This window comes from Fulvivirga sp. M361 (assembly GCF_007097395.1).
GTDB lineage: Bacteria > Bacteroidota > Bacteroidia > Cytophagales > Cyclobacteriaceae > Fulvivirga.
The window spans coordinates 171,576-286,918 of the sequence record NZ_VKDC01000009.1; the positions used below are offsets into that span (position 1 = coordinate 171,576).

The 115,343-nt window shown below is 41.8% G+C and carries 105 protein-coding genes, 1 tRNA gene and 1 pseudogene (2 of these 107 cut by a window edge); 54 read left to right on the forward strand and 53 right to left on the reverse strand.

Going from position 1 to position 115,343, the window contains the following annotated elements:
* The 3 genes from FNH22_RS12760 to FNH22_RS12770 all read left to right on the forward strand — a co-directional run.
* Positions 1 to 270 carry the 3' portion of a hypothetical protein gene (locus FNH22_RS12760; RefSeq protein ID WP_143398772.1) on the forward strand. 171 nt of this gene lie to the left of the window's left edge, so 270 of the gene's 441 nt are visible here — the last part of the coding sequence; the start codon falls outside the window, past its left edge; the stop codon is at positions 268 to 270.
* Positions 271 to 981: 711 nt separating this feature from the next.
* A complete protein-coding gene (locus FNH22_RS12765; protein ID WP_143398773.1) occupies positions 982 to 2,535 on the forward strand; it encodes a hypothetical protein in 1,554 nt (517 codons plus the stop codon).
* A 215-nt stretch (positions 2,536 to 2,750) separates the two neighbouring features.
* Positions 2,751 to 3,986 (forward strand): DEAD/DEAH box helicase, encoded by a 1,236-nt coding sequence (locus FNH22_RS12770; protein ID WP_143398774.1) that lies wholly within the window; start codon positions 2,751 to 2,753, stop codon positions 3,984 to 3,986.
* Positions 3,987 to 4,070: 84 nt separating this feature from the next.
* On the opposite strand, the gene FNH22_RS12775 is transcribed toward FNH22_RS12770, so the two are convergent.
* Positions 4,071 to 5,915, reverse strand: a complete 1,845-nt coding sequence (locus tag FNH22_RS12775; RefSeq protein ID WP_143398775.1) for a tetratricopeptide repeat protein — start codon at positions 5,913 to 5,915, stop codon at positions 4,071 to 4,073.
* Positions 5,916 to 6,529: 614 nt separating this feature from the next.
* On the opposite strand from FNH22_RS12775, the gene FNH22_RS12780 reads away from it, so the two are divergent.
* Positions 6,530 to 6,895, forward strand: coding sequence for a hypothetical protein (locus FNH22_RS12780; protein WP_143398776.1), 366 nt, complete (start codon positions 6,530 to 6,532; stop codon positions 6,893 to 6,895).
* A 163-nt stretch (positions 6,896 to 7,058) separates the two neighbouring features.
* Here the strand turns inward: FNH22_RS12780 and FNH22_RS12785 are convergent, their stop codons facing one another.
* Together FNH22_RS12785 and FNH22_RS12790 are read right to left on the reverse strand one after the other, a co-directional pair.
* Positions 7,059 to 7,730, reverse strand: coding sequence for an OmpA family protein (locus tag FNH22_RS12785; RefSeq protein WP_143398777.1), 672 nt, complete (start codon positions 7,728 to 7,730; stop codon positions 7,059 to 7,061).
* 60 nt (positions 7,731 to 7,790) lie between these two features.
* Positions 7,791 to 8,312, reverse strand: coding sequence for a RidA family protein (locus FNH22_RS12790; RefSeq protein ID WP_143398778.1), 522 nt, complete (start codon positions 8,310 to 8,312; stop codon positions 7,791 to 7,793).
* A 59-nt stretch (positions 8,313 to 8,371) separates the two neighbouring features.
* On the opposite strand from FNH22_RS12790, the gene FNH22_RS12795 reads away from it, so the two are divergent.
* Both FNH22_RS12795 and FNH22_RS12800 read left to right on the forward strand, forming a co-directional pair.
* A complete protein-coding gene (locus tag FNH22_RS12795; RefSeq protein ID WP_143398779.1) occupies positions 8,372 to 8,935 on the forward strand; it encodes a DNA-3-methyladenine glycosylase I in 564 nt (187 codons plus the stop codon).
* A 27-nt stretch (positions 8,936 to 8,962) separates the two neighbouring features.
* Entirely contained in the window at positions 8,963 to 9,658 is a 696-nt protein-coding gene (locus FNH22_RS12800; protein WP_143398780.1) for a phospholipase D-like domain-containing protein, read from the forward strand.
* Between the two features lie 197 nt (positions 9,659 to 9,855).
* Here the strand turns inward: FNH22_RS12800 and FNH22_RS12805 are convergent, their stop codons facing one another.
* From FNH22_RS12805 to FNH22_RS12835, 7 genes are all read right to left on the reverse strand, one after another.
* Positions 9,856 to 10,632 carry a hypothetical protein gene (locus FNH22_RS12805; protein WP_143398781.1) on the reverse strand — a complete coding sequence of 259 codons (777 nt, stop codon included), beginning with the start codon at positions 10,630 to 10,632 and terminating at the stop codon, positions 9,856 to 9,858.
* 27 nt (positions 10,633 to 10,659) lie between these two features.
* Positions 10,660 to 11,454 (reverse strand): caspase family protein, encoded by a 795-nt coding sequence (locus FNH22_RS12810; protein ID WP_143398782.1) that lies wholly within the window; start codon positions 11,452 to 11,454, stop codon positions 10,660 to 10,662.
* 2 nt (positions 11,455 to 11,456) lie between these two features.
* Positions 11,457 to 11,795, reverse strand: coding sequence for a hypothetical protein (locus FNH22_RS12815; protein WP_143398783.1), 339 nt, complete (start codon positions 11,793 to 11,795; stop codon positions 11,457 to 11,459).
* Between the two features lie 230 nt (positions 11,796 to 12,025).
* Entirely contained in the window at positions 12,026 to 12,646 is a 621-nt protein-coding gene (locus FNH22_RS12820) for a response regulator transcription factor (RefSeq protein ID WP_143398785.1), read from the reverse strand.
* Positions 12,643 to 14,541: a sensor histidine kinase gene (locus FNH22_RS12825; RefSeq protein WP_143398786.1), complete on the reverse strand. Its 1,899-nt coding sequence runs from the start codon at positions 14,539 to 14,541 to the stop codon at positions 12,643 to 12,645. Before FNH22_RS12825 ends, FNH22_RS12820 begins: the two co-directional genes overlap by 4 nt.
* A 6-nt stretch (positions 14,542 to 14,547) precedes the next feature.
* Positions 14,548 to 15,033 carry a hypothetical protein gene (locus FNH22_RS12830; RefSeq protein WP_143398787.1) on the reverse strand — a complete coding sequence of 162 codons (486 nt, stop codon included), beginning with the start codon at positions 15,031 to 15,033 and terminating at the stop codon, positions 14,548 to 14,550.
* A gap of 13 nt (positions 15,034 to 15,046) precedes the next feature.
* A complete protein-coding gene (locus FNH22_RS12835; protein ID WP_143398788.1) occupies positions 15,047 to 16,063 on the reverse strand; it encodes a serine protease in 1,017 nt (338 codons plus the stop codon).
* 658 nt (positions 16,064 to 16,721) lie between these two features.
* Between FNH22_RS12835 and FNH22_RS12840 the strand changes: the two genes are divergently transcribed.
* Genes FNH22_RS12840 through FNH22_RS12850 form a run of 3 tightly spaced genes read left to right on the forward strand, consistent with a single transcriptional unit; the run spans position 16,722 to position 18,314 of the window.
* Entirely contained in the window at positions 16,722 to 17,132 is a 411-nt protein-coding gene (locus tag FNH22_RS12840) for a lipocalin family protein (RefSeq protein ID WP_143398789.1), read from the forward strand.
* A complete protein-coding gene (locus FNH22_RS12845; RefSeq protein ID WP_143398790.1) occupies positions 17,133 to 17,609 on the forward strand; it encodes a hypothetical protein in 477 nt (158 codons plus the stop codon).
* Positions 17,610 to 17,666: 57 nt separating this feature from the next.
* Positions 17,667 to 18,314, forward strand: a complete 648-nt coding sequence (locus FNH22_RS12850) for a hypothetical protein (RefSeq protein WP_143398791.1) — start codon at positions 17,667 to 17,669, stop codon at positions 18,312 to 18,314.
* 33 nt (positions 18,315 to 18,347) lie between these two features.
* Here FNH22_RS12850 and FNH22_RS12855 read toward each other — a convergent pair whose 3' ends face one another.
* The gene (locus tag FNH22_RS12855) at positions 18,348 to 19,406 is read right to left on the reverse strand and encodes an AI-2E family transporter (RefSeq protein ID WP_143398792.1); all 1,059 of its coding nucleotides are present in this window, start codon (positions 19,404 to 19,406) and stop codon (positions 18,348 to 18,350) included.
* 400 nt (positions 19,407 to 19,806) lie between these two features.
* Between FNH22_RS12855 and FNH22_RS12860 the strand changes: the two are divergent.
* Positions 19,807 to 20,292, forward strand: a pseudogene (locus FNH22_RS12860) (DUF4374 domain-containing protein); the annotation flags it as partial.
* A gap of 258 nt (positions 20,293 to 20,550) precedes the next feature.
* On the opposite strand, the gene mgtE reads toward FNH22_RS12860, so the two are convergent.
* The 5 genes from mgtE to FNH22_RS12885 all read right to left on the reverse strand — a co-directional run bounded on the left by mgtE (position 20,551) and on the right by FNH22_RS12885 (position 24,769).
* On the reverse strand, positions 20,551 to 21,903 hold the full coding sequence (gene mgtE / locus FNH22_RS12865; RefSeq protein WP_143398795.1) for a magnesium transporter: 1,353 nt from the start codon (positions 21,901 to 21,903) through the stop codon (positions 20,551 to 20,553).
* A 526-nt stretch (positions 21,904 to 22,429) separates the two neighbouring features.
* Positions 22,430 to 22,936 carry a sigma-70 family RNA polymerase sigma factor gene (locus tag FNH22_RS12870; RefSeq protein WP_143398796.1) on the reverse strand — a complete coding sequence of 169 codons (507 nt, stop codon included), beginning with the start codon at positions 22,934 to 22,936 and terminating at the stop codon, positions 22,430 to 22,432.
* 432 nt (positions 22,937 to 23,368) lie between these two features.
* Positions 23,369 to 23,704, reverse strand: a complete 336-nt coding sequence (locus tag FNH22_RS12875; RefSeq protein WP_143398798.1) for a T9SS type A sorting domain-containing protein — start codon at positions 23,702 to 23,704, stop codon at positions 23,369 to 23,371.
* Between the two features lie 261 nt (positions 23,705 to 23,965).
* Entirely contained in the window at positions 23,966 to 24,235 is a 270-nt protein-coding gene (locus FNH22_RS12880; RefSeq protein WP_143398799.1) for a hypothetical protein, read from the reverse strand.
* Positions 24,236 to 24,343: 108 nt separating this feature from the next.
* On the reverse strand, positions 24,344 to 24,769 hold the full coding sequence (locus FNH22_RS12885) for a helix-turn-helix domain-containing protein (RefSeq protein ID WP_143398801.1): 426 nt from the start codon (positions 24,767 to 24,769) through the stop codon (positions 24,344 to 24,346).
* A gap of 67 nt (positions 24,770 to 24,836) precedes the next feature.
* On the opposite strand from FNH22_RS12885, the gene FNH22_RS12890 reads away from it, so the two are divergent.
* Positions 24,837 to 25,193, forward strand: coding sequence for a hypothetical protein (locus FNH22_RS12890; protein ID WP_143398803.1), 357 nt, complete (start codon positions 24,837 to 24,839; stop codon positions 25,191 to 25,193).
* A gap of 534 nt (positions 25,194 to 25,727) precedes the next feature.
* On the opposite strand, the gene FNH22_RS12895 is transcribed toward FNH22_RS12890, so the two are convergent.
* Positions 25,728 to 26,597, reverse strand: a complete 870-nt coding sequence (locus FNH22_RS12895) for a HEPN domain-containing protein (RefSeq protein ID WP_143398805.1) — start codon at positions 26,595 to 26,597, stop codon at positions 25,728 to 25,730.
* A gap of 495 nt (positions 26,598 to 27,092) precedes the next feature.
* On the opposite strand from FNH22_RS12895, the gene FNH22_RS32025 reads away from it, so the two are divergent.
* Positions 27,093 to 27,239 carry a hypothetical protein gene (locus tag FNH22_RS32025; RefSeq protein WP_185154209.1) on the forward strand — a complete coding sequence of 49 codons (147 nt, stop codon included), beginning with the start codon at positions 27,093 to 27,095 and terminating at the stop codon, positions 27,237 to 27,239.
* Between the two features lie 69 nt (positions 27,240 to 27,308).
* Positions 27,309 to 27,491, forward strand: a complete 183-nt coding sequence (locus FNH22_RS12900) for a hypothetical protein (RefSeq protein ID WP_143398806.1) — start codon at positions 27,309 to 27,311, stop codon at positions 27,489 to 27,491.
* Between the two features lie 870 nt (positions 27,492 to 28,361).
* Here the strand turns inward: FNH22_RS12900 and FNH22_RS12905 are convergent.
* From FNH22_RS12905 to FNH22_RS12915, 3 genes are all read right to left on the reverse strand, one after another.
* Positions 28,362 to 28,733: a cupredoxin domain-containing protein gene (locus tag FNH22_RS12905; protein WP_143398807.1), complete on the reverse strand. Its 372-nt coding sequence runs from the start codon at positions 28,731 to 28,733 to the stop codon at positions 28,362 to 28,364.
* Between the two features lie 86 nt (positions 28,734 to 28,819).
* Positions 28,820 to 29,368 carry a carboxymuconolactone decarboxylase family protein gene (locus FNH22_RS12910; protein ID WP_143398808.1) on the reverse strand — a complete coding sequence of 183 codons (549 nt, stop codon included), beginning with the start codon at positions 29,366 to 29,368 and terminating at the stop codon, positions 28,820 to 28,822.
* Positions 29,369 to 29,478: 110 nt separating this feature from the next.
* A complete protein-coding gene (locus FNH22_RS12915; RefSeq protein WP_143398809.1) occupies positions 29,479 to 30,321 on the reverse strand; it encodes a helix-turn-helix domain-containing protein in 843 nt (280 codons plus the stop codon).
* 266 nt (positions 30,322 to 30,587) lie between these two features.
* Here FNH22_RS12915 and FNH22_RS12920 point away from each other — a divergent pair, with 266 nt between their 5' ends.
* The 4 genes from FNH22_RS12920 to FNH22_RS12935 are packed head-to-tail and all read left to right on the forward strand — an operon-like array spanning position 30,588 to position 35,662.
* Positions 30,588 to 32,978, forward strand: a complete 2,391-nt coding sequence (locus FNH22_RS12920; protein WP_143398810.1) for a TonB-dependent receptor — start codon at positions 30,588 to 30,590, stop codon at positions 32,976 to 32,978.
* Between the two features lie 10 nt (positions 32,979 to 32,988).
* A complete protein-coding gene (locus FNH22_RS12925) occupies positions 32,989 to 33,855 on the forward strand; it encodes a DUF4249 domain-containing protein (RefSeq protein WP_185154210.1) in 867 nt (288 codons plus the stop codon).
* Positions 33,855 to 34,919, forward strand: coding sequence for a sensor histidine kinase (locus FNH22_RS12930; RefSeq protein WP_185154211.1), 1,065 nt, complete (start codon positions 33,855 to 33,857; stop codon positions 34,917 to 34,919). Before FNH22_RS12925 ends, FNH22_RS12930 begins: the two co-directional genes overlap by 1 nt.
* Entirely contained in the window at positions 34,904 to 35,662 is a 759-nt protein-coding gene (locus FNH22_RS12935; RefSeq protein WP_143398813.1) for a LytTR family DNA-binding domain-containing protein, read from the forward strand. Before FNH22_RS12930 ends, FNH22_RS12935 begins: the two co-directional genes overlap by 16 nt.
* Before the next feature lie 188 nt (positions 35,663 to 35,850).
* Here the strand turns inward: FNH22_RS12935 and FNH22_RS12940 are convergent, their stop codons facing one another.
* The gene (locus FNH22_RS12940) at positions 35,851 to 37,185 is read right to left on the reverse strand and encodes an aminotransferase class I/II-fold pyridoxal phosphate-dependent enzyme (RefSeq protein ID WP_143398814.1); all 1,335 of its coding nucleotides are present in this window, start codon (positions 37,183 to 37,185) and stop codon (positions 35,851 to 35,853) included.
* Positions 37,186 to 37,277: 92 nt separating this feature from the next.
* Between FNH22_RS12940 and FNH22_RS12945 the strand changes: the two genes are divergently transcribed.
* Together FNH22_RS12945 and FNH22_RS12950 are read left to right on the forward strand one after the other, a co-directional pair.
* Complete coding sequence (locus FNH22_RS12945; RefSeq protein WP_143398815.1) at positions 37,278 to 37,805, forward strand: hypothetical protein; 528 nt, start codon at positions 37,278 to 37,280, stop codon at positions 37,803 to 37,805.
* Between the two features lie 400 nt (positions 37,806 to 38,205).
* Entirely contained in the window at positions 38,206 to 39,555 is a 1,350-nt protein-coding gene (locus FNH22_RS12950; RefSeq protein ID WP_143398816.1) for a hypothetical protein, read from the forward strand.
* A gap of 100 nt (positions 39,556 to 39,655) precedes the next feature.
* Here FNH22_RS12950 and FNH22_RS12955 read toward each other — a convergent pair whose 3' ends face one another.
* Positions 39,656 to 40,117: an Lrp/AsnC family transcriptional regulator gene (locus tag FNH22_RS12955; protein WP_143398817.1), complete on the reverse strand. Its 462-nt coding sequence runs from the start codon at positions 40,115 to 40,117 to the stop codon at positions 39,656 to 39,658.
* Between the two features lie 511 nt (positions 40,118 to 40,628).
* On the opposite strand from FNH22_RS12955, the gene FNH22_RS12960 reads away from it, so the two are divergent.
* The 4 genes from FNH22_RS12960 to FNH22_RS12975 all read left to right on the forward strand — a co-directional run bounded on the left by FNH22_RS12960 (position 40,629) and on the right by FNH22_RS12975 (position 46,617).
* Entirely contained in the window at positions 40,629 to 43,574 is a 2,946-nt protein-coding gene (locus FNH22_RS12960; protein ID WP_143398818.1) for a TonB-dependent receptor, read from the forward strand.
* A gap of 17 nt (positions 43,575 to 43,591) precedes the next feature.
* Positions 43,592 to 44,092 (forward strand): hypothetical protein, encoded by a 501-nt coding sequence (locus tag FNH22_RS12965; RefSeq protein WP_143398819.1) that lies wholly within the window; start codon positions 43,592 to 43,594, stop codon positions 44,090 to 44,092.
* Positions 44,093 to 44,111: 19 nt separating this feature from the next.
* Complete coding sequence (locus FNH22_RS12970; protein ID WP_370513182.1) at positions 44,112 to 45,305, forward strand: histidinol-phosphate transaminase; 1,194 nt, start codon at positions 44,112 to 44,114, stop codon at positions 45,303 to 45,305.
* 154 nt (positions 45,306 to 45,459) lie between these two features.
* Positions 45,460 to 46,617: a permease gene (locus tag FNH22_RS12975; protein ID WP_185154212.1), complete on the forward strand. Its 1,158-nt coding sequence runs from the start codon at positions 45,460 to 45,462 to the stop codon at positions 46,615 to 46,617.
* A 10-nt stretch (positions 46,618 to 46,627) separates the two neighbouring features.
* Here the strand turns inward: FNH22_RS12975 and FNH22_RS12980 are convergent, their stop codons facing one another.
* Positions 46,628 to 48,436, reverse strand: a complete 1,809-nt coding sequence (locus tag FNH22_RS12980; RefSeq protein ID WP_143398820.1) for a DNA mismatch repair protein MutS — start codon at positions 48,434 to 48,436, stop codon at positions 46,628 to 46,630.
* A gap of 43 nt (positions 48,437 to 48,479) precedes the next feature.
* Between FNH22_RS12980 and FNH22_RS12985 the strand changes: the two genes are divergently transcribed.
* The 5 genes from FNH22_RS12985 to nudC all read left to right on the forward strand — a co-directional run bounded on the left by FNH22_RS12985 (position 48,480) and on the right by nudC (position 52,378).
* Positions 48,480 to 49,988 carry a M20/M25/M40 family metallo-hydrolase gene (locus FNH22_RS12985; protein ID WP_143398821.1) on the forward strand — a complete coding sequence of 503 codons (1,509 nt, stop codon included), beginning with the start codon at positions 48,480 to 48,482 and terminating at the stop codon, positions 49,986 to 49,988.
* A 75-nt stretch (positions 49,989 to 50,063) separates the two neighbouring features.
* On the forward strand, positions 50,064 to 50,531 hold the full coding sequence (locus tag FNH22_RS12990; RefSeq protein WP_143398822.1) for an antitoxin Xre/MbcA/ParS toxin-binding domain-containing protein: 468 nt from the start codon (positions 50,064 to 50,066) through the stop codon (positions 50,529 to 50,531).
* On the forward strand, positions 50,528 to 50,965 hold the full coding sequence (locus tag FNH22_RS12995) for an RES family NAD+ phosphorylase (protein WP_143398823.1): 438 nt from the start codon (positions 50,528 to 50,530) through the stop codon (positions 50,963 to 50,965). Before FNH22_RS12990 ends, FNH22_RS12995 begins: the two co-directional genes overlap by 4 nt.
* A 149-nt stretch (positions 50,966 to 51,114) precedes the next feature.
* Entirely contained in the window at positions 51,115 to 51,453 is a 339-nt protein-coding gene (locus FNH22_RS13000; protein WP_143398824.1) for a helix-turn-helix domain-containing protein, read from the forward strand.
* The gene (nudC, locus tag FNH22_RS13005; RefSeq protein WP_185154213.1) at positions 51,446 to 52,378 is read left to right on the forward strand and encodes an NAD(+) diphosphatase; all 933 of its coding nucleotides are present in this window, start codon (positions 51,446 to 51,448) and stop codon (positions 52,376 to 52,378) included. The genes FNH22_RS13000 and nudC overlap by 8 nt, the downstream gene beginning before the upstream one ends.
* Before the next feature lie 31 nt (positions 52,379 to 52,409).
* On the opposite strand, the gene FNH22_RS13010 is transcribed toward nudC, so the two are convergent.
* The 3 genes from FNH22_RS13010 to FNH22_RS13020 all read right to left on the reverse strand — a co-directional run bounded on the left by FNH22_RS13010 (position 52,410) and on the right by FNH22_RS13020 (position 55,440).
* Positions 52,410 to 52,697: a hypothetical protein gene (locus FNH22_RS13010; RefSeq protein WP_143398826.1), complete on the reverse strand. Its 288-nt coding sequence runs from the start codon at positions 52,695 to 52,697 to the stop codon at positions 52,410 to 52,412.
* Positions 52,698 to 52,715: 18 nt separating this feature from the next.
* The gene (locus FNH22_RS13015) at positions 52,716 to 54,146 is read right to left on the reverse strand and encodes an N-acetylmuramoyl-L-alanine amidase (protein WP_143398827.1); all 1,431 of its coding nucleotides are present in this window, start codon (positions 54,144 to 54,146) and stop codon (positions 52,716 to 52,718) included.
* Positions 54,147 to 54,312: 166 nt separating this feature from the next.
* Complete coding sequence (locus FNH22_RS13020) at positions 54,313 to 55,440, reverse strand: vancomycin high temperature exclusion protein (RefSeq protein ID WP_143398828.1); 1,128 nt, start codon at positions 55,438 to 55,440, stop codon at positions 54,313 to 54,315.
* 257 nt (positions 55,441 to 55,697) lie between these two features.
* Between FNH22_RS13020 and glgP the strand changes: the two genes are divergently transcribed.
* The 5 genes from glgP (at position 55,698) to FNH22_RS13045 (ending at position 63,018) form a co-directional block, all read left to right on the forward strand.
* Complete coding sequence (glgP, locus tag FNH22_RS13025; RefSeq protein ID WP_143398829.1) at positions 55,698 to 57,341, forward strand: alpha-glucan family phosphorylase; 1,644 nt, start codon at positions 55,698 to 55,700, stop codon at positions 57,339 to 57,341.
* A gap of 85 nt (positions 57,342 to 57,426) precedes the next feature.
* Positions 57,427 to 59,370, forward strand: coding sequence for a peptidylprolyl isomerase (locus tag FNH22_RS13030; RefSeq protein ID WP_185154214.1), 1,944 nt, complete (start codon positions 57,427 to 57,429; stop codon positions 59,368 to 59,370).
* An 83-nt stretch (positions 59,371 to 59,453) separates the two neighbouring features.
* Complete coding sequence (locus FNH22_RS13035) at positions 59,454 to 60,596, forward strand: 5-(carboxyamino)imidazole ribonucleotide synthase (RefSeq protein ID WP_143398831.1); 1,143 nt, start codon at positions 59,454 to 59,456, stop codon at positions 60,594 to 60,596.
* Positions 60,593 to 61,096 (forward strand): 5-(carboxyamino)imidazole ribonucleotide mutase, encoded by a 504-nt coding sequence (purE, locus tag FNH22_RS13040; RefSeq protein WP_143398832.1) that lies wholly within the window; start codon positions 60,593 to 60,595, stop codon positions 61,094 to 61,096. Before FNH22_RS13035 ends, purE begins: the two co-directional genes overlap by 4 nt.
* 59 nt (positions 61,097 to 61,155) lie before the next feature.
* A complete protein-coding gene (locus FNH22_RS13045) occupies positions 61,156 to 63,018 on the forward strand; it encodes a hypothetical protein (protein ID WP_143398833.1) in 1,863 nt (620 codons plus the stop codon).
* 2 nt (positions 63,019 to 63,020) lie between these two features.
* Here the strand turns inward: FNH22_RS13045 and FNH22_RS13050 are convergent, their stop codons facing one another.
* Entirely contained in the window at positions 63,021 to 64,040 is a 1,020-nt protein-coding gene (locus tag FNH22_RS13050; RefSeq protein ID WP_255518045.1) for a TrkA family potassium uptake protein, read from the reverse strand.
* A 113-nt stretch (positions 64,041 to 64,153) separates the two neighbouring features.
* Here FNH22_RS13050 and FNH22_RS13055 point away from each other — a divergent pair, with 113 nt between their 5' ends.
* Entirely contained in the window at positions 64,154 to 65,389 is a 1,236-nt protein-coding gene (locus tag FNH22_RS13055) for a TerB family tellurite resistance protein (RefSeq protein ID WP_143398834.1), read from the forward strand.
* Positions 65,390 to 65,394: 5 nt separating this feature from the next.
* On the opposite strand, the gene FNH22_RS13060 is transcribed toward FNH22_RS13055, so the two are convergent.
* The 3 genes from FNH22_RS13060 to FNH22_RS13070 form a co-directional block, all read right to left on the reverse strand.
* Positions 65,395 to 66,366: a TerC family protein gene (locus FNH22_RS13060; RefSeq protein WP_143398835.1), complete on the reverse strand. Its 972-nt coding sequence runs from the start codon at positions 66,364 to 66,366 to the stop codon at positions 65,395 to 65,397.
* A 153-nt stretch (positions 66,367 to 66,519) separates the two neighbouring features.
* Complete coding sequence (locus FNH22_RS13065) at positions 66,520 to 66,933, reverse strand: Fur family transcriptional regulator (protein ID WP_143398836.1); 414 nt, start codon at positions 66,931 to 66,933, stop codon at positions 66,520 to 66,522.
* A gap of 19 nt (positions 66,934 to 66,952) precedes the next feature.
* Complete coding sequence (locus FNH22_RS13070) at positions 66,953 to 68,752, reverse strand: ABC transporter ATP-binding protein (protein WP_143398837.1); 1,800 nt, start codon at positions 68,750 to 68,752, stop codon at positions 66,953 to 66,955.
* Positions 68,753 to 68,960: 208 nt separating this feature from the next.
* Between FNH22_RS13070 and FNH22_RS13075 the strand changes: the two genes are divergently transcribed.
* Positions 68,961 to 69,878: a universal stress protein gene (locus FNH22_RS13075; protein ID WP_143398838.1), complete on the forward strand. Its 918-nt coding sequence runs from the start codon at positions 68,961 to 68,963 to the stop codon at positions 69,876 to 69,878.
* A gap of 41 nt (positions 69,879 to 69,919) precedes the next feature.
* On the opposite strand, the gene FNH22_RS13080 is transcribed toward FNH22_RS13075, so the two are convergent.
* A complete protein-coding gene (locus FNH22_RS13080; RefSeq protein ID WP_143398839.1) occupies positions 69,920 to 72,412 on the reverse strand; it encodes a DUF3971 domain-containing protein in 2,493 nt (830 codons plus the stop codon).
* Positions 72,413 to 72,590: 178 nt separating this feature from the next.
* On the opposite strand from FNH22_RS13080, the gene FNH22_RS13085 reads away from it, so the two are divergent.
* Positions 72,591 to 72,665, forward strand: a tRNA-Val gene (locus FNH22_RS13085).
* 858 nt (positions 72,666 to 73,523) lie between these two features.
* On the opposite strand, the gene FNH22_RS13090 is transcribed toward FNH22_RS13085, so the two are convergent.
* From FNH22_RS13090 to FNH22_RS13110, 5 genes are all read right to left on the reverse strand, one after another.
* The gene (locus FNH22_RS13090; RefSeq protein WP_143398840.1) at positions 73,524 to 74,333 is read right to left on the reverse strand and encodes a DUF4846 domain-containing protein; all 810 of its coding nucleotides are present in this window, start codon (positions 74,331 to 74,333) and stop codon (positions 73,524 to 73,526) included.
* Positions 74,334 to 74,365: 32 nt separating this feature from the next.
* Positions 74,366 to 74,866: a nuclear transport factor 2 family protein gene (locus FNH22_RS13095; RefSeq protein WP_143398841.1), complete on the reverse strand. Its 501-nt coding sequence runs from the start codon at positions 74,864 to 74,866 to the stop codon at positions 74,366 to 74,368.
* Between the two features lie 36 nt (positions 74,867 to 74,902).
* Positions 74,903 to 77,716, reverse strand: a complete 2,814-nt coding sequence (locus FNH22_RS13100) for a S9 family peptidase (protein ID WP_143398842.1) — start codon at positions 77,714 to 77,716, stop codon at positions 74,903 to 74,905.
* Between the two features lie 125 nt (positions 77,717 to 77,841).
* Positions 77,842 to 78,102, reverse strand: a complete 261-nt coding sequence (locus FNH22_RS13105) for a DUF3820 family protein (RefSeq protein WP_143398843.1) — start codon at positions 78,100 to 78,102, stop codon at positions 77,842 to 77,844.
* A gap of 16 nt (positions 78,103 to 78,118) precedes the next feature.
* Positions 78,119 to 79,102 carry a radical SAM protein gene (locus FNH22_RS13110; protein ID WP_143398844.1) on the reverse strand — a complete coding sequence of 328 codons (984 nt, stop codon included), beginning with the start codon at positions 79,100 to 79,102 and terminating at the stop codon, positions 78,119 to 78,121.
* A gap of 205 nt (positions 79,103 to 79,307) precedes the next feature.
* Between FNH22_RS13110 and FNH22_RS13115 the strand changes: the two genes are divergently transcribed.
* The 10 genes from FNH22_RS13115 to FNH22_RS13160 all read left to right on the forward strand — a co-directional run bounded on the left by FNH22_RS13115 (position 79,308) and on the right by FNH22_RS13160 (position 89,839).
* A complete protein-coding gene (locus FNH22_RS13115) occupies positions 79,308 to 80,942 on the forward strand; it encodes a serine hydrolase (RefSeq protein ID WP_185154215.1) in 1,635 nt (544 codons plus the stop codon).
* Position 80,943: 1 nt separating this feature from the next.
* Positions 80,944 to 81,264 carry a cupin domain-containing protein gene (locus FNH22_RS13120; RefSeq protein ID WP_143398846.1) on the forward strand — a complete coding sequence of 107 codons (321 nt, stop codon included), beginning with the start codon at positions 80,944 to 80,946 and terminating at the stop codon, positions 81,262 to 81,264.
* A gap of 185 nt (positions 81,265 to 81,449) precedes the next feature.
* Positions 81,450 to 82,349, forward strand: a complete 900-nt coding sequence (locus FNH22_RS13125; RefSeq protein WP_143398847.1) for a Bro-N domain-containing protein — start codon at positions 81,450 to 81,452, stop codon at positions 82,347 to 82,349.
* Positions 82,350 to 82,598: 249 nt separating this feature from the next.
* Positions 82,599 to 82,982 carry a hypothetical protein gene (locus tag FNH22_RS13130; protein WP_143398848.1) on the forward strand — a complete coding sequence of 128 codons (384 nt, stop codon included), beginning with the start codon at positions 82,599 to 82,601 and terminating at the stop codon, positions 82,980 to 82,982.
* A 101-nt stretch (positions 82,983 to 83,083) separates the two neighbouring features.
* Positions 83,084 to 83,956 carry an MbnP family protein gene (locus FNH22_RS13135; RefSeq protein WP_143398849.1) on the forward strand — a complete coding sequence of 291 codons (873 nt, stop codon included), beginning with the start codon at positions 83,084 to 83,086 and terminating at the stop codon, positions 83,954 to 83,956.
* Between the two features lie 35 nt (positions 83,957 to 83,991).
* Complete coding sequence (locus FNH22_RS13140) at positions 83,992 to 85,035, forward strand: cytochrome-c peroxidase (RefSeq protein ID WP_143398850.1); 1,044 nt, start codon at positions 83,992 to 83,994, stop codon at positions 85,033 to 85,035.
* A 12-nt stretch (positions 85,036 to 85,047) separates the two neighbouring features.
* The gene (locus tag FNH22_RS13145; RefSeq protein ID WP_143398851.1) at positions 85,048 to 86,010 is read left to right on the forward strand and encodes a transporter; all 963 of its coding nucleotides are present in this window, start codon (positions 85,048 to 85,050) and stop codon (positions 86,008 to 86,010) included.
* A gap of 33 nt (positions 86,011 to 86,043) precedes the next feature.
* A complete protein-coding gene (locus tag FNH22_RS13150) occupies positions 86,044 to 86,439 on the forward strand; it encodes a hypothetical protein (RefSeq protein WP_143398852.1) in 396 nt (131 codons plus the stop codon).
* An 85-nt stretch (positions 86,440 to 86,524) separates the two neighbouring features.
* Positions 86,525 to 88,942, forward strand: coding sequence for a TonB-dependent receptor (locus tag FNH22_RS13155; protein ID WP_143398853.1), 2,418 nt, complete (start codon positions 86,525 to 86,527; stop codon positions 88,940 to 88,942).
* 21 nt (positions 88,943 to 88,963) lie between these two features.
* Positions 88,964 to 89,839: a DJ-1/PfpI family protein gene (locus tag FNH22_RS13160; protein ID WP_143398854.1), complete on the forward strand. Its 876-nt coding sequence runs from the start codon at positions 88,964 to 88,966 to the stop codon at positions 89,837 to 89,839.
* Between the two features lie 434 nt (positions 89,840 to 90,273).
* Here FNH22_RS13160 and FNH22_RS13165 read toward each other — a convergent pair whose 3' ends face one another.
* The 5 genes from FNH22_RS13165 to FNH22_RS13185 form a co-directional block, all read right to left on the reverse strand.
* The gene (locus tag FNH22_RS13165) at positions 90,274 to 90,462 is read right to left on the reverse strand and encodes a type II toxin-antitoxin system RelE/ParE family toxin (RefSeq protein ID WP_143398855.1); all 189 of its coding nucleotides are present in this window, start codon (positions 90,460 to 90,462) and stop codon (positions 90,274 to 90,276) included.
* Complete coding sequence (locus FNH22_RS13170) at positions 90,462 to 90,668, reverse strand: hypothetical protein (protein ID WP_143398856.1); 207 nt, start codon at positions 90,666 to 90,668, stop codon at positions 90,462 to 90,464. The genes FNH22_RS13165 and FNH22_RS13170 overlap by 1 nt, the downstream gene beginning before the upstream one ends.
* Positions 90,669 to 90,834: 166 nt before the next feature.
* Positions 90,835 to 94,188, reverse strand: a complete 3,354-nt coding sequence (locus FNH22_RS13175) for a T9SS type A sorting domain-containing protein (RefSeq protein WP_143398857.1) — start codon at positions 94,186 to 94,188, stop codon at positions 90,835 to 90,837.
* A 299-nt stretch (positions 94,189 to 94,487) separates the two neighbouring features.
* Positions 94,488 to 95,534 carry a T9SS type A sorting domain-containing protein gene (locus tag FNH22_RS13180; RefSeq protein WP_143398858.1) on the reverse strand — a complete coding sequence of 349 codons (1,047 nt, stop codon included), beginning with the start codon at positions 95,532 to 95,534 and terminating at the stop codon, positions 94,488 to 94,490.
* Between the two features lie 199 nt (positions 95,535 to 95,733).
* Positions 95,734 to 97,008 (reverse strand): IS4 family transposase, encoded by a 1,275-nt coding sequence (locus FNH22_RS13185; protein ID WP_143398859.1) that lies wholly within the window; start codon positions 97,006 to 97,008, stop codon positions 95,734 to 95,736.
* Between the two features lie 537 nt (positions 97,009 to 97,545).
* Between FNH22_RS13185 and FNH22_RS13190 the strand changes: the two genes are divergently transcribed.
* The 3 genes from FNH22_RS13190 (at position 97,546) to FNH22_RS13200 (ending at position 102,222) form a co-directional block, all read left to right on the forward strand.
* Positions 97,546 to 97,947: a hypothetical protein gene (locus tag FNH22_RS13190; protein ID WP_143398860.1), complete on the forward strand. Its 402-nt coding sequence runs from the start codon at positions 97,546 to 97,548 to the stop codon at positions 97,945 to 97,947.
* A 473-nt stretch (positions 97,948 to 98,420) separates the two neighbouring features.
* A complete protein-coding gene (locus FNH22_RS13195; protein WP_143398861.1) occupies positions 98,421 to 98,852 on the forward strand; it encodes a helix-turn-helix domain-containing protein in 432 nt (143 codons plus the stop codon).
* Between the two features lie 445 nt (positions 98,853 to 99,297).
* Complete coding sequence (locus FNH22_RS13200) at positions 99,298 to 102,222, forward strand: T9SS type A sorting domain-containing protein (RefSeq protein WP_143398862.1); 2,925 nt, start codon at positions 99,298 to 99,300, stop codon at positions 102,220 to 102,222.
* Between the two features lie 425 nt (positions 102,223 to 102,647).
* Here FNH22_RS13200 and FNH22_RS13205 read toward each other — a convergent pair whose 3' ends face one another.
* From FNH22_RS13205 to FNH22_RS13215, 3 genes are all read right to left on the reverse strand, one after another.
* Positions 102,648 to 102,986 (reverse strand): hypothetical protein, encoded by a 339-nt coding sequence (locus FNH22_RS13205; RefSeq protein ID WP_143398863.1) that lies wholly within the window; start codon positions 102,984 to 102,986, stop codon positions 102,648 to 102,650.
* A gap of 98 nt (positions 102,987 to 103,084) precedes the next feature.
* A complete protein-coding gene (locus tag FNH22_RS13210; RefSeq protein WP_143398864.1) occupies positions 103,085 to 103,291 on the reverse strand; it encodes a hypothetical protein in 207 nt (68 codons plus the stop codon).
* 90 nt (positions 103,292 to 103,381) lie between these two features.
* Positions 103,382 to 104,122 carry a hypothetical protein gene (locus tag FNH22_RS13215; protein WP_143398865.1) on the reverse strand — a complete coding sequence of 247 codons (741 nt, stop codon included), beginning with the start codon at positions 104,120 to 104,122 and terminating at the stop codon, positions 103,382 to 103,384.
* Positions 104,123 to 104,252: 130 nt separating this feature from the next.
* Here FNH22_RS13215 and FNH22_RS13220 point away from each other — a divergent pair, with 130 nt between their 5' ends.
* Positions 104,253 to 104,465: a hypothetical protein gene (locus FNH22_RS13220; protein ID WP_143398866.1), complete on the forward strand. Its 213-nt coding sequence runs from the start codon at positions 104,253 to 104,255 to the stop codon at positions 104,463 to 104,465.
* A complete protein-coding gene (locus FNH22_RS13225) occupies positions 104,462 to 104,782 on the forward strand; it encodes a hypothetical protein (RefSeq protein ID WP_143398867.1) in 321 nt (106 codons plus the stop codon). The genes FNH22_RS13220 and FNH22_RS13225 overlap by 4 nt, the downstream gene beginning before the upstream one ends.
* On the opposite strand, the gene FNH22_RS32905 is transcribed toward FNH22_RS13225, so the two are convergent.
* The 5 genes from FNH22_RS32905 to FNH22_RS13250 all read right to left on the reverse strand — a co-directional run bounded on the left by FNH22_RS32905 (position 104,749) and on the right by FNH22_RS13250 (position 108,733).
* Positions 104,749 to 104,988, reverse strand: a complete 240-nt coding sequence (locus FNH22_RS32905) for a phage antirepressor KilAC domain-containing protein (protein WP_143398868.1) — start codon at positions 104,986 to 104,988, stop codon at positions 104,749 to 104,751. The two genes, FNH22_RS13225 and FNH22_RS32905, sit on opposite strands and share 34 nt — an antisense overlap.
* A 422-nt stretch (positions 104,989 to 105,410) precedes the next feature.
* Entirely contained in the window at positions 105,411 to 106,289 is an 879-nt protein-coding gene (locus FNH22_RS13235) for an alpha/beta hydrolase (protein ID WP_143398869.1), read from the reverse strand.
* An 84-nt stretch (positions 106,290 to 106,373) separates the two neighbouring features.
* Positions 106,374 to 106,874: a GNAT family N-acetyltransferase gene (locus FNH22_RS13240; protein ID WP_143398870.1), complete on the reverse strand. Its 501-nt coding sequence runs from the start codon at positions 106,872 to 106,874 to the stop codon at positions 106,374 to 106,376.
* 258 nt (positions 106,875 to 107,132) lie between these two features.
* Positions 107,133 to 108,353, reverse strand: coding sequence for an RNA polymerase sigma factor (locus FNH22_RS13245; protein WP_143398871.1), 1,221 nt, complete (start codon positions 108,351 to 108,353; stop codon positions 107,133 to 107,135).
* Positions 108,354 to 108,382: 29 nt separating this feature from the next.
* A complete protein-coding gene (locus tag FNH22_RS13250; protein ID WP_143398872.1) occupies positions 108,383 to 108,733 on the reverse strand; it encodes a YciI family protein in 351 nt (116 codons plus the stop codon).
* A 793-nt stretch (positions 108,734 to 109,526) separates the two neighbouring features.
* Here FNH22_RS13250 and FNH22_RS13255 point away from each other — a divergent pair.
* A complete protein-coding gene (locus tag FNH22_RS13255) occupies positions 109,527 to 109,985 on the forward strand; it encodes a hypothetical protein (protein ID WP_143398873.1) in 459 nt (152 codons plus the stop codon).
* Between the two features lie 538 nt (positions 109,986 to 110,523).
* On the opposite strand, the gene FNH22_RS13260 is transcribed toward FNH22_RS13255, so the two are convergent.
* The 4 genes from FNH22_RS13260 to FNH22_RS13275 form a co-directional block, all read right to left on the reverse strand.
* Complete coding sequence (locus FNH22_RS13260) at positions 110,524 to 110,727, reverse strand: hypothetical protein (protein ID WP_143398874.1); 204 nt, start codon at positions 110,725 to 110,727, stop codon at positions 110,524 to 110,526.
* A gap of 262 nt (positions 110,728 to 110,989) precedes the next feature.
* Positions 110,990 to 111,802, reverse strand: a complete 813-nt coding sequence (locus tag FNH22_RS13265) for a hypothetical protein (protein ID WP_143398875.1) — start codon at positions 111,800 to 111,802, stop codon at positions 110,990 to 110,992.
* Positions 111,803 to 111,979: 177 nt separating this feature from the next.
* Positions 111,980 to 113,083, reverse strand: a complete 1,104-nt coding sequence (locus FNH22_RS13270) for a M12 family metallopeptidase (protein WP_143398876.1) — start codon at positions 113,081 to 113,083, stop codon at positions 111,980 to 111,982.
* 157 nt (positions 113,084 to 113,240) lie between these two features.
* On the reverse strand, positions 113,241 to 113,690 hold the full coding sequence (locus tag FNH22_RS13275; protein ID WP_143398877.1) for a hypothetical protein: 450 nt from the start codon (positions 113,688 to 113,690) through the stop codon (positions 113,241 to 113,243).
* A 1,156-nt stretch (positions 113,691 to 114,846) separates the two neighbouring features.
* On the opposite strand from FNH22_RS13275, the gene FNH22_RS13280 reads away from it, so the two are divergent.
* Positions 114,847 to 115,278, forward strand: coding sequence for a DUF2178 domain-containing protein (locus tag FNH22_RS13280; protein ID WP_143398878.1), 432 nt, complete (start codon positions 114,847 to 114,849; stop codon positions 115,276 to 115,278).
* A protein-coding gene (locus tag FNH22_RS13285; protein WP_143398879.1) for a helix-turn-helix transcriptional regulator crosses the window boundary here: on the forward strand, positions 115,262 to 115,343 show its 5' portion. The gene runs 116 nt beyond the window's last position; 82 of the gene's 198 nt are visible here — the first part of the coding sequence; the start codon lies at positions 115,262 to 115,264; the stop codon falls past the right edge of the window. The genes FNH22_RS13280 and FNH22_RS13285 overlap by 17 nt, the downstream gene beginning before the upstream one ends.

Consider the following 115,343-nt stretch of genomic DNA (forward strand, 5'->3'; position numbering starts at 1 on the left):
AGTTCTTTTAGTGGCATAACGTTTGAATTCGCTACTAATAATGAATTTATAATTTTCAGGAACAATTCGGAATTGCTTACAGGCACATGGACCTTACGAGACCAGGGTCGGGAACTTGATATTACAGTACCATCTCTTGCCGATGAGAATGAGTCCTTTGGTGAGGACTTGTACGAAGTTTCAGATGACTGGGACATAACCTTTTTTTCTGAGACAGCACTTCATCTTGTAGATGAAGGTGAACGCTTTGAGTTGTTAAGGGTTCCTTAATGGGTCACACTTGCTTTAAAGCCTGCCGGGTAGCGAGGCAGGCTTTAGAGTACCATGTCAGGTAGCGTTTCTGTGATCATGGCCTGCGCTTGTACCATTATTGTCAGCGTTTTTGTCATTTTTCTATGCATTGAAACGATTTTTTTAGCTGAAAATGATTTTGGGAAACCCCTTTGAATCTTGTGTAACCTGAGCGAAGTAATCCCGCTCAATGTTTCGCTTGTGTTTCTTGAGCCGGTCCTCAAATTCCTTGATCAATTCCTGATCGTGACGAGTGATTTGTTTAGCATATCATTGTAGCTGATCCCATGAGATTTCATAGTACTTTTCAACGATTCTGTCCTTATCTCCATTGGGTAAGAACATACCCCATTGAAGCACCCTGCCCCTGTATCTCTTGGGTTCCAAAAGTCTATAGCTTCATCAAAAGATGCACAGCCCAGTTCATACTATGCTAAGGAATGAGAGTGAGAGTCAGGATTGAGAAAAAATGGCTGATTTAAAGATAGAGCACACATCAGTTTCTGTTATCCAAAACTATGAGCTGTAACTTTCAGGAGTAATATTTGCCTGGTTTTAGCAGTAAACAGGGCCAGCGCTTGACCTACATTTGCAGCTGTGAGCTCGATCATTGATGATGACAGCTTTCCCCAAAACGGACCCTTGCGTAAGGGAAAATACGCAAAATCAACAAACCAAACTTTTTGAATAATGCATGCCCTCGTTAAAAAAGTAAACTACCTGTTACCATTGGCCCTGGCCTTTGTTTTTACCATCTCAACAGACGCCCAGGACAAACGGAGCAAATTAAAGTTGGATGATGTAGAATATCCTATGGACATGATCCATCTTCATGAAAAAGGATTTTTAATACTATCCCATTTTTCTATTGGTGGTAGAAAGAAGGACCGTCAACTTTTGCTTTTTGATGCTAAAGGTAATCAGCAGTGGGAAAAGGGCATTGAAAAACACTATGGCTCGAAAGAAGGAAGGATCATGATGGTGACCTCTCCCTCAGGGAAAATAAGTTATACGATTGAGATCAAAGAACAAGCATCACCTAATAAACTACTTTTTAACAATAAAACCCATCATTTAACCCAAATAACTCAGGAGGGGAAGGCCCGGAAGATGGCTATCGAAGGACGGAAGGAATTCGGTAAGAGCCTGCAAGCCATTTTTTGTGACGACGCTTACCTGTATTACCTGGCCTCAGAAAACGGATGGGAAATACATAAAAAGAAAAAAGCCGGGGAGCGGTTAGTCCTCAACCGTTTTGACCACAACGCCTTAAAATGGGAACGTTTTTACTTTAAGCTTCCGCCGCTTAAAGCATTGGAAAATGCTACATTTTGGCATTTCCTGGGGCAAACCGAAAATGAAAAATACCTGATAGCCAAAAGATTTGATAACGAAACCGGCGAAACGTATGCTGATATGCTAACATTTGGTGATAGGGCAGAGATCATTGACCGGCAGCCCATTGAACTTTCCTTCGATAATAAGTTCATCCGACCTGCCAGGGCGCTTTCTGTTCCCCGCCAAAAGTGGAAAAACATGATGGATATGACGTTCCAAAAAACCATTCCATGGCCACGGACCGCACATACTAATGAGATGCCTTTCCAAGAAACCATTGTTGTGTCTTCTAACCGAACGCCTTCATCGCGTTCAAATCTTCCTACTACCATTAATACCCCTACGAGCCCTGTGTTACCTGGCGCTTTTGGCCATTGGTACCTGGATGCTGAACATAACTACTTATATGCCTATGGTCTTTTGGGCCCTAAACCATTTAAAAAGATAGGCCCGGTAAATGATGGTTTTTACGTCTATAAATATGACCTCAAGGGTAACCTTATATGGAAAACAATACATTCGGATGTGCCTGAACTGCTGGATGAAAAACAATTTAGAGTACATAGTACACCCTATTTACGTAAGATCACCCTCAAGGTACTGGCTGATGAAACGCTTAATTTTTCGGTCCATGTTCCCAATACGCTGTTCTCTTATGAAATAACCTCTGAGGGCCAGGTAGTGGATGTTGTTATCCAGAAAAAAGCAGAACAGTATACCAACAGTATGGTGCACAATTCTTCCCGTCAATTGAGGTCGGAAGCATTTGTGAAAAAAAATCCAATCGAAAAAAAGGACAAGCATTCTGTTGTATACAGTAATTTCTACTCCTCTGTAGGTGAAATACTGATGAGAATTGATAACAGGTCCGGCGAGGTGGATATTATGTATTTTGAGTCCAGGTGATAATATATCTTCAGGGTTTTCCCATCATAACATGTCAAAAGTGTAATCCCATGTTATCTCATTGAATTTTTTTACTTGTAGTACCCAGCCTGAAAATCCCGGCATTTACAGATTTGACCCCTTTTATAGAACACATGAAACAATTAGCATTAACTTTGCAGCTTAAAAACAGAAATGGCACTTCACAATAAATTGTCATTCACAAAACAATTTATATGTCATTCAATTCACTTGGACTTTCTAAACAATTACTACTAGCGGTCCAAAAAAAGGGATACACAGATCCCTCTCCCATACAGCAAAAAGCCATACCTCTTATTCTTGAAAGAAGGGACGTGCTCGCTTCTGCTCAAACGGGGACCGGAAAAACAGCGGGATTCACTTTACCAATCTTACATATTTTATCCGAACGCCCCGCTCAAAAAAGACGGCCGGTCAGAGCGTTGGTGCTGACTCCTACCAGGGAACTGGCAGCACAGATTTTGGATAATGTGCAATCTTACGCAGCGTTTTTGGACACCAGGTCGGCAGCCATATTCGGTGGTGTGAATCAAAACCCTCAGATAAGAGCGCTGAAAAATGGGGTTGATTTTTTGATTGCAACACCGGGTAGATTGTTGGACCTGCACCACCAGCGTGCATTGTCATTGGCCAGTGTTGATATTTTGGTGTTAGATGAGGCGGATCGGATGTTGGATATGGGATTTTTAAGAGACATTCGTAAAATCCTTGATCTATTACCTCAAAAAAGACAGAACCTGTTGTTTTCAGCTACCTTTTCGAAAGAGATCAAAAAACTGGCCCATAGTTTTTTGCACCGGCCTGTTCTGGTGGAAGCTACGCCCGAAAATACTACAGTAGAAAAGATCATTCAGAAGGCCTATCGTGTAGATAAGAAACGTAAAACAGATTTGATCATTGATTTAATTGCAGGTGGGCGTTGGCAACAAGTGTTAGTGTTTACCAGGACCAAACACGGTGCCAACAGGCTTTGTGAAAAAATGATCAAATGTGATGTTTCAGCGGCAGCTATTCATGGAAATAAAAGCCAGGGAGCAAGGACCAAGGCGCTTGCCGGGTTTAAAAGAGGAGAGGTGAGAGTGCTTGTAGCTACAGATATAGCAGCGCGTGGATTAGATATTCCCCTGCTGCCTCATGTTATTAATTTCGAATTACCCAATATTCCGGAAGATTATGTACACCGGATCGGGAGAACGGGCAGAGCAGGAGCGAAAGGTGAGGCCATATCACTGGTAAGCCTGGATGAGGTGGCATTTTTGAGAGATATTGAAAAGCTCATCGGGATGAAGCTTCCAACAGAAGTTGTGGAAGGCTTTGAGCTTACAGATAAGCCGGAAGATGTAAAACCCCAGGAGAAAAGGTCAGGCTTTAGAAAGGATAAGCCAAAAGGAAAAGGTAACAAAAAGAGCTATTGGAGACGAAAGCGATGATTTCAGGGAGCGGCGTCTTATACCATTTGGGTTGAAACTAAGGCACTGCCGGATACATTTAGAAACCTGGAGTTTACTTGATAATCAAAACGACGAGATCAAGTCATACACTTCATCAGGACTCAGGCCTAATTTCTTTCTTAACCGATAACGGGATTTATTGACACTACTTCCGGAAATGCCCAGCATAGCCCCTATTTCTTTATTGGATAGTTGGAGCTTACCAAGTGCAAATAACCTTTGCTCTGTTTCGGTAAGGTCAGGGTAGTTAACTTTTAAATAAGCAAAAAAGCCAGGATGTACCTGAACAAATTTCTTTTTAAACTCGGTCCATTCCTGCTCTGTTAGTAAGGTAGATTGCATCAGTTGCTCAATGTTGTCCTCATAATTGGGACATGCGGTGCTTACAGTCATTTTTAGATTTGTCAGCTCCTCATTCAGCGTCTCTATCCGTAAATTCTTTTCGATCATTTTGTCGGTATAGTTTCGAAGCTCGATCTGAAATCTGCTGATTTTTTCTTCTGCAATTTGCTTTTCCTTCTCCCTCATTTGCTTGTTTTTAACTACACGGTACCTCAGCCAGAATATGAAGAACCCACCTATAATAACAGAAGAAATCAGGCTGATGAGATAGGCATTCCTGCGTATTTCAGCGTTTTGTTTTTCTAAACTGAGTGCCAGTATGAGTTGCTCTTTCTTCTCCGTTTCGTACTTGGTTTCTATTTCTGCGATCTGCTTACTTTTTTCACTGTTGAAGAGGCTGTCTTTGTACAAGGTGTACTTTTGGTGAAATTCCAATGCCTGCCAGTAATAACCTTTTGCATTGTAAAGCAAATACAACTGTTCCAAAGAATTGATGATCAATTCCATATGATCCATTTTTTTTGCTAAAGTGAGAGCTTCCGTTAAGGTAATTTCGGCCTCTTTCGTTTTTTCTATTGCAGCCAGCGAAGAACCCAAATTGATTTTAGAAAGTGCCATATTGTATTCATCCCGAAATTTTGTTTCCAGTTTAAGTGCTTCCTGTGAGTAGAAAATACTGGAATCGTACTGCTGTAACTTAAAATAGGTAGTACCCAGATTATTGTAGATCAGTGGCAGGTCACGATCTAATTTCATTTCATATTGCAAGGCAAGGTCTTTCAAATGATACACCAGCGCTTTCCTGTGGTCCTCTTTTTCGCCGTATAGCAGGGCCAGGTCGCCATAAGCAATAGATATTCTATCCATCTGGTTTGATTGGTTGGCAATACGTAGAGCCATCATAAAAATATCTTCTGCTTTCTCCAATTCTTTCCTTAGAAGATAATTATATCCTAGTTCATGGTAAGTATCCATCAGGCTGGGAGCATGATTGATCTTTTCTGCCAGCCTTTGTGCATTGGTATGCATCTCAAGTGCCTTGGATATTTCTCCCAACTCTGAATGAACCCACCCCATGTTATTATAAGCCATGGCCTCCAAGACCTCTTCTCCCAATTTTTCATATATGGGGATTGCCTTTTTGTAATATTCCAACGGAGTTTCATAATCGCCTATGTTAGATAGTGCGTTACCCATATAATGATATCCGCGTGCAATCCCGAATTCATCCTTTATCTTTTCGTTTAGACGAATAGATTCCTTGTAAAATTCCATGCCCTCAGTCATTGCCCCCAGATAACAGGTAAACTTGCCTTTTATCAGGTAAGCATTGGCCATCCCTTTTTCATAGGTGATAGCTGACGCTTCTCTCAGTGCTTGATCAGCATAATACAAACTGGAATCAGACCTTTGCTCAAAGAATAGCTGGGCTATTTGGTTCTTAGCGTCTATTCGTTCTTTTCCCGGGGTCAGGTCCGCAGATACATTTTTTAAACTGTCTATCTTGGGGTTAGGGGTTGCCATCGAAACGATAAGAAATAACCCACCAATGATGTGTAAATGCATGGTTTTGTTGGCTGTTATGCTTTACAGAATTTAACAATAAACCCTTCAGGTAAATGTAGGTCGCCAAATCCTTCGCACTAAAATAAAATAGGATGTGCCAAATTGTAACCCTAACTATATCGGACCTGTTTATTTTAGTTCGAACGGTATTTCTTTTCTATTAGTTGTATCTGACTGATAGTGTTTTCTGATGCTTTTCCCGTATAATTTGACCATTATAACCATTAAAATATCGTTCTGGTACCGTGAATCTCTTCATCTCCTGAAAGTGACAAAGTATCATTCATATGCAGTTTCAATTATGGGTGTAATGCTTCTTTCCCAAAACCTCTCCTGTAAGGCCACTATCTTCTAAGGGAAGACCTTTATGATTGCATTTCGCTGGTTTCTATTGAGTTATGATCGGGTAGCATTGAGCCGTCCTGGTGTATTATCAAAAAGCCCTCTGGAGATATAAGAAAATCAAAACTAAAACCTTTGTTTCTTCAATAAAACGCTCTAACTTTTACTAAGAATCCATGCATATATCAGCTTATTTAGATGCCCCTATGGAATAAGTTGTATAATGCATTTTTGTTAAAATTCTAACCCCAACCTCTAGCCTTTATTGAGTAATGAAAAGTTTATTTGGACATTTAGAACCGGATGAGTTAGTTGCAATGCTTGCCGGAATATGTTTTTTCTGGGTGATTGTATGGTCTATTGACAAAGACGAATACGATGAGTCAAATAGAAAGTTCAGCAATAAATCCTGGTTCAAAGATTGGTTCTTAAAAAAGTATGACAACATTATCACACATATTTTGACGAGCTTGTTCTTTTTGTACATCGGCGTGGAAAATTTACAATCCTATCTGGGTGATTTTGCAGAGACACTGCCAGCGGCTGCAAATAAAGTAGGATCAGCGAGCTTAATAGGTTTTGCAGGTTCCTATATGTCTGATGTACTTAAGAAAGGCCTGAAACTGACCCGAAAATGATTTCATGATGGTGGCTGTTAACCAATACCGGGTGCGGATGTAATGTATTTTTGTCACTAACACTTGATGCTTAAGCATCTTAATTATGAAGGAGTGAAATAGGTTATTGGTTGCTTATCTGTAGTCTGATCTTAACAACCAATAACCGGATAGTTTACTGGTATTACAACTGACCTTTTTTTGCCATTCTTTTCATTTTTTCATTGGCATAGATAGCTACTTCTACTCTTCGGTTGGCCTGTTTTCCGGCTTCAGTAGAGTTATCTTCCAGAGGCTGGTCTTCACCGTACCCTATGGAGGTCATTCTTCCGGCTACCACGCCATTCTTGATCAAAATACGTTTGACCGATTCAGCCCTTTTTTCAGATAAGGTTTGATTGTAATCTTCAGACCCCGAACTATCCGTATGCCCTTCAATGAGTATTTCCGTGTCTTCATATTTAGAAAGTACTGTAGAAAGGTCTGTCAGGTTACCGGAACTGGAAGAACGTACGGAAGAGGAGTTAACGTCAAACCGAAGGCCTTCATTGAAGGTGATCAAAATGCCTTCACCCACGCGCTGGACCGTGGCCCCGTCAAGATCACGCTGTAACTCTTGCGCTTGCTTATCCATTTTTCTTCCAATCAAAGCGCCGGCCGTACCACCTACGGCGGCCCCAACTAATACGCCAACAGCAGTATTACCCGCTTTGTGACCAATAAGTCCGCCGAGAGCACCACCGGCAACCGCTCCAATGGCTCCACCTTTAGCGGTGTTGCTTACCTGGCAAGAAGATGTTAACATAGCGCCAACTAATGTCAAGACAACAAATTTTGCCCAAAAAATCCGTTTCATATATTCATATTTTGTGAGCGTAAATTTAGGATATAGAAAGTGGATTTGGTCACCTTTTAACTATTCTTCCTGCACTTCCACGATCATTTCTATTTCCACAGCAATATTGGAAGGAAGGGACACCATGCCCACGGCAGCACGTGCATGCTTGCCCTTTTCTCCGAACACCTTGACTAGCAGGTCAGAACACCCATTGATCACTTTCGGTTGATCATAAAAGTCTGCCGTACTGTTCACCATTCCGGTAACTTTCACAATGCGGATGACTTTGCTCAGGTCACCGATTTCTGCTTTTAATGACGATAGCATGGCAATGGCGGACACTCGGGCAGCTTCGTAACCTTGCTCAATCGTCAGGTCCTGCCCCAGCCTGCCGGTGATGTTAGTGCCATCCGCCTTTCCCGGCCCATGTCCGGCCAGGAAGACCAGGTTTCCGGTACGTACAGCCTTCACATAATTGGCCATGGGTTTAGCGGGTGTAAAAAGCTTGATGCCAAGAGTTTTAAGGTGCTCTTCCGGAGTCTGGGCCCATGTTAGCGTAACTGAAAACAAGAGAAAGGAGAGTAAGGTTGCTAATTTCATAATGTATGTCTGGTTTAGGGTTTCAATTTCATAAATTTAGAAATCTAATTCAATCTATTATGAAAAAGCGTTGCGGATGGGCCGAAGGCCAGTTTGACGAATACATCACCTACCATGATAAAGAATGGGGTGTTCCGGTGCATGACGACAAAACTCATTTTGAGTTTCTTATTTTAGAAGGTGCACAGGCAGGACTCAGTTGGGCAACAGTATTAAGAAAAAGGGCCGGCTATCGCAAAGCCTTTGCCAACTTTGATGCCGAGAAAGTAGCGCGGTATGACGAGAAGAAAATACAGGAGCTACTCACCTTTGAAGGGATTATCAGAAACCAGTTAAAAGTAAGAGCTACTGTTAATAACGCGCAACGTTTCCTGGAAATACAGGAAGAGTTTGACGGATTTGATAACTACATATGGCAATTCGTAAATGGTGAGACCATCGTCAACCACTGGAAAGACCATACGGAGTGCCCGGCTACTACCGGTGAATCAGACGCATTAAGTAAAGACTTAAAGAAAAGAGGATTCAAGTTTGTAGGAAGTACGGTTATTTATGCCCATATGCAGGCATGTGGGTTGGTAAATGATCATACCATTGATTGTTTTAGGTTCAATGAGGTATGATATGAAAACCAAACATCGGTTTAAGCTGTGACGCACCCAACGGATATGCATGAGGTCATCGATTACCTGAATCAAAGTATTGAAGACGATTACTTTTCCAGGTCAGAAAAAAGATCATTAAAAGCGTTGATATCTGACAAACATCTGGATGAACATCAACTCCAGGTATTGAGAAGCAAGGTTTTTGACATCGCCCATGAAAAGGCCAATGCTAAAAACTTCGGTTTGGTCATACAGTGGGTGGAAAACACGATAAAGGCAATAACCGGATCGATAAAACATGATACCTCGGAGGCTTATTTCAGCCCGGGCAAAGCGTGCAGAAGTGCAATAATCCACCAGATCATACAGGCAGTCAAAAAGATAGACATTTGTGTCTTCACCATTAGTGATGATCTGATCGTCAATGCTATACTGTCTGCCCATAAAAAAGGGATTGACATAAAGGTCCTGACCGACGATGATAAAACGAAAGACCTGGGCTCGGATATTGAACAATTGTCAAAAGAAGGAGTAGCGGTTAAAATAGATGATACCCCCAACCATATGCATCATAAATTTATGGTGGTAGATGACCAGACCCTGATCACCGGCAGCTATAACTGGACCAGGAGCGCTGCCAAATATAATTATGAGAACATTCTTCTGACGAAAGACCCGGGAGCGATCAAAGCTTATTTAAATGAGTTTAATAAGCTTTGGAATAGTATGGTGGATTATTGATGGGATGATGATCTCCGGATATAAATAAGCATTGCTTAATCGGGGGGTCATTGACGGAAGGCATAATTTTTCCTGATCAATCATTGCCCCATTAAAGGGAGAGTTGATCAGGAAAAAATAAACAGGCAAAGTGAGGTATGCAGATATCAGTAAAAATAAAACACTATCTGTAACTGTTTAAGCATTGACCAACATGATCATTTTTCGATTAGATCCGTTATAATTTTTTCCAGATCATCTTTATTTCCTTTATACCACTCTAACCATTTGTCCCAGTCCTTTTTACGGCTATTGACTTCCGTAACCTTTATTTTTATGTTTTCTACAGCTTCCATCTCAGGAATTATCTGAATATATTTACCTTTCAAGGTATAGGCCTGGCCCGGAGTCACGTTTTTAAGTTCTATAGGATTCAAACTAAATGAATGCATTTTTTTGTCCTTATCGTAATAATTCAAGGTGATTTCTATAATAACATTCGTTTTTTTGTGTTTGGCTTTTAGCTTTACCGGCGTTAAATTGAAAACGGCATTAGACAGCTCTATGGCCCTGCTGCCTTTGAGTACAGTATGCTCTATGTCGCTCAATTTGAAATCCAGCCGGGTAATGGTAGTGGCTCCCGACATTTTTTCATAAGTGATGGTTTTTATAGCATCGAATTTTTGGATCTCGTAATTAGCTTTTGCAGTCTTCAAAAGACTCACATCAACACCGGATTCTTTCATATACTTTTTTGGATTGTAAAAAAGTTTTGGTGCCAGGTCAATCAAATGGGGAAGCAATGTACCAATGATCAGGGAAGCCCCGAGGGCCTTTTTATCGGGTGAGAAATTTAGCGATTCTTCTATCCCTTTTAAAGTCTCTTTTTTTACATCGTTCCCTACGACTTTGTAAAAAGTGGAAGCTTCCTGCGGCCGGGCCTGATTAAAGGCCAGGAGGCAGCAAAAGAGTGATAGTATGAATTTGATTTTCATGATGTTTAAGTATTTAAGAGTGAGTGTTTATGATATGGTAAAAGGTCTTTGTCGGGCAAAAGTCTGATCAGCTATCCCTCCTAATGAGATCTGAGGGTTACGGTCCGTTGTTTTTTGAGCGATTTTTTCTATGAAGGTTCCATAATCTCCGCTAAATTTTCCATTGTCCCAGACCTCCCGGATGTTTTGTGTGAATTCACTCAGAGGATAACCGGAAATGGCCTGGTCATGGTCTTCACAGGCAGAAAGAGTGATTACATTTGCTTTGCAGACAGGCCTTGGGTGTAGGTCCAGTTGTTGTAAGATGGTTTCATAGAATAGTTTGTTTTGATGAAACACTTCAAATGATTTTTCCTGTTCCAGGTTCTTTGTTAAAGATTCAGAAGGTGTGTTAAAGGATTTGTAGATGGTCCTGTTATGGCAGCTGTCTGTAATGATGAGGACTCTTACCCCTTCGTTAAAAGCACTGAGAAGCCGGTGTATTTCATCATCAATAAGTTGTGCATCGTGGAGGCACCATGTTTCATCCCGGTTATCGTCTTCATCCTTATTATAATCGGGAATGAAAGAGCCATGCCCGGAATAAGTAATGACTACGATGTCCCCTTTTACTGCTTTTGTGGCATAATGTGCAAAGTGCTTATACACATTTTTTCGAGTGGCGTTTTCACTGAGCAACAGTTTTGACTCATACCCTAGTGCACCTAAAACGTCCAGCATATATCTGGCGTCATTTTCGCACGATGACAGCTTGCCATTGCCACCATAGTGCTGCGTGTCTAAAAAGTTAATACCGATGTGTAATGAATATCCATGTGCCATGATCAAAAGATTTTAAAGTAGTTTTTAGTTTTAAATTGGTGGGTGAGTGACTTGGCCGGGGGCCCCGGGTTTATCCACTCTATTGAAATTTTAGCCAACTTTCGGATTACAGACGGAAACATAAATGCCACCACGATGTAGTGCCATTGTTCTTTACCATCAAAGCTGTCTACCAGCACTGGGGTGGCCAGTGAAAATAAAACGATGGCCGCCAGTGTAATGATCCAATAGTCTACAGACCTGGTCAGCCTTACATTACCTCCTAATACTTGCTTCAGGTCTACCCAATGCAATACTTCCTGGATACACGCTCCCAATAGACATAATAAGTATTTCTCCATTTTTCTGTTATTTGATCAGGAGCTAAAATTGGATGGAAATTCGCCCTCATAACATCACCATCAATGGTGATTTTGCTTGTTATGCACTTTTCAATATCTGATAAGGAGCGAGATCAGGGAATTTGTAAATGAAGGGTCACGTTCGTAAAGTCTTGAAGAATGCTTGACTCTCGATAGATTAGTGCAGAGAATTTTGTTTGGTGACCGGACCGGATCAAAGCGATTCTTTGTTAAGCATCAAAATGATATTTTTTGTCAATAGCATATCTCATCAGTTCTCCGCTTCCGCTTAATCCCAGTTTTCGGATCATGTTTTTTCGGTGGGTATCTACGGTGTTTTTACCTATAAATAGCGTTTCGGCAATTTGATTGGAAGTTTTTCCATTCGCAATGAGTTGCAAGATCTCCTTTTCCCTGCGAGATAAGACACTTTTAGAGCTGTTTTTATCAGACGGCGCAAGCGTTACTTTTTTGTCGAAATAAGTCTTTCCTTGTGCTACGGTCCGAATGGCGTCTAACACTATGTCCAGGGTAGAATCTTTCAGAATATAGCCGGAGGCGCCTGCTTCCAGCATCTGTTGTATTGCCTTAGGCTGATCGAACATGGTAAAGGCAATGACCCGGGTGGAGGGGTATTGACGTGTGATGATCCTGGTAGCTTCTATGCCATCCATAACAGGCATCCGGATGTCGCAAAGTACTACCGAAGGTAGCCGGGTCCTGACAAGGTGCAATAGTGCATCCCCGTTATTGGCGCTGCCTATGATCTTGATACCGCTTTCATATTTGGTATAAGACTTAATGCCATCGATCAGTGCCTGATGGTCTTCTGCTATTACTACTTTTATCATGAGGGTAAGTTTATAATAATAGAGGTTCCCTTACTTATAATACTTTCTACTGTTAAGTTTCCACTTAGGTAGCGGACTCTTTTTTGAATGTTCTGCAAGCCCATACCATCGGTGGTATTGTACGGCGTGGACGTATCAAACCCTCTGCCGTTGTCTTCAACGATCAGGTTTAGTGTGTTTTCATGTTGGGTAAATTGAATACTTGCCTGATCAGCCCCGGAGTGCTTGATAATGTTGGTTACCAGCTCTTGCGTGATCCTGAATAGCGTAAGTTCCAGGGAGCCTTCAATACGGTTATCCATACCATGATCGTTCACCTCGATCATCAATCCGTTGGATGAAGATATGTTTTCAGCCATTTTTCTTACCGCAGGCAGTAGTCCTTCTTGTGAAAAAACACCTACGTTCTTGGTATGTGAAATAGTGCGTATCTTTTCGTATACCTGGTCAAGGATTTTATCCGTGTTTTTAAAGGCAAGGTCATTTTTGTCTGTTGGGATATTATTCAAGTGTAGTTTAGCCGTGGCCATCAGGCTCCCAAGGTCATCGTGAAGCTCATTGGCTACACGCAGCCGTTCCTTTTCCTGACCCAGTATCATGGCATCCACATTTGCCAGTTCCTGCTCTTTGAGTAGTGTCATCACCTTTTGCTCCTCGATGTCCTTTTGCTGTTCTGCAAGCTTTTGTTTTTTAATAGTATTTTGCTGGATCAGTACGGCTATAGATCCGCCCAATACCAATACGGAGACTGTTACGATAAGTAAATTCCTCTGTTTCCGGTGCTCTCTGTCAATATCTGCTTTCAGCTTTAAATTCTCTTTCTCTCTTTTTTCCGTTTCATAGATCGTATTGATCTCCGCCACACTGAGGTCGATCTTATTTTGGTATCGCCTGCGCCTTAACTTCATTTCCTTTACTTTATGGTGGTAGGCTGAATCAGGCTTATTCATTGACCTGAGATGTGCGGCCGTCCACTGATGAAAAAGCACCATGTTTTGACCGGTGGTGTCCCTGATAAAGCTTTTTGCATAACAAAGATTGAAGGACGAAGCATCATGGTCTCCCAGAAAATTATAAACAATGCCCTTATTGATCAATAAACCTATTTTCTTTTTCAATGCCCAGTGGGCAGGTTCATACTGTGCATAAAGTGCCAATGACCGATCGTAATAGTCAATGGACTTACGTAGCTTACTGATGTCAGGGTCCGGATGTCCGGCATAAACATCATATTTTACGCCGATCAGTTTGTAGTAATAGGCCAGTGTGATCTTGTTGTCGTGGGCTTTGGCCAGTTCTGCTCCCTGAAATAATTCTTCAATGTAAGGTTTTGAATCGATGAGTGAGCGGGCCCTTATCCTGGCGATCTTGGCACGGTCTTTTTCAAAGTGATCGAACGCAGCGGCGCTGTATTCTTGAATGAGCACTTCCAACAGCGGAAAGTTCTTTTCACGCCTATTGACATGGTCTATCATCCTTTTCAATGCTTCGCAAATGAGGAGAGAGTCACCTATTTTTACTGCAATATCTTTTGCTTTCAGGTGGTGAGTATAAGCGACGGACTCGTCTACATTGCTAGCCAGCAGGAAGTCGCCGTAATACAGGTGAAATATTGAGGACTGAAGCGTAGTGTCATTTTCAAAATGAAGAAGGCTGTCTTTTGGAAAGCCTTCTATTGTGCCGTTGGTGAGATTACTATACTTCCAATGTAATGCTTGTACGGCAGCTCTTTTCGTGGTTATATCATCTCCGTCTTCAAAAAATGTCATTAATCCATTTACATCAAATAAACGAAGCTCATTAACACGGTGCTTGAGTATTTTGTCATCCATACTATTTTGTGAGAATGATATCCCAACAGTAGCGATCAATAGTATGGTGATTATTTTGTTCAATTACATTTAACTGGGAGTGAAGCGAATGTCACATGATCGGTCATTATTAACATCTTCCGTGTAGAAATTAACCATTCCTTCTTCATAGTTTGTAATACAATCTTTAGTATAATCTATTTTAATCCTCAAGGTATGATTATTAATATCAAATGGCTGATCAAATGTCAAAGTTTTTGGGTTGGTATGCTGATCCTGGTTTCTAAAGATATTTAGTTTAACACCCAGATAATGAAGGTTTCCCTCGCCTGAATCAAACTTAATCTTTTCATCGATACTGTCAAGGGCGAAGTTTATAATACCTCCCATAGTTTTGCTTGTAAAGTCTGCGGTTAATTCATTAACGAAACCGCTTGTCAGGTCATGCTTAAATTTTGCTCCTATGGCAAAGGTTGATCCAAGCAAATGGGCATAATAAATACCCTGGTACTTGTCATTATGCTGTTGGTTTAAGCTGAATGTCAGTACTATCTGTCTTCCAGTAGATTTGATCATGGTTTTTATTTGTTTAAATGAATTTTTGAAATTTGAAATTTACTTTATGCGTGTTGTAGTCCTTACGGATTCTTTTTTTGAATATGTCCAAAGACATAAAATAACTATGGACATTTCCTTTGTCCTTTATCAGCAGCCCTACAGGCTCATTTTTTAAATTGAATACTACTGATCCCGAGTCGCCGGGTGCTGCCATGTCAGAAGTCTGTATTAAATTTTTTAACAGAGGTGTTTGGCCCGGTGTTATTCTTTTGGTAGAACAGTCAGACTTTACAGTACCGGTTTTAATGGCTCCTCTATGCGTGTGCGGACTACATATTTTTACTTTATCTCCGGGTGCAGGAAGTGGGCCTATGTTTTTACCTATTTCACAACAGCATATGCTACCCTTAGATACTTTTTTCGCGTCATCAACTTCGATTAAGGCGATATCTGAGAATTCATCGTATTCGTGCCAGTAGAAATGCCCTAACTTATATTCAAGTCTGGTGGGGGAGTACACTGCTGCCCTTTCATTTGACCTTTCAACACCTTTTTTGATAACATGATAAGCCGTTATCACATACCTCGTATCGTCGTCCTCACCTATCAGTACAGCCCCAAACGATCCGTACTTAGTTCTGTCAATGCCGTCATATAGCTTGTGACCCATCATTCTTGGCGAGAATACGCTACAGTTTTCATCGGCTTCATAGATGTGTGACTGATCATCTGAGCTCAATGTTTTTATTAAAACCTTTAAAAGCCTAAGATCATGTTCCAGGTTTTTTTTCGTACTACCTTGTAAGGGCAATTTGTATGCAATGTAGTCTTCCATGACCTCCAGATCGTAGATCTGATCATTCAGCCCTTTTGGGTTTTCTTTTTCCTTATCAAGATCATAGACCCCGACAGAAAGTGAATAATCGTCAGCGTCTTCCTCTCTGACTACCGAAGCATAATCCCAATTAAGATTTTCCATGAGCCGGTCACCTTCTCGGGTAAGAAAGGTTTTGGCGTCTTCTTTTGACACCGTATTTTGTGAAGCCATGAGTTACTATAGAGTTAATGTCTTTATGACCTAAAATTCGCTGAGATCAGCATCACAAAACATACCCAATGGTGGGTATTTTGCTGTTAAAGCAGAGTAGGCATTATCAGTTTCATGAGGACAGTTTTGAAGAAGAATGAGCTTATAACGCTCAAAACAGACTCATTATTCCACCCTTAACTTCGGCCTTTGTTGGGAGTCAGTAGGCACAGAATGTTTGAAAACGAAGTGATTTACACCGATTTGTTAGCTGAAAAATGAAAAAAGAGGAAGAGAAATTTAACAGATGGGACCAGGTCATTTGATGGTATACTGGCGGCCAAGGTATTAGACAACATTTCCAAAAAAGAATTGCCAAAAGTTAAAGATCAGATCGATCTGACTTGATCGAATTTAAGTACTAGGCGCATGGGTTCAGAGATGTGGTTTGGCAAAAAAGAAGCTAACAAACAGTAAGCTCAACGCTGAAACTTTATTATTCATTCACTTTTTGTTGTGGAGGGGTTAACTTTAAAATTGTTAAAGCCATGTGGCTGCTTTAACCGATTTCAATTTAGCAGGATCTTATCTTTCCCATGTGATCTGTGTTATGTTGAAAGGTATAAAAATGACAGGCAGAGATCAGGGTATGAGTCTCTAACCAACGACTATGTGTAAAATGAAACTAATACAGCTGCTTTTGACGTCTACCGTCCTATGGGTTCTTATTTCTTGTAAGGAAGATGATACGCCGGTACAAGATTTTGTAATTGGCGAATGGCAGCCATCAATCGCCTTTGGGGATGGAGATTTTTTTGAATTTAATGATTGTGAGAAGCAAGGGAGAACAATTTTTCAGCCAAATGGCGCCTATTCATTCAGTTCCTACTTAGAAGTATTGGCCGGAGATAATTCTGTGGAATGCAGTCTTAACGGTAGTGGTACAGGGACCTGGTTGAAAAAGGCTGAAAACATGTACACGATAGAGGCGGGCAGTTTGATTGAAACAATAGAAATCATTCCCATTCACGCGGACACTATTCGGTTCAGGGCAGATCAAAATAATTATGCTGACTACAGCAGGCTGTGAATGATACCTATTGTTGAAAGATTTAAATCACTATTTAAAACCAAGAACATAAGGGTTGACGGAAAGTGGTACGGCTTCTATAGATATAGTCATTCCCATTCTGAGCATATAAGAAGCAAAAAAATTGAGTTTGTTGCTCATATCTTATTGATCAAGTCCATGGATTTTATTGGAACGATCAAGGAATCTGAAGAGGGGATCTCAGAACTATCCAATATTTCTGGTCAGATAAGAGGTAATAAGATTGAATTCTCTAAAAAATATGAAAACTTGTATGAGATAGATGAACTTGGAAATCAAACTACCTATGCAGGCCCTCAATATGTATTTTATTCAGGAATCTATGATAATACTAAGGATAGCTTTTTCGGTGAGTGGAGAATACGTACCATTTATGAATATGAAAATGGTAGCAAAGTCACTAATGACACGACTGGATATTGGCAAATGGCAAGAAAAAGTACTGATGTCGTGTGATAAATATTAGTCAGAATTACTAGGATGAACCGGCTTCTTCTACTATTGATAATCCCGATGTTACTCGGCTGTATAAAGGAATTCGACAATCAATTAGTCATAAATGATTTAAGAAAAAAATATCCTGAATTAGAAATGATTAAGATAAATAGTTCGCCATGCGATGGAACATTTGGGGATTGCTATTATGTTAATGTAACCTTTAAGCCGAGCAAATTTGATGATGAAATTGATACTTCCTTTCAATACAACCGAATGGGTAATTCTCATAACGAATTGGCTTTAAATGAAACCTATGGTAATTATGAGACACTCAATGAGGTTGAAAGTTGTATGGTTAATCGCTTGATTGAACGTTCTCCTGAACTATTGTATCCTGGCGTTTGGGGGCTTCACAAAATGATTCGGATTGATTTAACCGAGACAGAGGTAATTTTAGGAGATTCAGACTCAAGCATAACTTTTAATAGTGATAGCACTTTAGTGGAATATGACTCTGGCATAGAGAGAAGCTATACCTGGAAAATAAATGAAAATGCTTTTATTGAGATCCGCGAAATGAAAAGAGAATTTCCTGAAAAATACAAATCATTTCTTAGGCTGGAGCAGATTAAAACGATTGAGAAATTGGACAGTTTAAACCTAATTCTGATAACCTGTCCGAAAGGCGGAGTTCAATATCGATATCACTATATGAAATTCTGAAAATTAAAAACAGCCCAAAAAGTTTCTTGTGTTTCACAAGTGATGGCTAACATCGAGGCCTCCCGATTTTCCGGAGAGCAATTTGGAAATGATCTGTGTGCTCTCAAACTGTTCAAAGAGTATTTTAAGAAATACCGTGATTGGAATAGACATAATCAAGCCTGGAATTCCCCATACATAACCCCAAAGCATCAGCATAATTAAAATGGTGATCACGTTGATTGAAAATGATTTTCCCATAAAAATTGGCTCTAAAACTCCTCCGAACAAGACTTGGACCCCTGTGGTGGTAAGAATGAATAACAATAGTATCGAAGTAGCCTCTATTTCCACAAAAGCAAAAATAGCAAGGAGCACTACTGTGACCACCGAACCAATCATTTGAAGAAAATTGATCGCAAATGCAAACAAACCCCAAAAGATGGGAAAGCTTACGCCAAAACCCCAACAGGCAATCCCAATACCCAAGCCCGTAAATACGCTTACGAAGAACTTTACCTTAATGAATTTAATTAGGCCCTTTTCCACTTGCATGAAGGTTTTGACCGATGAAAATTGTTGTTTCAGAATGGTGTTGTTCAATACCTTTTGCATGTCGATGGAGCCTGCCAGGAGAAGCACTACAAAGAATACCGTGACAAGCGTCATGGATAATGTATTCGTGATGAATCCAATAGTAGGCGCGAAATTTTTGATGATGGTATCCTTTTGAATCAAGGAACCGAGCATGTCTTCTCCTTGTAAAAAATTAATACCGAAGAATGTTTCAACAGTGGCCAAGAGTGTGGTGAGTTTATCTTTTGCCTTATCAAAAAATGCACTGTCAGTTGCTAAAATCTCGCGGCTTGAAAGTTGAATCAACTCCCCGGTTAGTTTAACAAAAATGGCAATGATTAATATAACCATGATAATACTTAAGGTTCCTGGCACACCCTTACTCTTAAACGATCTCATCATGGGCAAGAAAAGCAACGCAATGAACATCGAGGAAAACAAGGGAATGAATATAAAAGAAAGCGTTTTAAGTAAATAAAACACCAGTGGTACCACGAGAATCAACAGTAAGGTATTAGTAGTTTTTCTATCGTTCATTGCTTATAAAATTGGATCATTAAAGAGAAGTAATGCTCTTTCGTTTCGCGTGCAAGTTACTTCCATGATCATTATTACGGTAAAAAGAAATGAAAATTCCTCATATACCTTTAAAAAGTGCACCACCAGTTGCCCGGCTGATTAAAAAATAAACAAACCATCACTTGTGTTTCACAAGTGATGGCTATCGTCGAGGCCTCCGGCATACATATATGAATATTTGTTGGTTCCAGACCTTCGATATTATTTCGGCAGCCATCTGTGATCTGTCGTGCAGGGCTTGAATAAATACGTTGGGTCAATGGTAGCCTGGATTTGAATTACAGGAAGTGATCAAAGATAGGAGAACCGGGCCTGCGGGGGCATTCAATACCCGTAGTGGAATTTTCAAAACGGAAACGGTGACCTGTATACGGTATCTACCTCAAGCTATTCCAATGGCTTCAGCCAGTCTACAAAGCCGGCAGGCATAATTAGGATACCTGCCGGTACTACAGCGTTCGATCCGGAGTATTTTTTTAGTACCGATGACGCAGAGAACGGAGGTAAATTGACCCATGCCATTTACATTGGCGATGGAAAACTATTCGCCACCGTTACTACAAAAGAACATACCATTGATGACCGCCGGCAAGATACTAATTTGCGTCTGGCCATTGTTGACCTTACTGCCGAAACCATTACGCTTGTGGCAAATGCTCCTGAATTTTCAGGAAACGGAGGAAGAAGTTTTGCCGCTTTTTTAGAGGACGGAAAAGTATACTCTGCCATTGCGGATGAGCAAGGTGTAGTGAATATCTACCAGACTGACGTGGCTACGGCTACGCCTACCAAAGGAGCCGTAGTAGAGGCAACCTTTGTAGGCGGAATTACGAAATTACAATAGTGAACTAACCTTCATCAAAGGGCCCCTGGACGGTTATTTCCCATGAACCGGAGCATAATAATTTTTTAAAAGTTACCCAGGGGCCCTTTCTATGAAAGTTATTTTCATCTGCCAACAATGATCCCGTTAAACAAAAGCAACGTTCTCCAAATAGGGAAATTACTGTAGCTTTCAGGTGCCGGACCCTTCCAAATGCCTGTCAAAGAAGGTGATATGAATGTTTCGGAGTAATTTTAACCTTCCCACCCCAAATTCATGCTAACTTAATTCGCTCAACATCATTCCGGCAAAAGTCAGCGCCAGGAAAAAACCGAACATATCCGTTACGGTAGTCAAAATTGGTCCCGAGGCCAATGCAGGGTCCACTTTCATGCGCTTTAATACGAGAGGGATCGTCCCGCCCAATGATACTGCTACTACTGTATTAATCGTTAGTGCGCCACCTACCACTAACCCAAGGTAGACGTTACTTTTCCATAACCAGGCGGCTATCCCTATCAGCAGTCCTAGTACAAGTCCGTTCAACAGTCCAACGGAGGCTTCCTGTAGCCAGACCCTGAACACTTCAAAAGGTTTGACCACTCCCAGCGATAATTCCCTCAGGCTCACTGCCACCGCTTGATTTCCCGAGCACCCGCTCATGTCTGATATGATCGGCAGAAAAACGGCGAGCGCGATCACAGAAGAAAGTGTTTCCTGGTAAAAAGCTATAATACTGGCGGCCATGATATTCAAAAGTATATTAACACTTAGCCAGGACAGACGCCTTCTCGAACGGACCATAATAGGCATGGTTCTAAGCTCCTCACCTCCCACAATCCCTTGTGTTTCCAGGTGTTCTACGTTGGCTATTTCCGCTTCTGTTTCACGGATATGTTTCCTCAATACCACGCCTAGCAATTCGTTCTTACTGTTAAGCACGGGTACACCATAAAAATCGTACGTGTCAAAGAAACTGATGAGTGCTTCCAGCGAATCATCGTCCTGTACCGTACGTGCATTGCTCAGTACGATTTTCGATAAAGAAGTGTTCGGTTGAGAAAGCAATAGATCACGCATCCGGAGCACACCCACAAACCTGCTTCCGGAGGTGACATAGATATATTGCAGGTTATAGTCCTCATATTTCTTAGCATTTTCCCGTAGATCATTGGTAACGTCACCCACTACAGATGATTCATCAAACGAAAGAAACTCTGTGATCATTAATCCCCCTGCACAGTCAGGATCATACCGGATAAGTTTTCGTATATTCTCAGCCTCTTCAGGCGGCATTTCTTCTATGATGGCCTCAGCATCAGCATCGTCCATCTCGCTTAGAAAGTCAGCCTGATCGTCACTTCTCATTTCTGAGATAATCGCCGCTGCTTCTTTAGAGCTTAGTTCCTCAAGCAGTCTGAACGCCTGTACCCAGGGGATATCGTCCATCACTTCGGCAGCATCTTCAGGCTGTAATAAGGTCAGCAGTTTGAGCCGGCGCTCACTATCAAGGTGACTCACCGCACCCACAATATCTTCAGACTTGAGTTCGTCGAGGTAATTCTTTACTTCTGCTGCCGAATTAATATCGATCAAACTTTTAAGGTTTTCCCAGGGGCGATTTTCGTGCATAATAATCTGGTTGATTTTGTTACTTCTTAAAAGCCAGGTTGAAATTTAGGTATGATTTAACCCTGGTACAAGCAAATGCCTTTCCTTTCAGAGGCCGAAATAAACATTTGGTCCCACAGCACTATTTTCCGCGGAGATATGTGGTTTTTAAACAGGCATGCGATTAATGGCCGAATACCTGGTTCATAGGTTTAAACTATATTTTGGATTTAGCTTTTTACCCGGCGATAACCGAAAACAATGGAAGCTGCTTCATTTTATTTCAAATCATGCCATGCAAGAAATGTGTTATGTTATAGCATTTCATCTGCTGACTTGTCAAACCTATTGGGGCTTTTTTAGATTGAGCCGGTTTTAAGCTTTTGGCTGGCAAAGGGATAAGGAATGTCCGGCACCTTATCCGTCTTCTGTCCACTAATTGGAAGAGAGCTTAAGCAGAAACCTGGGCAACAGTGACTTCCTCCTATCACCTGATCATATCAAAAATACAACAAAGTGACGCTTGTTTTCCAGGCTTGATAGTACATTAGTTACGATAATCAATCAGTTTTTCCTGGATCTGTTTCCTGGCGTGAAATATCCTGTTTTTCACCGTGCCGATAGGAACATTGAGCTCATCCGCAATCTCATGGTATTTATAACCTTCCGTATAAAGCTTGAAAGGAATGAGTAACACGTCTTTGATCTCATTCATGCATGTGTTAATATCATTGTATTCATAATTACCATCGGGGGTACTAAACGTGTGATTATCCGGTACATTAAGATAGTAGCTGTCCTTGGTGTCATCTAAAAAGGTCTTACCCTTTTGCATCTTGCGGTAGTTGTTAATGAACGTATTGCGCATAATGGTGAACAGCCAACCCTTGAGATTTGTGTTTTGTTTGAATTTATTGCGATAGGTAAGCGCCTTCAACATAGTCTCCTGGATCAGATCGTCTGATTCTTCCTGTTGATTCGTGAACCGTTTAGTAAACAACTCTAATGTATCATGCAGCGAAGCAATTTTCTGATCAAATTCTTCCATTTTCATATCCCTTGGTTTTATGGTGACAATTAGTAGTCTAACAAATATTGAGATTGACCGCGCCCTTTTGCTAAGTGTAAACCTTTAAATAGAGATATAAGTATATCACCTATGTTAAAGAGGCTTACGAAGTAATTTAGGTCTTTTATGTGTAGAGCGCTGGTAAGCCCGGCCTTGTTTTATAAGAGTAAGTAGTAGGTTTCAGCTAAGGGTGGAGTAAGGGAAAACCCTGAGTCATCGTATAGTATTGACCTGATAAACAGGGACTTCACATAATTCATGATGGTCTTTATTAAAGTTAAGGGTCATTAGAAGGCCCTAAAAATTCCTGCTTCCTCAGTTTCTTGCAGAGGACTGAGGAGGAAAAATCAAACAAAAAAGCCCGGCCGATAATACGACCAGACTTTTACCCCCTTCTCCACAAAATCAACTTTATCTTTATCGGACCACTACCCGCTTAGTCTTTTGAACGTTTCCTACACTAATCTGTGCCATATATATGCCTGCCTCCATTTTACCATCAAGTGCCAGTGTAGATGAATAACCTTTCGCGGTAGTTTCGTATACTACAGTGCCTTCTAAACTAGTGATGTTGATCACTACTTCCTCTGTGCTGTCCGTACCGGTGATTTCCCAGGTTAACGTAATGGTATTCTCTTTGGCCTCAGCCTGAAAGTGCTCTACTGAAGTGGGTTGGGTTAAGCTGTTTACATTCGCTTTAACAGAAGTTAAACTTACTATCATCAGGGCGGCTATTATTAGTATATTTTTCATCTTACTCTCTGTTTCGTTTCTTTCAAATCAACAATACAAAGATAGGGTACAGCGTATGGCTATATAAGAGCTAAAAAGCGTAATTTTTACTAAGCGGTTTTGCTTAGGCGGTGCTACTGTAGATTACCGGAAAGGCCTTATTTCGGTATTAAACGAGGCTTTTTTTATTGAACTGGTCGTCGGTTAAGCGCAGCGTTCCTACGACCTACAACCTGGATAGAGCGTCCGCTCGGGCTTCATTTACGGCATTATTTTCTATAGCTATGGACTAAGGTGAATATTCCGGATATCTCCTTCCGGAGCGTATTTAGCAAAGCGTAATGCGTTCCCATTTTCTTTTAAGATCGAACATTTAGCATTTGTAATGCGCATATTCTTGGTGAACTTATTTTGGATAGTTTTTATGATAAAACATTGCGGTATCATACCCCGAAAGCTACCTCTAAAGTACACCCGGATTACAAATCCTATTCCTAAATCAGCACGCATGGCGCTGTCGCTATATGCGCGCCAGGGGGTGAAAGATGACATTTGAAGTCTTAATTACTAAAACCGGCCTGAGGCCTAATTGATAGTCGTCACTCGGAAACCCGAGCGACTGAGAGGGCGTGTCAGGGGGTCAAAAATAAAACTTCAGACTTACTTCTTACCCCCCAAAAACTTCTCCAGCATCGCTACTTTTTCGTCTTTCTCTTTGAGCAGCTCCCGATACAACTTTTCGTTTTTCTCGATGGTCTCCATCAACTTATCCAAAGGATTGAAAGTACATTCTCGATAATATCCAAATCCATTACCATGAACAGCACCATGATTTGTTGTAACAATATTATACACTGCTGCATTCTCATCCAGGTTTTTAATGGCGTCACCAGTTACCCCCATCGCCTTAGCCACCTTTTCCAGTTGTTCATCGTCCACCTCTTCGCTGGATTCGATGTTAGATACGGTCTGCTGGCTCATGTCCATTTTTTCGGCTAAGTCATCCTGCGTTAAGTTTAGCAACTCTCGCATGTGTCTCACCTTTCTTCCCATGTGTTTGGGGCGGGGTTTTGTTGTGTGTTCCATAAATCAAATATATTAACTCGGGTGCTAGTTACAAAGGCGCTCGCCTTTCTTGGTAAAAATACCCATAATGGCTGGTAAAATTACCATTCAATTACCAATGAAAATGGTGCAATACAAAGGGTGTGTTAATGTACTTAGCGTTCACCGAAAGCAAGTAATAACCCGAAAAAAGAACGCCATGGACACACCCACACCCGAACGATATGATCAGCTTTATAAAGCAGTATGCGCCGGTGAGACGGAAAGTATTTTCAAATGCCTGGAAAAAATAGAATCTGCGAAAGTACGTACCCGTATCATCTCATTGATTTTTGACGACACCTGTCTGTATCAGCTGGCACAATGTGCGACGACCTACAACCTGGATAGAGCGTCCGCTCGGGCTTCATTTACGGCATTATTTTCTATCTGTGGACTAAGGTGAATATTCCGGATATCTCCTTCCGGAGCGTATTTAGCAAAGCGTAATGCGTTCCCATTTTCTTTTAAGATCGAACATTTAGCATTTGTAATGCGCATATTCTTGGTGAACTTATTTTGAATGGTTCTGATGGTAAAACATTGCCGTATCATACCCCAAAAGCTACCCCTAAAGTACACCCGGATTACAAATCCTATCCCTAAATCAGCACGCATGGCGCTATCGCTATATGCGCGCCAGGGGGTGAAAGATGACATTTGAAGTAACCGGCCGGAGGCCTAATTGATAGTCGTCACTCGGAAACCCGAGCGACTGAGAGGATCAAATTTACAAAACCATAAGTTGGTATCACAGTAACATTTTATTGGTGATGGATAGTTTCTTCAGCTCCGGGGCATGAAGCACAACAACCGTATAAACACCATTCCACTTTCAAACACTTACAAACGTTTCCTCTTTAAAGTTAAACAGTCTAATTTTCTTCTAAGATCGAACATGCAGCATTTCTAATTCGCATATTTTTACTTCACGCCCCCCTCAAACCTTCTCAATCCCTTCAATCTTCTCCTTGCAAAGCCTCTCCGTAAGCCCTTTTAACCGCTCCACCTTCTCCGCCAGGTAGTCCAGCTCCTCTTTAGAAATACTATACTCATCCATCTTATAGCGGGCGTCTACGTAGGCCCTTCGAAGCAACTCAAAAAGCCGTTTTTCTTCATCGGTGGAGTGGGGGAATACCGCAAAACGAGGGTCACAGTTTTTTACCCGCAGGTCCAGCCGCTCCAGGTCATGCTCTTTGGGGCGGTAGTCTGTGTAGACCAGCAGGATGGTGGTGTAGTAGCGTTCGGTGGCTTGATGAAGGTCGAAGGCTGCCTCATTTAAAAGTATCTGATCAAAACTGAATTGGTACTTTTTGAATGCATTGTTCCCATTGGTATACCACTGATCAAAATACCCCTGCGCCTTTTGCCGGGCCTCTTCCGCGGTGAGCTTCTTAGGGTTTTGCAAGTGTACCTTGCCGGTATCATACAGTACAATGCCTTCCTTTTTAATGTCCTTGAAGAAGTAGTTGCCCTGCATCAGGGACTGGTTCAGGTGCTTGCCGGAGTGGAAGATGAGGCTGACGGGTGTTTTCACGATGCCTGTATCCCGTAAGACCTCGTTCACTTTAGTTTCTATTTTCAGGTGGCACTTCAGGTCGTCATGGAGGGTGACTACCAGCAGGTCATAGTCGCTTTTGTATTCGTAGAGGATGCCTTTTTCCACGTAGGTGTCTTCCACATACTCGCCCCGGGCATAGCTGCCGAAGAGGATCACCATTTCTACTTTTTTCATGCTGCTGAGCAGCTTGGTGATGTTCTGTAGTTCTTCCTGTTTGATAAGGGGTAATTTCTGTAATGCTTCGTTCACGGGAGTAAGATAAAAGTGTCCTTTCCTGGCACTAAATATAGGTCAATATTTCGTGGATTTAAAAAGCCCTAAGGATGAAGGGAGTAGGTATTGTGCCTGAAAAAAATGGTCTAATGGTGTGGTGAAATGCACGCTTATTTTGTACATAGATCCTGTCAACACATCTGACTCTTCATGATCTAATTGCGCTGAATGAAGGGCAGAGCGAGGCGCTGGTCATCTACCTGCCAGGCCATGTCACCTATGTAGGCAGAGGGCATAGAGAGTAAATTGAAGTACTAAAAACACATTCACATGGAAAAATAGCCGGGCGCAAAACGCTAAAAAATAGTACTTAAAATTTCAATGATTGCATTTAGGAAAGATCACAAGACAAAAACGCTGTACAAAATCACTAAAGGTCGGTACAGAATCATTTTCAGTCACTAAAAAATCATTCCAGGCCACATGAAAATCGTTCCAGGTCACATGAAAATCATTCCAAGTCACCAAGAAATGACAAAAGCACATCAAAAAACCATTCCGGGCCGCCTGAAAATCACTCCAGGCCACCGGGAAACCACAGCAGGTCATAAGAAAATGACACTCCACCGGAAAAGAACGGTAAAACGGCAGGCAGTTATGGCAGAAGTACATCGCTAATGAATTTCATCACTGCTTGAGGCCTCAAAAACCATCAACCATTATTTTTTAACCCTTAATGATCCATTTATGAACAACAACACATTAGAAAGTAAGCTGCTGGGTAGCGTGAAGCCATCTCCCTATCGTGTGTCGGGAGTGTGCTATTCTATGCTTACCCATGGAGGAGGGCTTCTTTCTAAGGGTGTCATCACTATACCGGTTATGCAAATAGGTAGATTTGGAGCAGGAAAGGTACGGCCATCTCTTTGAACGGGGAGATTGCCGCGCCTTGCCTCACGCATGGCCCCCCAAAGGCTCGCAATGTCGATCTGTAGTTATAGCTAAGTCTGTCTTAAGCCAGTTGGATAGGAATAAGAAGATAAACTTCCTACAGGTCGTCTTTTGCGAACCCCGAGCGTGGGCTAGCGGGTAGCGTGAAGCAATCTCCTTCTCGTGTGTCGGGAGTGTGCTATTCTATGCTTACCCATGGAGGAGGGCTTCTTTTTCTATCTTAGAGCTTCATCACAATACTGGTTAGGCAAATGGGTAGGTTTGGAGTGGGAAAGGTACAGCCATCTCTTTGAACGGGGAGATTGCCGCGCCTTTCCTCACACATGGCCCACCAAAAGGCTCGCAATGTCGATCTGTAGTTATAATTAAACCTGTCTTATGCCAGTTTGAGTTAAGGACCGCCCCTTCTTGAGCTGCATTTAGCAAAGCGTAATGCGTTCCTATTTTCTCTGACCTGGTCGTAGGTTAAGCACAGCGTTCCTACGACCTATAACCGGATAGAGCGTCCGCTCGGGCTTTATTTAAGGCAGCATTTTCTATCTGTGGACCGAAGTGAATATTCCGGATATCTCTATGATGTGATTACCCGAGGCACCATTCGGGTTTACTTCCTTTCGATAGGGTTTTTACCTTATCATGTGGATGGACCTAACGGATAGTCTTGGTAACAGCAACTCCGAAGCACAGCCAGGCTAACACGGTGGTTATGGTGAGAAAATTGAAAAGCCTGAAAAGTTTGTTATACGCCTTTTCCGATACCATCTAAACCTCTACCTAAAGAACTTCTTTAACATAAAAAAACACAGCCCTTCCGGGCTGTGCTCTAATCAAACTATATTTCTCAACTTACTATTTCACCGTTATCTTGTATTGTGGCGTGGGATTCAAAGGGCAGAAGTATACGTATTCCCCTTTTTCCAGTGTTACCTCACCTGAAGTAGCAGATTGTCCGTCTTTAATGGTCTCCGACAAGTACGCGCTCTTTACATGATGCTCCTGATCGGTTTTACCTGCAGGGGCAATAACAAACCCTACTTCATGATCTACACCGGCATTTTTCACGTCGAATACATAAGGTTTGCCAGCTTTAAGGGTTAACTCCGTTTTAGAAAACTCACCGGGAGTTTGCTCCAGTTTTACCGTTTTTGCTTTTTGACCGAAACTTACAGAGCTTATTAAAAGTGCCATTCCGAAAACAGCGATAGTCATTAATCTTTTCATTCCTAAATTATTTTTGATTGTGTTTAATATAGGTGTCGTCGTTTATTTGGACGACACCCTGTTTGATATAAATGATTTACTTGTATTTAAACAGCAGCTTCTGATAAAGCCGGTGCAGCAGGGAAGTCAACAGGTATCTGAGTGGCACCGTGCAGGAAGTTGCTTACTACTTTATCTCCTATCACAATGATGGCATCTACCAGGTTTTCTTTAGTATACCCTGCAGCCAGGAAGTTGTCCACAGTACCCTGATCAGGCTTGCTTCTGTTGATGGTGATATCTTTTACAAATTTAGCCAGCGCATCCAGTTTTGCATCAAATGAAGCCTCTCCTGATCTGATCTCAAGGATCTGATCATCCGAAAAACCATTCATTTTACCCAGTGCAGTATGAGCGGCCAAGCAATAAGCACATTCGTTCACCTGGCTTACTACCAGGTTGATCACTTCTCTTTCTTTAGCAGATAGCGAGCTTTTACGGTTTTGAAACGTAAGGTAATCGCCTAGTGCGGTATCACTGTGTGCAAAAGTTGCGAAAAGGTTAGGTACAAAACCTAGTCCTTTTTGTAAGTTGTCGAAAATAGCCTGGTTACTTTCGCTTACTTCTTCTCGAGTAGGGACATTAAAAGTTGCCATAATTTTATATTGTTTTTTGTTTTCGTTTTTAATTACAATACAATTTTACGGCAGCCTTGAGTGGTGGTGAGGGTCAGCACTTCCCTTCTTAGTGTCAATTCTTCCCTTTGTTAACTTTTTATCTCAAGTTTGAACTGTTGCGGTGTCAGCGTGGTGACTTTTTTAAACAGTTTATGGAACGAACCGACTTCATCAAAGCCTAATTCAAAGGCAATTTCCTTGACTGTTTTGTCTGTGTAGATAAGCAGACGCTTTGCCTCCAGCACTATTCGCTCATGAATGATCTGCAACGGGGAACGCTGCTCGTACTTGGCAAACAGGTTGGAGATTGTTTTAGGAGACTTAAAAAGCATTTCCGCATAATCACTGACATGACGTTTTTCACGAAAGTGGACGTCCACATAAACGTTAAACTTCCTGATAATGTCAATTTGCTTGTCATCCAGCTCTTTCGTGATCAATTGTTCTTTTGCCAGCCGTGTCACTTTTATAATAAGTCGTTTTAATAAACTTCTCAGCATTTCGCCCTGTACCGTGTCACGGGTTTTAAATTCATCCAGGAAAACGGTGTAAAGGTTTTCAAACTTGTTTTGCTCAGAGTCATCCAGCGTAATAACGGGTGTTTCTTGTGTACCAAAGAATATGATGCCATTGCAAGACACCTCATGATCATGATCCTGAATGCAATAAAATTCACGATTAAAAGCAAACACAGTAAGTGCTTCAGCGCCTTTTTCAAAACTAAGCCTTTGCAGGTAAGTACTGGTAGTGAGCTGGTTCGGTTTAAGCACATGCGGAATAGCGTCGATATAGATCAATCGATCTGAAGAAGACCGGTTCCAGATGATATTGATGAGCCCTTTATGCGCCAGAAATTCGTATTGATCTTCAGCATAATGGTCGCTCATACCAAAAAAGGAGGATAATTCTTTGCCCTGAAAAGAGTAGGTCATGTATAGAAGGCTTGTTCTCCTCAAAAGTGCCAAACGAAATACACATTAAAAAGGGTTCTTGAAAGTGCAGCGGGTTTTGTCATAGGTTTTACCTTTTGAAATGACTTCCTATGGTAGGATCATGATGGGTCAACGTGTCATGGGCAGATCATAATCATCTAAGATTAAAGGCTTATTGCAGGGTTGAGCACCAAAAATGCAGGCTTCAGTCTCTTTTTTTCAAAAGATGGCCATTAGCTCCGCTCATTTGTTCCCAAAAAACTCAAATGGAAAACAAGTTTAAGTCGTTGACTGTGGCCATTATTCTTTTCACACTTCTAATGTCATTGAAAGGATTTGGGCAAGAGAAAGTAACCTTGAGTGGTTATGTACGTGATGGCTCCTCCGGTGAGGACCTGATAGGGGCTACCGTTCAGGTGGCTGGTACCACTACCGGTACAGTTACCAACGTATATGGTTTTTACTCGCTCACCGTTCCGAAAGGAAATTATACCCTCCAGGTAAGTTTCGTAGGGTATGACATCTATTCCGTGGAGAAAAATATTACCTCCAATGAAACCATAAGCATTGAACTGGCGCCCTCCGTTGAACAACTGTCAGAAGTGGTGATCACAGGAGAGGCTGAAAATGCAAATGTGGTCAACAATGAGATGAGTGTTGTAAAACTGGAGCCTAAAACGATCAAAGAGATCCCTGCGGTACTGGGAGAAGCCGATGTGATCCGGTCCATTCAATTGCTCCCTGGCGTCACATCCGTTGCTGACGGTGCATCAGGGTTTAATGTAAGGGGCGGGGCAGCAGATCAAAACCTCATTTTACTGGATGAAGGGATTATTTATAACTCCGCTCACCTCCTCGGGCTGTATTCCGTAGTGAATCCGGATGCTATTAAAGATGTAAAACTTTACAAAGGCGGAATTCCCGCCCGATACGGCGGCAGGCTGAGTAGTGTGATGGACATAAGGCAGCGAGAGGGTAACGCCAAAGAGTTTAACGGAGAAGCAGGCGTCGGATTGATATCTGCACGGGCATTGGTAGAAGGACCTTTGATCAAAGACAAAAGTTCCTACATGATCGCCGGCCGCAGGTCTTACGGAGATGCTTTTTTACAATTGGCCGGAAACGATAATATTGCCTATTTCTATGACCTGAATGTAAAAGCGAACTATACCGTCAACGAAAAAAACCGCCTGTTCCTATCAGGATACTTTGGCCGTGACAAGTTTGAACTGGGAAGCATTTTCAGTAACAGTTGGGGGAATACTACTGCTACCTTACGTTGGAACCACCTTTTTTCAGATAAACTGTTTGCGAACTTTTCAGGTATTTATTCTAACTACGATTATTCCATAGATCAGTTGACCACCGGCGCTGAATTCAATCGTAAATCCAACGTGATCACCTATAATATAAAGGGTGACTTCAGCTACTTTATCGATAATAATAACTTGCTCGAATTTGGAGCGGATAATAAATGGTATGAATTCAGGCCAGGAGAAATAACGCCCATTGAAGGCTCCAGCATCATTGCCACGGACCTGGACAGAAAATTTGGCCAGGAGTTAGGGGCCTACCTGAGTTACGAGCGTAAGCTGGGTAAGCTTACTTTTAATGCGGGACTTCGTTACTCCATGTTTTTACGACAAGGCGAGCAGGATATCCCTATCTATGCCAATGACCAGCCTGTTGTTTACAACGCCGCCGTCGGACGTTACGAAGATGGGGAGATCATAGGGACCACCGGCTATTCATCCGGTGATAACATCAGTGATTTTTACAATTTCGAGCCCAGGTTTTCTACTACCTATGTGCTGAATGATAACAACTCTATAAAGGCCAGCTATAACCGGTTGTACCAATACCTTCACCTTATCTCCAATAGCAACTCACCTACTCCATTGGACGTTTGGGCGCCGAGCGGTCCTTTCATAAAGCCACAGCAGGTAGACCAGGTGGCATTGGGGTATTTTAGGAATTTTTCGAACAATGCCTACGAAGCTTCCATTGAAGGTTACTATAAAGAGATGGATAACCTGGTAGACTACGTAGACGGCGCCGACCTGCTTACCACCAATACCCTGGAAACAGAGATCCTGTCAGGCACCGGGCGTGCTTATGGGCTGGAGCTGTATGTGAAAAAGAACCGGGGTAAGCTAACGGGCTGGGTAAGTTATACCTTATCGAAAACAGAACGAAAAGTGAGCGGTGTTGGTCCGAATGATCCCGGTATTAATAACGGTAAATACTATGCCGCTAACTATGACAAGCGAAACGACCTTTCCGTAACAGCCATTTACAAACTCAATGACAGATGGTCCCTTTCAAGTAATTTTATTTATGCTACAGGCCCACCTACCACCTATCCCGTTGGGAGGTACGAGTATGCAGGATTGATCATACCACAGTTCGAAGACAGAAATCAACAAAGACTACCCGATTACCATCGGTTGGACATATCCGCTACGCTGAAAGGAAAAAAACGGCGGTGGAAAAATGGTGGCCATGAGTGGGTCTTTGGGTTTTACAACCTGTATAACCGGGCGAATGCCACCAGCATCTACTTTGTGGAAGACGAGGATATTAAAGGCCAGTCGAAAGCTTTCAAAAGTTATCTCTTTGGCATTACACCAAGCATTACTTACAACTTCAAATTCTAAACCAAGTATCATGAAAAAAATAGTTATAAGCACTGTAGCCCTGTACCTGTATTTAATGCTTACCGGGTGCGATAAAGAAGTAGACGTTATCCTACCTTCCACTCCTAACCGGTTGATCATAGAGGGACGTGTGGAAAAAATTATAGGAGAAAGTAATTATGAGCAACATATCACGCTAAGCCTGTTAAATGAATTTTTTGATCAATCGCAGACACCAAGGGTGAGTGATGCTACCGTAATGGTAAGGGACAGTCGTGGCAATAATTACATGTACACGCAGGATACCAATACTCCAGGCAGGTATTTCAATACTGAGTTAAAGGGAGAGGTAGGTGAAACCTATACCCTATCAGTGGTTTGGGATGGCCAGACTTTTGAAGCCACGGAAACACTAATGGCTGTGGCAAAATTAGATACGGTCTATCAGAAATTTGAAGAAGAAAATGCTTTTGAAGACGGGGGGATCAAACTGGCCATAGACTTTACAGACCCTGTGGGTGATGATAATTATTACTTTTGGGAAGTTTTTTCCGACGGCGTAAACCTTATGCAGCCTGACCCAGGCAATAGCGGTAATGTGATAGCCAGGGACGAATTTTGGGACGGTCAGAAAATAGAAGGCTATTTTCCTAACGAAGAAAAGGTATTTGAGCCAGGCGATGAGGTGCTGGTGAGGCACATTGGGGTGTCCGAAGAAACTTATGATTTCCTTTTCCTGCTGTTTGAGCAAACCGGCCAGACCGGTCAGCTTATTGATGTACCACCGGCGTTGATTAAAGGGAATATTCGTAACTTGACTGATCCTGAAAACATTGCTATGGGCTATTTTGGCGCCAGCGAGGTAGATGAAGAAATTTTGGTCATTACGGAACGATGATGAAGGACATACTTCTGGATAGGAGATATTGGGCATACTATCTTTTCACTGCTATAGTGGTGGCCAGTATGCTCCTGTTAGAAGACCTTCTGGAAGGTGAAAATGACTATGGCCCTATGTTAGTGGAGTATGTAACTGACATCCCCATATTTGCCATGATCACTGCTGTTATCAGTATGTTGGGTTATCACATTATTACGATTTTGAATGAGCATTTACCCTGGGAAAAGGCCCTGTGGAAGCGCTTTATATTTGAGATCACCCTGGTGGTACTCATCGTCGTGCTATTTACCGTAGTGGGGTCACTGTTCGTACGGCATTTTGAGATTATGCCGGAGGACGTGGACGATGACCTGGGGTTTGAGATATTAGCGCTTATCATGTTCTTCATCAGTACTTTTATGATCTTCGGCTTCCATGAGTTCATGATATTAAGTACCGATAAACAATACCTGCAATATAAAGCGGGTGTATTGGAGAAACAGAATTATCTTATCAAATACGAAGCGTTAAAGAGCCAGATCAACCCGCACTTTTTATTCAACTCGTTGAATGTACTGTCCAGTCTTATCTACCAGGACACAGCGAAATCTGATCAGTTCATTAAAAAGTTTTCGGATGTGTTTCGGTATGTACTGGAGCTTAACCAGGAAAAGCTGGTACCTGTAAAGCACGAATTGAAATTTCTGGACTCATATTTCTTTCTACAGAAAATCCGTTATGGTGATCATCTTATTATGAAAAAAGCGATAGATGCTGAGGCATTGGACAAATACATACCGCCACTTACGCTGCAATTAGTGGTAGAAAATGCCATCAAGCATAACGTCATTTCCAATGAACATAAGCTTACCATTGTCATTGAAAGTACTGTGGATGAATTGGTGATCAGCAATAATTATCAACATCGGGCTAACTTCAATGGCTCAACGGGTATAGGACAAAAAAACCTGATCGAAAAATATCAACTGCTTGGCGAAAAGCTACCGGATTTTTTTCTGGAAAATGATCGCTATGTGGTCAGGTTACCTATTATGAACGAACTGGCATGGAAAGAATTCTGATTATTGAAGACGAGCAACTGGCTGCAGATAAGTTGAAAATGCTCATCAATAAGATTGATCCCACCCTGGAAATAGTCGGGGTACTGGGGACCGTGGTTGACAGCATCAAATGGCTAAGCAACCATTCTGCCGATCTTATCTTTTTGGATATCAACCTGGCAGATGATATCAGTTTCAAGATCTTTGAACAGGTAGACCTTGATACCCCCATCATCTTTACTACCGCCTACGATCAATACGCAATAAAGGCATTCAAACACAATAGCCTGGACTATGTACTGAAACCCGTTACAGAAGAAGAACTGAGGGGAAGCCTGGCCAAGTATGAAAAATATAAAACCCGTAACCATGACTATGGCAATAAACCAAAATCCCTGTTTGACGAATATTTAACTCCGCAAGTTTACAAAAGCCGTGTACTCATTACTTATGGTGGTAAAAGCAGGAGCATAGAAACCGAAGATATTGCCTACCTGTATTCTTTTGAAAAAGGCACTTACCTTACCACCCATGAAGGAAATACCTACCTGACCGATGACACGCTGGAAACACTGGAAAAGGTGCTGGACCCCAAGGTCTTTCATCGTTTAAACCGAAAGTACCTGGTAAACATCAAAGCTATCACGGAAATACACCGGTTTTCTACCCGCCGACTTAAAGTGGACCTGGTGCCATCACCTCCATTTGACGCCATAGTATCTGCTGAAAAGATCACGGATTTTAAAAAGTGGCTAAATCAGTAGAAGCCAAGTCATGCGAACAGGAATGACTTACATAGCTGATTAAATCTTATAACGCTCCCTGTAGCAGCACTACCATTCCACATAGCGAAAGTATAGCCTATCTCTGGTAAAAGACTATATTAAAGGTTGCCAGGAGTTGATGAATAATTGTCCTAATGGTCCATATCATCTCTTTGAAATATCAGCGATTAAGAGGCTTCTTTTTCTACTATCTCCCAGATACGGTCTACCCAGTCCACATGCTCCCATTTCATAAGACTGGAACGTAGACATGTAACTTGCTCCCGGTCTTTTTTTATGCTTCCCCAATGGTCCGGAAGCAGGCGCGTTGGATAATTGAAAAGTGCCAGGTGTATGTTTTGCGCCGCGCATTTCTGAAAGAGCGCTTTACTTCGTTTACTAATCTGGCTTAGCGATTCATCTTTAGGCGCCCAAATAACAATATCCGTTTCCGGCATATGCAGAGGAACGAAATTATTATTGTCCGTTATTTTGGAATAAAGGTCCATGGCCGCTTTGTGGCAGTTATTCATACCCTGGCCCATTGGCCCATCAGCAGTTAAAGGAAATAGTTGTAGTGTGGCCCAAAGCGCTACGGCTGAAGCCCCTGCCCTCGAGCACTCCAGACTTATTTCTCCCAAATGCAACTCTGCCGAGGTAAAATAGGTATAAGGCGAGTCATGCTTGTAAAAGCGTCCCACTTCAGGGTCTTTAAACAAGATACAGCCACATCCGTAAGGTTGGAGCCCATGTTTATGTGGGTCCACTACTATGCTATTGGCATAAGAAATGTTATTGAAATGTTCCTTTACCTGATTGTCCAGCGCCGTAGATAGGGTAAAGTAGCCACCGTATGCGGCATCTATATGAATTCTAAACCCATACACTTTCTGCAATTCCAGAATATCGGTCAAAGGGTCTACAGATCCTGTTCCTGTGGTGCCTAATGTCACCACCACAGTTCCTACGTCGCCTTTTAATAGCAGATCCTCCAACGCTTTCAGGTGCATTCTTCCCAAAGTATCACACGCCACTTTTTCAAAAGGCAGGCCTAATACACCGGAAATCCGCTCGTGTGTATAATGAGACAGTTCGGAGGCCACTATCTTTTTTTCAGGATGGACCTTTCCGGCCACCCATAACGCTTCCATATTGGCTATGGTGCCCCCGCCTGTCAGGTGACCCAGGTAATTTTTCCAGCCAAACATTTCAGCCATTTGACTTACGGCTTCCTTTTCCATAGGAGAGCTGGCCTTGCTTCCGTCCAACGCATGGTTATTAGGGTTGATGTACATGGCTAGCGCGTAGGCCATTCTGGCCACTGCATGTGGTGGCTTTAACATCTGCCCGGCATACTGCGGATGGAAATAAGGGTAGTTGTTTTGCATTTTTCGGGCTACCTCCAAAAGAATTTTTTCCACATCTCCCCATTTTTCATTGGGATTCCATTTTGGCAATGAAAACCCTTCCTGTAGCCTTGAAAGGGACTTTTGCAGTATCTCTATTTCCTTTTTATCAAACATACACGCTGCTCTTTTGCCTAAGTTAAGTAACGCATCATTGTTAATTGGAACAATCTTTGGTTTAACTGCCATGAAATCAAACAAAAAGCGCCATGAACTATTTGACGATATTACCAGGATTGTTGTTGATCATAACATTTAGTGCTTGCGAAGGTCCTGAAGGAATTCCCGGACCCCGAGGCCCGCAAGGAGCTGCAGGCGGTGATATAGGGTTTGTTATGGAGTGGGTCAACGTAGATTTCACTGCGTCAAATGAATATAGGGACAGGCTTGCATTTAGTGACTTTGAATTTGAAGCGCTTGAATCAGATGTGGTGCTGGTCTTTTTCAGATGGTCACCGCCTTCTGCAGAAGATGAAATATGGAGACCACTACCGCAGACCTTAATAGTAGAAGAAGGGCTATTACAGTATAACTACGACTTTACCCTATTTGATGTAGAAGTGTTCATGGATGCTGATTTTAACTTGAACACATTACCTGCCGATGATACCGATGACTGGGTAGTACGTGTAGTAGTGGTACCAGGAGAGTTTGTAGGAGGCCGTAAAGCCGCCAGGACATGGACTTACGAAGAGTTGGTAGACAAATTTGATTTGCCGGAACCGGTGAGTATGTAGGGAACAGCAAATAAGGCAAATGCACGATTCAATGAGCTGAGTTTTCGCGTGCATGAAAAGTTAGATATAAATAAATTATTGAGGAAGGTGTCTCAAAAGGGCACCTTCTTTCTTTTTTCTTAGACGCTTTGAACACCCAAAAGGATTTGTTGGGGCAAGTTCTCCTTTAGTGCTATAAATGATTCGATTATACGCAACCTCCCAGCAATAAGTAGTTGGTTTTGATACGCTTATGTATTTTTCAAAAACTTTTTACATGAGTTAAATGTCAGTAAATCAGATATTTTTGAAAAAAATAAGTAACTATATATTAATGTATACAATGTTTTAAATTATTAAGATAGTATATTATCATTAAATTTTCATATATTGAAAAATATGTCTATAAAACGCTTTAATCATGTTAAAACCAACTCAAATTTCAGTTTGGCTGATAGCTTCTATATCAGCCTTTTTTGTATCATGTGAACAGGATTCACACGATAGTCTTCAGCAGCAGGGTAAACTAACCGTTAACCTGTCCCTGCCTGACCAGGTGAAAACCGAAGGTAGGTCATCCGGTAATGTCACACCGGCCAGTATCCTTATTTCTGTGGAAGGAACGACTAACCTAACCCTTGAAAAGATCAGTTTATATCCTTTTGAAGACACCTACGTTAGCGAAGCCATTGCACTATTGGAAGGCAGCTATGAGCTTACGGATTTCCTGGTACTCAATGATCCCGATGAGGTGATTTATGCTACGCCCAAATCAGGAAGTGAATTTGCTTCAGTAATAGATGTACCTTTACCCTTAGGCTTTGAAGTTTCAGGAAATAGTGTGACAAAGATTGAACCTGAAGTATTGAGTACTTTGGATACGAGCCCCGATAAATACGGCTACAGCACTTTCGGGTTGAACGTAGTGGAGACTTTCCTGGTAGCTGCGATAGGGAATGGTGATTTAGTGGAAACTGATCTGCAGATCTGGTCAGGTGGGAGTAAGTTGACCACTGACGCTTTGAATCCGTCTACCAATCGCCTTGCCATACCCTCCGGCTATGATGAGTATACCCTTATCATAGAAAAGCAGGGTTATGCCCGTTATAAGAAAACATTTAGCCTGGCTCAAATGAAGGCGTTTAATGATGAGCCTTTGATTATTCATTTAAAGCCGGCTTTGACTATTACACTCTTTAGTCCGTTTGATGAGTACAATGATCTTAAAATTATCTTATTTGAAGCAGGCACCTTATACATTGATTATTCAGATTACCAACCGGCTGATACTATTGAGTTTGAGGCCATGGAATGGATCGATATTCCATGCCCGTCGACCGATGACCATTATTTTGTGTCTATCACAGGTGATGTGGACAAAATACAAAGTTTAGATAATGACTATAATCAAAGTACAAGAGGAATTAACCTTGACCATGCAATAAATCTGAAATCACTGCTCATAAGTGCGGTTATGGATAATATCACCTTCAAAGCAGGCTCGAAAATAGAAAGGCTTTTTCTCTTTGGCGGTAAAATCAATACCATTGACATCTCAAATATCGTTCACCAATTAGTCCTATTGGATATTTCTGAAGAAAACGGAACCTCCTCTAAAATGATAAGCAAGATGCTCTATGAATCCTTGCAAGTCAATCCCAGGTTTGGGGGTTCACTCTATCTTTATTTTAATGCTTCTGCCAGTGATGAAGATAAAAAATATATGGGGTTAATCGAACAAGAGTTTCAATGGTTTGTCTCATTCGACTAGATCATAACCCCTGGAGTTAAGGAACCAGAATAATCAGAAGATACAGCCTTCCTGAAGGAGCTATTTATTTGAGTAGCTCCTTTTGTTTTTCCCGGATACGTTATTCACCAAAAAGAATATGCCGGTTCAGGTTTTCCTCTAACGACATAAAGGATTCGGTCATCTGTATACCCTCTATGGTTAGTATCCGGTTTTGATAAACTTCTCTAAAGTGCGTGGAGTCTTTGGCATGTACTTTAATGAATACCCCGTACTTGCCGGTAATATGATGTATTTTGACTACCTCGGGTACTACCTTTAATTGCTCTATCACTTCTTTATAGGAAGAACTTTCCTTTAAATATATTCCAACGAACATGGTAAGTTTCCAGCCCATTTGTGCATAATCCATGCTCAAAGTGGTCCCTTTTATGATACCCATGTCTTTCATCTTTTTCATTCTAAGATGGACTGTTCCCCCTGAAATATTGGAGCGTTTTGCTACCTCAGTATAAGCCATCTGTGCATCTTCCGACAGTAGTGCTAATATCTTAAAATCTACTTCGTCAAGTTTCTTACTCATTTTCTTGCTGCTTTCCTTTTGACCTTAAAATTCATGAAAAATAGTATGTTATGTAAGACTGCCTTTTACTTCGAATCAATCCTAAATACGCCCGCAGTATACGTAATATCTTTTTTCTTTACAAGTTGATGCAAAAACCTGATTCTTCTTTGAAAAATTTTTAATTAAAACACTGTTTTTTTAAAAAAATTAAAAAAATGATGATTTCAGCGGATTCTCTCAATTTTCTAAAATTTTAATTATTCGAAAGCCGAAATTTTCATATTGTCAAATTTTCACACGTAAATTTTGGTTCTCATATAATCTGCTTAAATGCGCGGTTTGTTTCCCGGCCTTTCACAGACCTCGCCATTTTCATTTACCAAAACAGCCTGTTATCATTGTAATGCATATCGATAGCAAGTATCAGATACTTTGAACTTAGGAACTACACACCCTGTAGTACTCCGCGGATGAGTGAAGCACGCTTCATGATCACCCCTGTATTTTACATTTTATTAATCCTTAGCTTATGAAAAAACTATTACTATTAACAGTTTTCATGTCTTTCACTCTCTTTGTTGTGGCACAAGACATAACCGTTAGCGGTAAAATTACAGACGATAACGGCAGCGCCATTCCCGGTGTGAACATAGCGATAAAAGGCACGGGAAAAGGAACGTTAACTGACCTGGATGGGAAGTATTCTGTAAAGACCACTTCTGATGCTACTATAGTTTTCTCTTTTCTTGGATACAAAACCCAGGAAATAGAGCTTGAAGGTCAGAGCACATTGAATTTAAGTATGGTTGAATCAACCCGGGAACTGAGTGAAGTAGTGATCCTGGGATCAAGGTCACAGGGCAGAACTAAACTGGAGACACCCTCTCCTGTGGACGTGATCAAGATCGATGAAATGAGTCAAAACATGCCTCAGATGGATTTAGCTCAGATGTTAGTAGCTACAGCGCCTTCTTTTAACGCGGTGCGTTCTCAAGGTGGCGACCTGAACTCTCATGTGGATCCCCCTACCTTGCGAGGTTTGGCGCCGAATCAGATGCTGGTACTTATTAATGGCAAAAGGCGTCATACGTCAGCGTTGCTAAATGCTTCGCAAACCGGGTCTTCGGCTAACGCTGTAGATATGAGTTTTATTCCTGCCGCCGCTATTGAGAGGGTGGAAATACTGAGAGATGGAGCGGCGGCACAATATGGTTCAGACGCTATAGCCGGTGTTATGAACGTTATTCTTAAAAAAGGCTCCGGTAAGCTTACCGGTAGCCTCACTATGGGTGGGTACCCGAACTACGCACCTGATTTTGGCGATTCCGATCTTACAGAGGATGAATTATCTCTTACAAGAGAGACGGATCCTGATGGGTTTAACTACCAATTCGCGGCGAATTACGGGTTTGATTTCAAAAACGGAGGCTATCTCAGCCTGACCGGCTTATTGCGACAAGATAAACGTACAATAAGACCTACTGTACTTGCTTTGAGTCGTTCCCCGCTTTACGACAATACTTACCTCAATAATGAAAGAACGGACATCAATGGAAACCCGATCATTACTAACCCGGAATTGGTAGCTGCTTTGGCAGACGGCAATACAGCCCTGGCTTCCGAGCTAACAACGGTTGAAGGTCTGATGAATGCCAGGGGAATAGACCAACTGGATGTAGCTACTTATGCCGGTCAGCCGGCCATTAACCTGGGAGGCATGGCATTTAACCTCGGATTGCCCGTCTCTGAAGACATTGAGTTTTATGCCTACGGAGATATTGGCTATAAGCATGTTGAGGGATTTAGTTGCTTTTACAGAAGGGCAGGACAGACAGATCGCTCCAATTTTGATCTTTATCCTAATGGATTTCGTCCGCAGATCTACACAGATCAGGCTAATACCGCCTTTACTACAGGTATGTCAGGAAAGTTAGGCGACTACAACTTTGACTTCAGCAATACTTTTGGCCGCAATGCCATGCGTTTTGGTATGTTCAATACCTTCAATGCCAGCCTGGGCTCTACTTCGCCGATAGATATGGACCTGGGAAAACACTCATTTATACAAAATACGGCTAACGTGGACATCTCAAGGTATTTTGATGATGTGTTATCCGGGTTAAATGTTGCTGTAGGTACTGAAATGCGTGTTGAAAACTATTCAATAGAAGCAGGGCAGCCTGAAAGTTATGCCGCCGGAACTATAGGAATTTTCACAGCCACAGAAGATAATCAGCTGTTAATAGGTCCCGATGGGTTTCCCCTGGAAGACCTGGGGGCTAACCCGATCGTCGATGAAAACGGTAACCCTATGGTATTGGAACATGCCGGCGTCAGCCAGACTATTGTTAAAAACTACTCGCTCAATAACCAGTGTTTCCGTGGTTTTGGTCCGGAAAATGAAAGTAATGAGTTCAGAAGTGTGACAGCTGCCTATGTAGATGTGGAGTTAGATGTTACAGAGAAATTTTTGATTGGTGTAGCAGGCCGGGCAGAAAACTACTCTGACTTTGGAGAAGTTTTAACCGGTAAAGTGACCAGTCGCTATTCAATTACAGATGATTTTGCAGTTCGGGGCTCATACAGTAGCGGTTTCAGAGCGCCTTCACTTCAAGAGCTGAACTATTCTCACACGTTCACATTTTTCGTGGATCTGGTACCTTTTGATGGTACTCAATACCCAAATAACAGTACTGCTGCACGTGTAATAGGCATTGGGCCGTTGCAAGAAGAAAAGTCTACCAATATCAGCTTTGGGTTTGCGGCCAAACTATTTAAGAAACTGGACCTGACAGTTGATGCCTATAAGATTGACATCCGCGATCGCGTTTTTTCTACGTCAGAATTTGATGCTGGTGAAGCGCCTGTCCTGGAGCCGGTGATTGGAGCAGGGTTGGCCAGTTTCAGAATAAACGGTGGTGATATCAGCACACAGGGAATCGAGATAGTAGCGAATTATGGCACCCGGCTGGGGGCAGGAAACCTTGATGTGACGCTCTCAGGAATTTTCCGGGAAAATAAATTTGAAGGAGCCAATGTTCCTGATCTTAACACCAACTTAACAGACGATGAGTTAAGGGATAAATATGTTGACCGGGGTTCCATAGGACAGTTTGAAACAGGAACGCCCAATACAAAAATGATTGCTTCGGCCACCTATACCATAGGTAAACTCTCCACCATGATACGCAGCTCTTACTTTGGCCAGGTAGTGGACCGAGATACCAGAACAAGGACGTTATTGGACGGAAGTGAAGGCTTTGCCGATCAAACTTTTGATCCCCAGAGTACCATAGACCTCGGTATTACCTACAATGTGACGCCAAACATTAGAATCACGGTAGGTGGAAATAACATTTTCAACAAGTACCCGGACATACGTCGTTTCGAAAGAAGGACTTTCTATCTCTATTCCAACTATCAGCAGGGTTCGGCAGGTGCTTACTACTTCGGTAGAGTAGGGTTTACATTTTAATTGCAAAAGAAAAGAAGATGAAAAAATATTTACGGAATATACTCATACTAATTGCGTTGGTGACTGCCGTTTCATGTGAGCAGGAGACGTTAGACCCCATTACTACAGCAGCTCCCGGGGGCGGTACATTGTCAAATTACGTGGCTTACTCTGTTGACTCAATTACCGGCCAACAAACCAACGTCCATGGACGTGTGGTATTTTGGAAGGACAATCTGAGCAGGACCCTGGTCCAGGTGTCACTTTATAATACCGTCGCAGATACCTTTCACCCGGCCTTTTTTGTAGAAGGGGCCATAGGAAGTGGTGCCGGTATGCTTACTGAACTTCATATGATAGATGGAAACAAAGGTGAACTGGGAACGAATAAATTCTTTGTGATCACCGATACCGAATACTTCGATACTATCACTGAAAAGGACATGCACATCGCTATTTATCTCAGCGCTTCTGATAATACCATAGTATCAGCGGGTAACCTAGGAGCTAATGCAAGTCCTGTGGACCAATCCAATTAACCTACATAAACAAAACGAGATGATGAACAATACAATAAACAGAAGAAACTGGTTGAAAGCCGGTCTTATGACCGTCGGAGGAATAACAGTGGCACCTCATATGAGTCTTGGCGAGATGGCGAGGGCTCCCTTAAAAAGAGATGCCGAGGGCAATTTTTTATATAGCCCGTTTTTTAAAGAATACATTCATAACCCATTTCCTGAGCCTAAAAAGATCCTGGCCCGGCTGAATGCAAATGAGAACCCTTATGGCCCATCGCCCAAAGCGCTTACCGCCTTGAAAGACGTGGCCCACAAAGGGAACCGTTATGCCTGGCGAGAACTTTTCGACCTTATGGAAAAAATTGCCACTAAGGAAGGGGTGAGTGCTGAGAATATCATGATGGGGCCTGGCTCTTCTGATCTATTGGAGAAAACAGGCATGGTACTGTTCCTTGAAGGGGGTAACGTGGTTTCTGCTGACCCATCGTATATGTCACTGGTGAGAGTGGCAGAAGCTACCGGTGCGTCCTGGAAAGGCGTCCCATTAAAATCGGATTGGTCACATGACTTAAATGCCATGGAAAAAGCCATTGATTCCGACACTAAGCTGGTTTACATATGTAACCCTAACAATCCTACCGGCAGCATGACAGCCCATTCCGAGTTAGTAGATTTTTGTTCCAGAGTAGCAGACAAAGTGCCTGTATTTGTGGACGAGGCCTACCTGGACTTTCTGGAAGATGCTGACAAGAAAAGTATGGTATCTCTTATCAATAAGGGTAAAGACGTGATCATAGCCCGAACCTTTTCCAAGATCTATGGCATGGCAGGTTTGCGCGTAGGGTACGTGGTGGCCCAGCCTGAAACATTAAAAAAGATACAAAAAATCACCCGGGGAGGTATGGGCATAGCTTACCCGTCCATCTTTGCCGCTTCCGCCAGCATGGATGATGCTGAATTTCAGGTTAAATCCAGAAAGCTGAATGCTGAATGCCGCGAATATGTCTATGAAAACCTGGAGAAGATGGGATATGAGTATGTACCTTCTTCTACCAGCTTCATTATCTTTCCCATAGAGATGGAAGGCAAAGCATTTTTAGAGAAAATGCAAGCCCAGCAAGTAGGAGTACGGGCTTTTGAGATCAATGGTGGCGACTGGTGCCGTGTAAGTATGGGTACCATGGATGAAATGAAGCTATTCATAAAAGCATTTGACAAAGTCGTAGGTTGATTGTCAGCGAGGCACTGGAAGTTGGGAGGGACTTATCCCTCACCAACTTCCGTGTGCCAAGCAATCCGGACCTACTATCACATGATAAGCTCATCGCTTAACAAACCACTTTACTGTATCAATTACATTATACAATACTATCACTTAGCAGAACATGAATGAGGCGTTGCAAAAAACTTTAGGACTTTTATTGCTCATACTGTTGGGTTTGGTCCTTCAAAAAAAGATCACTGCCCGGGAGCATCTAAAAGGAATAAAAGTGCTTATACTGAGTGTGGCCCTTCCTGCCACCATTTTTGTGGCTTTATTGAAAATAGAGCTCGACAGAACAATGATGCTCCTGCCTTTATTGGCGTTGTCCTTTAACTTTTTAATGTTACTGGCTTCACGGTATGTACTGGGTCTTTTTGGAGTGGAGAAAGGATCTTCCAATTTGCGTACGTTAATGATGTTATTGCCCTCTTTAGCACCCGGCCTCTCCTGTTTTCCTTTTTTAATTGAATACCTGGGGGATAATGCATTGGCCATGGCAGCCCTGGCAGATGTTGGGAACAAAGTTTTCGTATTGATCTTACTATACATTCTGGCGATGCATTGGTATCATTTGTACGCAGTTGATAATGTGCCCAGGTCCAATAAGAATAAGCTGAAAGGGTTATTGATCGCCATGTTTAACGAGCCTATCAATATGGTCATTATCATAGCCATGGTGTTATTGGGTTTTGGGATCAACCTGAGTACTTTCCCCGCTTTTCTTGAGAATACCATTTTAAGAATGAGTGTGATGATGACGCCGCTGGTGCTGTTGTTCATCGGTTTGGCTGTCAGAGTCAAATGGCATGAACTGAAGTTGATCTTTTTTTTATTGACATGGCGTGCCGGGATCACTTTCTGTCTGAGTGCGCTGTTTATCTATAGTATGCCCGAACTAAGTGCTTCTATGGCCTTGCTGGCAGTGGTTTTCCCGCAAAGCTCTTGCAGTTTTTGGCCTTTTGCCCATATGAGTACCGTAAATACTATGGAAGAGACTAACAGGCCCAAAAGCCCCACTTTTAACATTAATTTTGCGCTTTCAATACTCGCATGCTCGCTTCCCTTTTCTACCACGCTAATATTGGGAGTATTCTCCTTTACCGAATTTTTTATGCACCCATTACATTTGGTAATAATAGGAATGGTATTGACGCTTGTTTCCTGCATCCCGTTCCTTTTGAAAAAGCTTAAGGCTACGAGGTCAGGTAAACCCGGTCTGGGTGATTTGACGGTGTTATCCGGGTTTACGGAAGAAATTGAACCGGAAAGAGCTTCTTAGCCTTATTCTTTTAGCTAGGTACGTTATCAGCATTAATATTAATACCCATTTTCTGCATCAGCTTACTGGCATTGAAGCTATGGCATACGCCTTTGGAAAGTTTATAGTCGAATAAGATCTCGTCATCCTTTACCATACTGTTAAAGCTGTAGTTTTTCACAGAGGTAAGTTTGTGTTCCAATTGTCCGAGCTCCAGGTCATGCGTAGAAATGAGCCCAAAGGATTCCGTCCCGGAAAGTTGTTTGATCAACGACGCTGAGCCAAGATGGCGATCTTTTGAATTGGTCCCCTTCAGTATTTCGTCAAGCATGAACAATACAGGTATGTCCTGGTCTTTGATGAGCTGAAGTAATTGCTTAATTCTTTTCAATTCTGCGTAGAAAGATGATACATGTTCTTCGAGGTTGTCCTGCGTGCGCATGCTGGTAAATACCTGCATACGTGATAAGCTCATCTCTTTTACACACACAGGTGCTCCGCACAGTGCTAAAACCACATTAATACCTAAAGTTCTTTGAAAAGTACTTTTACCGGACATGTTTGAGCCGGTAATGACCGCGATACTTCCCCGGCCTGATATTTCAAAATCATTTGTCACTCTTTCAGAGCTATGAATTAGAGGGTGACCCATATTTTTCACATTGATCTGATATGTACCGGGCAATATTTCAGGGAAAACGTAAGCTTTATTCGCATATCCCAAACCGGCCAGGCTATTCAGTGCCTCAAAAGTGCCAATGTGATCAAACCAAATACTAACGTCATGTTCGTTTTTCTTTTTCCAGCGTTCCGTAGCCCTTACCAGATGAATGTCGATCAGAAAGATCAGGTCGAATAGAATATAAAACATATTGGCCCTGGAATTTAGAAAATCAAGCACTTTCTGAAGCTTCAATATGGAAACAGAGGCTTTAAAGTTTTCATGACAAAAAGATGACTGGAGGCCTTTCAAATAAATGTCATGAAAGCGGACCTCTTCAATTTTTTTAATAAGTCTGCTATATGATTTTAGCAGACCTACATTCGAAGAGGTGTCATCTGTAATCTGCTGAATGTGTGGCAGTACTTTTTTCAATAACAACCCATTGAGTACCAGAAATGCCAATACATAATAGATGCTGAGTCCGATAGCAATATTCAATGTAATGAGCAATACCACGGCCAGCGGCATGAGGTAGGAAGCCACGGCATACCATTTATCACCTTTTAAAACAGAAGGTGCAGCTATCCATTTTTCCAATCTGTCAATGTCTCTTTTTTGATCTCTGTCATGAAGCCCTAATGCCTGGAATTCCTGCCTCCACTCCATTAAAGGGACTAACTCCTTAACAGCCGTCTGGCGCTCCAGAATAGCCTGGTTGTTTGCTGAGGTCTTAAGCCATTCGGCCAATTTCAATTTTCCCGAAGGAGTAGAAGAGCGATTTAATAATTTGAACAAGGAGTTTGGCCCGAAAATGTCGAGGTCACCTATGTATGGATGTGTTAAGTCCACGTGCTCTTCACCGCCGTCAAAGCCAGAAAGATCTCCTTTAAGCCTTGACACCTCAGCGTTGTTAATTTCCACCAGAAATTTGAATTGGTCCCTTTCAAATTTTATACGATTATGGTAATTGATCAGGGCACCAAATAGCACCGGAAAGATAAGTACACTGACACCCAATCCATAACCTATCCCTGAATTGGCAAACAGAACGGCAACCACCAGAAAAACTATAAACAGGACAATCCTGATAATAGCAATCCGGTTATAACCAGCACGATATATGAGATATTTTTTTTGAAGATCGGCGGCCCTTTCTTCAAAGCCCGTTTCATCCATTTTTTGTTCTTTTAGTCACTGGCAATATTAGTATATTACAAGTATGAAAACTTACATTTTACTTTGTTTTACCCTGGTCAGCAGTTCAATTTTCGCACAACCTAATGCTAAAAAGCTGACCGAGTGGAGTGCCGGGGCCACATTAAGTGGTATGAATGAATTGAAAGAATATCTGAGTATTCCTAACAATGGATTATATGCTGATCATGTAGAAGACAATATGGTATGGACAGAAGAAGCATTTGCACGCCGTGGATTTGAAACTAATAGGATACCTACTGAAGGAATGCCTTTGTTACTGGCATCGTCGATGGTCAGGAAGGCTGAAAAAACCGTATTAATCTATCTCCAGGTGGATGGTCAACCCGTGGATAGCTCTAAATGGCAGCAGGAAAGCCCCTATATACCTGTTTTAAAAGAACGAGTTGGGGATGAGTGGAAGACCATTGAATGGCCGAATACTTCAAATGAAATTAAAAATGATTCAAGGATTTTTGCCCGTTCTGCTTCCGATGCCAAAGGTCCGGTGATCATGTTCCTTAAAGCGCTGGACATAGCTCGCGAACAAAAGTTATCACCAAACTATAACATCAAGGTGATCATGGATTTTGAGGAAGAACTGGGCTCTCCAAACCTTCCTGCAGCCGTAGAGAAAAACAAAAACCTTCTTCAGGCAGATATGCTCATTATTTTTGATGGGCCTATGCACGTTTCAAATAAACCCACCTTAACATTCGGGGCAAGAGGTATTGCCACTATTACGTTGACAACGTTTGGGCCACGCGTACCGCAGCACAGCGGACACTATGGCAATTACGCGCCTAACCCTGCTCTCAGAATGGTACAGCTGCTAGCTTCGATGAAAGATGACGGCGGAAGAGTGGTCATTCCGGGGTATTACGATGACATCGTTTTAGACCCCGCTACATTGGATATATTAAGGCAGGTGCCGGACGATGAAGCACTGATCAAAAAGAAAATTGGGATTGCAGAGACAGATGCCATTGCTTCAACCTACCAGGAATCCATTCAATATCCATCGCTAAATATCCGCGGGATGAACGCCGCCTGGGTGGGAGATGAAGTACGTACTATTATTCCTGATAAGGCAATAGCAGAAATTGATGTTCGGTTGGTGCCCGAGAGTGACCCTGAAAGGCTCGTTAAACTGATCAAAGATCACATAGCCGCTAAAGGTTACCATTTTGTAGAAGGTACCCCCACTGAAGCAGAACGAACAAAGTATCCAAAACTGATTTCATTTGAATCGGAAATATCCTACCAGGCGTTCAGAACTTCTTATACTTCCGGGGTGGGTGTATGGCTAAACAGTGCTTTGGAGCGTGCTTTTGGAAAACAACCTATTAAAATTCGCATAGCCGGAGGTTCCATTCCTATTTCCCCTTTTGTAACTACACTGGGTATACCTGCTGTATCAGTACCCACTGTCAATCCTGATAATAACCAACATAGTCCTAATGAAAATATTCGGATTGGCAATTTGAGAGATGGTATTAAAACCTATCTCTCTGTCCTGACAGAAAAGCTCTAAATTTTAGTAAAAAGAGAGATGTGGAGTTTGTTGATCTGATATAAAAATAGTAATTTGTCTTAAAATTTACGACAAATGTCCAAAACCAAAAAATACCAACAAAGTGGAAAGGCCTATGCAATGCCCGAAACATCACTTACGCGTGTTGAAGAAATGGGAGTAGCCTATAGAAGCCCCTTTCAAAAAGCTTCAATAGCCAGGAAGGGGATAAACACTGAGTTTGTGGCAGACCTTATGCTATCATTAGACATCAATAAACAGGAGACTGCCCGGTTAATTGACATTTCGGCAAAGACCCTGGATCGTCACCTACAAAATGAAAAGGTGTTTAAAGGACTACAGTCCGATAGGATATTAGAGCTTGCAGATCTTTATAACCAGGGGGTCAGCGTTTTTGCATCCAGATTAAAATTTTTAAAATGGTTGGATTCGGAAGTACCTGCACTGGGTGGTACGTGTCCAAGGCAATGGCTGGATACCCAGCAGGGAATAACGGCTATATCTGATGAGCTCGGTAAAATAGAGCATGGTCTGTTCGCGTGATCGTATATCGAATATGCCAGACTTATCCGCCGGACCATGACCCACTGGATGGCGCAGGTGCCTTTAAACATGGAGGCCGATGGAATAATAAAGGTACTTATGTTGTTTATACTGCCGGGTCTTTAGCCCTGGCACGTTCTGAACTGGCCAGACATATCAACCTGGAACTGGTTCCTGAGGGCTTTCGGGTATATGAAATTGAAATACCTGATGAAAATTATGAAGAACTCAAACCGCTGCCAGAAGACTGGAACGCTGATCCGGACCCTGAGAGCACAAAAATATCAGGAGACCGATTCCTGAAAGATAAGGATCACCTTTGCATCAAAGTACCTTCCGTTTGTGACCCTTCAGCATATAATTATCTGCTCAACCCAAAAAGTAACGACTATGATTCCGTGCGTATTGTAAATCATTATGCTTTCGTTCCTTAAACCATAAGCCGATTTCCAGGTTAAAAGTATTATATGAATGTTCACCACGCGATACCGCATAATTAATGAGATTGGGCGTATGGATTTAGAGACCCTTTCATCCTTGATTTTCAGTAATAATGCGGTAGTTTTGCTACAAAAATTGTAGCATGGCTAAAATACCTGTACCAGGCCAACCTGTTCGCGGATCTAAATCGGGTGTACCTGTTATGGCGCTTCTTGATCTGTTAGGCAGAAATTGGGCTATGGGGATCATTTGGCACTTGAACGGAGCCCCTAAAAACTTTCGGCAACTACAGGCGTATTGTGAGACTGTCTCTCCCACTACATTAAATACACGCCTAAAAGAATTGCGTCATTCAGGGCTGGTGATACAGACTCCGAAAGGGTATGAACTTACAGCCCTCGGTACAGAGCTTTTGACCCTGTTACAACCCCTGGGCAAATGGGCAAAGCACTGGGCAAAACAATTTAATGATCATGTTTGAAAGCAATTCATTATTCTATTCCGGTTCCGACACCAATCGTATGGGGCATTTACGCAAAGACGAGGATGAATTGACTTCTTTGATCAACTCAAACAAAGCCAGGGTCATTCCCTATTGGCGAAAGATGCATTGGATCGCTGATAATGAGGTCAGGGAGCATGAACGTATTTCCATAGAAAGTAATGGCTTGTATGATTATGGTGTTGAACCTGTTTTTCTTGGCATACATCAAAACGTTCCTTTTTTTGCTCTTGATTTTTCGCATTATGACGAAAGAGAAGCCCTCGGAGTTCTTAGAGGAGGCCGGTTTGCCGACCTGAGAAATACACGTGAATTGAGGTACTCTACGTTGGCCTCTATGCTGGCTTATACACGAGCCCTGATGTTTTGGCATAACAGTAACGGGTTTTGCAATAGATGCGGGAGTGCTACTACAAGTGCTCAGGCAGGTCACATCCGTGTTTGCAACGCGTGCGATCATATCATCTATCCACGTACGGACTCTGCTGTTATTGTTTTGATAGAATATAGACCGGAAAAAGGGGAGCCGCTATGCCTGTTGGGCAGACATCATGACCGACAGCAGCATATGTATTCTACATTTGCCGGATTCGTTGAAGTTGGAGAACGTTTGGAAGAAACTGTGCAACGCGAGATGATGGAAGAGGTAGGTCTGCCAGTGAGTAACATCCGCTATATCACCAGCCAACCCTGGCCATTCCCTTCGTCACTTATGTTGGGATTCTACGCCCAGGCATCATCAAAGGACTTTAAACTTGATCAGGATGAGGTCAACGAAGCCCGGTGGCTTACACCATCAGAAATTGTAGACCTGGTAGGAAAAAATAAACTGATCTTATCCCGTGAGGACTCAATTGCCCGGTTTCTGATACAGCGTTGGGTGAATGAAAACCTTCCTGCCTGATAAGACCCCTCTTTTCGGAGCATGAAGTATTCTAGAAAATACCTTTATCGAACATTACCCCCAAAGTGATTGACAATAGGACCAAAAGGGCTCCTCCGATAACCAGAGCTCTTTTCAATTGGTTTCTTCGTTCCTGAGTAACGAGAGATCTGTAAAAAAGTAATTGTTTCCTACTGGCGCGTTTGAATTTGAAAAGGGTTCTTTTGGGAGCGACTTCATAGTCGTTGGCATTGTTGAAATACCCTCCCTTTTTAAGTAGCGCCCTGTTTCCTTCCAGGGACTTGTTTGCGTCATATAAAAAACCAGCGCCCCCGCTCATAGGTATTTTATACGTATTTTAATCATTTTCGGTTTGTTCCTTTAGCTGTGCTTCGTAGGCCTCTTCATCCCCATATTTATCGTCAAACAGTGCATCCAGCTTTTTTGTATAGGCCTCATTGTACTTTAACCACTGCTCGATAGCGCTGAAATATACACGAGCCACATCTTTAACCCGGCTACTGCTCTTAATGCCTCCGATCGTATAATCTTTTTTGCCTAACAAACGGATTTCATCAAAATTATCCTGATAAAGCGCTTCTGCATAAGCTATTGGCCCTTTAACCGCACGTGTAAGATAAAGGTTACGGTGATAAACGCCATCGGCCAAATCTGATTTGATCGAATATTTTTGTGCAAAAGCAAAATCATTGTCTGCCGGTAACGCGTCTACTTTTAAGTCTGTGTCCAGTGTTTTCATGATACTACTGGCAAAGACATTCGACTCCTCCAGATCATAAGAAACCAACAGCCTCAAAAGCTCAAAACGTTGGTCTATTTCATCCTTTCCATCTACCTCAAAACCCAGGAAAGACCCGGGTACGAATACCATGCTATAGTTTTGTTGAACAGGCGGGAGGTATTTATCATTATAACGTTGTCCTCCTTCACTTGCATTGTAATGGATCACCAGGGTTATGTCTGGTTTGAATTGATTAATTCTTTCTGCTCTTGCTACAAAATCTTTGTTCCTGAAGACATCATAAAACATAATGAAGTCGGTGGCATTGCCAGACAGTAAGTAGTTGAATTTTTCCCGGTTATACCATTCATTTTTGTAACCTGCTATGATGTCTTTTTTGTAATCAGTTTCCAGCCATTCATAATAATTGATACCCATGGCACTTTTTCCGTAATCGTGAGTGAGCATTACCTGGGCACCCTTCTCTTCCAACATTTCTTTCATACTCAGTGCCGTGGCGTAGGCGAGGTTAGCTTCAAAAAACTCAATATCTTTTTTCTGGTTATAATACTTCCCTTCTACTTTCATATAACGCTTTTCCAGTTCAGCTTCACCCATATTACTGGCCATATGCCCGGGATCCAGTGCAATTTTTAACCCGTTGAAGTCACTTACCGGGTACCTGGCAGGATCTACATGGGTACTTTTTATGCCATGGAAATAGTTAGAGCCCTTCCTCTTTAATATGTCAATGATATCCTCATGTGGTTCTTCTTTGAGCAACTCATTAAAGTGTGACATTTCCCGCCAATACAGGATGAATTCCGGCTTATCAATCCTTTGCGTAGTAGGATAGATATATAACCCCTTTTCATTGATCACCACATTATCCAGGCACTCTGCTTCTTTGCAAAGAAATTTTAAATTTCTGGTAGCCCGGTCTTTATAGAACTTTTTGATAGGAATAGGTTCAATGTTTTGTGCCTGAACAGACTGATAATTCAGACAAACAATGAATACTATAACAAGAGATAGTAGTGGCTTCATGGTTACGTTAACTGTTTAATGAGGCGTACAGCCTAAAGTTTAAAAAATAGTTAGTTAAAGGTAATAAAAATGAATATAAAGTGTTAGTGTCTTAACGTTCAGGGATTGAATCGGTTTATTCTTTTCTTTGGCTTCCTCTACTCAGGTGTTAAAATGCCTATAACTTCTATTTTTTGCGGCTCAATTTTTTTACCGTGGCTTTTTTTATGGGGCCCTTTTTTCTTGCAGCAGGTCTCGGACGTTTTTGTTTGGATTTTTCCGGTTCACTTTTGCCAAAATTGAAAGCGTCGTAAGAGACATATACGGCGATGCTAAAATAGATCAGGATAAAAGAAACCAGTACCATGTCTTTTTGTCCGAAATTCAGCTTTCTCCTTACACCGGTGGATCCATAGGCAGGCTGAGTGTTCAATACCATAATATCCAATAACATTTTTGGTACTGCCAGGTGTTCCCGAACAAACATAGTGAAGTTCATACTGCCTTTGGCCTCATAACCTACTGCATCCACCCCAAAATACCATGACAGGAAAAGTGCGCGTTGTAAATGGAACCCCTGGCTCACCACAAGCAATCGTTTCAACCCAAAAAGACCCTTGGAACGCACAATAGAATCCAGCGTTCTAAAACCGGCAAAATCAAGCTTGATCAACTTAGCGGGAACTCCCTGAGCTACCAGGCTTCTCATCATGTCCTGTGGTTCATTGTAATCTTTTTTACTGTTATCACCACTTATTAATATTCTGGATATGAGGCCAGCTTTGTAAAGTTCCACTACGGCCGTTATCCTATTGGTGAAATAAACGTTTTCACTCTTCCCGTCGGAAAGAAATTTATTCGTACCTAACAATAATATGGTGTATTTGCTTTCGGTGAGCTCTGTCGTATCACTGGCTATTCTGATATTCGAGTAGAAGTCTACGATGAGGTTGGCCATGAACATGAAAAAGAACATTGTAATGAACAGACTGAGTTGCCTTCTGAGAAACCACATCAGACCGTCCCAAAAAAAGTTGCCATTATAAAACTTGTCCAGCTTATGCAATACCAGGTAATCTACAATACCATGCATTACTAAAATGGAAGCTGCCAGGAATAGGAATCCGAGAAAATTCCACCCATCCGCATGACTGAAGTATCCTATAAAATCTGTCCAGACAGAGGTGAACGTACGATGACCTTCGCCTACGTCATCAATGAGCGTATTAATATCACTATAGTAAAATGGAATAAGAAATATAAGGATCAACAGAACCGTGATCAGCAGGAAAAGGAGGAACTTTAAGCCTTTCATCTATGATTTTTGACGAATTCTGAACAGAGCTTGCAAACCAAATTGGTCATCTATCGTTTACTCAATTTATTGATGATAAAGATAACACTTTCAGGATCATACAGCGCGCGGTGTAAGTTATTCCATGAAATTTAATCGCATTGCAGATTCCCCTATTTCGCTTTGATCCCGCATTTTATTTTTTTATTCTATGATACTTTCTTCTTCAGAAACATTTATACTTTTTTCTTTGTATTGAAGTTGAAAACAAAAAGGAAATGAAGATTACACATCCCTATACATTTAATAAGGAATACCAAAAAGCAGTGGCTTACTTCAGTATGGAGTTTGCCATAGATCAATCACTTAAAATATACTCCGGTGGGCTAGGCTTTCTGGCAGGTTCGCATATGAGAAGCGCTTATGACCAGAAGCAGAATATGGTGGGAATAGGAATGCTTTGGAAGTATGGTTACTATGAACAAGTAAGAAAACCTAACAACGAGCTGGGTGTACTAAATCAAGAAAAACACTACACCTTTTTACAGGAAACAGGTATTGAATTAAGTGTGATCGTACATGATCATGAAGTAAAGGTAAAGGCATTTTATCTTGACCCGAAGATCTTTGGAACGGCGCCAATGTATTTTCTCTCTACTGACCATCCTGATAATGATCACTTATCACATTCCATTACCCATAAGCTATATGATGACAACTTAGCTACCAGAATTGCCCAATACATTATTCTGGGAGTGGGCGGGGTAAAATTGTTAGAGGCATTAGGGCACGAAACAGAAGTGTACCATCTGAATGAAGCGCACGGCTTACCGGCTGCTTTTTATCTGTTAGAAAGACTTAAAACGCTGGATAAGCTAAAAAAACAGCTTGTATTCACTACTCACACACCAGTAAAGGCCGGGAATGAGGTAAATGACCCGGCGCTGCTCGAAAAAATGAGTTATTTTCATCACCTCAGCGCACAGGAAGTAGAAAAGCTTGTCGGCTTTGAAAACGGTAGCTTTAACCATACGCTGGCAGCTTTGAGAATGTCAAGAAAGGCCAACGCCGTATCGAAGAAGCACCAGCAGGTGTCCAATGTAATGTGGGGAGGTTATAAAAAGATATGCAAGATCGAAGCGATAACGAACGCCCAAAATAAAGACTATTGGACAGACATTGAACTGGAAAAAGCCTATCAAAAGGGCAATAGTAAGGCTTATGATAGTCGAAAGAAAAAATTGAAAGTCCAGCTTTTTGAGGAGGTGGCAGACCAGACGGGTAAGTTATTTGACCCTGAGATCCTCACCATTGTTTGGGCACGAAGATTTGCCGGTTATAAAAGAGCGGACCTGGTCTTGAGGAGGATGGAGCAGTTTACCGAATTACTCAATGGTGCTAAGTATCCGATCCAAATAATCTGGGCAGGAAAACCTTATCCGCTGGACGAGGGCGCTGTAAACACTTTTAACCACCTCGTCCATTTTACACGTCCCTATTCAAGAGCAACAGTGCTGACAGGATATGAACTGAAATTATCATCACTCATGAAGAAAGGAAGTGATATTTGGCTTAATACTCCGCGTGTTCCCATGGAAGCTTCAGGTACCAGTGGCATGGCCGCTGCTATGAACGGGTCGGTCAACTTTTCTACTAACGACGGCTGGGTATTAGAATTTGCTTGTCACGGTAAGAATAGTTTTGTAATACCGGAAGCAAACAAATCTTTCAGCCAGGAGAAACAAGACGAACATGATGCGCATCATCTCTTTGATATATTACAAAATGAGATTTTGCCGACCTATTATGACCAGCCGGAAAAATGGATGCAAATAGCCTGGCAAGCCACAGAAGATGTGCAGAAGGGTTTTACTTCAGCCAGAATGGTAGATGATTATTACAAAAAACTTTACGCCAGGTAGCTTTAAACAATATAATGGATCATGTTAAATGTAATGAATGGGCTATAAGTGCTTATTCATTATATTTGGCGCTAAATTCAGCGTCATGTTGCTACTTGAAAAAGTATTTTCCGGGCCTCTTTGGCTGGTCATTTTTGTAGTATTTGTCTCCGCTTGTCAACATGAAGCGGACAAAATTGAAACTACAGGTTACAACAAGTTTTCCGATCCGGTCATAGCACATATCTATGATTACCAGGATCAACGTGATACGAAAGCGCTACTTGCTTTTTTCAATGAGGAAGATACTGATTACCGTGAGGCTGCAGCGTTGGCTTTTGGCTCTGTTCAGGATACTGCTGCCATTCGTCCCCTGGGGTTTTTGTTAAATGATGAAGCAGCACGGGTACGTCGTGCGGCAGCTTATGCTTTAGGGCAGATGCACGATACCCAGGCCATTGATCTGCTTTCCGATGCACTGGTGGTAGAAGATTCAGCTTTTGTCCGAAAAGAACTGATGGAAGCTTTGGGTAAGGTAATTACTATCAACAAGATACATCTACTGCTACAGGTAAAAGTGAGCAGCGACCTGGAAAAAGAGGGCCTGGCATGGGGCCTGTACCGAGCCGGTATCCGGAATGTGCATGATGGGGTTTGTATTGACGTGGCGTTGAGTTTACTGGATACCGTTAACACTTATCAGACGCGCCTGGGCGCTGCTCATTTTTTTTCACGTAGCCCGAACCTGTCCCTGGTAGGTCGTGAAGGCTTATTAGTGCGTGCCGCTGTCAATGATCCTTCTCCGCATGTTAGAATGGCGGCTACATCAGCATTGCGAAAAGCTGTAAGTCCTAAAGTGGGGCAAAAGCTTGTGGAAGTAATCTCCAAAGATCCTGACTACCGGGTTCGTGTAAATAGCATTCGTGCTATGGAAAATCTCCGTCATGATCAGGTAAACAAGAGGCTTTGGGAGTTACTGGAAGATGAAAACAGTAATGTGGCTGTTGCCGCGGCTGAATTACTAGCTACCCAATCGTCACCGTTTGATCAGCAACAGATCTTATCTGTCACTAACCGGCGAGTGAAAAGTTTGCTGTTAGCAGGCATGCTTCGTGTGGCTGGCAATCAGGAAGAGGTAATTTCTACGATCAAAAATGAATATGAGAATACTTCAGCTCCCTATTATAAGGCAGGTCTTTTGCGGGCTTTAGGGAACTCCATTCACAGCACATTATTTTTGAAGGAGAGGGTAATGGAGGAGTCTTCAAAACCCATTCGGACAGCTGCGATTGAAGCCTTGATTAAAATAAGAACGGATGAGAATTTTCCTGAATCTTCCCAGTCTATGTTTGCCCAACTGTTCAAGGAAATCATAAGTACCGGAGACATTGGGGCCGTGGCCTTAATCTCTAATGCATACTTGAATAAGGAGTTGAATTTTCAGCGGGCCTACAAGGATTTAGAGTTTCTTTCCGTTGTGAAGGCCAAACTATCCTTGCCAAAAGACAATGAAGCTTTGCAGGTATTAAATAAGGTTATCGGCTACTTTAAAGAGGAAGAACCTGAAGAAACAAGAAATACATTTAACCACCCTATTAACTGGGATGAAATACGGAAGATCAAAAAAGATCAAAAAATGCTCGTAAGCACTGAAAAAGGGGATGTGGTTCTTCGTTTGTTGGTGGAAAAAGCTCCGGGCTCCGTACTTAACTTTATGTCACTGGCAGATAGCGGTTATTTTAACGGGAAAAATTTCCACAGAGTAGTTCCGAATTTTGTGATCCAGGGAGGTTGCAACCGGGGTGACGGCTTTGGAGGTGAAGCCTACTCCATCCGATCCGAACTCGGATTAAAACGCTACGGAGAAGGGGCCGTAGGCATGGCTTCTGCCGGCAAAGATACCGAAGGGACACAATGGTTCATTACCCACTCACCCACACCACACCTGGATGGACGCTATACGCTTTTTGCACAGGTAGAAGATGGAATGGAGGTAGTGCATAACGTGGAGGTCGGAAATAAGATCATTGAGATAAAGAAATTGGACTAGTGTTGAAACGATGTACATTGTGTTAAGCACTGCTCCTCAATCCAAAAGTCAATTGGACTAATCCTGAAACACACAACCTATATATGTCAAAACCAATACAATCACAGAAGTTAGGAATTCTGGGCGGAGGTCAGCTTGGCCGGATGTTAATTCAGTCTGCTATGGATTTTAACATTGATGTTCATGTACTTGACCCTGATGAAAATGCGCCCTGTAAAGACCTGGCCACGTCATTTACAGTAGGTAAGCTCACGGAGCACGATATAGTGTATGACTTTGCCAGGAGCTATGACATAATTTCTATTGAAATTGAAAATGTAAATACGCAGGCACTCAAAAAGCTTGCGGCAGAAGGTGTGAAGGTCTATCCGCAGCCTGAGGTTATTGAGTTGATCCAAAACAAGGTGAAGCAAAAGCAATTTTATGCCGCTAACAATATTCCGACCGCTGCTTTTGAAGTGACGCAAAGCAAAGAGGATGTTATCCGTAAAAAGGCATCACTTCCTATGGTCAACAAGCTGGCAACTGAAGGGTATGATGGCCGGGGTGTGCAGATATTACGTGAAGTAACAGACCTGGATAAGGCATTTGATGCGCCTGGACTGGTTGAGGCTTTGGTTGATTTCAAAACAGAAATAGCGGTTATAGTGGCGAGAAATGAGAAAGGTGAAGTCACGGCTTTTCCCGCTGTAGAAATGGCCTTTCATCCTACCGCCAATCTGGTAGAATACCTTTTCGCCCCGGCAAATATTTCGGAAGAAGTGCGTAAAAAAGCGAAAGCAATAGCGATCGAAGTAATTGATAAACTCCAGATGACAGGCCTGCTGGCCGTAGAAATGTTTGTAACAAAGGAAGACGGCGTATTGGTGAACGAAGTAGCTCCAAGACCTCATAACAGCGGTCATCAAACGATAGAAGCCAATATCACATCGCAGTATGAACAACACCTGAGATCAATCTTCAATTTACCATTGGGAGATACCAAACAGATACTCCCAACGGCTATGGTTAACCTGCTTGGAGAGGAAGGGTATACAGGTGAAGCTATTTATGAAGGTATGGATCAGGTGATGGCCCTGGCCGGTGTTCATGTCCACTTGTATGGAAAAAAACTAACGAAGCCATTCAGGAAAATGGGGCATGTGACAATAGTAGATGAAGATATTGTTCGTTTAAAGGAGAAAGTGCAATTTGTAAAACAAACACTCAAAGTAATCGCATCATGAGCAATCCACTTGTAGGAATTATTATGGGCAGCCAGTCAGACCTGCCGATCATGAAAGAAGCCGCAGAAATGCTGGAAGAGCTTCAGGTACCCTTTGAACTTACCATAGTGTCAGCGCATCGCACACCGCATCGTATGCTGGAATATGCTGAATCTGCGAAATCCAGAGGGCTAAAAGTGATTATAGCAGGAGCGGGAGGAGCGGCACATCTTCCCGGTATGGTGGCGTCTCTCACCACACTACCGGTTATTGGAGTACCTGTAAAATCAAGTAACTCCATTGATGGATGGGATTCCGTACTCAGCATACTTCAAATGCCTGGAGGAATACCCGTGGCAACAGTAGCGCTGGATGGCGCAAAAAATGCCGGTATTTTGGCAGCTGAAATGATTGGGGCTTTTGACATAGCCATCAGCGCTAACCTGGAAACGTATAAAACAGGCTTAAAAGAAAAGGTGCTTTTATCCGTAGATGAGGTAGCTGCGAAAGGTTGGAAGTGAGTTTTTTTGCTTGAAGTCCGTGGCTTTTTTTAGAAAATGGATTCTATGGAAGATTAGATATGCGACTATCCATTTTCTTATTGATCGGGCTTTTTGCTCAAATCCAAAGTAGCGCACAGTCATTTAAGCTTCCTAAAGGAGGACGATTAAGTCAAAAATGCAGGGATTGCATCCGACTTTTAAATAAGAAGTCTGATGACATCATGTACGGTGTCACGCACGACGCCGAAGACCTGTATTTCTTAGTCACCGACCCCGAATGGTTCGACTTATTAATAAGCAAGCCCAGGGACGGATTAGCCATTGATATCATAGATAAAGAACAATACCCTTGCGGTTCGCCTAACCAACCAAAATCTGAATACATTCGAGGGTTCGATTTACCACCGGTCTACAAAAAGTACCTTGACGCAAATCGTAATTATACTTTTAGAGGGGACCTGATTATTAAAGTTGGTGAAATACCACCTGAATTTTTTGGTAGAGAAATTGAATTTAACATCATCGTACTTCAAAATCGTCGTTATTGTCATTATCTGAGTAATCATGCCATAGGAGGGCATAAATGGGAACTCCTGGAAACGGGCCTGTTTGCAGACACACTGGCACAGCTTTCGGGCCAGGACAGGGCCATAGTACTCGATAAGAGTTTTCAGTTTGAGATCCCCTTTGAAAAAAACAAGTATCAATACCATGCGGATGATATACAACCTATCTACGATTCACTTCTATTCTACAAATACCACATAAACTCAATGGAGATAGAAGCTTATTCATCTTTGGAGGGAGGTAAGAGCCGCAATCAGCTGCTGCAGAAAAAAAGGGCCCAGTCCATTGTGCGGGTTTTTGAATCATTCCAGCGAGATACGATCCAAACGACCATTAAAACTTCAGAGAATTGGGTAGATTTTTTCAACGATATCGAGGGTACGCCTTTTTCAAACTGGCAGTCTCTTAGCAAAGGCGCTATAAAGAGAAAACTGAAAGACCCGAAAATACTGGAACAATTGGAGCCTTTGCTTTCAGACCATCGTAAGGCTATTATTCGCGTGAAATTGGAGAAAAAAATAAATTTGACATTTAGCGACCAAAAGGAGTTGGTACAATTATTTAATCAATCTATTCATGCTGACAATGTCTCCTATGCACTGGAAATCCAGAGGTCTGCTTACCAATACGTCCAAAAAAACGTATTCCCGGATAACCTGATGCAGAAGCTGGAAGTCCCTCTGGCCAGACCATTTGCCCTTTTGTACAACAATAAAATTGTTTATGAATATCTACAGCGTTCTGATGAACTGCAGGCAGCTTTGAGCGAGTTTGAAAAATTACTTGAGATAGTGCCTGATAATCCGCAGGTGCTGTACAATATTTACTCACTTCGTTTGAAATCGTGGGGCCTTAATGCTGAGGTGTCTTTTGATAGAAAAGAACTTTTGAAAGGGTTAAAGAGTCTGGAATCCAAAGGTCTCAACGCTGCGCTAGCCAATAGGCTTTTGATCAATTACTACATTTTATTAAGCGAGAAATATCAGCATCAGCGAAAGTACAGGTTAAAAAATGATCTGCTCAAGAAGATATATGCGACCTATGAGAAAATTGATCACAATTCAGATGATGCACTAAGCATTGCTAAATACCTGGTGGGTTATCAAAAATACAAATGGGCGATCTCTTTGCTAAAACCATATCTGAATGACATTTATACTCCGGAAGACCTGCTCTTCTTTTACATAAATCTGACCATTGTTAAACCCAAACCGGGACATCACTCAAAATATAAGGCACTGCTTTTAAATGCTATCAATAAAAATACTTCCCGTTTTTGTGGGTTATTTGACCCTATGATGTATGGCGGAGTTTCATTTCAATTGCTGGAAGATGTTCAATTAAAAGAACTCTATTGTTCTTATTGTCAATAGCTTTATTTGACATAGTTTGCCTGAAATTTCTTCATGGCTTCAGCATTTCCGAGTAATATGAGAATGTCTCCCTCGCTGACTACTTTGGAAGAATGCGGATTGAACATAAATCCCTTTGCATCATCTTTAAAAGCAATAATGGTAGCACCACTCTTATTGCGTATGTCCAGGTCCCGGATGGTTCTGCCTCTGAATTCTGGTTTTAGGCTGGAATAACTCACTTCTTCAAGTTCGAGTTTGGAGCCTCCTACTCCACTAATAAGGTCCAGAAATTCTATAACAAAGGGTTTTGTAATGAGATGTGCCATATGCACCCCACCTAAATAATCAGGCATTACTACATGGGCTGCGCCAGCTCTGTAAAGCTTTTTTTCAGAGTTGATTTCCGTAGCCTTGGCAATAATGTGAACATTAGGATTTAGCTCACGCGCTGTCAGGGTGATGAATACGTTGTCAGAGTCTTCACGCAAAGCGCTAATAACCGTTGAAGCGCGTTCAATACCTGCTTCAATGAGTACTTCATCAAGTGTGGCGCTGCCAATCAGAAAATGAAATTTTTTATTGTCAGATACTGCTTCAATAACAGCCGGATCTTTTTCTATTACTATGAAGTTCTTACCTGCTGCATGGAGTTCTTCGCAGGCCATGGCGCCATTCTTACCATAGCCGCAAACAATAATATGGTTAGTTAACTTTTTCATTTCTCGGGTAGAGGCAATGTTTTTAAAGATTTTACGCAGTTCTCCTTCAAACAAAAATGAAGATATAACTGATATGATGTAGGCAAATATGCCAAGATTTACGACGATATATATAACGGAAAAAACCTTTCCATCCGCGCTGAGAGGCTGCACCTCATTGAACCCTACGGTAGAAAAAGCTAGTATGGCCATATATGCCGCGTCGATCGGGGAAAATTCTTCTATGATCATATAGCCGAATATTCCGATGACCATGCTGACGATAAATAATACTGTAGCAAAAACTAATTTACGGATGTCTCGCCGTAGAAGTATTGTCATGAGGTTAAGATATTGATATTGTTTATTCTATCCAATTTTAATAATTTGACCTTGTGAAGGTAATAATGATCTGTAAAACTCCAGGTTGTTATCTTCGATTTTAACCATTCCCAATGGATCTTTCAAAAAATAACTGGTTCAGAAAGCTAGTACATGATCTTTTATCCGAAGAAGTTTTACTGCCCTTGGAATACATGTATTCAGATGAGCCTGTCTATCATATTATACAGCCCACAGGGTTGATGTACGGACTACCTACCAACAGTGGTAAAGCCACAGCTTGTGACAAAACGAAAGAGATGGCTAAGGTCCAGCTGGCAGCAAGTATGGTCAATATTTATAAAATTTCGGAACAAAACCAATCTAAAAGTAAATATGATCATTGCCTTAAAATGATATACAGTTTCTATAAGGGGCTGTATCCTGACCTTACGCCCTCTGCTAAGAACTGGATTGGAAAAAGTCGTGATGCAAGCACACTATGCGAAATAGTATTTGATAAAAGAATATCCAAGCTTATTCAGGTGGATAAGCAAAACATTTGGTCCTGTTTTTTCAATAACTCACAGTTATTCATTGATGTATTTTTATTTCGCCTCTACTATATCGCTTCCGGAGATGATACCTTGCTGGAATATCTAAGGCAACAAAAAGATGAGATAGCTTTCACCTCATTAAAAGTGATAGCAGCCGCGGCACATGCAAATAAAAAGGTGGTAAAAGAAGAACGTCACCTTTTTGATGTCTTCATCAACAATAAATTCCTGTCCAACGAAAAAAAGAGGATTGCTCTTGAATACCTGGAACATGGTATCGGCATACAAAAAATCACCATGGAAAATTCCGACTCATGGGTATTGAAGAAATTCTTCTTAGAGCTGGCCATTGTCACCATTTGGTCAGACCAGGTGTTGGACGATATGGAAATACAATTCATAAAGGAGTTTGCTCAAATGATGGAATTGGGCAGTGCTGACAGAGAATTGAGTTTACTGGCCGTTGAGGGCTTTTTCATTGAATTCTGGAATAGTCTGAACCTGGCTGCGGATAGATTAAGTCTTGATGTTATTCAGGAATCTTTTTTAAACAGGCTTAATTACATGATATCTTCCTATGACCATGAGATCATCCGTAATATCAAGAGTAATGAAGAGCTGGTGTGCCTTTTCAGCAAAGCTTCTACCTCTGAACTTGACTCCGAAGAACGCTTTTCATTTAATCATGGTCTTATAAAAGCTGTTGAGAGCCTACCCGTTTTCAGGTTTATACACCTGCCCGAAACATTTTTAGATTACAAAAAAATATTGAAAATACTACCGAAAAAAGTGGTCCAGGCCGTGTTACTTTAATTTGTCTATTCTTCGTTATCGGCCTTTTTAACTTCTGCCCGCGGAATGATCAATGACATTACAACGGAGCCAATCAAAGTAAGGATGATAACAGAGAAAGAGGTTACAATAGGTACATGAACGTTAAATATCTCTAATAACATTTTAGCACCGATAAAGATGAGTATGAAGGAAAGTCCCTTCTGTAGCAGGTAAAATTTATCGATAATCCCTGCCAATAGAAAAAATTTAGCCCGCAAACCAAGTACAGCAAAAATATTGGACGTATAGATGATGAATTCATTTTGCGTTATAGCAAAAGCTGCAGGGATGGAATCCACTGCAAAAATAAGGTCAGTAGTTTCTATAAGCACAATGACCAGAAACAGCGGCGTAAAGAGCAAACTTCCGTTACGCCTCAATATGAAGCGACCCCCAAAGTCACTTTTAGTAATATTCAAATATTTTCTTGCAAACTTAAGGATGGGATTCTTACTGGGATCAATCTCATCGTTTTCGTCCTCAAAGAATATTTTAATGCCGGAATACACTAGAAATACCCCAAAAATATACAGTATCCAATAAAATTGACTAATGAGATATGCCCCCACAAAAATGAAAACAGCGCGGAATACCAGGGCGCCAAGGATACCCCAAAAAAGAATATTATGATAGTATTCTTCTCTTACTTTGAAATACCTTAAGATCAATAGAATAACAAAAATATTATCGACTGATAATGCATATTCTGTCAGGTAAGCCGAAAAATATGTGAGTGATTCTTCGGTTCCGCCGCCGTTGGCATAGATCATATAGCCAAAAGCAACGGATATCACTACCCAAAACACAGACTGCCATAGTGCTGACTTGGTAGATATGACGTGGGCTTTTTTATTGAAAATACCCAAATCTATCACCAGAAATAATAAGATTATAACTCCAAAAATGGAGAAAAGAAGGGGTTCATAAGAATTATCAAACAAAGAAATTAAAAGCATTCTGGACGTGTTACCGGACTGTGTGCCGAGAACATAAGGAATGAACCCTCATTATTACAAGTTTCACTAATAAACAACTATCAAATTTAGTAAAATAAATGAAAGCATGAAGCATGTAATATTTAATATTGAAATGTATTTAAAGAATATTGTTTAAAGTGCGGAGCATGTATCACAAACCCCTTGTATAAGGAGGTTCTTTTCTGCACTGGTGAAACCTGCCGGAAGTGTGATAGGCGGTATGTCTATTTCATCCAGGCATATAGTTTGGCCACAGTTACTGCATTTGAAATGAACGTGTTCATGATGATGATCATCAGTTCTACATCCCTGACACAGAGCATATTTAGTTACACCGGCATCATCCAGCACTTTATGTATAAGGCCTTTATCTAAAAAGGTTTTCAATGTTCGATAAACGGTAACTCTATCTATCGAAGGGTTGACGTCTTTTTCGATTTCTGAATGCGAAAGAGCGTGTCCTTTGGCCAGCATTATCATCAAAACCTCCTTACGACATGAGGTACTTTTTAAATTCAAATCTTTCAATAAATGCAGTGCCTCCATAGGTATAAAGATACGTAAATCAGACTAATTGAAATTGCAGTTTTAGCAGATGATTATACAGCCCATCTTCACGCATCGACAGGTCCTTATGTGTACCTGATTCCACGACCTCGCCTTCTTTGATCACGTAGATATTGTCGGCCGCCCGAATGGTGGCCAACCTGTGAGCAATGATGATGGTGGTACGGTTTTTCATAAGCTCATTCAAGGCCTGTTGTACCAGCAATTCTGACTCTGCATCCAATGAGCTTGTGGCCTCATCCAAAATCAGAATGGCTGGGTCTTTCAATATCGCCCTGGCGATGGCTATACGCTGACGCTGACCTCCTGAAAGCTGGATACCCCGCTCACCAACCAAGGTGTCCATACCCTCCGGAAAACCATTAATGAAATCAAGTGCATTGGCACGTATGGCGGCATCAGTGACTTCCTCTATTGAAGCCCCCGGCCTGCCATACGAGATGTTTTCTGCGATAGTGCCTCCAAACAAAATTACCTCTTGTGGTACAATACCGATATTTTTCCTGTAGGCATGCAGATCATAATGACTGGCCGGCTGGCCGTCTATCATTACCTGACCATCATATTCCATATAATAGCGCATAACCAGCTGGATAATGGTGGACTTCCCCGCGCCACTTGGGCCTACCAACGCTACTTTCTTCCCTGAAGGCACATGCAGATCAAGTGATCTTAAAACGCTTACATCACGCCTTCCCGGATAAACAAATGAAACATTGTTGAAATGTATTTCACCATGTAATTTTAGCTCATGGGCGCTGTAGGTTCCATCACTTTCACCTTGCTCGTTAATAATTTCCAAAACACGCTCAGAAGCTCCTATAGCTCGTTGCACCTGCCCATAAATATCTCCCAGGCCAGCGATAGAGCCTCCTATAAAACTGGTATAAAGCACGAAAGAAAGCAAGTCACCCACTGTCATGTTTTGTTCGCTTACCAACGTAGCGCCATACCACATAACGGCTACAATGCCTCCGAAAAGTGCGAAAATGATGAATGAGATAAATGCCCCGCGGTAGGTGGCCGTTTTTAACGCAACGCGTACCATACCACTAAGTGCTGTTTCATAGCGTTTCCTTTCCAAAAGCTCATTGGTAAAAGCTTTCACCATATTTATGGTTTGAAGCGTCTCCTCTACGATCACGTTACCCATAGCCAACTGATCCTGAGTTTCTTTGGAAAGTTTGCGAATGTATCGTCCGAAAACTAACGCACTTATCACCAGTAAAGGGAAAGTAGCCAACATAAACAACGTAAGCCTGGGCGCAGTATAAAAGATCACTGCTGTGCCGATCACCAACGTGGCAGTCTGACGGAACAGCTCGGCCAGGGTTGTTGAGAATGTATCTTGTAACATAGACACATCAGAGGTGATACGACTCACCAGCTCACCTACCCTTCGGCTGTCAAAAAAAGTGGCAGGAAGTACCAGCATCTTACTGAATACGGACAAACGCATATCAGCCATTGACCTTTCACTTACCTGTGCAAAGAAATAGACTCTTAAAAAAGAAAAAATGCTCTGCACCAACAATACGCCAACCAGTGCGTAAGTGATATGGTTAATAGATGATAAAACCCATGTTTTACCCGAAGCAATATCAATTAGTTTACCGGCCAGGTAAGGAAACCCCAGTAGCGTTATACTACTGAATACCAGGCAGATCATACCTATAATAAATGTACCTCTATAGGGAAGTACATATTGAAAAACACCCAGAAGCTTTTTAAGATTACCCTTGTTCAAGGATCTTTTTTCACCTTCATCCAGCGCCTTCTTCCCTCTTCGTTTAGACATGAATAGTTGTAGTTGGCATTTTCGTGCAAATCTATCCAGATATTATGATATGACAATCATTAGTTGGAACGATTATCGACCTGATGATGACTACATTGCGTCAACACACCTTGTACTTGTAGTGTATTTGTAGTAAAAAGTTTAGCCTCTTCAATGAAGTAACCCCTTTCTTTTTTTGGTTAACTTTAGCCGGCTTAATGTTCTCAATATGAAAAACTTTAAACGGATATTGGTTGGTCTGGACCTATCAGAGCTGGACAAAACGCTTTTAGAATACACTTCAATGCTTTGTAAGGCCAAAGAAGTTGATGTAATCTACTTCTTTCATGTGGCTCGCTCCCTTGACCTGCCTGAAGAAATTACAGAAAAATACCCGGACTTGCTGGCACCCATTGATGAAGGTATCGAAAAACAGATCCAGGATAGGTTAGATCAGTATTTCAGTGCCAGGGAAGAAGTAGAAGTTAAGATCATTGTGAAAGAAGGTAATGCAGAAGACAAGATATTGCGTTGGTCTGAGATCAAAGGTGTTGACCTTATTGTATTAGGCAAAAAATGGTCACTAAAAGGCTCCGGGGTGCTGCCAAGTAAGTTGATCAGGATCGCCCATTGTTCCGTATTAATGGTGCCTGAGTCCAGTAAGGCTGAAATTAACAGCATTATGGCGCCGGTTGATTTTAGCAAAACATCGGCACTGGTGTTGCAGGAAGCTTTTGCACTTGCCCAGGTGTTCGAAGCAGAAGTTGTCCTTCAAAATACGTATCATGTTCCCGTGGGCTTCCATGCCAGTGGTAAAACGTATGAAGAATTCGAGTCCATCATGAAAAAGCATGCCAGGGCCGATGCCGCAAAATTTCTTTCCGAAAACTCATTCGCCGCGAACAACGTGAAGCAGGTATTCACCCTGGACGATAACGATGAGCCTGCAGACAAAATATATGCGGAAGCTAAGGCACAGCACGTAGACCTGGTAGTGATAGGATCACGCGGACGTACTGGTCTGGCCGCTATTTTATTAGGAAGTGTGGCGGACAAGATCTGCCAGCATGATGCACGTATTCCGTTACTTGTTATAAAAAATAAAAAAGAGAATATGGGCTTTTTGGATGCGCTGTTAAGGATTTAGTCATGGCCCACCTTTACAGGTCATGGTGTTAAAGATGAATGTTACTGTTTCCCATCTGGCTCCCAGTCGAAATAATCATCTTCTTCCAGCTCTATGGTTTCCTGTTTTTTGAGCCCTTTATTTTTGAAGGCTTCCTTGAGCTCTTTTACTTCCTTTTTCAGGTCGCTGGCAATTTTCTGTTTTACGGCGTCTTTATCATAGACTATCCGGTAATCTGCAGCAGTTCCTACTATTTTCAGGTATAACAGGCTTCTCCCATTTCCATCTTCTTCTATAGCGCCAAAAGCCTCATCCTTATCTACCTTCCTGGTACTTCTTAAAGGGGCTATGACCCTGTAGTCAATTTTTTGATTAAAAGTATGTGTACCGCCGATCCTGAGTTGAGTCACATTGGACTGTATCTCCATTTGAGGCAGATAAATGGTTTTATCCTGGATAAAAAAGTCGTTTTTTATTTCCGAGAACGTCAGGTGGTCCAGCTTTTCCGCATCCACGTAACGCGCCAGGCGTTGCATAGGCTCAAAGTTATTTAACTCACCACCAATAATTGAGGCAGACACATTGGCCATTAACGTTTCAGAGAACAAAGTTAATTTCTCATTAAAATCCATTGTTGCTTTCACCTCTGCATTCACCCTGCCTTTCAGGTGCCTGTCTCTTAAAAAATCCTGGTTGAAATTCTCCAAAACATAGAAAGCACTGTCCAGGTGTACCCCTGCTACCCGGAAGGAAGTATTCACTTTAATGTCTTTACTGTTTTTAGCATCTACCAGACCGGCCATATGCACTTTCCCACCCATAGAGGAGAACGAAAGCTGATCGGTGAGTGCCACTTCATCTTTTATTTTGAGGTCTCCGGAAATATTCCGGGCCAAAAAACGCCGGAATTTTAGTGACTTGACGTCGCAGTTAAACTTTAGCCGTAAGCGAGGCGATAAGCCGAAAACGTAGTCTGAGTTTTCCTGATCTGATTCGCTTACGCTTAATAGCTGGTCCATATCTACAAAGTCGGATTTCAGCGTAGATTCGATGCCTACCGGTTCATTTTCAAAAAGAACATAGGCGATGATGTTCTTGAAAAAACCATTCAAAAGAAAATCGGTATTACCAAATTTCCCGCCGACATTGCTTAAAGCGAGATCGTTGTCATTAAAAAGCAAGTTGCCATTTAGCGCCGTCAAAGGTAATCGAACCTCCTTCAATGCCAATGACACATTTTTCAGGTCAATGTCTCCCGACGTTTTTACCCTGGACGTGGCAGACTTTCTTTTTAAATCAGACAGGTATCCGGTAAAAGAAACATTCAGCGCCAGATTACCCGCTGCTTGTAAGATATTTTCGGGGCTGTAAAACTTAAAGACAGAATTGATGTCTAGATCCCCTTCAAAATCCATTTTTACATGAGGAGCATTGAAATCTTTGTACATAAGGTTTCCGCTAAACGGGCGCCCTTCCAAAAGCCCTGATATATTCTTCATTTCCAGGTAGTAGGAAGAAGCCTTACTGAGATCGTCTGCGTGAAATTTTCCCCGGGTTCTGGCCCTGGAAATAGTGACATCCTGTTCAGGGTAGGTGAGGTCACTGTCAATGAGCCCAAAATTTATGTCTAACACAGGTGAATGTTGATTATCTATCCGCCCTTTCATGACCATATCAAAATACACTTCCCCGGAACTACGGTAGTGAGCAAAGCGCTGTGACGTTTCACCGGGGAGCAAGGATAAAATCGTTTGAATGGTGGTATTCTCCCCTTCCAGGTTTAAGTCGATCATAGGGTGCTCTTTAAACTGATAACCCCCGTAAACGATAAAATCAGAACCAGCTACATTGAAGCGTGAGGAATTAAAATCTATGCCCTTTTCAATATTATTATAGACCACTTTGGCAGTCAGGGCAATGTCCTTTTCTTCTACCCAGACTTTATTTTGCACCAGTAACCGATCAAAATTAAAATCACCGGAAGTCCGGATGTCATAGATATCCCGGGCAACATTAAGTCTGGCCTCGGCCTTAGGGGTGGAAATGTTCATATATACCTCCGTTCTGGCATTAGAGTACCTGAATTCTACCTGGTTTAAATAAACCTTCGACAAGTCGAAGGTCACTTTGGCCGTATCTCCTGCACCCGTTTTCTTAACGATGTTATAATTGACCTCACCTTTTTCATTCACTTTTAAATGTGCCTTAGCATTGTTCAGGTGGATCTCTTCAATAATGTATTTTCCCTTAAGCAGGTTGAAGGGATTAAAAGTGAAATCTATACCAGAGGCATCCAGCATGGCACTGCTACTGTTTGAATAGCTTTCTTCAATCAGCACATCCCGAAACGTAAGCGATACATTTGGAAAGTTGGTAAGTGCTGATACTTCTATTTTACCGACATGTATAGGTGTATTAATGGTTTTGTTGGCCTCACGAATAAAATGATCGATCAACTGATCTTTGTACAGAAAAGTAGCAGCTACGCTGGCACCGATGATCGTAATGACTACGACTGCGGTATATACAAAAATTTTCTTGAGGATCTTTTTCAATTTTATCACTGGAACAACCTGCCTACCGGACCGGCAAGCTACTTTATTGTATGCTAAACTTCAAACGGCATCAAGTGAATTAAATTTTAAAGTTTCAAAACATAAACACTTGCATTCAATAAAAACTATATTACATTTGCATTCCATTTCGCAGAAGAGCGATGTATTACAAGTTAAAGGGCGCTTAGCTCAGCTGGTTCAGAGCACCTCGTTTACACCGAGGGGGTCGGGGGTTCGAATCCCTCAGCGCCCACAACATTGAAAAACCCGTCTAAAATCAGTGATTTTAAACGGGTTTTTTGTTTTTAGATTCGAAATTTTCAGTACCACGGGTAGTGGGAGAAGGGTGTTGTTAACGATCAACTAAAATGAGTATGCGTCCCAGTTGCCCACGCTGGTTGTAGAATGTCCTACAATCCATTATTGGCCTAGGACGTCCGCCCGTTTGGTATGAAGAGATTTAGATTGTATCGAAATAGCCTCATAACAAACTTTACGCACTTTCCAGTTTTCTCACCGTAGCCGTTAATTAGTCCAGCCGCACTACCTTGTTATTATCAAGAGCATACATTAAATCTACATGATAACGGACAGGCATTGTTGAAATAAGTGAATCTCCAATGCATACCTATAGCGATCTCATTCCCGACATACTATCTACTTAGATAGGTGCTAGTGTCGTGTCAATGCTCAATTGACGTTTATAGTTAGATTACAAACGCTATTTGCAGTGTTGGAAAGTTCTCGGCCAGTCAGCAATCTGCAAAGGGCAGTAGGCAAAAAAGTGGAAGTTGTCCTGTATTTTTTTGCCTACTGCCTTTTGCCTACTGCCTACTTTAAGAATGAGACCTAAAAAATAGTGTAACCGCCATTTGAGGTGTGACATGACACTAGAATATTGACCAAAGTTCATAGGGATACAAAATATAGTAATGATTAAAGCCCGAGCGGACGCTCTATCCTGTTGTAGGTCATAGGAAAGCTGCGCTTAACCAACGACCAGATAGGATAGTTGGGTTTGAAAGAAAAACAGCTCCGGGTAATGCCATATCAAATATGACACTCCATTTCTTCCTTCTTCTTTGTCATCACCGGAACATCAACAAAACAATCATTCAAAATGCCTCAGATCCTGCGGAGTAAACGTCCATTCCGGAGTATTAATCGTTTTACTGTTCAATTCATACCAGGGGCTAAGGTCATCGTTCATTGGGTTCAGAAGTATTTGGGTATCCTGAGCAGGCATATAGCTTTGAGCCAGCAGGTAGACCTTTTTTCCGTTGGCAGGATTTATTGCCATATCCACCACTATTACGGCATGCCCATAAGGGTTTTTCTTTTGGATCAGTACATCCCCAATTTCCATATTCATGATGTCACGGGGTTTCATTTCATTGTGCAGAGACCTGGTGTTGGCATATGAAAAAATATACCGCATGTATTTTCTGAACGTCGGGTAGGAGTAATCCCCATTGACATAAGTTGTATAATACCTGGATTTGCTATCAGAAACAAAGTCAAAATGGAGGTTTGAATAATCCTTGATCTTATAAAGGTATTCGCCGCGTAGGCGCATGACAGCGTCAGCACATTGCTGCAAGTCCTGCTGGTCCAATTCCATATCTACAACGGCAGCATAAACACTCCTATTGACCTTTGGAAGGCCATTGTAGTAATATACCAGATTCCCTGAAGATTTTAAGGGCAAAGTACGCAGGTAATGTGCAAAAGAACCGGATGATACAGGTATTCGCTGGTAGCCTTTAGGCGGGATTATACGTTTTTCCAGTATGCTTTCGGCCTCATGAATCCATTCGGGGTTAGCATTTTGCCCCAGGCATGATGATAAGACAAAGCAGCCTGAGCAAAGTAAAAGCACTGTGATACACCCTCTAAGACAAAATCGTTTTTCCAATGGCATGAAAGAAAAAACGGATAACTGCTTAATTAGGTTTAGTATTCCGTGACATTCAGCATACTGTCTATTTGTTCCACCACAGTACCTACTATTTCGTTAGGAATAGGTACCGTCAAGTTATAATGACTGATCTTCCAGCCCTCCACACTTTTTGTTAAAACCCCGGTGCCCCTGCTTGGTCCAAGGTTAGGTGTACTTAATGTTTCGTCAAACCAGGCCGTTTTGCCGTCATCAGAGAGGTAGATATACCTTTCATCCGGGGAAAAACTCCAGGCCTTACCTCTGTCAAAATAAGGTTTACTCCAGGGTTTAAATTCGGCGACGGTCCATCGTTCTGTAGCGTCCGTGCCCATAAAGATGGAGCTGTCATCTTCAAAATATCCAAAGTAACGATCGAAATCAGCATCGGAAGCCGCCTGGTGCCAATCGTTCAATACATTATGTATGTCCTTTTTTATGGCAGGTTCATTGATGGTGTCCACTTCCATTTTACAAGCGGAAAGCACACCTATCATTACTATCAACAGCTTTTTCATTGTTTTAAATTAGTTAAAGACCGTGTCTTAAAACGTCTATTCCCTCATATATTCATACCCCTTATCAATACCCTTTTGGATAGCCGGCACCCCTTCTCCCATCCATTTTGGCATGGGTTCATCTTTCAGATAGTGATCAAAGAATTGTTGCATTCTTATATTGAAATCCCGGATGTTCTGCCATTTGGTAGGCCAATGAGGTTCTTCATTGTAGTTAAGCATCCACGATGGCTTGTTCAGACGTCTGAGCGACACGTAGAATTCAATGCCCTGGTACCAGGGAACATGCCCGTCCGCATCGTTATGCATCAGCAATAGAGGTGTTTGGATCTTATCTACAAAGAAAATAGGTGAGTTTTCGATGTATCTCAATGGATATTCCCAGAGTGTACCGCCTATCCTGCTTTGCGTATGTTCATACTGAAACATACGGCTCAGTCCTGTCCACCAGCGTATACCTCCGTAAGCGCTGATCATATTGGATACCGGGGCGCCTGCCTCTGCTGCCGCGAATATATTGGTTTTGGTGACCAGGTAAGCAATTTGGTAGCCTCCCCAGCTATGTCCCTGCACGCCGATGTTGTCTTTATCTACAAACCCTTCACTGATCAATTGCGTCACTCCGGGAATGACCGCGTTGTAGCAACTTTCTCCAGGGTACCCGGTACGATAAACGATGTCAGGTACAAAAACTACGTAGCCCCGGCTGGCATAAAACGTAGGATTAATGATGGACCTTATCGGTACGGCACCCCAATGACGATTAAGCTGATGGGAATTGCGTTCATAGAAATAGGTGATCATGGGGTATTTCCTGGCAGGATCAAAGTTTTCCGGCTTGTAAAGTAACCCCTCCAGCTCAATACCGTCCAGTGACGTCCATTTGTATACTTCCACAGAACCAAATAAAAGGTCTTTTTGCTGTGGATTAGCCTCACTGATACGGGTTATTTTTTTAAAGGTAAGGTTAGAAGTGAGCATATCCGGAAACAACTCATGGTGTTGTTTATTGAAAAACACAACGTCTGCATTTTCAGCTTTAACCGGACGGGAATAGCGATGTTTGCTGTATACCAATGACTTTAGATTCTTCCCGGATCTAAGCTCGTAATATCCCTCCTCACGAGTGGTTTCGTTAAATGCACTGAGCAATATTTTCTTGTAATCAATGGCACGGTTTTCAAGGTCCAGGTCCAGGTACCTGAAACGTGTTCTATTTGTTCTTCCTTTGGTCAGGTTAACCGGAGCAGCATTATTCTCAGGGTCTACCTGCCATATGTCATATCGGTCGTAGATGAGTATATAAGTATCGTCGACAGTCCAACCGGCTATACCATAAGAAGACGGCAAGTTTGGATTGTCGTTCAGCTCATTGGCCATCGACGTGGGTATCCTGGATGAAACCGGGTTAGTTTTGCCTGATTGATGATTGTAGGTATACCAGGTGGAATCAACAGCATTGTACCAGTAGAGATATTTGCCTGATGCAGAAATATTGCCGTTACCCCGGACATCCTGAGCGACTAATTTATGCTCTCCGCTATTTACATTGATGTAGTAAAAATCATTATGTCGCGGCCACCCTTCCCAGGAAATGTATTTCTGATAAGGCAAATTGGAGATGCCCATAGCATGGTCCGCATTACCATCATCCGCCAGGCGGACCTCGGGTAATGTGTTAAGCCCCAATTGATGTATTGCATTGGTGGAAGTATTCATCACCGCTGTATAACTTCTCTTTTGATCGTCTTCCAGCTCTACATTCTGTTGGGTATGAAGCCTGCTGTCCTGGTAGTTCCATATTTCTACATTTACGATCTCTTCAGGAAGGAGTGTAGTGTCCTTGACCACAGGTGGAGGTGAGGTGCCGAAAAACAGCCTTGAACCGTTATCAGAAAAATAAAGATTACCATGTTTATTTACCACCCATCCATCAGGCTTTTCCCCAACATCATTATTCGCTTTTACCCGGGCAGAATCCATTCCGGGCTTCCAGTACCTGAGCTCTACATTTCTTACCAGGGCTTTGGTAGTATCAAGATCAGACAGAAAAGCAACCTGCTTCCCATCTTCAGATAACGCCAGCTGCTTGTATTTACCTTTACTACGTGTCATAGGTACGGTAGATTTTTCTGTGACATCATAATAGTAAACGCCTGGAAGTAGTACGCTATCTATACCGGTAGTATGATACAGCAGGGCCTTCCCTTTTTCTGCAAACAAATAATCCAGCACATATTTCAAAGTATCCTGGGTGCCATCTTCCAGGTTTCTTACCACCAGGTGGTAGCCGTTTTCTTTACTAACTTTTTTCTCTTTTTTCTTCTTTGGCTTTTTAACTTTAGTGCTGTCATTGCTGTGTTTCGTGGTGTCCTTTTCTATACGTTTTTCTTCCAGCTTGTAAGCAATGTGGCTGCTCCACTTTTCAGGCACTTTAACGTTCTTGACCCTTGGTATTTTCCAGAGTGTTTTGGTTTGCAAATTGTAGATACCCAGACTGTCTTTGGGCAGTTTTTTTTCTTTTACCTTCTTCCGCTTCAGATCATTGAGTGAGTCAAGCGCAGGTTTGATCGTGAAGATCACATATTTTGAATCCCAGGTGAAACGTGCACTTTCTGACCTGGAAAATGAGGCAATCTCTTTTCCCCCGGTCTCGGCGATCTTTAGCGTGACATCACCTTTACCAGGCTTAAGATGGTACAATACGTATTTACCGTTAGCAGCTATTTGTTCACCACGCAGACGATTCCATGTATCAAAATCGTCATGGTTCATAGGTCGTTTTTGTGAAAATGTGATGCCTGAAATTAACAGTAAAAATATAAGGGACAGGAGATTTTTGTAATGCATAGCACAGATTTTAAGCAAGAAGTAGTGAAGGTAGAGACGAATTGCTTACCATACGTACTATTTTTACTTGAGAGGCGAGTCAGGAAGTATGCCGCGGGCAATATAAACTCGTACTAACGGGCATCTTAGTGGTTATCCCCTTTTGCTGCTTGTTTCAACGGTTCCAACAACTGTCCGAGCCCGTTGATCTTTATTTCATAAATGGTAGACAGTAACATACCGATTTTTCCTTTTGGAAATCCGTTGCTATGAAACCATTCGAGATAGTAAACCGGTAAGTCACATAAGATGGTATCCTTATACTTGCCAAAGGGCATTTTCATCCGCACTAACTGCAACAATATTTCCGGGTCAGGCTTCAGTTCGTTGGTGTTAAATTCATTCATGTAGATATCAAAAGAATCAAATTTTTAATAGCTCTTTCCAGGTCCCTTTTATACGATTATACTTAAGCGTACTCGGTAATGCTTTCCACCAGTATTTGTTCAATTCCACGGCAAAGCTGGGTTGCATATAGCAATTTATGGTGCAACCCTCACATTCAGGTAAGCGGCCTTCCAGCGCGACAAGTTGTTGCACTTCTTCCGATTGATATAATTCATAAAGATTATTATCAATGTTGAATGCTTTTAACCCAAGGTGGTAACAAGGTAACACCAATTGGTTTTCAGGAGAAATAACCACGGTAGAACTGGCGGCTTTACATACCGGATCATGGGTGTTATTACCTCCATCCCTTCTGAGTTGTATAAAACCATCGTTAAGATATACTCCTTTTCGCTTACCCCAGGAAGATAGTTTATCCAGGGTTTCATTGGAAAGTGAGGGGCCGCTTTCTACCTGGTTATAATCGAAGATCGGGTTTAGAATGAGCACCAATCCGTTCGGCCTGCATAGGGTAGTATAGACGGTTTCGATCTGATCGATATTATTTTCCATGGCAGTAAAAAGAATATCGGGACGTTCTCCCAATGCCCTGGCCAGGGCAATGGAATTCATCAGAATATCGAAACACGCTACTCCCCTGGATGCATCATGTTCCTCACGGGTAGCGGAATCCAGGGAAAAGTGGAGCATGTCTATTTTACCGGCTAATTTTTCAGCCCATTTTGGATAAAGGAGTCCGTTGGTAGTGAGGGTCGTAATAAAACCATAGCTTTTGGCCATTTCGAGTAACTTATCTATCTCGCGGTGCAGTAATGGCTCACCACCGGTAAAATCAATGACTTTTACGCCTAATTTTTTTAGTTGGGCAAAATTTGCCTCGGCCGATTTCAGCTCTACATAAGGAGACGGTCGTTCCCAGATATCACAAAACGCACATTTCGCATTACAACGATACGTAACGTAATAATTGCACAACACCGGATGTGATATCAGCCTCATGGTATGAAGGTATGTATTTTCCAATGGAAGCAAACATGCTGCAACAAGTTATTTGGATTATTGCTTTTCAGCATATAAATCCTTCCAACCATCTGCGTAATTTACTTTTGAAAGCAATGCGTTCGCTTATTCCAACCAAATTTATCAACTTTAGAAAGACATGCCTGACCACAATAGGTTATCTGGCTTTAAACAGTTATTGTCTATGCGTTTTATAAAAAGATCCATTCCAATCATCGTTTTACTCTTATTCATCTTTAGCGCTACTTTTGGGCAGGAGCAACAGCGTAAAGCGGATTCACTGGTAGCCAAGGCTATTCCCCTGGGAGAGCACGGCATGTCCGTTTTGGTGGCTCAACGTGACAAAGTGCTTTACTCCCGTCAGGCAGGATATGCAGTAGTCAACGAGCAACAAAAAGTAGATGAAGGAACTATTTTCAGAATAGGTTCGGTTTCAAAACAATTTACCGCATCGGCCATCCTAAAGTTGGTGGAAATGGGTAAAATGAACCTGAAAGATCCGTTGAACAAGTACATTCTTGATTTTCCGGGGGGTGAAAAAGTGACCATACACCACTTATTAACACATACCAGCGGGATCAAGAGTTATACAAATGAGTCCAACTTCCTCGAGCGTGTTACCACATCCATAGAAAAAGAAAAGTTGGTAGATGAAATTAAGTCATTGGGCTATGATTTTGAACCTGGTGAAGAATGGAAGTACAATAACTCCGCTTATTTCATCTTAGGGTATCTGGTGGAAACGGTTTCTGAAATGAGTTATGAAAAATTCCTGATCAAGCACTTTTTCAAGCCGGCTGAGATGAAAAATACCGGTGTTTATTCAAATTCTAAAAAATACAAAAACGAAGCGTTGGGCTACAGCATGCAAAAAGGGGGTATCAAAGACGCTCTTGATTGGGATATGACCTGGGCAGGCGGTGCGGGCAACCTGTACAGTACGGCGGATGATCTTCTTAAATGGAATAAAGCGCTATTTGGTGGCCAGATACTAAACAAAGAAAACATCTCAAAAGCACATACCAAAGTTAAGCTAAATGATGGCGCGGACTACCCTTACGGATATGGGTGGGGATTAAACAAATACAGAGGGCAGGAAAGGATAGGACATAGTGGAGGCTTGAATGGTTTTCTTTCTTACCTGGCATACTACCCGGAAATAGACGCTACAGTGATCGTGCTGTCTAACTGCTCACCGGCAAAAAACCTGGTCCCTGCCAGCTTTGCAGAGAAGCTGACGGATATATTCTTTCACGAAGACCTGGAAACGAATAAAGAGATCACCTTAGATGCCTCCGATCTTGAAAAATATGTAGGCCGTTATGAGTACCCGGGAAGTACTATCATGAACGTCACGCTGGACGACGGCCATCTTTTTGCCCGGTTGACCGGGCAAAATGGCTATGAAATATTTCCTAAAGGGGAGCACGTTTTCTTTTGGAAAGTTGTTAATGCTGAGATTACCTTTCTGCTGGACGGGGATGAAGTAGTAAGTGCAATGCACAAGCAAAGCGGTCACGAGTTCAAAGCTGCTAAATTGGAAAGCAAACAACCGATCACACTTTCTGCCGATGCTTTTAGCAAGTATGCAGGAGAATATGATCTGGTGGGTAAACCTGTGAAAGTATGGGCTGACAATGGGTTATTTTATACGCAAATAGAAGGTCAGCCGGCATTCCAGATAGTGCCCGAGACAGAGGAGAAATTTTTTATGACCGATATGGCTGTAGAAATAGAATTTGAAATAACTGATGGCATAACTTCAGGATTGGTCATACATCAGGCAGGTAAAAAAATAACAGCAAGTAAAATCAATTGAAATGAATCATAAAAGTCTTAAGGACATTGACAGTAAAGAACTACTCCCCGGTTTTCATGGCAAATTCATTCATTCGGAGAATATGACATTTGCCTATTGGGATATACAAGCAGGCTCAGCACTACCGGAACATCACCATGAGCATGAGCAAGTGGCTAACATTTTAGAAGGGGAGTTTGAATTTATCATAAACGGAGAAATAACACGATGTAAAACCGGTGACGTAGTGGTGCTTCCATCCAATACGCCACATGCCGGCAAAGCCCTTACGTATTGCCGTATCCTGGATGTTTTTAACCCGGTAAGAGAAGACTATCAATAATAAAATAAAAGATCGCGACGATTCTAAACCGTGGCGTTTCCATTTTTCCGAGAAGTGGTGAGCGCTATTTCTTGAGTGGTATAGTAAGGCCAAACATTATAACCTCTTCCACCATCTCTATGGCGAAACCAGCGGAATTTTTTATTGTAGTTATTATCAATAATCCATAGAAACTATTAAATAGGATGAGTAAAGGGAAAGAATTAAAGCGTGAAGAAAAAAATAATCGACTTGCCATATTTGAAGGAGCAGAGATTAGAAAAGTCTATTTTGACCATGATTGGTATTATGTAATTGAAGATATAATAAAAGCATTAACAGACTCGAAAGACCCAAAAGGATATATCAAAGATATGCGGAGAAGGGATAAAGAGTTATCTAAAGGGTGGGGGCAAATTGCCACCCCCCTTCCTATTGAAACCAAAGGAGGCAAGCAACTCATTAATTGTGCAAATAATGAGGGTGTATTAAGACTCGTTCAAACAGTACCTTCCAAAAAAGCTGAACCTTTTAAAAGATGGTTGGCGAAAATTGGAGCCGAGAGAATCGAAGAGATCGAACAACCCGCCAAGGCAATAGAACGAGCTAAAGGTTATTATTTACAAAAGGGATATTCTCCTGATTGGGTACAGACCAGAATTGCCGGTATTGACACAAGAGTAACATTCACAGATAAATTGAAAGAAAGTGGTATCAAAGAAGGCTTCCAATATGCTGTTTTGACAAATGAAATGTACGAATCCTGGTCTGGTTTTACAGCAGCTCAATACAAAGAACACAAGGGTATAAGCAAGAAGGATAGTTTGAGAGATAACATGACTCCAATGGAGTTGGCTACAACCCTATTCAGTGAAACAGCAGCAAAAGAGTTGATAGAAAAGTCAGGCGCAAAGGGATTTATTCAAACCAAAAATCAGATACATATCGCAGGAAATATTACGAAAGAAGCTTTAACTAAACTTGAAAAAGAAACAGGTAAAAAAGTAGTGACGCATGAAAATATGAAGTCTCTTAACAGTGTTAAAGTACAAAAAGAGCTTGCCCAAAGTAAGTCAGATAACGCCGAAGCCCCGGATGAAGAATAATGGGATTTTAATCAAAAACTTATCAAGCCAATAAGACATAACCCTAAAGACAAGGATAAATAATATGGTGGTTCATACTTCTTTAGATCAGATTAGTGCTCTAAGCGGTATTTAACCTGTTGGACAAAGATGAAGAAACATTCCTATTGAGACTGTAAACTAAACTCTGTCTAAATGGGTTTGGTGTATATATGATAAATATCATAAAATTTCATATAAATAGATCGGGACACCTATATTTGTCGCAAAATGAATGTAGTCAGACATAGTATCATTGCACTGTTAGTGTTCAGTATGCTTAGCAGCTCCCTGATGATACCATTGGTATATCTCGATTTTGAGATAAGACGAGACTACATTGCTGAAGTATTGTGTGTCAAAAAAGATGAACCCATCACCGTGTGTGGGGGCCAGTGCTTTCTCAATAACCAGCTGGAGCAGGCAAGGCAGCAACAGGAAAGTAACGATGAAAAGACTACACACAGATACACCGTAGATCTTTATTCATACCATGATCCATTGCCTGCAATTTCTAATAAAAGTATTCCTTTTAGCGCTTCATTTTTTACTGTGAATGAAGAGCTATATCTCAATCTGTTTGTGAACCGGATCTTTCACCCCCCTCAGGCTTAACTAAGCGCCCCACTACTTTTTTTTAACACTCAAGCCTTATTTCGTTGCCATCAACGCAGTTATAGGCATGGGTTTTTATTCACCGATGAACAGTATTGATAATGAAATTTTATAATCTTTTTTTCTTACCCCTATTTTTATTCGCCCTGATCAGTTGCGATAGCGATGATGATGCAACCCTTTCCGGCGAACCTGGCACAGTAGCCTTAAAATTTGATAATATAGCGCCCAGCAGCACTTCTGATGACAATGTAAACCTTGTCCTGCTAGAGCCTGGTTCTACTACCTTCGCCTATAGAAATGATATGGACCAGGAGTTTAACGTTACCGTTCTGAAATACCTGATCTCAGAAGTTAAATTAACAGGACCTAATGGGGAAGAATTTATCAACCCCATGGAGATCACCGCTGACGATGCAAAAGGGTATTATCTTGTTGACCAAAAGAACTTGCTCACCAGTGGAAGGTTTTCGCTCAGTGATGTGCCCGCAGGCACTTACGATCAGATATCTTTTACGGTAGGCGTAGAAGAAGAAGGGGTGGCTGAAGGCGCTGCCGGAGGGGTACTGTCTCAGGGCAATGGGGCCCGTGACGCGGATATGTTCTGGAACTGGAATGTAGGCTACCAGGCGATAAGAATGGAAGGGTTTGCCCCTGCATCTCCTGCTGACGGAGAGCAGGTAGCGGCGTTTGGAGAAAGCGTCAATGAAACGGATGTGGACGGTTTTGCTTTTCACGTCGGTGGCTGGGCTAACCCTAATAACAACCGGGAGGTGACCATTGAGATAGATCCGATCACGGTAGCGGCCAATACGGCTCCTGAGATCCATCTGGTGTTTGATGTATCAGAGTTTTTAGGGGGTATCAATGACATTGATTTTTCCAAGACATTCAATGTACATAGTCCCACGTCAGCAGAGCCATTGGCTAATAACGCTGCCAGGGCTTTCAAATTTGATCATATCCATAACTGATCACCGGTTATTCTTTAAAATCATAAGATAAAAGAATGAACTTTATTGAAAGGTTCTTAGCAGCCATAGTTTGCGCCGTTGTTCTGGCGGCATGCCATGACGACACAGGCTTAGCTCCTAATGAAGCGTTTGAGTTTAAGGTTCCGGAAAATTTTCCGGAGCCCACCTACACGTTTAAAAACAATCCGGTATCCAGGGAAGGTTTTGAATTGGGAAAAAAACTCTTTTTCGACCCGGTACTTTCCCGTGATCAGACCATTGCTTGCAGCAGCTGCCATGCACAGTCCGTCGCTTTTGCCGATCCGCAACACAGGCTCAGTATTGGTATTGAAGACCGCATTGGTAAACGTAACGCTCCACAGATCGCCAACCTGGCTTTCCAGTCCTCATTCTTTTGGGATGGAGGGGTTACACATGTTGATTTCATACCGGTAAATGCCATTGAAAATGAGCTGGAAATGGATAACGATATCTCGGTGATCTTAGCGCGCTTAAGGGCCGATGAAGATTATAAAGATCGTTTCGAAGCCGTATTCGGTGGTGATACGATTAACTCAGGCCGGTTATTACATACCCTTTCCCAGTTTATGGTGATGCTGGTATCTGCTGATTCCAGGTATGACAAACACGTTCGTAACGAAGGTGAAACCCTGACGAAAGAAGAACTGGAAGGTAGAGTGATCTTTGAAAATAAGTGCAGCAACTGCCATTCAGGAACACTTTTTACCAACGGGGGTTTTGCTAATAACGGACTGGAAAGTGATTTCAGCAGGGATACCGGCAGAGCAATTATCACTGAACGGACTGATGACATCGGAAAGTTTAAAATACCGAGCTTAAGAAATGTAGCGCTTACCAGCCCGTATATGCATGACGGCCGTTTTGAAACACTTGAGGAAGTGCTGGAGCATTATTCAGATGGTGTGGTAGACTCACCTACGTTAGCCTCGGAGCTTCGGAAAGACGATGGTTTTGGCATTGCACTAAGCGATGTAGAGCAACAAAAGATCATTGCTTTTTTGAATACGCTTACGGATAACGAATTCATCATAGACGAACGATTCAGGAGAAATAACTAGACTATGCATAAAATGAAAAATATATTACTATTGAGCATAGGGCTAGTAATATTAGCACCAAAAGCCTATGGCTGTGATGTCTGCGGATGTAAGCTGGGTGGGTATTCCATGGGTATACTGCCCCAGTTTGACAATCATTTCATAGGCCTACGCTATAGCCATGCCAGTTTTAACGCCTATATTGACAACCGGCTGACGGAAGATGAATTTTCTAACGATACCTACCGGAGAATAGACCTGATAGGCAGGTACAGCCTGTCTTCCAAGGTGCAGCTCAGCTTTATGTTGCCCTTTATCAGTAATGACATGGATGGTAATGTGCAATCCGTGGAATCTCAGGGCATCGGTGACCCGATGGTGTTAATAAACTATAACCTGTGGAATAACGCAGATAATCCGGGTTCACTTTGGAACCATTCCTTGTTGGTAGGCGGAGGCATAAAACTTCCTTTTGGTGATGATGACAAGTTAGATAATGATGAACTCATTAATCGCAACTTTCAACTGGGAACCGGAAGTGTGGATTATGTATTCTCACTGAACTATGCTGTGCGCAGACAAAACATAGGCCTGAACCTGGAGTCTGCTTATCAGATCAATGGTACCAATGATGTAGATTATACCTTCGGCAACCAGTTTAACGCCAGCTTATATACTTTTTACTGGTGGCAAAGGCCAAATTTTGTGCTGTTACCGTATTTGGGAGGCTATTTCGAAAAAGCCCAAAAGCATTACGATGGTGATATTGAACAAGTCAATACAGGTGGCAAAGCGCTTTTTGCTACCACAGGCCTTCAACTGATGGTAGGGCGGTTTATGCTGGACGCCAGGTACCAGGCACCACTGTATCAACAATTCAACGCAGAAGAAATTGTGTCTATTGAATCTGACGACCGCTACACAGTCGGGGTGAATTTTAGCATCGGGAAAAGGAAAAAATCAAACCGGAAGAATATAGATAAGCTTTACAACTGATCGATAAGGAATTCTCATGCTATGAATGGACCCATGAACAACCCAAAAAGGATACTTTCTGTTGTCCTGGTCATTTTATTAATGACCAATGCCTTGCTGGTGCCATTCATCTACCTTGATTTTAATTTGAGAAAAGATTTCATCGCGCGTGTACTTTGCCGGAAAAAAGAGGAGCCTATTACCGTTTGTGGGGGCTCTTGTTACCTGAAAGAGCAACTCAGGAAAGTAACGGAACCACAGGGTACAGAAACAAACCGACATAAGTCGACGCCGGAAACATTCTTCTACTATGAAAAAATAACCCCCATTAAGTATTCCACACACCTATTTTCTTACCTCTTTCACCGACAAAAGCACCATCACTCCTATTATACTTCTCATTTTTTATCTGCTATATTCCGGCCTCCCCGCAGCTATTTTTTCTGCTAGCCGAACTACCACCCCGGACCATAACCAATCGCCCGGCTTCAGAAGGTAGAAAACACACTTTATTCACATGATCTGAAACCACAAAATGAACAGACTATACAGGATGGTAGTTGGACTTCTTTGTTTCATTACCTTATCCCAAGCTCAAAATGTCACCGGAAAAGTGACGGAAAACAATGGTGAGCGTATCGCCAATGCTACGATTGCCGTATTGAATACAAACCACGGAACAGCTACGGACGAAGAGGGTAATTTTCAATTAACCCTTCCCCCCGGTGCTTATACCCTTTCCGTAAGCGCTATAGGGTATGCTTCGGCCATAGAGCCTATTGTCGTGGACACCAGTAACACGGTCGTAAACATTCCATTGGAAGAAAGCTCTACCACGTTGGACGAGGTAGTGGTAAGCGCGCAACGTACTGAGCAGAACATTATTAAAACCCCGGTATCTGTAACATCACTTTCTTCCCGAAAGATAGAAGATACCCGGATCTGGGAGTTGGAAGATTTAAATGCACTGGTGCCCAATTATTACTATGGGGAAATCGGCGTTGGATTTCAACAAATTCAGAGCATACGCGGTATCTCAGTGTTCAGCGAAAATCCTGCGATAGCTACCTATATCGATGGAGTGAACCAACTCGATATTTTAGCGAACGGATTTCAGTTGACGGATATAGAAAGCATTGAGGTACTACGAGGGCCGCAAGGCACCCTTTTCGGAAGAAACGCCATGGGTGGGGTGATCAACATTGTGACCAAAAAGCCTACCAATAAGACGTCAGCCCATGTACAGGTGAGTGCTGGTAACCTGGGACTTCAGCGTTATGCCTTTGGTGTGAAGGCGCCGCTGCTGAAGAATAAACTTTATGTTGGGCTGACCGGACTTTATCAGTCACATGAAGGCTTTTTAAGGAATGATACTACCGGTACCGTGGATATACAGCCTGGTGCACAAGGGGCTAGGGTGGGTGACGAAACATCGTATTACGGTAATCTGCATTTGAAATGGTTAGTCAATGACCGCTTTGATGCAGCTTTAAACGTTAAAGCACAGCTAGACGATTCTGATGCCAGTAATTTCTTCATTTACCAGGCGAACGACAGCCTGGCAAAAGCGAATCCTGATCAGGTACGGTTGGGTAGGGTGGGTGAGCACAGGAGGGATGTGGTGAACACCGCCCTTTCTATGAATTATTATACACCGGATGTTACGTTATCTTCTACAAGTACCTATCAGATGATAGGGTTATCGTACGATAACATTTATGAGGCTAATCCCGGGTTCGGAGGTACATTTTATGCCTCTCATAAAGACGGTGACTTCGGGGTACGGTCCGAACCGCAAAAGGTCTTCACACAGGAGTTAAAGATCACCTCAGCAAATGAAAAAACCGGACTCAACTACACGGGTGGTGTTTTTTATTTTAATCAAACGGCTTTTGAACCCACTACGAACATCGGGATCAACTATGGCCCGCTGGTAGGGCCTGTTTTCGTTCCCGGATATACCGCTGATACCTACGTGGTTTTTAAAAACAATGGTGAAAATTATGGTTTTGCCGCTTTTGGCCAGTTGTCTAATGACATCACGGACCGGCTGACCCTTACGGCAGGTTTTCGCTATGATTATGAAAAAAGGGAGAATACCTTCAATGGATTTGGAGACCTGATCTACCAGGGAGGGGAAGAAATAGAATTCAAACAGGACACCTCTTTAAGTGTTGACTTCAGCGCCTTTTCTCCAAAGGTGGCCTTATCATTCAAGCCCAGTAAGACGTCCAATGCCTACTTTAGCTATACAAGAGGCTTTCGGGCAGGAGGGATCAACACCCAGCGCATTCAGGACGTTGACCTGACTTTTGACCCGGAATATTCGGATAATGTGGAAGTGGGATACAAAGGAAATTTTCTGCAAAACCGATTGTTCTTCGCCTCCACAGCCTACTACATCCATTGGGATGATATCCAGTTTTTTAACCAGGTGTCCCCTAACGTATTTTTAACGGACAACGTAGGCAGCGCTATTTCTTACGGACTGGAACTGGAAATGTCAGCCATTCCGCTGAAAAACTTACAGTTTGATGCCGCCTACGGGGTAAATGAATCCGAGTATCAGGATTTTACACTAAACTCAGGCGGAGAAACAGTACAGTTAGAAGGAAACAGACTGGCCAACACACCGACCTCTACCCTCTTTTTGGGAATGCAATATGACGTTCCTCTGTTTTTTGACATAAACTTAATGGGGCGCTTAGAGCTGCGGCGAACGGGTGAGTTGTTTTCCGATAGGGAGAATGACCTTGTCATTGACCCATATCATCTCGTCAATACCAAATGGGGGATTTCGTACCGCAACCAACTGGACGTGTCCTTTTGGGTAAGAAACCTGGACAACCAACGCTACATTGCTTATGCCTCCCCCAGCACTATCGGGGGTAATCGAAATTCACTGAGCTCTGCGCCGAGGACTTACGGAATTACATTTACCGCAAAATTTTAACCACTCAGAAACTTTCTTAAAATGAAAAATTTAAAATACTCCCATTATTTTCTATGGACCACCCTAGCGATAACAGGCACATTGAGCTGCAAGCCTCCCCAAACGGAGGAAACAGGCCCTGCAAATACCACAAAAAAAGAAGCTACAGGAGCGATAGAGATCACGCCGGAAAATCATGATGATAAGATGAGCAGTGTTTTGGGTACGCCAAAACATAACATCCGGTCCATTGGCATTTTAGTCTACGACGGTGTCAATATCCTTGATGTTATGGGTCCGCGATATGTATTGGGTCAGGTCATGGGCGCTAAAACGGAATTGATAGCTGTCAATCCAGGGAACATCAAAACGGTGATGGGCGTGGAGCTGGTACCTAACACCGTTATGGATTCGGTAGATCAGTTAGACATACTGGTGGTCCCCGGAGGTTTTAAAGGGACCCTACTTGGCGCTTACGACAGTAGAATACATCAATGGATCAAAAAGATAGATCAGACGTCAACCTATACCACGTCCGTCTGTACTGGCGGTTGGATATTAGGCGCCGCAGGCTTGCTCAAAGGCCGAAAAGCGACTACTAACTGGTACCAGGCAGAAGAAATGTTAAAAAGATATGGGGCCACTTTCGTTAAGGAACGCTACGTAAATGACGGTAAGTACTGGACTTCGGCCGGGGTTACGGCAGGTATGGATATGTCGCTGGCCATATTAAATGATCTGTATGGCGAGAACTATACCCAGGCCGTGATGCTGGACATGGAGTACGATCCGGCACCACCTATCAAAGGCGGCAGCCCTGAAAAGACTGTCCCGGAGGTATACCAGATGATGGAAGCGATGTACGCTATGGGGATAGTGCCATTGCTGGATAGCTTGGATGGGGTGATTGGGAAGTGACCGTATGCCCAATGACATCAATGTACTGAGCACGTAGCTAAGGTCTATTGCTACTTGACTCTCTTCGGGTTCTTGTAAGGGGCTTGAGGAGGGGGTTACTTTCTATTTGAGTTCGGGATGCTCAAACTCGCATTAGAAATACTAAATCTTAAAAGAAAATGGGAGCGCATTACACTTTGCTAAATGCGCTCCAGAAGGAAGACGAAAAAGTAGCGATGCCGGAGAAGCTTTTGGGGGTAAAAAGTAAGTCTGAATTTATTTTACCTGATTGCAGCAACCTTTGTACGTAATTCCGTCAACTTATGGATGTTAGTGTTTATTGACATCCATTAACTTTTCGATCAGTTGAGCTGGGTTTTGCCTGTTGTCCCAGATAAGCAAGAGTTTAAGACATGCCGTATAATTCCGATAAAACAGACAGACGGATTTGTGAATTAGCAGTTGACGAAATTCACTGTTCTTGAAAGCCGGAGCAGATCAGGGTTCTTTTGAATCCGGGATATTCGATAATCCCGCTGATTAAGGAATTGGTCGGTTACTTGTTCATTCCAAAGTTCAGTGATGAAATCCGAGGTTTGTTGTAATGATTTTCTGGCTGTTGGGGTCCAGATGACTTTCTTCATTATCTATTCAGAATGTCTCTTGAATTAGTATGTTCAACGCAGTCATCCGGACTTTCAGAATCTGAAATCTTGAGCAGTTCGACTATTTCCCTGGGGAGGTCATCAAGTGAAGCCTTTCGGAAACCTTCCATTTGATCTATTACCGTTTCATCATCCAGGTTTGTGATCCAGTTAATGAGGGAGATCTTTCTCTGTTCAATTGACATATATGAAAGTTAATAATTTTGCGTCCGGAAGTCAATTAATACCAAGTTTCCATATCAAAGCGCTGTAATTTGGACCCGGTTAACTTTGTTCGCACTGGTGGTAGGTTATGCGCAGCGTTCCTACCACCAGTTCATTGGACAGATTATGACGAACCCCCTTTGGTTTTTAGTTGTCGCTAATCAATAGCTTCCCCGCTTCGAGCATCCTGGCGTTGACAAATACTTTGTACCAATACATGCCCTGAGGCAGGTCACTGCGATATAAAATGATTTCTCGTGTTCCTTCTAAATGCCTTACTTCGTTGCCCAGGGCATCAAAAAGTAATACCTGTAGTCTTTCATCAGTTTCGATGGCACTATTCAAACGGAAGGTGGTAAAAGAAGAGAAGGGATTAGGGTGGACCGTCATCTGCACCATAATGTTTTCATAGGATACCGCAATAGTCTTGGAGTATTCAAAAGCACCATCAAAATCTGTTTGTTTAAGACGATAGTAAGATACTCCATGAACAGGGAACTGATCTGTGTACGTATAGTTTAAAAGTTGGCTACTATTACCCGCACCCTGCACAACTTCCAATGCCTGGAAGTTACTGGCATCCATACTTCTTTCAAGGGTAAAAAAGTCATTGAAAAGTTCAGTGGCCGTTACCCATTTCAATTCAACACTGTTTTTATCCGATGCCACTTTGGCCTCAAAGCTTACCAGTTCCACAGGCAGGGGAGCAATGCTGACGGTAACCGTTTGTAATTGCTCTATCGAGCATGTAATAGGGTCAGTGTCGGTGCCCAGTACATTAAAAGTTGTAGTAGAAGTTAAACTCCCTGTGGGCAGTAATATTGTGCCACCGGTACCAACTACGGCTGAGCCAATAGTTGAATCATCAGCATCATTTCTTAGCTGATAGCTCACGTTTACTTCAGAGTTAGCAACTTCTATCGTAGTAGATCCTCCTGAACCTAAATTATCGTTGGTACTGGTTATACCACGGTCATTAAACGGATTGGGATAAACCGTAATGGCTGCTGTATTGGCGTTTAGCCCTGAGCATGAGGTGTCAGGGATCTTTTTAGCTTCTATCTGGAGTGTCTCGGAACCAGTGAGTGTAAATGAGTTAAACGTAATAGACCCACCGGTGCCCAGCAAGGATGAACTGCGGTCCGTGGTATTACTGTTATCTCTTAAGGTATAGATGACACTGGTCTCAGAATTTGTGAGTTGTACCTGGGCAGATGTGCTTGCACATATCTCATTGGTAAGAACGTTCACCGTCCGGTCGGTTAATGGAGCTGTACAAGATACCGTGACCGTATTGGAAACTGCACTTTCTGTATTTCCTGCTTCCGTGGCAGTAGCGGCAAGTGTACCGCCTGCATACAAGTCAAAATTAGCGGCGCTGAGTCCACTCAAAGTCCAGTTGCCTCCTGATACTGAAGTCGTACCCAGAGATATTCCATCGATATAAGTGGTAATAACTGTCCCGTCAGCAGAGGCAGATGTTCCTGTTACTGAGGTTCCGCCTTCACTGTACGATCCGGAAATCACCGGCGCGGTACTATTGGCCAGAACGGTGACCGGCGAAGAGAGTAAGCTGGTACTTTTACCGGTAGTGGTAGCGGTGGCGGTAACTACTTCTCCGGTATTCAATGTTGGTACGGTTATAGTCCAGTTTCCATTGGCATCCACGGTGCCAGTGTTTTGCGAGGCACCATCCACAAATACTTCTATTATTGTTCCTGAATCTTCTGAGCTGGTACCTGAAACACTTGTTGACCCATTAGGAATGGGGCTTGTCACGGATGGAGTACCGGACTGTTCAGTGACAGAGCGACTGGCTGCCCCTGATATACAACTTCCTGAACTGAATGCCCTTACCTCAATCAGGCTGCCCAGACTGAGGGATAAGGTCGAAAAGGTCCAGTTTCCTGATGTAGCGGTAGTAGTGCTTTGTTGGAAGCCATCGATATACAGGTAAATCGTGGCATCTGTTGTGGCCGTACCGGCGATACTGGATGTGCTTGTTTCTATAGGATTTGTCGAAATAACAGGAGTTGCCTCCGTGCCTGATACCCCTGACCCTCCACCATTCAGGCATATATCCGAACTTCCGTCATCCGCAAATTGCGGAGTAGATTCACATTTGCCAGTCTCCACAGCGGTGATCCAATAGCTGCCTGCCAGGCATTGTAAACCTCCTGCGGAACAGCCTCCGCTGGCACTGCAATTATAGAGGAAAGTTGGATTGGCAGGATTACCTGCGTCGTAATCTATCGTAGTGGTCAGGCTGGTTACTAATCCTCCATTATTGTAAATATTAATGGTAGTACCCGATAAAGCGTCGACTACATAGCCTTCAATACCCTTACGCGAAAAACAGATTATTGTAGGCTGAGTGCTGCATACACTTCCTACGATTACCTCGTCGGCATTTAAAGATTCCGATTCACTGATAACGGTGGCGGTGGCGGTAAGAACGTCATTCACCACTAAAGCAGGCAGGCCCGACAGTGTCCACCCTCCTCCTGATACGGTGGTCGTGCCCACGGACATATTATTAACAAAAACTTCAATAATAGTACCGTCAGCTTCTACAGATGTACCGCTAACACTGGTATCACCTCCGTTTACTGGTCCGGTAATGGCAGGTGTTTCGCTACGGATGGGAGGGAAGCCGCCGTTAATATCTATAGGTGAAGTAGGTACCTGTCCCAGAATGATCTCTTCCCAAATATTTTCCAGGTTTCCTCCAAAGGCATTGTTATCAACACCTCCCACATCAGAAACACCCCCTGTAATGCCGCTTTGTGTACTGATGACCGTATTGGATGCTGCGCGTATGGCGGTAGAAGTGGATATACTTGGGAAGAAGGTTGTTATCGTAGCAAAAGGGATATAGAAGTCATAAAAATAATCAGGATCAGAACAGGTAGTTGAAAAGGCAACAGACTTTTGAGCATAATCATCATAGGCCAATGTGGTCTGCAAAGTGGGGCTTGTGCTTCCATCTACATCATATAACCTGACTCCAAAATTAGTCACTAACTGGATCTCAATTTCAAACCCGGGGTTACCGACCACATAGTTAGGATCTGCCTGGGAGCCGCTGCTGCCAAATCGATTGTCCGTATCAATAAGGACACTGTAGCCTTTCGAATTGGGGCCAAACCCCCCTAGTCTGAATCGAAAAAGCCAGTTATCAGCTCCATCCAGGAAAAAAGCAGAGGAGTATTTTGTACCATCGTCCGCAAAATCGGTAAAACCACAACCCGGCCCGGTTGCTACATCGTTGCCAGGTTCAACAGATGGTACGGTTAATGGCTGGAATGGAATTTCGCTCTCACTGTTATCATTTACACTAAAGCCACCATTACCAGTTGATACATAACCATCGCCGTTAGGATCCATAACGGCCGCTCCGGCTACACTGGCCGGGTCAACGATGAGCCCCGGGGTCTGGCCGAAACAGGAAGCGATTCCAAAAAGCAACAAGACAAGACTAAGCAGACAATTCTTTTTCATTCCTTTCAGATTCATTTATAGTAAACTTTAGAATGAACAGACACTATATGTATGAAAGGAGCTGGTCAATTCATTTTTGCCGGGGGAACATGTATGGCAAACCGTTAGGTTCTTTTAGGGTTAAAACATGGCCCAAATAAAATTGTTTAAATAAAATATTATTATTATAAATTAAAATATATATAGAATATACTAAAATTATTTATATTAAAACAATCTATCACCTTATTATTTCAGAAACGGAATACAGGAGTATTAATGACGATACTATTTTGAATAGGTGAAACTACATACATAGTTTATTGAACAATTAGTTTTGTTATTTCCATGCCTGACCTAAGCAGGTATATTCCGGGAATTATAAATCCTGTAAGTTCAACTTTAACCTGCTTATGGTCCATTCTTATTTTTTTGATCAATTGTCCTGTTGAATCATACAAGTACATTAGTTCTCCTTCTGACCAATTGTGTTTCAATATATTGAAATGATCGCCTTGAATCGGATTAGGAGAAACCCGAAAGCTGTTTGGTAACAAAGAGACGGTCGAGATCACATCAAAATATTCGAAGGTTCCGTCCCTGTCAACTGCCTTTAACCTATAATAAGACCGGCCGCTACCAGTTTCAGGGTATGACCAGGAATACTTTACAGTGTGATGACTATTGCCGGCGGCAGGATGATACCCCAGAGAATCAAAATCTACTCCATTTACGGATCGCTCAATAATAAAATAGTCTGAGTTTACCTCAGTAACTGTGCCCCATTCAATTTCAATCAACGATGAACCTCTGTTATAGTCAGCGGTAAAATATAGAAGCTCTACAGGCAATATAGTGTTTTCACACCCCTGAAAACTATTGGTCCCATCGGTGACAGTGCCCGGATTAGAACAAGTACCCCCAATGGAGATATTGCCTGTCAACCCGACATTAAGAACGGCACCTACCCCGGATCCTTCACCATTGGTAAAGTTTCCATCGATGGTCAGGTTTCCAAGTATGGAAACATCACTGCTGTTATTTTTATTTAGAAAGTCCTGATCAACTTTGGAAGTACTCCCCAAATTAACAACCACAACAGAATTATTATCGAACGTCAGGTTTCCGGTTACAGTAAGTATTGCAGGAGAGTTTACCGTGATTGAACCAGTATTAACCGTAAAATCCCCAATAATAACGATGTCATGATTAATGATTAGGTCATCATTCTGACTAGGAGTACAGCTACAATCCGAACCTCCATTAACACTTGACCATGTGCCATCCGCCCGGCTGTATAATGTTGCTCCAAAGATTGAATTATGGTAAAAAAGCAGGCAAAATAAAAGAAAAAGAATATGCCGCATCTCTGACAGGTTTTCAGACTATGTACGATATTAAAATTAATCTATGGTTTAACCCGATGTTATCGCTGAGTTGTAGCAAAAGTTCGGTGGATCGCAAAACTTTAAGGAGGGAAGGAAACGTGTCGATAACTCAGCGTATGAATGCGGCCCCCCTATCACGCTGGTCGTAGGATATCCTCAATGCTGTCAACTTAAGGTTTTATAAAGCTTTTTTCTTAGGCATATGAAACTTTCTGGCTGATCGTCTCTTCTTGAATCTTGGGAATTTTCTATGGGGTACAATCGCGGTTTTACTACTTTTTATCTGCTTTTTAAGTTGCTCTAATTTAGCAGGGATATCTTTTTCGAGAAACAGGATGCTAATCACTTGATTTCTAAGTATTCCAGTAGCTGTCTTCCGGTTAATCTGATAGGTGTATTTATTCTTTTTGTCTGTCTGCTGTTCTTGAAGTTCTTCTTCTGCCTCGTTAATAAGCATATTGACCAAGTTACTGCCCAATAGGCAGGCATGGAAGTCCTGTAAAACGCCTTCGACTGTTTTAGCAGAAAAATTTTCCAGTTCCATACTATCCTTGAGATAATCGTAATAGGTCTCTACACCCCAGCGCAGCGCATACAACTCATTTAATTCATCATGACTGGCCTGTTCCATATTGGTGAGCAGGTATTCATACCGGCCTGCTGATAATTTAATCCGAACGATCCTGACCGTTAAAGGTTCTTTAAAGCGACTACCCCGTTTTTCCCCTTTCTTGGTATACCATAGAGTAGGGTTAAGAAGGATCAAAGCTTCTTGCTTGTCTGAGTGAACAAATTCAGTAACCGGTTTACAAAAATCCTTCTTACAACGAATTAAAAAGAAATCCCCGTTACGCGCCATCATTGTACACAAGTCATGGGAGGGATACCCTCTGTCCATCAAATAAAGGGATTTGTCCAGAGTATCACTTTGGGAAGATATGTGTTCATATTGCTCACGAAACAGATCGGTTTCGCTTTTCTCCAAGCTGGCTAATCGTCCGCTAACCACGACTCGATTGTATACATCATAGACTAAAGAGGCGCGTCCCATGGGCATGCCTTTTGCCGTCTTATTCTTCCATTGTCCGAAATGTGTGATGAGCTGTTTAGCAGCAGGAAGTTGACACAGACTGCCATCGACAGCCAAAAGCCTGAATTTATTTTGGTAGGACCTGTATAAAGTACTTTCATAGAAAGCTGTTACATAGAACGCATTGAGTTCAATAAAAGCCGTATGCTTCAGCTTTTTGCGTGCTTTACTGAAGGCTTGCTTGGTGCAGGTTCGCTCTGGGGTGACGCTGTTGAGAAAGGTAAAGATTTCAACGCTGATCCCCTTAACAAGGCGATTAATTAACATCGTGGCTAGTTGTGTGAAACCCAAGATCCTTTGCCGTTTAAAGTGGTGTGGAGCGTTAATATGTTTTTGTTGAAAAGAGCTGTCATTACGTTTAATCTTGAGTTCAGAAAAAAATAGAAGATAACGTACTCATAACCTTAAGAAGGGTAGATAGAATCATTAAAAACCGAAAGTTAAAACAATTCCTTAAGTTGACACCATTGAGGATATCCTACGACCAGCGTGATTAACATCAATAAAATTAGATCGATCAGAAAGGATAAAACTATTATAATGAATGACTCTTTACAGGTTTTAGTATCTATACGCAATCGCTCGAAGTTAGCTGATCTTATTTCTCATCTGTCCTGACCTGGTTACCACACTCGTTAACCAATCAGTATCGCTTATTAAGTGAAAATACTCGTTCATGATTTATGACTGGTATTCCGGGGTGACTGCGCCTAGATTTACTTAATCGAAAGGATGATTAGGTTATATGAAACTTGAGTAATCACTTAATCTGTTCGTCAAGGAGGTTTTGGTAACAATTCAACTATATTATTATAATAGTACTTGTTACATGATCAAAGGCTCCATAGAATTTCTATAAGATTGGACAAAATTAATTTCAACAACTAACCCGTAAAAATTATGAAAAATTTGTCAATGAAGATTGTAATGGCTTCCTTTTTGATATTCACTTTAATGAGTTCAATAAAGGCCCAAACATGTACTGGAAACGTTGGAATAAGCGGCCCCGTCGGAATGCCTCCCGGCACGCAGGCTACCTACTTAATAAATTGTTTCCCACCTTCTTATTCAATTAACGTTATGTGGACGGTTCAGGGAGGAACTTTTTCAAATGGTTCAACTACCATTATAAAATCTGGTTATGGATCACATCAAGTCGAAGTGACATGGTCTTCTGTTTGTGAAGAGTACAAAAATGCTAATGTATCCTATGTTGCATACGACTCCTGGCCTCCTATATACCCTGAATACTATGGATCAATAGGTGTTGGTAACCAAGTATCTTGTGGGTCTTGGAACTAAGCTAACCCTAATTTATACATCATCTATTTGTTCTCATTGTAATTAACCGGAAGAAGTAGTTGATTCAAATAAGTAAGCCGTAAGAGTTGATACCAATTCTTACGGCTTACTTATTTGAATCGGTGTTGATGTATAGTGTATCGAGCCTGTTGCTTCCTCTCAGCAGAATTGACCGACCTTCGTTCTTTTAAGTCTTCCGTAGGAAGGTTTAGAAGTAAATAATGAATTCGAGTGTCTCTGACACGGCACAATAGGATTCATTATGAAGTTCTGCTAAAGAGGATCCGTTGGGGGTTCATCATGCGTTCAGTGAGTTATCGTTAGGGCAGCAGCATTGCACTATCACTGCGTAGGGTCGAAGTACTGAAAAAGGGTGATGGTATGGTACAAAGGGCGCTTGTACTTTACAAATGCCGGTTGTATTTTACCAGTGCAATGCCCTGAATGTATAAAATCTTAATAACTTTAAGTCTATGGAAAGTACTACGACACCCCGACCAAAACACCTGGGCAGAAACATCCGTCGCGTTCGTGAGATCCTGGGTGTGAAGCAAGACACTGTGGCAGAAAAGCTAGGTGTAACCCAACAAACCGTTTCCAATATTGAGAGCAACGAAGCGGTGGAAAGTGAAACCATTGAAAAGATCGCTGGTATTCTCGGCGTAAACCCTGAAGCGATCAAGAGTTTTAATGAAGAGAGCGTTGTTTACAATATCCAAAATAATCATGAAGGCGCTACTTTAAACACCAGCCCGAATTACCAACAAAATAATAATTGCACCTTCAACCCCATCGATAAATGGGTAGAGGCCATGGAAAAAAATGAAAAGCTGTATGAAGCCCTGTTGAAAAGTGAGCGTGAGAAGGTGGCGATGCTGGAGAAGGTTTTGGAAGGGAGGGAGTAGTTTTTTTAACTGGTTTCTGTCTGTAAACCTTCCGGTAGTCGATTAAGCGTAGCGTTCCTACATTTTCAATTTGATCCTCATTGCAAAAAAGACCAGTTGTGGTTCTGTAAAGTTTCCTATGTTTATTCCAATACATTCTAAACCTTTTTATACCCACCGGGCGGACGCTCTAAGCCAATAGTAGTACGACCAGCGTGATAGATTACCCTGTCGGATCCTACTACCTCGTCTTACAGGGTGGTAAGCAGCCGGTAGTGAAAAAGCTGATGATCTGTTGAAAGTGAAAAGTAAACGTATAAGATTTACTGTTATGTAAATGAATGGATGCCTGCAAGGTTTAAAGTTTTACAACGATAAGCCTTGCAGGCTTTGTTAAATTGTATAATAATTATAAAAAACTTATATGACTTACCAAAGTATATAATGCATACTATATATTACAGTCATGAAGTCTAATAGGCAAACCCGACATTCCATATTTGATATCATATATCCCATATCCCTTGCCATCCTACTCTTTTTCTTTGTGGGGAACACGCTATTTGCTCAAGTGAGTAATTATTCTTTCGAAAATAGTAATAAACCTATAGCCAATTTCAATGAAAAATTTTCATTGATAAAGACTAGAGACGTTTTTGATCCAACAAAGCAAGGAGCTATTGTAATAAACAATAGTATGGAGGAGGACACCACTTTTGTGACAGGAGTGGGTTTTCCTATTGGTTTTGATTTTCAATATGACGGGCAGTACTTTGATCGTTTTGCGGCTTCTACTAATGGCTATATTAAATTAGGTAAATCCGATGAAACATTTACTATTAAACAGGATACACTCACGGGAGCTGTATTTGATGCGGATTACGCAACTGAAAGACAAAATAGTATTGTCGCGTTTCAAACGGATGTGAGCACACAAATACCTTTTGGGTTCGCTTTAAACCATGTAGCAGGCCAAGGTTTTCCCGGAGAGAAAAAAACAACTATTGACTGGTCTTTTTCTTACAGTGCTGGTTTTTATGAAGATTACCCTTCTGGTAGTGGCATCAGACGGTTTTTTACCCAACTTGTTTTATCTCAACAAAATGGACAAATCGACATTACCTATGCGGTAGGTTCTCCTTTTGCTTCCCATATCAATAAAGTGGCTGTGGGCCTGCGGGGCTCTCAACTAAATAACAACCCTGAAAATCTACACTCACGTAGTGTAACGGAGGGAGTTAATAACTGGACTACTTCTGAAAAAAGTACTGATCCTGATGCAGTAATGGATTTCAATCGTGACTTAATTGCCCTTTCCCGCTCCGGTGATCCTGATTCCCGCACTTTCAGTTTTACTCCTCCTTTCGATAGCTCCGCTTTACCAGAAAATCCTGTAGCCTACTTTCGGGTACCGGATTATTATCCCGATGCAGAATTCGGTGTTGATCCAATAGATGATTTTGCTGAATACTATATCCTGGCCGATGGGTCGGACAACATTAGCCGTAATCCTGCGCTGGGCTGGTCACAGGCCAGCCAGTTGGACAATACCTATGATGTATACCTGAGTACGGATAACCCACCGCTAGACCTGCTGGTATCAGGCAGAACCGCACAACGCTGGCTGGACTTACCCGAAATGGCACCGGGCACTACTTACTATTTGGGAATAGTAGCCCATAACAAAAACGGTACTACCCCTATGGGCATCACCTCTTTTACCACCCAGGATGGACTGGAGTATTGTAGCAATTCTTCGTTTGGCGGTATAGGCATTATTAAATCAGTAGAATTCAATACACTCAACTACCAGACTTCCTCCGCAATTGAGGATATAGTAGAGTTCCCTTTGGAAGTCCCCTTTACCACTACCGTAAGACGCGGGCAGACTTACACCTTCAGGTATGTGGAATCTACCTCTAATACAGTCAATGGTAGTTGTTGGGCATTTATAGACTACAATCAGAATGGGCTGCTAAGCGAGACCAATTCCAGTACTGATGAAGAAATGACTCTGGTAGGATCTACCACACCAGGTATTACTCTCGAAAAACAGATCACCATTCCATTAAATGCCAAACTAGGCAATACCCGAATGAGGGTTAAGGTCATTGGCACAAATATAGGCGGCAACAACCCTTATGACCCTTGCATCGGCAACGGACTTAGACAGGACTACACTATCACCATTGCCCCGTCATTGAGCTGTGTAGGCTTTACCATGGCTCCTCAAGCACAGCCACTTTCTTGCTTTGAAGGTGCAGATGGAAGCATTGACTTGCAACTTGAAGGAGGTAGGGAGCCTTATACTATAAACTGGCAGAAAGATGGTGCAGCTTACCCTGGCACATCCACTATACTTAGTAACCTGGAGCGGGGTACTTACCGTGCTTTTGTTACTGATGATGCTGGCTGCGACATGCAAACTTCTTTGATAGCAGTAACACAACCTGCTGCGCTGCAGCTGAACGATACCACAATCGTATCTTTATTATGTGCCGATGCTTCTAATGGAAGCATTGAATTAACTGTAGGAGGTGGTACTGAACCATACAGCTATTTGTGGAGCAATGGACAAACCACTGCCACAGCTACCAACCTGACAGCGGGAAGTTATACCGTTACTATTACGGATGCCAAAGGTTGCAGCATTGTTCCAAAGGCGTTTAGCACCATTGCACCGCAGACAATGATTATAGAAAACCAGGAAGTAAATCCTATAAGTTGTAAAGAGGCAGAGGATGGAAGCATCTCCTTAACTATTGCTGGCGGCACTGAGCCTTATACGTATACATGGAGTAATGGACAAACCACACCTGCTATAACAGGGCTAACCGCAGGGCAATACATCGTAGAGGTTACTGATGGTAATGGTTGCACGCTCACACCGGAAGCGTTTAACATCTCTATACCGGAAGCCTTAACCGCTGAGATAATTATTGATGATACGGGGGCGAGTACTAATTTAGTTGTTCTGGCAACAGGAGGTGTTTCGCCTTATGTCATTGTATGGTCTAATCAGCACAACGAAGCAGTATTAGAAAATGTGGAGACCGGAAATTATGCGGTTACCATCACTGATAACAGGGGTTGTACCCTCATTATTGATGATATTATAGTAGAAGCTGAAGTGGTTACCGGAATAGGCAGCCCGGAACTTTCTCCTATTACTTTTTATCCCAATCCTGTGGATGAGATGTTGACTGTAATTTTACCTGATGGTGAAAACCGACAGTTGTCATTGATCAATAGCCAGGGTCAAACCCTTTGGCAAGAAAAGGTCTCAGGCAGTGAAACGGTGATTGATGGAATGGATTACCCTGCAGGAACCTACTACCTGATAGTACAGGGAGGTAAAGAGCCGGTGGTGAAAAGGCTGATGATTCGTTAAAAGTACATATGTATTAAAAACTAATGTTCAGATTCATGATACACCAATAATTCCGCGTCTGTGTAGCGGATTAAGGAGTATTCAGTAAGGAAAGAGATAGCATTTTAATGCGGCTTATCAACAACGTGAACCAAATCAACCAACCCTTCCCTCTGGTCTTAGGACCGCTACGCTAAACCTAAGGCCCATCCATATGCAAGAACATCTGCTCAGACTTCATTCATTGCAGTATTTTCCATATCTAAGGACCTGGGTGAGTGTTCTCGAACCTTTCTAAGTAGATAGTATGTCTATATAGACTTACTGTAGGTGTGCATTAGAGGTTTGCCCAGCTGGAATAGCTTTTATTGGGCGTTCGTACTCTTCTTCTAAAAAAATTGCTTCAAATAATTTTCTCGCTTTGGGTCCAAGATTATTTCATGATACTACGAAGGTTCCATATAGTCAATCCATGCATTTTCGTTTTTCTCTATGTCGGACTTGATTTGATTTTTTATTCTTTCTCTTGCACCACTTATTAGGTTAAGCCAAACTTCACCAGGGTTTTTCAGAATTTCAACAGATTTTATCTCACTAACTTTAATGGTTATTTTCTTATCCTCATTGTTTCGACCGAAACCTACATGTAGAGATAATGGTAATTTCTTATACATCACCATTTCGTCAAGCAATTTATATTTATCTATGTCAATGGTTGTTTTTGTAATAGTCTTTTCTTCTTTGTCAAATTCTGTTTTTGTTTCAGGAATCCGCTGTTTACTCACATTTTCTACATAATACAATTTTGAAGTTCCCGTTCGATATGAACCATAATTGTTTGGAGTAAACTGTCCAAATGAAAAGCTGTAAAGTTCAAGCTGTTTTACACCATCGTTATGCGCAAAGCAAAAGCCATGAGGTTTGTAATTGTATTCATAACCTCCGGCCCAAACGTTATTATACCTTCAACGGTATTACCGTCTTTTAACGTCACTTTACAAATAGCTTGAATTGCCGGTGCGCCAAGGTCGGCTTTTATGGTGCCAATAAGGGTCAAAGTCAGTAAAATAGTCGAGAGTATTTTTTTCATAAGTTTTTTAATACGAAGCCTCCTACGGGCTCTCTTTGCAAGGGCCTATTAGACAAGTTAATTCTATACTTTAAGAAAAATCATCGTAACCTATTCAGACTTTTTTGAGCTACTTATTTTTTCGTCGGGATCTTCTGTAGGTATTTCTCCATCGCCCTTTTTTTCATCTTCCTCTGTGGAGTTAAGCTCTGCAAGTGAATCAACGATGTCTGATTGGATTGGATTGCCCTTTCCTGTGATGAGCCAGTTCAGGCTATGCATATCCAGGTAATCAAACGCCGAAAAGAACTGATTCAAAATATCGAGATTAAGGTTTTTCCGGCCTGATTTGTATTCGGCAAATTCACTGAGGTCTATACCTGCTTTTTGGGCTACCTCGGTGTCATTTTGCATGTGATCGTACTCCCGCACCTGGTTGACCAGCATATAGAATCGGTGTTGTATCCTGTCTGTGCTTATCTCATTGGGTGATGCCGGTACATCGTGCATTTTGATTATATCTTGCGCGGCCTTTTTATAGCCCTCGTATTCGCTTTTCAGCTTGTCATATTCATGCCTGCTTACACTATCCTCCGCTTTTATATATATTTCCCCGGGTTCGTTGGCAAGGGGTCCTTCAAGATCATCACCAAACATGATATTTGCGTCTATGTTGTAGTGTTGGAATATTTTCCTCAGTTTGCTTACACCTATGTCGGAAGATCCTCTCAAAAATTTACTAAAGGTCCCACTCCCCAAGCCGCATTCTTTTTCTACACTATTGGCCGAAATATCTCTTTTTGCAAAGTATGAAGCAATTTCTTTATACCAATCTTCCGATTTACTGCTCATGTTTTTCTATTTTACTAGCCATATATTCCTATATGAATTTTGCAATTCGGAATATATGCCTTACATTCGTTTATAGTACCGACAAAATATGTCGAAAAATGTCGAAAAATGTATAACAAACCTATGGAAAATGGAGCTAAACGAGATTAAGCGATATATGAAACATGGGGACATGACCTTAATTGCGGAAATGTCCGGCTGCCACAGGCAAACAGTCGAAAATACGTTTAAAGGCAAGTTCATTAATAAAGTGGTGATACAATGCGCTCAGATCGTGGCTGAGAATCGAAAGAAAAAACTCGAAGAAATGTCGCAAAAAGATTATTTAGGTAAGGTCTTATGATCTGTGACGCACTCCTGGCTTCTTTAAGGGAGCGCTTCCCGAGCGCCTGGTTTAACCTCTGTGAAGCTTACCGGCAGTGGTTTAACTACGTCATCCGGCTGGAGGCCCGGCCTTCGGTCACGAGTTGTACAGGCAGGCGTGCTGCTGAATTTGATCAGGTTGATTTTTACGACACCCTTTCCATGTATATGACCAGTGGCATGCACGTGAAATGGGAAAGATCTTTGGTAGAGAGTTATAAGCCGCAGGCGAAAGTCTTTAACACCGTTTTGGCAATGCTTTTTTATTCTACCGAAAACGTTTTTAAGATAAATTGAAAGCCCTTACGGGTCCATACAATGGATAAAGTGTTTTTGTCAATGATGGTTTGCGCGTAACCCTTGTTTTCAAGTTTTGAACTAAGTACGAGTATTCCTTTTTGCTGCACGAGTATTTTATTGGCGAGCAGTCTTTTAGTAAGTAAGTGGGGCGACATGCCTAATACTTTGCAAACGGTTTCCGTAGTGTATAAGATATCCTGCATTTTGCCAAGATAGAAAAGTCAATGTTCTTGACAAATCAGTAGTGAAATCCGATTTCATTACCGGAGGAGATTAATGGTTATTTTTTGTAAAAAGTTGAATGATCTTATTTTAAAAAGGTCAATCCGGCACTTCTTATCCCTTATCGCTTCATGACTTAAAGTGTGATAGCCAACGGCGTGAACCAAATCAACTCTCGTAAACCATAAAGACCAAGCATTAACAAAAAGAAAGTATTTTCTAACTAAGTATGAGGCTTTAAAATCAGCATTAAAAATGCTGGCTATTTCGGCTTGGGATCACCGTTTGGTCCTCTTTGCAAAAAAGGACCAGTTCGGTTTTCAAAATGTGTTACCGACTCGCTTTTTGCTCCACCTCAGCGCCTCTCGTAAAGGACTCTGAGGTGGATAAAATTTAATCTAGCTTAATTCTTTGCCAGTTCCAGTTCTTTTAAAAAGCCCCACATTTTTTCATTTAACATTAAGCGTTTTTCTTTTGAAAATTTTCCATGACTACCTCCTTCAATGGTGATCAATTCCGTTTTAATGCGATTTATTTTCAGTTTTTCATAAAGAAGGACGGATTGTTCGTATGGAACAAGCGGGTCTTTGGTCCCATGAACAATGAATGTTGGAGGACTATTTTTATCCACGTAATACAATGGAGACACAGATTCGATAAATTCCCTGTTTTTATAACCATCGCCCAACCATCTTTTTACCGAACTACTACTCTGCGTCATTAACGTTAAGTCGGATGGTCCGTATCTATCAATAATTGCGGCAATTTTAATGTTAGCATCGTATGCACAGTTGGTATCAAACTTTCTGTTGTTACCCAATAAACCGGTCATAAGAGCCAAATGGCCTCCCGTAGAAGCTCCCATGACGACAATCTTGCTCGTATCAATATTGAATTCTTTGGCATGTTTACATAAATAAACCAGAGCACATCGAAGGTCTTCAATCGCTCCGGGAGCTGGAGAAACGTCTACCAGGCGGTATTCCACATTGGCAACAGCAAATCCTTCCTTAAAAAAATAGCCAAAACCAGTTTGAGACTCTTTAACACCATGGTTCCAGCCTCCTCCATGAATGTTAATAACAACCGGGGTAGGTTTTTCTGAAACGGGATTAGTATAGATATCCATACGACCTTCCCAATGACCTGTTTGGGTATAGATTAAGTCAACTTCAGCGTTGTAATGATCCGGGTATTTAACGGGTGTATAGGTTGTTTCCTGACACGATACATCAAGAAAGAATCCCAGCGTGAGTATTGTCAATAAAACAGGTCTTTTCATATGTAATTGAAGTTTTATGTTTTGCTAGCAGGTAAGGGTTAATGTAAAGTACGTTTTAATGAATTTCACGCTATGCTAGCAGCTTTATTTTTTGCCTTTAACCTCATCTTTGTTCTTAACAGGTTTCTCTAACCTATACCTGATGAACCGTTCATTTCCAATCTCTACTTCTTTATCCTCCTTGAACCCGAGGCGTAATATTCCCTTAATTCGCGTTCTTGTGGGAGGAAACAATACTGTCACAGAAGTTAATCCCAAGTTATCAAAGGCCCTGCTTATTATTTCTTTATATAAGACTTTGCCTATACCCCAGTAATCCGAATGCAACACCAATGCCAGGTCTGCTTCTCCGCTCTCGGGCTGTAATCCACCCCAGCCGGCAAACTGATCATTTACAATAAACGCCCACGGACCATAGCCATGTTCAGTCCAAAGCTGTTCTTTGGATGCTACAAATTTATCACAATCGCTTTCGCTAAAGTCACTTTGCAATAACGGCATTTGTCGTCTCACTAACGGATTGTTCATTAATTCAATAATGTCTGATTTTTCAATTTCCGCCAGTCTCTTAAATTCAATGTTCATCTTCTTATATTACGCTAACTACTAAACTACTACCTCTCACTTCAAGTGTTAGTAAGCATTTACAAATGACGTATAAACAGTACTTAAAGTTAGCATCCTTAGAAAAGCGACAAAAATCAGGTCCGAACCACGAATGTGATACTTTCTGAATTAAGTATGGAGCTTCTAAAACCCGTACAAAAAATGCTGACTATCCCGGTGTGGAATCACCGTTAGACCCTCTTTGCAAAAGAGGACCAGTTGGGTTTTTAAAATGTGTTATCGACTCGCTTTTTCTAATTTGTTATTAATTAATTCTTTTTCATTTTCCTTGGTGGCGAATTCAATGGCTTTGTTTAAATACTCCGTTTCTTTATCACTATTGTTATTCATATGGTAAAGTTCGGCTAACAGACAGAAGTAGTGATGGTTGTCTTTTAGTTCTAATTTATGGGCCTCTTGAATGGCTTCATCAACGGAATTTGCCCGTGCCAGGGCGTAGGTCCTATTCATAGCGATGACAGGTGAATAATCTATCGTAAGCAACTTATTATACAACTGCAATATGTTATTCCATTTTCCTTCGGTTTCTTCCGTATGCCAATAAGCGATTGCAGCTTCAAGATGGTACTTGCTTACACTATTTCCTACAGCAGAAAGGTTAAGGTACTTCCTGCCTTTTTGGATCAGGTCTTTGTTCCATTTTCTTTTATCCTGCTCATGATACAAAAGATCACCGTTTTCTCCCGATGTCCTTGCCTCTAACCGGGAGGCATGGAAACACATCAAGGCGATCAGGGCATATATTTTTTGCTTTGGAAAGATCTTTTGCTCAGACAGGAAAAGGCCGAGTCGTATGGCTTCCCAACACATTTCATACCGGACATTTTCTTCATTCTTACCGCTATAATACCCTTCATTAAACATTAAATAGATAACTCTTAGTACATTATCAAGCCTGTCGACGTATTGCTTTGAGGTAAGGTCCGTTTCAACCCGATCACGTTCTTTGATTACTTTTTTAGCTCTGTATAATTTTTTGTTGATAGTTTCTTTATTCGACAACAGTGCGCCGGCAATCTCTTCAATATTAAAACCACATAAAATTCTTAAGGCAATACAAAGCTGAGATTCAATCTTGAGTTTAGGGTCACAGAGCACAAATATCATATGAAGCTGACTGTCTTCAATTATTTTATCCGTAATTTCTGTGATGTTGAATTGCTGATTTCCAGCGCCTAATTCAGGGGTGATTTTTTCATCATAGATTTTTTTTCTCCGGTAATGTTCGTTCAACAGGTTCTGGGCGACTTTCCTGAGCCAGGCTTTTGGAAATTCAGGAATACCTTTATGCGACCAGGCTTTCAGGGCCCTCAGAAAAGTATCGGATACAATATCTTCCGCTAATTGCAGGTCGGTTAATCCATAATAATTGCTGAGTACAGCAATCAGGTTGCTGTACTCAGACTTAAATATCTCCGACAGTTGTTTGTCGTCCATAATAACTGTGTTTCCCAGTTAAACAGACACTACATTCCGTCAAGGATCATAATGTCTCTGACTTCTACTTTACCGCCGATACCTAATGCAGGGCAACCCTTACCCAGTTGGATGGCCTCTTCAATAGAATCTGCCGCCACGATAATAAAACCCCCAACAATCTCTTTGACTTCTGCATACGGACCGTCTGTAACGGACCCATCGGCATGCATGGTTTTTCCTTCAAAGCCAAGGGCTTCTCCCGGATTTTTAAGTTTACCTTGTGCACCAATTCCACCCATCCAATCCTGCCAGGCTTTGACCTCTTCCTGTAGTTGTTCCGGGGTAGGGTCAAGGTCCGGATTTGGTTCGCTGTGAAATAGCATCATAAAATTTTTCATGTCTTTTGTGTTTAATGAATAAAAAATAAGAATTCATATCCATAATGATCGGAAACCTGGAAATTGGACAACAATCTAATTTTTTTCTGTCTGTAACCAAAAAATTAACACGCTATGTAGTTGCTTCTGCTTTGTTTATTAACAGCTTACCACTAACTGGTGAGTAACAACAATATCGTTATCCTATATCTAAAATAGCCATAAGCGCATGTTTGGACTGATTTCCCCTTACAATTTGTTCGCTTTATGAACATTCATGATCATACTGGTTACACCCTCAAGGCTATAAAGCTCCCAACCTAAAAAAGTAAGGTGATACTTTCTGAATTAAATGTGGAGCTTCTGAAACCCGCATTAGAACTGCTGGCTATCTTGATGTGGAATTACCATTTGATCCTCTTTGCAAAAGAGGACAGTTGGGAGAACCTCAACCTGAGTCATTTGACTCAGGTCAGGCTCGATTATGATCTTTTCATTTATTTTCCGAGCAGTAAATCTTTTCTCTTAATTCGTTGATCTATTATTCTGTTGCACTAGGTAAGTATGGGCCCTTCTATCATATTAACCAGTTTGGCATCCAACTCTCCAAATTTCTCTCCCGGTTACTTCTGTTTTACTAGGAATTCTGAGAAGATAACACTGTTATTTATGGCTGACAGAAGAACCTTATGTATTTTCTCAAAACTTAAAATCTCAAAATTATGGTCTGTAATAATGTGCACCAAAAGCTAATGCTGCTATTAATTTTTTTATTACATTACATTGTTTCACATAAATACTGGAAATATAGATTATGAAGATTTTTAACTTTATTACTATTTGTACATTACTTTTATTGATTGCATGTAATTCTGAACAGAGTAAAGAAATCGATCCAAAGTTAAGCAATGCATTAATTGAAGAATACAAAGAGGCAACCAAGCAAGATAATATTGACGGCCTAATGAATCTGGTTTATTGGGAAAATGTCCAGGACGATGTCAAAGAGATGATGGTAAACACCTCTAACGCAGTACTGAAGCATGAATTTCTGTCTGCAGAAGTTGTACCAATGCCAGAGGACTTTGAGACTACCTATATTCGTAATGGTAATAAGTACGGTTTCAAAATAGAGCCATTTGCAAAGTTGATCGTTCAGTTCAATCCTGAGGCTGAAGTTCACCATATGAAAAAGAAAGAATATTTTGTGACCGAACTTAATGGAAAATATATTCTAACTACCGTAGCATTACTCGAAGAAAATGTGGAGTAAACATGAGAGGTGATAGTAGAATAAATGAGTTAATATTTTTTTACACCTGTTTTCGAACCAATTGATCATAACTAGTCAATAACAAGGATACCGTTATCAGATCACTAAAACAGCCATAAGTGCGTACCTGAGCTGATTCAACCACACTATTTGTTCGCTTTATAAATACTTACCAACAGATCGGTAAAACCTTCAAAAACCTAACTCCTAAATAAGGAGGAGGTGCTTTCTAAATAGGTATGGAGGTTTTAAAACCTGCATTAAAAATGCTGGCTACCACGGTATTTAATTACCATTTGATCCTCTTTGCGAAATAAGACCAGTTGGGGGCACTGCGGAGACGTAAAAGCGCAAAGTTTGTATAGACGTAGAAAGTCTCTCGGCGTCTTTGCGTCTCTGTGGTGAAAAAGTTAACTGAATGCAAAAAGGATGATTAGGGGAAAATCCCTGGCCTTTCTAAAGTAAAATCCATCATCCCTGTCAGTCCGTATTTACGGACAGTGTAAGCCTGGAAAGTGTGATAATCAGTCCCATCGTTCTACCGTGAGTGCGCCATGCACAGGCCCACGTCCTGGGCTTGGTCTATATTGTGGAAGAAAGGTACATCCATATCCAGTGTGAGGGTGACCTTACCCTCCACGGATGATAGCCCTGCCAGGACAAACTCCGCTCCCTTGTCTGTGGCGTAGCTGCGCAGGTAGGTGACAGCCATATAAAGCCAGGCCATGATGGCGGCTTCCATTATGGTTTTGAACACATTTGCTATGAAGGTTGGGGTAAAACCCTGTACCGAAAAACAAAAGAACTGGCTTTGATATGCTTCCGCCAGCTGGTCGAAAAAGAGTCCTGTCGTGAAGGTGCAGAGAGTGGTTTTAGGGAGTTTATTGGTGGTTGGTTTCTGGATGTTCGGGTGTCTTCCCCTTTTGTTAAAATAGCAGCGTGTTGATACACCATCAAGCAGGGTTCATTTCTTCTCAGTCATCCGGTACAACTGAGCGAGGCCTTTATTTGTTTGCAATGTAATGATAACGTATGCCTATTTGTATTCCATATAAGTGGCTACTAGCGCCATTAAATTGAGTGATTATCTCATTGCCATTTGCCAAGAAAGTGGTGTCAATACCTCGCTGAATGGATGTAGTATTCAATGAGCCTCCTGCAAAAACAGAAATATTGTTAAAGACCTTTCTCGAAAAAAATAAACGTATTTCATAACCGTATCCTTTAGAATCATGAGAAAAACTGAGAGGGTGCTGGAATATATCTATTAAGTTCCAATCTGCTTCAGCTCTATAGTCAACTGCATACCAGCTAAAAATCAAAGATGAATAGTATGCCTTACCTAATGAAATAGTTCCATCGATTATCATTTTTATTCCTTCAAGGTTCATTTGATAAGTGCTTTTTAAGTTCTGATTTTGGCTATCAAGAATATAAAATTTTTGTTCTTGCATATAGTACGAAACGGACGGAACAACATTGACTTTGGAAGAAATGCTAATAGGTATGCCAACCCCGGTAGTCAATGCTCTAAAATGACCTTTGTCGCTCTCAAAAGATTGATTAAAAGTTGGGTTTGTTCGATTATCTCCATCATAGTCTGTATCTAAACCCTTGCCGCTTATTACCCTATTGTGTTGATAACGGAGCGAAAATCTCAAATTCTTATGAGGAGTATAACTTGATGCCAATAAGTAGCCTAGTGAATGTATCTTATTGAATTGTAATTCTGACAAGACATTTGGCGACTTTCCTTCCAGGTTTCCCGCTATGGACCAACTTAGGTCTCTATTGTTAAATGCGGTACCTAGTTCCACAGAGAGTGTTTCTCTTTGAATTTGGCAGTAAAGAGGCGCTGGTAGAAGAAATAAAAACAAACTCAAGCAAAGAAGACTTTCCTTCATTTTACAAAAAAAGCGTAATTAAAAATGCATAATGTTTCATTGCAAAACATTATGCATTTTTAATGAAATTATTGATTTGTATCAGTTACATCAAAAATTATTTGGTAAGCGACAGCAGTTTGGAGGGTTAGGGTTGCCATTATTAAGTTGAGCTTGTAGCTGAAGTCTTTCACTTGCTGACATTATTGTATTATCAGGTTTAAATACGACTGGTGCAAGTTCTGCATATATATCAGATCGTGCTATATATGGTATATAAATGGAATTGGCCCATGATCTGTCTCCTCCCGAAAGTACATTTCCACCTGTCCATGTGGTACCATCCTTTCTTGTCATTACCGGTATACTCGGATTGATCGCAAAATCAAATGAGCCATACATCATCACTGAGTTGTAATCCAGAGGTCCCACGGCGTAGTAGTTCGTAGTACGCTTATTAAAGTTGTGACGGTTATCGCTAGGTACGTTAGACAAATTCAGGTTGATAAAACTATCCCTATCAAACCTGCTCTGCTCATGTAGCAATCCTATTGCATGCCCAATCTCGTGAATAGCTACTGCTACTGTTTGAAAAGCTGCAATATTTACCGCTTGCCTACCACCTATTCTTCCAACAAATGAGCTGTTTACGGTAGAGTTAACAAATTCAAGATAAGGATATGCAAATCCATAAACCGGGTCTACAGTAGGTTGACCTGTTGCATTATAGAATCGCACATTTGTATTAGCCTCCCAATGCTGAAGTGCCTGACGAATAATATTTCTCCGGTCAAAAGTCAAGGTAGGAGAATAGACAAATCTAACCATCGCCCACATATTAAACGGGGTAGGGTTTATACCAAACGCCCTGGGAACAGCCACATTATCTTCGCCTGCTTTGACTGGTATATTATATACCGGATGTATATTTCGAGTTTGACTGGCAGCCTCTGAAGGATCTTCAACGATAATGTCTCCGAACTCGTCTAATGCCTCAAGTTGTGTTTGAGATAGCATCAAATCTCCTTGCCAGTAAAAATTGTCACCTTTTTTTTCAACAATGGCACCTGATTTAAGGGTGATGAGGCCATCCTCATAAGACAAAAAATTCTCCTGGGAGCCTTCCTGATCATCTAAAGGTGTATCTCCCTCATTACAGGCAGAAAGGAAAAATAAGAGTGATAGACAGTAAAGAAAATAACGTAAATTTTTCATAACTTTTGTATTTAGTAAATTGAATTATTAGGGTGAATAATGTAAAATAAGTAATGCAAGAAAAAACTACCGGATACAGCATTGCCTTGCCTAACGGATGAATATTTTAGAGGTAGCGCTAACTACCAGTAGAAATATTCCGATTTGTCAAAATAGATCAATTGAGATCTTGATCCCTGATAACCAGCTCAAAATCAGTGAGCCCAAAACCGTTTTCTTCTAGGTTTTGATCTAGAATATTCCAGTTATCATTGGATATAGGTGATATTACCAATAAGGGGTCGGTAAATGAGTTAGACAATTCATAGAATTGAATTTCTGTGAAAGCGTCTGACGGTAGTGGATTGATTCCTATGTCGCCATAACTAAAGAGTAGTTTTGAATCGTTCCTAGTTACTTTTTTGGAACTATCGATTTCCATTCCAAGTGAAGTAGACTTGGTAAAGATTATCATTAGATCGGTAGCACTTTGGTTATTTACAAAGTAACGAGCAGAACCTGCCGGATCTACGATCAACTCGGCTTCATTTTTTTCATCTTCACATGAAAAAAAAAGTAAAGGCGCCATACAAATAATAGGAATTCTTAGTGGGGGTAAAATATCCATAATGTTTTGACTTTTGTAGTAAAAAGTTAACTAGTTATCTACTAGTTAAATATCCTTTATTGAATCTGATTTCTTCGTATAAGAAACCACATAAACTATTTATTTCTTTAAACAAAAATAAAGCGTAGTCGCTAATAATGAAATTTTTTTATAGAATAATAAATCAATCAAAAGTCATTCAGTAGTGGTCATAATGATCAATAAGAAGTCTTGAGTACTGACGCATAATAGGTTATGCATAGATGAAATAGTATCATTTTTTTTAAAAAAATTTCTTTCCGATTTATATGTCATTGCGGTCGGTACAGAATCATTTTCAGTCACATGAAAATCGTTCCAGGCCTAAGCAAAACCACTCCGGGCCGCCTGCCGCGCCTTTCCCCACACCAAAGGCTCGCAGTGTCGATCTTTAGTTATAATGAGGCTTGTCTTGAGCCGGTTTTATATGGATAAGAGATAAACTACCTACCGGTCGTTATTGCGAACCCCGAGCGTAGGCCTGAGGGTAGCGTGAAGCAATCTCCTTATCGTGTGTCGGGAGTGTTCTATTCTATGCTTACCGATCTGGGAGGGTTCCTTCCTTTTTCTTAGGGCCTCATCGCCATACCGGTTAGGTACACAGGTAGGTTTGGAGCAGTAAAGGCTCAGCCAATACCTTGAGCGGGGAGACTGCCGCGCCTTTCCCTACGCATGGCCCATCAAAAGGCTCGCAGTATCGATCCGTAGTTATAATTAAGCTTGTCTTAAGCCAGTTTGATATGAATACCGATAAACGAGGGGATAAGATCGCAACACAGCCAGACTAATACTATAGCCAGGGTGGAAAGATTGAAAAACCTGTAAAGTTTGTTATGCCCATTTTGATATAGCCTAAATCTACTTTATACCCACCGGGTGGATGCCCTGCGCCAAGAATAGGTCACAGAACATCCCACGACCAGCGTGTGTATTCACACAGATGCTAAAACGTTGAAATCTGCTTCTTCATCCTCATCTACAATCCTCTACGAAAGACTTTGAGTAAGGTACAAAAGCATCGGGCAGAGAGCTTTCACCACCGGCTGTGCCCGATATTTTTCTGACAACGTTTTGGAATATCATGTTGCTCAATAAGTTAGAAATAATTAACTATATGTTAGAAATAAATAACACTAAGATGAAAAGAAGAAAAATTGACTCATTCTGGTTTTTAGCATCTGCTGTAGTTCTGACACTTCTGGCTTACTGGCTGTATAGTACGTTGCAACCACTCCACCTTTGGGCTTATGTCTTGCTTGGGGCACTAGCGGTAATTGCAGGTTTCCAGTTGTATTTTGGTATTGAAGCCTTTAAAAATGAAAAGTTAGGCCTTGAGCCTCATGATGAGCTTTCGAAACGGATCAAAGAAAGAGCTGCGGCGAAGGCGTTTAAATTCTCAATTTTAATGTGGCTTTTTGCTTTGATATTTTTCATTGACCTGGTCCCTATCGAATCATTTAGGGTAGTGAAAATGGTGGTTGCTTTTGGTATGTTGGGGATGGTACTTATCTATTTGATTACTTGGTTTTACCTTTCGAAGGCAGGAATTCACAATGAAAACGAGAATTAAGGAACTTCGTGCCAGGGATAACCTTACACAGGTTGATCTTGCTCGAAAAGTTGGTGTTCGCAGAG

Excerpts from the sequence above, each read along its gene's own strand:
- FNH22_RS12830 (WP_143398787.1), bottom strand. The coding sequence starts at position 15,033 with ATGATCAAATCTACTGGAAGACAGATAGTACTGACATTCAGCTTAAAC.
- purE (WP_143398832.1), top strand. The coding sequence starts at position 60,593 with ATGAGCAATCCACTTGTAGGAATTATTATGGGCAGCCAGTCAGACCTG.
- FNH22_RS12960 (WP_143398818.1), top strand. The coding sequence starts at position 40,629 with ATGAAAAAACTATTACTATTAACAGTTTTCATGTCTTTCACTCTCTTT.
- FNH22_RS12980 (WP_143398820.1), bottom strand. The coding sequence starts at position 48,436 with ATGGATGAAACGGGCTTTGAAGAAAGGGCCGCCGATCTTCAAAAAAAA.
- FNH22_RS13190 (WP_143398860.1), top strand. The coding sequence starts at position 97,546 with ATGAAAAATTTGTCAATGAAGATTGTAATGGCTTCCTTTTTGATATTC.
- FNH22_RS13010 (WP_143398826.1), bottom strand. The coding sequence starts at position 52,697 with ATGAGCGGGGGCGCTGGTTTTTTATATGACGCAAACAAGTCCCTGGAA.
- FNH22_RS12765 (WP_143398773.1), top strand. The coding sequence starts at position 982 with ATGCATGCCCTCGTTAAAAAAGTAAACTACCTGTTACCATTGGCCCTG.
- FNH22_RS13235 (WP_143398869.1), bottom strand. The coding sequence starts at position 106,289 with ATGAAAAGACCTGTTTTATTGACAATACTCACGCTGGGATTCTTTCTT.
- FNH22_RS12835 (WP_143398788.1), bottom strand. The coding sequence starts at position 16,063 with ATGGCTTCACAAAATACGGTGTCAAAAGAAGACGCCAAAACCTTTCTT.
- FNH22_RS12910 (WP_143398808.1), bottom strand. The coding sequence starts at position 29,368 with ATGGCAACTTTTAATGTCCCTACTCGAGAAGAAGTAAGCGAAAGTAAC.
- FNH22_RS13250 (WP_143398872.1), bottom strand. The coding sequence starts at position 108,733 with ATGAAAAATTTTATGATGCTATTTCACAGCGAACCAAATCCGGACCTT.
- FNH22_RS13075 (WP_143398838.1), top strand. The coding sequence starts at position 68,961 with ATGAAAAACTTTAAACGGATATTGGTTGGTCTGGACCTATCAGAGCTG.
- FNH22_RS13210 (WP_143398864.1), bottom strand. The coding sequence starts at position 103,291 with ATGAAAAAAATACTCTCGACTATTTTACTGACTTTGACCCTTATTGGC.
- FNH22_RS12925 (WP_185154210.1), top strand. The coding sequence starts at position 32,989 with ATGAAAAAAATAGTTATAAGCACTGTAGCCCTGTACCTGTATTTAATG.
- FNH22_RS13000 (WP_143398824.1), top strand. The coding sequence starts at position 51,115 with ATGGCTAAAATACCTGTACCAGGCCAACCTGTTCGCGGATCTAAATCG.
- FNH22_RS13270 (WP_143398876.1), bottom strand. The coding sequence starts at position 113,083 with ATGAAAAATTTACGTTATTTTCTTTACTGTCTATCACTCTTATTTTTC.
- FNH22_RS13095 (WP_143398841.1), bottom strand. The coding sequence starts at position 74,866 with ATGAAAAAGCTGTTGATAGTAATGATAGGTGTGCTTTCCGCTTGTAAA.
- FNH22_RS12870 (WP_143398796.1), bottom strand. The coding sequence starts at position 22,936 with ATGAAAATGGAAGAATTTGATCAGAAAATTGCTTCGCTGCATGATACA.
- FNH22_RS13090 (WP_143398840.1), bottom strand. The coding sequence starts at position 74,333 with ATGCCATTGGAAAAACGATTTTGTCTTAGAGGGTGTATCACAGTGCTT.
- FNH22_RS13140 (WP_143398850.1), top strand. The coding sequence starts at position 83,992 with ATGAACTTTATTGAAAGGTTCTTAGCAGCCATAGTTTGCGCCGTTGTT.
- FNH22_RS13105 (WP_143398843.1), bottom strand. The coding sequence starts at position 78,102 with ATGAATGAATTTAACACCAACGAACTGAAGCCTGACCCGGAAATATTG.
- FNH22_RS12795 (WP_143398779.1), top strand. The coding sequence starts at position 8,372 with ATGAAAAAGCGTTGCGGATGGGCCGAAGGCCAGTTTGACGAATACATC.
- FNH22_RS13255 (WP_143398873.1), top strand. The coding sequence starts at position 109,527 with ATGAAGATTTTTAACTTTATTACTATTTGTACATTACTTTTATTGATT.
- FNH22_RS12990 (WP_143398822.1), top strand. The coding sequence starts at position 50,064 with ATGTCCAAAACCAAAAAATACCAACAAAGTGGAAAGGCCTATGCAATG.
- FNH22_RS13050 (WP_255518045.1), bottom strand. The coding sequence starts at position 64,040 with ATGACAATACTTCTACGGCGAGACATCCGTAAATTAGTTTTTGCTACA.
- FNH22_RS13150 (WP_143398852.1), top strand. The coding sequence starts at position 86,044 with ATGAACAACCCAAAAAGGATACTTTCTGTTGTCCTGGTCATTTTATTA.
- FNH22_RS12845 (WP_143398790.1), top strand. The coding sequence starts at position 17,133 with ATGATACCTATTGTTGAAAGATTTAAATCACTATTTAAAACCAAGAAC.
- FNH22_RS12805 (WP_143398781.1), bottom strand. The coding sequence starts at position 10,632 with ATGAAAATCAAATTCATACTATCACTCTTTTGCTGCCTCCTGGCCTTT.
- FNH22_RS13215 (WP_143398865.1), bottom strand. The coding sequence starts at position 104,122 with ATGAGCAGTAAATCGGAAGATTGGTATAAAGAAATTGCTTCATACTTT.
- FNH22_RS12965 (WP_143398819.1), top strand. The coding sequence starts at position 43,592 with ATGAAAAAATATTTACGGAATATACTCATACTAATTGCGTTGGTGACT.
- FNH22_RS12940 (WP_143398814.1), bottom strand. The coding sequence starts at position 37,185 with ATGTTTGATAAAAAGGAAATAGAGATACTGCAAAAGTCCCTTTCAAGG.
- FNH22_RS13055 (WP_143398834.1), top strand. The coding sequence starts at position 64,154 with ATGGATCTTTCAAAAAATAACTGGTTCAGAAAGCTAGTACATGATCTT.
- FNH22_RS12780 (WP_143398776.1), top strand. The coding sequence starts at position 6,530 with ATGAAAAGTTTATTTGGACATTTAGAACCGGATGAGTTAGTTGCAATG.
- FNH22_RS13200 (WP_143398862.1), top strand. The coding sequence starts at position 99,298 with ATGAAGTCTAATAGGCAAACCCGACATTCCATATTTGATATCATATAT.
- FNH22_RS13145 (WP_143398851.1), top strand. The coding sequence starts at position 85,048 with ATGAAAAATATATTACTATTGAGCATAGGGCTAGTAATATTAGCACCA.
- FNH22_RS12880 (WP_143398799.1), bottom strand. The coding sequence starts at position 24,235 with ATGTCATCTTTCACCCCCTGGCGCGCATATAGCGACAGCGCCATGCGT.
- FNH22_RS12905 (WP_143398807.1), bottom strand. The coding sequence starts at position 28,733 with ATGAAAAGATTAATGACTATCGCTGTTTTCGGAATGGCACTTTTAATA.
- FNH22_RS12850 (WP_143398791.1), top strand. The coding sequence starts at position 17,667 with ATGTTACTCGGCTGTATAAAGGAATTCGACAATCAATTAGTCATAAAT.
- FNH22_RS12875 (WP_143398798.1), bottom strand. The coding sequence starts at position 23,704 with ATGAAAAATATACTAATAATAGCCGCCCTGATGATAGTAAGTTTAACT.
- FNH22_RS13195 (WP_143398861.1), top strand. The coding sequence starts at position 98,421 with ATGGAAAGTACTACGACACCCCGACCAAAACACCTGGGCAGAAACATC.
- FNH22_RS13155 (WP_143398853.1), top strand. The coding sequence starts at position 86,525 with ATGAACAGACTATACAGGATGGTAGTTGGACTTCTTTGTTTCATTACC.
- FNH22_RS13030 (WP_185154214.1), top strand. The coding sequence starts at position 57,427 with ATGTTGCTACTTGAAAAAGTATTTTCCGGGCCTCTTTGGCTGGTCATT.
- FNH22_RS13020 (WP_143398828.1), bottom strand. The coding sequence starts at position 55,440 with ATGAAAGGCTTAAAGTTCCTCCTTTTCCTGCTGATCACGGTTCTGTTG.
- FNH22_RS13015 (WP_143398827.1), bottom strand. The coding sequence starts at position 54,146 with ATGAAGCCACTACTATCTCTTGTTATAGTATTCATTGTTTGTCTGAAT.
- FNH22_RS12930 (WP_185154211.1), top strand. The coding sequence starts at position 33,855 with ATGAAGGACATACTTCTGGATAGGAGATATTGGGCATACTATCTTTTC.
- FNH22_RS12890 (WP_143398803.1), top strand. The coding sequence starts at position 24,837 with ATGGCTGGTAAAATTACCATTCAATTACCAATGAAAATGGTGCAATAC.
- FNH22_RS12920 (WP_143398810.1), top strand. The coding sequence starts at position 30,588 with ATGGAAAACAAGTTTAAGTCGTTGACTGTGGCCATTATTCTTTTCACA.
- FNH22_RS13065 (WP_143398836.1), bottom strand. The coding sequence starts at position 66,933 with ATGGAGGCACTGCATTTATTGAAAGATTTGAATTTAAAAAGTACCTCA.
- FNH22_RS13130 (WP_143398848.1), top strand. The coding sequence starts at position 82,599 with ATGAATGTAGTCAGACATAGTATCATTGCACTGTTAGTGTTCAGTATG.
- FNH22_RS13110 (WP_143398844.1), bottom strand. The coding sequence starts at position 79,102 with ATGAGGCTGATATCACATCCGGTGTTGTGCAATTATTACGTTACGTAT.
- FNH22_RS13260 (WP_143398874.1), bottom strand. The coding sequence starts at position 110,727 with ATGGAAGCCGCCATCATGGCCTGGCTTTATATGGCTGTCACCTACCTG.
- FNH22_RS12900 (WP_143398806.1), top strand. The coding sequence starts at position 27,309 with ATGAACAACAACACATTAGAAAGTAAGCTGCTGGGTAGCGTGAAGCCA.
- FNH22_RS13120 (WP_143398846.1), top strand. The coding sequence starts at position 80,944 with ATGAATCATAAAAGTCTTAAGGACATTGACAGTAAAGAACTACTCCCC.
- FNH22_RS12975 (WP_185154212.1), top strand. The coding sequence starts at position 45,460 with ATGAATGAGGCGTTGCAAAAAACTTTAGGACTTTTATTGCTCATACTG.
- FNH22_RS12785 (WP_143398777.1), bottom strand. The coding sequence starts at position 7,730 with ATGAAACGGATTTTTTGGGCAAAATTTGTTGTCTTGACATTAGTTGGC.
- FNH22_RS12935 (WP_143398813.1), top strand. The coding sequence starts at position 34,904 with ATGGAAAGAATTCTGATTATTGAAGACGAGCAACTGGCTGCAGATAAG.
- mgtE (WP_143398795.1), bottom strand. The coding sequence starts at position 21,903 with ATGCACGAAAATCGCCCCTGGGAAAACCTTAAAAGTTTGATCGATATT.
- FNH22_RS12955 (WP_143398817.1), bottom strand. The coding sequence starts at position 40,117 with ATGAGTAAGAAACTTGACGAAGTAGATTTTAAGATATTAGCACTACTG.
- FNH22_RS13170 (WP_143398856.1), bottom strand. The coding sequence starts at position 90,668 with ATGTCAATTGAACAGAGAAAGATCTCCCTCATTAACTGGATCACAAAC.
- FNH22_RS13060 (WP_143398835.1), bottom strand. The coding sequence starts at position 66,366 with ATGCTTTTAATTTCTTTGTTTGATAATTCTTATGAACCCCTTCTTTTC.
- FNH22_RS12840 (WP_143398789.1), top strand. The coding sequence starts at position 16,722 with ATGAAACTAATACAGCTGCTTTTGACGTCTACCGTCCTATGGGTTCTT.
- FNH22_RS13245 (WP_143398871.1), bottom strand. The coding sequence starts at position 108,353 with ATGGACGACAAACAACTGTCGGAGATATTTAAGTCTGAGTACAGCAAC.
- FNH22_RS12985 (WP_143398821.1), top strand. The coding sequence starts at position 48,480 with ATGAAAACTTACATTTTACTTTGTTTTACCCTGGTCAGCAGTTCAATT.
- FNH22_RS13125 (WP_143398847.1), top strand. The coding sequence starts at position 81,450 with ATGAGTAAAGGGAAAGAATTAAAGCGTGAAGAAAAAAATAATCGACTT.
- FNH22_RS13220 (WP_143398866.1), top strand. The coding sequence starts at position 104,253 with ATGGAGCTAAACGAGATTAAGCGATATATGAAACATGGGGACATGACC.
- FNH22_RS13035 (WP_143398831.1), top strand. The coding sequence starts at position 59,454 with ATGTCAAAACCAATACAATCACAGAAGTTAGGAATTCTGGGCGGAGGT.
- glgP (WP_143398829.1), top strand. The coding sequence starts at position 55,698 with ATGAAGATTACACATCCCTATACATTTAATAAGGAATACCAAAAAGCA.
- FNH22_RS12970 (WP_370513182.1), top strand. The coding sequence starts at position 44,112 with ATGATGAACAATACAATAAACAGAAGAAACTGGTTGAAAGCCGGTCTT.
- FNH22_RS13115 (WP_185154215.1), top strand. The coding sequence starts at position 79,308 with ATGCGTTTTATAAAAAGATCCATTCCAATCATCGTTTTACTCTTATTC.
- FNH22_RS32905 (WP_143398868.1), bottom strand. The coding sequence starts at position 104,988 with ATGCAGGATATCTTATACACTACGGAAACCGTTTGCAAAGTATTAGGC.
- FNH22_RS12820 (WP_143398785.1), bottom strand. The coding sequence starts at position 12,646 with ATGATAAAAGTAGTAATAGCAGAAGACCATCAGGCACTGATCGATGGC.
- FNH22_RS12770 (WP_143398774.1), top strand. The coding sequence starts at position 2,751 with ATGTCATTCAATTCACTTGGACTTTCTAAACAATTACTACTAGCGGTC.
- FNH22_RS12915 (WP_143398809.1), bottom strand. The coding sequence starts at position 30,321 with ATGACCTACTCTTTTCAGGGCAAAGAATTATCCTCCTTTTTTGGTATG.
- FNH22_RS13100 (WP_143398842.1), bottom strand. The coding sequence starts at position 77,716 with ATGCATTACAAAAATCTCCTGTCCCTTATATTTTTACTGTTAATTTCA.
- FNH22_RS12950 (WP_143398816.1), top strand. The coding sequence starts at position 38,206 with ATGTTAAAACCAACTCAAATTTCAGTTTGGCTGATAGCTTCTATATCA.
- FNH22_RS12775 (WP_143398775.1), bottom strand. The coding sequence starts at position 5,915 with ATGCATTTACACATCATTGGTGGGTTATTTCTTATCGTTTCGATGGCA.
- FNH22_RS13280 (WP_143398878.1), top strand. The coding sequence starts at position 114,847 with ATGAAAAGAAGAAAAATTGACTCATTCTGGTTTTTAGCATCTGCTGTA.
- FNH22_RS12810 (WP_143398782.1), bottom strand. The coding sequence starts at position 11,454 with ATGGCACATGGATATTCATTACACATCGGTATTAACTTTTTAGACACG.
- FNH22_RS13160 (WP_143398854.1), top strand. The coding sequence starts at position 88,964 with ATGAAAAATTTAAAATACTCCCATTATTTTCTATGGACCACCCTAGCG.
- FNH22_RS12790 (WP_143398778.1), bottom strand. The coding sequence starts at position 8,312 with ATGAAATTAGCAACCTTACTCTCCTTTCTCTTGTTTTCAGTTACGCTA.
- FNH22_RS12945 (WP_143398815.1), top strand. The coding sequence starts at position 37,278 with ATGAACTATTTGACGATATTACCAGGATTGTTGTTGATCATAACATTT.
- FNH22_RS12855 (WP_143398792.1), bottom strand. The coding sequence starts at position 19,406 with ATGAACGATAGAAAAACTACTAATACCTTACTGTTGATTCTCGTGGTA.
- FNH22_RS12885 (WP_143398801.1), bottom strand. The coding sequence starts at position 24,769 with ATGGAACACACAACAAAACCCCGCCCCAAACACATGGGAAGAAAGGTG.
- FNH22_RS13275 (WP_143398877.1), bottom strand. The coding sequence starts at position 113,690 with ATGGATATTTTACCCCCACTAAGAATTCCTATTATTTGTATGGCGCCT.
- nudC (WP_185154213.1), top strand. The coding sequence starts at position 51,446 with ATGTTTGAAAGCAATTCATTATTCTATTCCGGTTCCGACACCAATCGT.
- FNH22_RS13225 (WP_143398867.1), top strand. The coding sequence starts at position 104,462 with ATGATCTGTGACGCACTCCTGGCTTCTTTAAGGGAGCGCTTCCCGAGC.
- FNH22_RS13240 (WP_143398870.1), bottom strand. The coding sequence starts at position 106,874 with ATGAACATTGAATTTAAGAGACTGGCGGAAATTGAAAAATCAGACATT.
- FNH22_RS13045 (WP_143398833.1), top strand. The coding sequence starts at position 61,156 with ATGCGACTATCCATTTTCTTATTGATCGGGCTTTTTGCTCAAATCCAA.
- FNH22_RS12815 (WP_143398783.1), bottom strand. The coding sequence starts at position 11,795 with ATGGAGAAATACTTATTATGTCTATTGGGAGCGTGTATCCAGGAAGTA.
- FNH22_RS32025 (WP_185154209.1), top strand. The coding sequence starts at position 27,093 with ATGACAAAAGCACATCAAAAAACCATTCCGGGCCGCCTGAAAATCACT.
- FNH22_RS13175 (WP_143398857.1), bottom strand. The coding sequence starts at position 94,188 with ATGAAAAAGAATTGTCTGCTTAGTCTTGTCTTGTTGCTTTTTGGAATC.
- FNH22_RS13135 (WP_143398849.1), top strand. The coding sequence starts at position 83,084 with ATGAAATTTTATAATCTTTTTTTCTTACCCCTATTTTTATTCGCCCTG.
- FNH22_RS13070 (WP_143398837.1), bottom strand. The coding sequence starts at position 68,752 with ATGTCTAAACGAAGAGGGAAGAAGGCGCTGGATGAAGGTGAAAAAAGA.
- FNH22_RS13180 (WP_143398858.1), bottom strand. The coding sequence starts at position 95,534 with ATGCGGCATATTCTTTTTCTTTTATTTTGCCTGCTTTTTTACCATAAT.
- FNH22_RS13165 (WP_143398855.1), bottom strand. The coding sequence starts at position 90,462 with ATGAAGAAAGTCATCTGGACCCCAACAGCCAGAAAATCATTACAACAA.